Raw genomic sequence first — 87,134 nt, forward strand, 5'->3', positions numbered from 1 at the left:
CAGAGCCTGGCCAAGGAACTGGACGTGGACCGGTTCTTCTTCAACATCCGTCCGTACTTCAAGTCCTACCGGGTCAACGGCATCGACTACCGCGGCGCCAACGCCGGCGACTTCGCCGCGGTGAACGAGATCGACCTGCTGCTGGGCCTGTGCCGCCCCCAGGACCCGTTCTACCAGCACATCCTCAGCGAGAAGGCGCCGTACCTGCCGCCGGAGGACCAGCCGCTGCTACGCGCCGCGATGACCCAGCAGCCGCTGCTGACCGCCTTCCTCCGCGAGACCGCCGCACCGATGCCCGCCCAGCTGCGCGCCAACGCCGAGCTCTTCCTCGACGTCTGCCGGGCGCACGCGGCCGCCTACACCTATCACCACCACCAGCTGGTCAAACCGTTCCTGGAGGTCCCGGCCCGGCACGCCCCGCCCAGCCGCCAGGCCGACCTGACCGCCAGCGGCCCACCGCTCGCGGTGGTCATCGAGGGCCTGGCCCGGCTCGCGGACCTGCGCGCGGCCAGGGACCGCCCCGGCCTGACCACCGCCCGCGCCGACCTGGACCTGCTGCGCGAGCGCTGCGCCTAGCAGGCCTCGGCGGGCACCAGGTCGCGGAACCGGGCCGCGTTCACGTGCGCGCTGTCGCCGGAACAGTTGTTGAACACCGCGTACGTGGTCTCCGCCCGTGCCGCCAGGTCCCGCACCCGCTCGGCCCAGTCCGCCAGCTCGGTGTCGTCGTAGCGGTACCGGTACCGCGCCAGCTTGTCGCCCCACTCCCACTCGGGACTCCGGCCGTGCAACCGCAGCACCGCCTCCGGCGCGGTCACCGCCATGACCGGCGGCACCGAGCCGGGCAGACCCTGCGTCATGTCCACGCACACGTACGCGATCCCATGCCTGGCAAGGAAATCCAGCGTGCCGTCCCGCTCCTCCTCGCTCAGCCAGGCCGGATTCCGGAACTCGGCGCACATCCGCAGCGGCGCCACCCGCCGCGCGCACTCGGCCAGATACTCCCGCGCCCGCTCGCCCGGCCGGAAGTAGGGCGGGAACTGGAACAGCAGCAGGCCCAGCTTTCCCGCCGCCACCAACGGATCCAGCTCACCGAGGAACCGCTGCCACACCTGGTCGAACAGCTCCGGTTCCAGGTCGCCCGGCCGCACCTCGCGCGGACCGGCGGGCCGCAGCTCCGGCGGCAGCATGGCCACCGGCGTCCGGTGCCGGGTCAGCAGGCTGAAAGCCTTGACGTTGAAGACAAATCCATCCGGCGTGCGCTCCGCCCAGGCCTTGGTGACCGAGGCCCTCGGCAGTCCGTAGTAGGTCGAGTTGACCTCCACGAAGTCGAAACGCTCCGCGTAGCAACGCAACCGCTGCTCCGGCGTGTACACCCCCGGCGGGTACCAGCCCGTCGCGATCAGCGAGGAGTCGGACCAGCCCGCCGTACCAACCCGTATGGCTCCCACCCGCAACGGCTGCCCCGCCGCGCCGCGCCCGAAACGAGGCCAGATGGCGGCTCTACCTATTTAATTCCCCCGCTCTTGACCGTGCCGAGCGCCACCGGTCACGCTCCGTACCGTCTTGCTACTCGCAAGTAGGGAAGGTCTCCATGGCTCGGTTCCTGCTCGTGGCCGGTCTGGTCGCGACGATGGCACTGCCCGCCGCGTCGTCCCTCGCAACGGCCGCGCCGACCGCCGTCCAGCGCTACGTGGCGCTGGGCGACTCCTTCGCCTCCGTCGGCACCATCACCAACATCCACCTGGACCCCGTGGGCTGCGCGCGGTCCAAGGACAACTACCCGGCCCAGCTGGCCGCCCGGCTCAAGCCCAAGGCCTTCGTCGACCGCAGCTGCGGCGGCGCCAGAACCCCGGACATGACCGCGCCCCAGACCGTCCCCCTCGGCGTCAACCCGCCACAGCTGGACTCCCTCACCCCCGACACCGACCTGGTCACCCTGTCCATCGGCGGCAACGACATCGGCTTCGCCGAGATCGTGCTGACCTGCGCCACCCTGAGCGCCACCGACCCCGCGGGCGCGCCCTGCAAGAAGCACTTCACCAAGGACGGCGACGAGATCAACCGCCGCATCGCCGACCTGGGCCCCAAGGTCACCAAGGTGCTGGAGGGCATCAAGTCCAGGGCGCCCAAGGCCCGTATCGCGGTGGTCGGCTACCTGCGCATCCTGCCGCCCACCAAGGGCTGCTGGCCCCTCGTGCCCATCGCCGCGGGCGACGTGGCGTACTTCGAGCAGGTGCAGTCCCACCTGAACACCAGCATCGGCAGCTGGTCGGCCAAGGCAGGCGCCACCTTCGTCAACCCCGGTCTGGTGACCGGGCACGACGTGTGCCAGCTGCCGGGCGTGAAGTGGGTGGAGGGCCTGATCCCGACCTCGCTGTCGGTCCCGGTGCACCCCAACGCCAAGGGCCAGGAGTACGTGGCCGGCCTGACCGCCGCCGCCCTGCGCTGACCTCCGTCGCGGCTACTCGCCCCGCTCAGCCCGAGGCGAGCAGCCGCCGCACCCGCTCCGCTTCCTGCCCGCGCCGCTGCTTCTGGAACAACTCCAGCGCTTCCGCCCGCACCGCCCGCGCCTGCGCCGGATCCACCTCGGCCAGCGCGTCACCCAGGCGGTCGAGCACATCCGCCTCCGTGGCGGCATCCGTCCGCTGGCGGCACAGCTCCAGCGCTTCCCGGTAGAGCCGGACCGCCTCGTCCAGGTCGCCGCTGCGGTGCGCCAGGTAGCCAAGGCTGAGCAGGCAGCGGGGGATGCCGCGCAGGTTGTCGTCCCGCTGGCAGCGGGCCAGCGCGTCCAGGCAGTGCGCCCGCGCGGTGTCCAGCTCCCCGAGCTGCGCGGTGTACCAGCCGACCTCGTTGAGCGCGTGCGCGCCGCTGACTGCGTGGAGCTCCTCGTACAGCGCCAGCGCAGCCTGCGAATGCGCCAGCGCCTGCTGGTAGTCCTTCAGCTGCGCCCAGGCCGAGGCCACCGCGCGGTGTGTGTGCGCTTGCCCGAGCCGATCGTCGGCTGCCTGGGCTGCCTCCAGACCCAGCTGCAGCTGCCGCAACGCCTCATCGTGCTGCCCGAGCTGCGTGCAGGCCCGCCCCAGGTGCCGGTGCGCCTGGATGCGGCAGCGCCAGTCGCTCAGGTGCGCCGCCGCCGCGGTCCCGGCCTGCCACATGGTGAGGTTGTCGCGCAGGTAGCCCTGGCTCAGGTTGTACGAGGTCAGGGTCCAGGCCAGCTGCCAGACGGCCGCGTGCCAGCCCATTTCCACCGCCAGCTGCTGGGCCGCCATAAGGTTGGCGTGCTCGGCGGCGAACCACGTCTTGGCCTCAGCTGCGGTCTCCGGCAGCACGGGTGCGCAGCCCTCCAGGAGGGCTGGCAGCTCGATCGGCATGTGGTGCCGGTCGATCAGCACGTCCGCGCCGTGCGCCAGGTGGCAGTAGAAGTCGAGCAACCGCCGCGGGGCCAGCTCCCAGTCCTGCTCGGACAGGTGCTGCCGGGCAACGTCACCAGCGTACAGCCGGACCAGGTCGTGCATCCGGTACCGCTCGTGCTCGCACTGCACCAGCGACACGTCCACCAGCTCGTTGAGCAGCTGCTCGACCTCGGCCTCCGGCAACCCGGCAAGGCTCGCCGCGGCCGCGACGCTGATGTCCTGCCCCGGCGCCATTCCCAGCAGCGCGAACATCCTGGCCTCAGCGGTCGGCAACGCCTGGTAGGAGCAGGACAGCACGGTCTGCACCGAGTGCGACTTGCCACCATCCAGGGCGGCCAGCCGCCTGCTCTCTTCCTTCAGCTTCTTCGCCATCCGCGCCAGCGACACGCTGCTGTCCCGCTGCGCGGCCACAATGCTCAACGCCAGCGGCAGCCCGGCACACCACCGCAGCAGCTCAGCAGTCGCTTCCGGCTCAGCTGCCAGCTGCGCCTCACCCAGCCGCCGGGCCAGCAGCGCCCGCGCCGCCTCGTCATCAAGAACGGTGACTTCCAACGGGTGGAAAGGCGTGCTCACCTGCAAGCCAGCCAGCCGGTCCCGGCTAGTGATCAACACGGTGCAGGTCGGATTCCCTGGCAGCAGGTCAATGACCTGTTCCCCGTCCCTGGCGTTGTCCAGCACGACGAGCATGCGCCGCCCCTGCAGCTCACTCCGGTACAGCCCGATCAGGGCGTGCTCTTCCGCCGGAATCCGTTCCGGCGGAACGTTCAGGGCGTTCAGGAATCCGCGCACCGCCTCCTGCGGGGACATCGGCTCCTGCCTCGGATCGAAGCCCCGCAGGTCCACGAACAGCTGCCCGTCCGGAAACCGGTACGCGTTCTGGTGCGCCCAGTGCACCGCCAGCCAGGTCTTGCCCACGCCACCGGCGCCGTTCAACGCCGAGATTGCCACCGTGGCCCCTTCAGTTGCCGAGCCGGCAAGCGCGCCGTTCAGCGCAGCCAGCTCCGGCTCCCGGCCGGTGAACGTGCTGGGCGAGGGTGGCAGCTGCTGCGGCCGTGGCCACTCCCGCTCGGCCGCGAACCAGACCCCGCCGTGGATGACCCCGGCTTGCACCGACGGCCCGTGCACCGGCCCGTTGACGGTGTTGCGAACCTCGCGGGCGGCTGACATGGCGCACAGTTTGCCCGACTGGCAACCACTATCGGGGGAACTCCCCGCTACTTCGTGTACACCGCGTCGCTCCCATACAGCTCACGGGTGAAGCTGGAGATGTAGGAGGCCGAGTCAGCCGCGCCCAGGTTGTAGGTCAGGAACACGCCGTAGCCCTCGCTCACGGTGCGCCGGGCGAGGCTGGCCGCGGTGCCGGTGGCGGTGCGGCCGATCTCCACGGCCGCTGGCGAGAGGCGCTGCTTGGGCAGGGAGATGTTCGGCACGCCCCAGGAGCCGTAGTACGGGTTCCAGGCGTAGCTGAACTTCGGGCCGATGTTCACCCCGCCGTAGGAGAGCCGGGTGGCCGACGGGCCGATGTTGTACAGCGAGATGATCTTGTTGGGCAGGGTGTTCCGCAGCGCGGTGACCAGGTGCACGAACGAGCTGGCGTTGGGCTGGCCGGTGCCGTTCTCGCCGTACTTGGCGTACTCGTCGTCGAAGTCGATGCCATCGAGCCCGTACCTGGTGACCGCGTCGGAGAGCTGCTTGGCGAAGGCCTCGGCCGCCGCCTTGGACGGGAAGTTCGCGAAGCCAGCGCCCTGGTGGTTGCCGAGCACGGACAGCACCACCTTGATGCCCTTGGCCTGCAACGGGCGGATCTGGGTCGCCGCGTTGTCCAGCACCCGCCGCACGTTGTCGTTGAAGTGCAGGTACGCCGCCTTCTTCGCCGGGTCGTAGTTGATGTTGGCGGCGAAGATGATGCCGATGTCGAAGACGTTGCCGCCGCCCTTGGCCAGCGTGTACTTGCCGACGTTGAGCATGCTGTGGTTGTTGACCTCGACGTAGGCCACGGAGACCGGCCCGTTCTTGGCCCGTGGCACCGGGCTGCCCGCGGCGGGAGTGGTCACGCCGACCGCGAGGGTGGCCGCGGCCAGTGCTGCGAGCGCGGCCGACCGCGCGGTGATCCGACCGAACTTGACCATCGTTGATCAAACTCCCGTCGACTGAGCTGCTGGGATCGTGTGCTGGTCCAGACAACTATCAGCCGCAAGGGCGCACGGGTCCATCCGCCGAAGTGCGGGCGCCTGCCTAGACCGCGGCCAGGCGGCGGTGCTCCAGCACGGCCGCGACCAGGAAGCCGCCGGTGCCTGCGACGGCCAGCACCCAGAACAGGCCGGGCGCGCCGAGGAAGAGCGCGGCCGAGGAGATCAGGGTGAGGTAAGTGCCGAGCACGTAGTGCAGGACGTTGCGGCGCACCGCGCCCTCACCCAGGTACAGCAGGCCGACCACGAACCCGGCCCCCGCCGGCCACAGCATCGAGTGCACGTTCGGCATGCCCGGCAGCGCGTGCAGCCCGTTGATGGTCAGCGCCAGCCCGGCCATGCCGATCACCCAGGCCGCGCCGATCAGCTTGCCGGAGAACGCTTCCGGCCCGCTCAGGCCCTTCTGGGCGCGCAGCGCGGCGAGGGTGGCGAAGACCGTGCCCGCGGCGAGCCCGGCGATCAGCAGGACCATCGGCAACCAGCCGGGCAGGGTGATCGGCGGGTTGTCGCCCTTGCTGAGTGCGGAGGCGCCGTGCCCGAACAGGTAGGCGAAGGCGAAACCGAGGTAGGCGGCGCGGCTGTCGACCTCACCGGCGCGGGCGGTGAGGCGGGGGGCCATCGGGGCGGCGAAGGTTGCGGTGGTCATGGCTGGGGCCTTCCGTTCATGAGGTGGCACAAGGGGATGGTGATCCGCTGGTTGATGTCGGCAGGCCAGGGACACGGCGTGCACACGGCGCGCTGGTGGGCGAGCCCGTGCAGGCCGAGCCACAGCGCGATCGCGTCGGCCGCCGGTGCGGTGCTGTCGCCGTGGCCCTCGATGACGCAGTCGCGCAGGAGCCCGGCGATGAGCTCCAGCGACGCCGCGCCCAGGGTGGCCACCATGTCGGCGGTGAGCCCACCGCGGCCGAGCACGGGCTTCCACGCGCCGTCGAACATGAGGCGGTAGCGCTCCGGGTGGTCGCGGGCGAAGCCCAGGTAGGCCGCACAGACCGAGAGCAGCCGGCGGCGGGAGTCCGCACCGGCCTGTTCGGCGGCGCAGTGGAGGCGGTCGGCCAGCTCGGCGAAGGCCTGCCGCACCACGGCGAGCATCAGGGCCGGCTGGTCGGGGAAGTGCGGGTAGATCGACGGGGCGGCGATGCCGGTGCGGCGGGCCACCGCGCGCAGGGTCACCGCCCGCTCGTCACCGCCGTCGTCGATCAGTCCGGTGGCCGCGGCCAGGATCTCCGCGCGCAGCAGCGCGCCCTCGCCCCGGCGGTTCCTGGTGTGCGGGCGGATGGCGCTGGTCACGGGTGCGGCTGCGCGACGATGACCACCTTGCCCAGCACGGTCCGCGACTCCGCCAGCGCCAGCGCCGCCCCGGCCTCCGACAGCGGGAACCGCCCGGCGATCTGCGCGGTGAGCACGCCGTCGGCCAGCAAACGCAGCACCTGCGTGAGGTCCTCGGCCAGCCGGGCGCGGAAGTCGGCCAGGCGGCGCTTGCCCGCCCAGAAGTTGTAGAACGTCGCGCTCTTGCCGTTGGGCAGCAGGTTCCACAGCAGCAGCCGCCCGAACGACTTCAGCACCGGCAACCGCGAGTTACCGTCCTCGTTCTTGGTGGCCGCGGTGCCGTAGGAGACGAGGGTGCCGCCCCGGCGCAACAGCCGCCACGACTCCGCCAGCCCCGCCCCGCCGACGTGGTCGAACACCGCGTGCACGCCCTCCGGCGCGATCTCGCGGATCCGCTGGTACATGTCCGGATCGCGGTAGTTGACCGGAATCGCGCCTAGCTCCCGCACCGAGTCGTGGTGCTGAAGGGAGGCGGTGCCGATCACCCTGATCCCGGCATGCCGGGCCAGCTGCACCAGCGTGGACCCAACCCCGCCATTGGCGCCCAGCACCACAATCGTGCCGCCCCCGGGCACCTTCGCGGCGCGGTGCAGCATCTGCCAGGCCGTGATCCCGTTGACCACCACCGTTTCCGCGGCGGCGGAGTCCACCCCGTCCGGCACCGGCACCAGATCGGCGGCCTCCAGCACCAGCGAACTGGCCCACCCCCCGATCTTGGTCACCGCGGCGAACCGCCGCCCGGCCAACGCGCCGTCCACCCCCGGCCCGACCGCGGTCACGGTCCCGACCACGTCGTACCCCGGCACGAACGGAAACGGCGGCTGATCGTAGTACTTCCCCCGCCGCATCTGCTGCTCGGCGAACGAGACCCCAGTCGCGTCCATCCGCAACACAACCTGCCCCGCGCCCGGCGCGGACAGCTCCGAGGTACGCACCTGGAGCTCACTGGAGTCGACCTTGCCAGGCAGAACAACCTGGGTGACCTGGGTGGTGACAGTGCTACTGGTCATGGCGTGCTCTCCTCCGACGCTTGAACTTACGGCCGTAAGGCTACGCACGTTAGCTGACTCAGCGCAAGAGCTAACACCCGTAAGCCTTTCCTTGTAAGCTAACGCCCATGGAAGACGCCAAGGCCGCGCCCAAGCCCACCCGCGCCCGCAACCGCCGCGGCGAAGGCGCCCGCCTGCGCGAGGAGATCGTGACCGCCGCAGTCGCCCTGCTGGACGAAACCGGCGACGAAAGCGCCGTCACCCTGCGCGCGGTGGCCCGCCAGGCAGGCATCGCCGCCCCGTCGATCTACCGCCACTTCCCCGACCAGCCGAGCATCATGCTGGCCGTAGTCCAACAGGCCTTCGCCGAACTGGAAGCCCGCCTCCGCACCGCCAGAGACGCCGCCCCCCACCACCCCCGAGCCCGCCTGACCGCCGTCTGCACCGCCTACCTGGACTTCGCCCAACAACACCCCGGCCGCTACCGCACCATGTTCGGCGGCCTGTGGATGCCCGACCTGGCCAACAGCACCCTGACCGAATCCGACATGACCGAACTCGGCCAAGCGGCTATGCACCTACTCGCCGAGGTCCTGGCGGACTGCGTCACCGCGGGCCTGTCCACCAGCACCGACCCGTCCGCCGACGCGGTGGCCCTGTGGCTGGGACTGCATGGCCTCGCGCACCAGCGCGCGGTGACCGTGGTCTTCCCGGGGCCGGCGGACATCGCCGACCGCATGATCAACGCGCTCGCGCACCTGCGCGACTAGCCGGCGAACCGGACCGCTTGGTCAGGTTCCATCAGCCATGCTCGCAGGAAGGGGGGAAGGCTACGTAACCGGCGCAGTTGTCGAACTGTGGCAAATTGCCGTTGATTAATCTGTTGCTCTATTTTGCGTGCAATATTTCCGAAGTAGTTCGGTTCACGGGCGCACGGGTGGATAGTATATAATTTTCCAATGACCCTCGAAGCCGAGCTCAAGAAGTACCGTCGACGGATAGCAACGGATGCATATCCAATGTCTATTGGCGAACTTAGTAACCTCTATCGTGACGGTGAGCTCGACATCCATCCGGAATTCCAGAGAATTTTCCGGTGGACCCCCGAGCAGAAGACGCGATTGATTGAGAGTATTCTTCTTGGGATTCCGCTCCCCAGTGTGTTCGTTGCGCAAAATGCCAGTGGAATCTGGGATGTAGTCGATGGAGTGCAACGCATGTCGACGATATTCCAATTCATGAACATTCTAAAGGGCGAGAACGATGAGCCTATCGAGCCCTTCATCTGCATGGCGGCGCCGTTCCTTAAGAGCATCGAAGGCATGTCCTTTGAGCCAGTCGACGGCGCTACGAGCAATCTGAGTCCAGCGCAGCGCCTGGATTTCAAACGGGCACGTATCGATGTAAAAATTATCAAGCGTGAGAGTGACAAGCGCGCTAAGTATGACCTATTCCAGCGATTGAATTCTTACGGCTCCATGGCTACAGAACAGGAGCTTCGGAACTGCTTGCTTGTAAGTATGAGCAAGAAGCATTTCGAATGGCTCGAAAATATTGCAGAGGACGAGGCATTCAAGGAGGTTCTAGACCTTCCTCACCGTCTATTTGAAGAGCGATACCACATGGAACTTGCCCTTCGCTTTGTCATTTTTAGAAAGATTGAAGAGGGGCAGCTTAGGAAAATCGGAAATATCGGAGAGTATCTCACGGCGGCCCTTGTTGAGCTGACAGAGTACACTAGTGATGAGCTTGAACATGAAGCAAAAGTTCTTCATTCAACTTTCACCTTGCTAAAGGAGGCGGGCGGCTCTGCAATGCTTCGTCGCTATGACGCTCAGACCGGCCGAACGGCAGGAAGCTTTGCGTTGACAGCGTTTGAGATCATTGCGATGGGTATCGGATACTACGACGCACCGGAGCGTATCGATGTTGACGTCCTTAATCGTCGACGCGCGGAGCTTTGGCAGAAGGACGAATTCAAATCCCGATTCTCTTTTGGGCTAAGCGCCGATCAGCGCATGCGAAAAACTATTCCCGCCGGGCGGGCACTATTCTCTGAGTGATGGTGCCCTCAAGTGGATATTGAATCCCTCGCTGACTCTTTAGAGCGTGCTCTCGCGCACAGAAAGCGCGAACTCTCACATGTAAAAACGACCCTCCAGGAAGGCGTAGCCAATGAAGGTGAAGTTGGGTGGATAACTCGGACCGCCGTGGCGCTATCCTATGCGCATTGGGAAGGGTTTGTTAAAACATCTAGCATTAAATATATAAAGCTGATCAATTCCCAGTCTCTTCGTATTTATATGCTTAAGGAGCCTCTGCAGGCAGGTTGCCTCACAGGGCACTTCAGGCGGGCTTGGTCAAGCAGCAAGTCTTGCCATCTCGGTGCTGTGTTAACAGCGATAGACGCCCGCCGACGCGAGATTTTTAGCGTAAATCCCAATAAGTTCGTTGACACGGAAAGCAACCTTTCGTCGGTTGTATTCCGTGAGCTAATAATGGGAATAGGTCTCGACTATCTCGACGCCTATTCTATGCGCCATGCCTTCATTGACGAGCAGCTTGTTAGGGCTCGTAATCAAATCGTGCATGGCGAGCTAGTGGAATTCACTCCGGAGCAGGCGGTGGGTAGAATTGACGGAGTACTTTACATGCTTAAATTGTTCTTTGATCACTTGCTTGACAGTGCTCGGGATCGAGCCTACCTAATAGGGTGAAATCCAATGTATCCGGCCTGCCTCACTGAATCTCGTGGATTCGCGATTGTGACGAGTCTATGGCGAGCTTGCTACTGTTGTCCTGCTCGGGTATTCGGATTCATGAGCGAGACGTGTTCGCGCCAGGTTGTCTCTGTCATTCCAAATCCCGGTGATTTCTGCTTAGTCCGGGGAGATGATGCGGGGAAGAACGGCGAGATGTCGTCGGATCGCCGTCGGCTCTGCGCACGGCACAAGGCGATGGTCAGATGACTCAGCGGATCTTCGCTGATTACCTGAGCGGCCGGGGTGATCGGGCGATCACGAACGGGTTCGACCGGGGCAGCGTCCGTGCCCGTCGGAAGGAGTGCCCGGACCAGAACGGTCATCTGCCTGCGCACGGCTGATAGGGGCAGCGCGGTTCGGGCGATCCTGGAGAACTCTCGCTACATCGGTTATGCCTTCTTCGTCCGCTGGACGCGGTAGGAGACGACGCTCGACCCCGACCACATGGCGGCGAGCCATGGGGTTCTGTTCCGGCGGGCGAGACTAGTCAGATGGTGTCCTCCCGTCAGCCTGCGCACCCGGCCGTCGTGAGCGATCGCGAGCGGAACATAGGGAACAGGCCACGAGCGCACGGGATGTACTACTGCTATCCCGCCCGGACCCTCGCCCCGGGTTCACAGGCGTGCGCCGCGGGCGCGCCTGCCCACTGCGTAGCTTCGTGAGGAAGTGGTGCTGAGGGTCGTCAAACTGGCTCGGCGGGTTGTTCGCCGGAGAACGTCGGCCGGACCGTTGCCACGTTGGTGGACTTGCAGCCTGGCGCTTACGCGTCACCAGGCGGGTGGAGGCCGCGCAACAACGGCGATCAAATCCGAGGCCGGATTGAGTCGCTACCAGGAAACAATTCGGACGGGCATTTACCCACTTGCCTTGGTCGAAGTGATGGACGCGGCGCGCGGCGGCACAGGCAGAACTCGATGGGGATGCCGCCGATCAAGGTGCTCGGCTCGGCCGAGGTCTATGCGATGATCGATTCGCTGGGTGACGCGAGGCGGCGCTGAACGGCGCGAAGCCGGAGGGCCTGGCGGACCTGTACAGCGCGGTTGAACTGCAAGTTCACCATACGCAAACGGCCCACGTGGCTGATGCGTGCACCAAGTCTGGTAGGCCGTGTGAACAATGCTGGTGTCCGAGAGGCGACTTGCGCACTATCCACCCACCTTGCCCTGTGTAACGCCAGCTGAGCCACATGGCGGACAATGTTGATGTGTCGAACAGTATCGATGGCGATGCCGCCAACGTCGTACAAGCTGGCAACGTCCACGGCGATGTGATTTACCATGGCACGGGAAGATCGTTCATCGAGCTGTACCAGAAGGCACTCGATCATCTCGATTCTGGCCGCGCCCACACACGCATGGCCGGACTACGAACGCTGGGTGAACTGGGTCAAGATTATCCTGAGCGGCGACAGACAGTGGTGGATGTGATGTGCGGTTATCTTCGATCGACATCCGAAGAAGACGATCCCGCAGAACTCGAAGTTCGACGCACAGCTCAGGATCTACTTGCAGAGCATCTGCGTCCACTGCGAGACCAGGAAGGCAAGCCGCAAAACGTGGCTTTCTGGGAAGGCATGAAAGTAAATCTCTACGGCGCAACTCTGGGGGAGTTGCGATTCGATTATTGTGAGTTTTCTGAAGCTAATTTCGAAAAGGCGCATTTCATCGGCTCTACAGGGTTTCCTGGAGCGCGCTTCCTAGGGCAAGCCCGGTTTGTTGAAGCAGTTTTTGGTGGCTGGTGGGTCGACTTTGAGAGCGCGAGATTTGAAGGTACTACATGTTTCCGGTGGGCGAAATTTAAGGTAAACGCCCTATTTCAACGCTCCGTGTTCATGCAGAATGCGGAATTCTCACGGGCGGAGTTCTATCAAGATGCTGTTTTCTCTGATGTACATGTTGGCAACATGGGCTGGCTAACGCATATCAGGTTCCATAGGATGGCTCGATTTCATCGCGCCTACTTCGAATGGGCCAACTTCATTCACGTCGACTTCGAGGGACAAGCGGACTTTAGGGGAACTCGATTCAATCGCGGGACACCAGGTTGCGTCGACGTGCGCTACGAAAGTGATCTTGGCGCAAATATTGCACATCACTGGCCAGATGGATGGCAGGCTGACGACCTACGTGAATTGCCGCCGGCCAACGAGCGGGCCTTGCCAAATTGGTGGTAAATGCACAAAAATCGCCGTGTACAGCACCCTCTTCATGCGAGTTTCGGCTACCCGCAAGAATTGTATTACCCAATCTGCGGCAGGTTGCATTCTTTAGTATCTCCAAAATGAAGGTAGTCGCATTCGCATTGGGCGGGCCCAGTCCTTTCCGTTTTGAAAGTAGGCTGACTCAAGCGGTTCCAGGCGGCTGAATTCCTCGATGTGGAGTTGGCAACAGATGCACTGTTGCATTGCGCGAACAATCTGTTCTCAATTCGCTAACCGTACGCCTTGTCAAGTTAAAGGCCTTGTGGGAATCTTCAAAGAATGCCCACTCCCCACCTTCTGTTCAAGCTAGGCAAGTGCCTTAAGGAGCCGTCTTCCAATTGGCAAAACGTCGACCGCCATGCATAGATGGCCACCTCCGTTGAAGCGTATGAGTCCGAGACCGCGAAGCTTCTCGATGTCTCGATCATTGGCCGCATACACAATGGCGGCCAGAAGCGTGGTCTTCTTTCCATTGAGCGAGACGGTACTGAAGTAGCGTTGAAAGGAGTTGCCCTGTGCAAGGCAACTCAAATCACACTGTGGATGAACTACTCTTGCGCGCACGCCAAAAGTTGTCGCTGCTCAGCACGTCGAGTACCTTACGCGCTGGTGTCGTAGCTACGTAGGAGAGCAGTCGTCCCATCGTCGGGATGATGGGGTCGACAGCGGTCAGCTACGGTAGAGCGAAGTCTCGGACAGGACGGGTGAACAGGCTGATTGACCTGCTTCGATCATCGGTTTGGCGCCACAGGACGGGATTCCGTCAACCTGTCCTACCAAGCCAGTTAGGGACGCAGACGGCATCGGCGGGCTAACCGACATGGGACGGAACAGGGCGCTGAGCGGTGGCTGTGGTGGGAGGGCTGCCCTATCACGTGGTTGGGTGCTGGTGGTGCGGTCCATGAGCGCGATCAGATCGTCATTCGCTGCGTCGTTCCGGCGTCCGCGTTAGACATGAATAACGCGAACAGCGCCCGTGCGGCGCTTGCCTGGCTGTCGACCACGGGCTCGAAGCGCACGGCATATATTACCGGTGCCCCGGAGCGGACACTGGCCCAGGCTCGCCCGCTTTGACATCGCACCCGCCCTCGGTGTACCTGTGGGAGGGCATCGTTCAGGACGTGGTGAACAGGTTGGCTTGGGAGGCTGTTCGCTCCCGAGAACGTAGATCACACGATCGCCGCGCTCGTCGCTTCGCAACCCGGTGCGTGGACTGCGCCGAACGGAAGAGAAGCGGCACGGAAACGGCGAGCGAAGGCTGAGGCGGAGCTGACCCACTTCCACGACGCCATCAAAGCCGGTATCGATCCGATCGCACCGGTTGAAGCAGTCAACGACGCACAAGCCGCCCGCGCGGCGCCTCAGGCTGAGCTGAACACCGCGCCACCACCGAGCCCCCTGACCGACGCGGAGATCTACGCGATGATTGATTCGCTCGGTGATGTCGGAGCAGCGCTCACAGACGGGAAGACCAAGAGGATGGCGGAGCTGCACAGCTCGCTTGACCTGCAGGTTCGGTATACGCATACAGCCCACGAGGCTGATGTGATCATCAAACCCGTGGCCGTGTGAATAGTGCTGGTGTCCGAGGGGGGACTTGAACCCCCACCCCCTTTCGGGGACTAGCACCTCAAGCTAGCGCGTCTGCCATTCCGCCACCCGGACCGGTGGTGACCCCCTGACCTGCGTCAGCGGGCTCATCCTGCTCAGCGTAGCGCACACCGCCCGCCCCCTGGCCCACGGGTCGTTCAGACCGGCCGTGACGGGGTTGTCGGGGGTGGTGGTTACCCTCGCGGCCGTGCTGACCGTGTCGACCGTGAACGTCAACGGCCTGCGGGCCGCCGCCAAGAAGGGCTTTCTGCCCTGGCTCGCCGCCACCAAGGCCCAGGTTGTGTGTCTGCAGGAGGTGCGGGCTGAGCCGGGGCAGTTGAGCGATGAGGTGCGTGAGCCCGCGGGGTGGCATGTGGTGCACGCGCACAGTGAGCTCAAGGGCCGCGCTGGGGTGTCGCTGCTGACCAGGGAGCAGCCCAGTGCGGTGCGGATCGGGTTCGGGGTGGCTGAGTTCGATCGCAGTGGGCGGTATGCCGAGGTGGACCTGCCGGGGTTGACCGTGGCCAGTCTCTACCTGCCCAGTGGCGATGTGGGGACCGAGCGGCAGGACGAGAAGGAGCGGTTCATGGCCGCCTTCCTGCCCTACCTCATCGAGCGCCGGGAGAAGGCGGCGACTGAGGGGCGGGAGGTGCTGGTGTGCGGGGACTGGAACATCGCGCACCGGGAGATCGATCTCAAGAACTGGAAGAGCAACCAGAAGGAGTCCGGGTTCCTGCCTGAGGAGCGGGCGTGGCTGGGGCGGGTGCTGGACGAGGGGGGCTACGTCGACGTGCACCGCGGGCTGCAGCCGGAGGGGCCTGGGCCGTACACCTGGTGGTCCTACCGCGGTAAGGCCTATGACAACGACTCAGGCTGGCGGATCGACTACCACATGGCCACGCCCGGACTGGCCGAGCGGGCGCGGACCGCGGTGGTGGAGCGGGCCGCGACCTACGCCGAGCGCTGGTCCGACCACTCCCCGGTGACGGTGGAGTACGCCGTCTGATCCCGGGGCCGCTGGGTGTCTTATTCCCGAACTCTCGGTGATATTCGGTACGACCCGACCGGTCCGCGCGTCGTTCCCTCCGCTCACCGCGCATGCCTAGGCTGCGGGAGTGACCGCGGATGATCAGCGACCCAGTCCATCGGCGATCCGGCGTGCGCTTCGGCGGGCCCGGGACGGTGTCAGCCTGGACGCGGCGGAGGCGGCCGTGTTGCTGGCCGCGCGGGATGAGGAGTTCGAGCAGCTGCTGGCCGCGGCGGCGACCGTGCGGGACGCGCACCTGCGGGCCGAGGGCCGGGAGGGCCTGGTCACCTACAGCCGCAAGGTGTTCATCCCGCTGACCCGGTTGTGCCGGGACCGCTGCCACTACTGCACCTTCGTCACCGTGCCGCACCGGGTGCCCGGCGCCTACCTGGAACGCGACGAGGTGCTGGAGATCGCCCGCCAGGGCGCGGCCATGGGCTGCAAGGAAGCCCTTTTCACCCTCGGGGACCGGCCGGAGGAGCGCTGGCCGCAGGCCAAGGAGTGGCTGGACGAGCGGGGCTACTCCTCCACTGTGGACTACCTGCGGGCCTGTGCGATCGCGGTGCTGGAGGAGACCGGGCTGCTGCCGCACCTCAACCCCGGCGTGCTCAGCTGGGAGGAGCTGCAGCGGCTCAAGCCGGTGGCGCCGAGCATGGGCATGATGCTGGAGACCACCGCGACCCGGCTGTGGAGCGAGCCGGGCGGTCCGCACTACGGCTCGCCGGACAAGGAACCCGCGGTCCGGCTGCGCTCGATCACCGACGCCGGCCGGGTCGGCGTGCCGTTCACCACCGGCATCCTGATCGGCATCGGCGAGAACCTCACCGAGCGCGCCGAGTCGCTGCTCGCGATCCGCCAGATCGCCCGGCAGTACGGGCACATCCAGGAAGTCATCGTGCAGAACTTCCTGGCCAAGCCGGGCACCGCGATGATGCACGCGCCCGACGCCGACCTGCGTGAACTGGCCGCCACGGTCGCGGTCGCCCGGCTGCTGATGCCCTCGGGGGTGAGCGTGCAGGCGCCGCCGAACCTGGTCGGCAACGAGCACCTGCTGATGCTGCGCGCCGGTATCGACGACTGGGGCGGGGTGTCGCCGCTGACCGCCGACCACGTCAACCCGGAGAAGCCCTGGCCGCAGATCGACTCGCTCGCCGCGACCACCGCCGAAGCCGGGTTCACGCTGGTGGAGCGGCTGACCGCGTACCCGAAGTTCGTCCGCCAGGGCCAGCCCTGGTTCGACGTCCGGGTGCTGCCGCACCTGAGCGCGCTGGCCCAGCCGGACGGCCTGGCCGACATGGCCGCGCCCGTCGTCGGCCGGGAGTGGCAGGAGCCGGACGGCGGGCTGACCGGGACCGGCCGGGTCGACCTGCACACCAGCATCGACACCGAGGGCCGCACCGGGGACCGCCGCAGCGACTTCGACAGCGTCTACGGCGACTGGGACGAGCTGCGCGCCCAGGCCGGGGGAGCGGCCTCGCCGGAGCGGTTGGACGAGGACGTGCGGGCCGGGTTGCGGCTGGCCGAGTCCGACCCGGCCGCGCTGCTGGAGGAGCGCAACGCGGCCGCCGCGCTGGCCCTGTTCACCGCGGAGGGCCCCGCGCTGGAGGCGATGACCAGGCTGGCTGACCAGCTGCGCGCGGACGTGGTCGGCGCGGACGTCACCTACGTGGTCAACCGCAACATCAACTTCTCCAACGTCTGCTACGTCGGCTGCCGGTTCTGCGCCTTCGCCCAGCGGGAGCGGGACGCCGACGCCTACCGGCTGTCCCCGGAACAGGTCGCCGACCGGGCCGAGGAGGCCTGGAACGAGGGCGCCACCGAGGTCTGCATGCAGGGCGGCATCGACCCGGAGATCCCGGTCACCGGCTACGCCGACCTGGTGCGGGCGATCAAGGCGCGGGTGCCGGGCATGCACGTGCACGCGTTCAGCCCGATGGAGATCGTCAGCGGCGCGACCAAGGCCGGGGTCAGCGTCACCGAGTGGCTGACCGAGCTGCGCGACGCCGGGCTGGACACCATTCCCGGCACCGCGGCGGAGATCCTGGACGACGAGGTCCGCTGGGTGCTGACCAAGGGCAAGCTGCCCACCGCCACCTGGCTGGACGTGGTCGGCACCGCGCACAAGCTGGGCATCCGGTCCAGCTCCACGATGATGTACGGCCACGTCGACCACCCCGGTCATTGGCTCGGCCACCTGCGCACGCTGGCCAGGCTGCAGGACGAGACCGGCGGCTTCACCGAGTTCGTGCCGCTGCCCTTCGTGCACCGCAACGCGCCGATCTACCTGGCCGGGGTGGCCCGTCCTGGCCCGACCCGGCGGGACAACCGGGCGGTGCACGCGATGGCGCGGCTGGCTCTGCACGGCCGGATCCCCAACATCCAGTGCTCCTGGGTCAAGCTCGGCGACGAGGGCACCGCGGACGTGCTCACCGGTGGCGCGAACGACCTCGGCGGCACGCTGATGGAGGAGACGATCAGCCGTATGGCCGGGTCAGAGCACGGTTCGGCCCGCACTGTGCAGCAGCTTCACTCGATCGCGGCGGCGGTGCACCGGCCCGCGCGGCAGCGCACTACCACGTATGCCTAGGAGTTGATCAAGTAGCCGGGTGAAAGCGCGTTGTTACCGGCCCGCTACTCTCCCTCACGTACGAAGGTGCAACCGGCGGCAAATATGGGCGGGTTGACACGTTCGGTAGCTTTTCCCCGCAGAACCACAGGTACCCTCACTCGAACGGGTTAAACCGTGCATTGGGAGGAACGCTCGTGAGCAGCCGCACCGCTCGTGCCGGTCAGCGCGTGGTCACCACGCTCGTGGCCGTCCCGGCAACCGGTCTTCTCGCCTCCGGAGTCGCCAGCGCAGGCGAGACCGCCCAGGCGGCCGTCGCCACCGTCGGCACCACCGGCCTGGTGCCGATCGTCGCGGTGGCCCTCGGCGTCGGCGGCATGGTCGCGGGCGTGGTGCGCGGCCTGCGCGGGCAGACCAAGGTCGACCCGGCGAACGAGCGAATCAACCCGTAGCGCGAACGCCGGTCGCGGCACCTGAGAGAATCCAGGCGTGCCAACCGACGCGTCCACCCCCGTGACCGAGCCCCGTCCCAGGGTGCTCTCCGGAATCCAGCCCACCGCCGACTCCTTCCACCTCGGCAACTACCTCGGTGCGCTGCGGCAGTGGGTGGCCCTGCAGGACGACCACGACGCCTTCTACTGCGTCGTCGACCTGCACGCGATCACGGTTGAGCAGAACCCGGCCCAGCTGCGCCAGCGCACCCGCGTCTCGGTGGCCCAGCTGCTCGCCCTCGGCATCGACCCGGAGCGCGCCACCCTGTTCGTGCAGAGCCACGTGCCCGAGCACGCCCAGCTCGGCTGGGTGATGCAGTGCCTGACCGGCTTCGGCGAGGCCGGGCGGATGACCCAGTTCAAGGACAAGTCCGCGCGCCAGGCCGCCGAGCACGTCAGCGTCGGGCTGTTCACCTACCCGATCCTGCAGGCCGCGGACATCCTGCTCTACCAGGCCAACCGGGTCCCGGTGGGCGAGGACCAGCGCCAGCACCTGGAGCTGACCCGCGACCTGGCCAACCGGTTCAACTCCCGGTACAGCCCCACCTTCACCGTGCCGGAAGCGCACATCGTCAAGGGCACCGCCAAGATCTACGACCTGCAGGACCCGACGGCCAAGATGAGCAAGTCGGTCCCGGCTGGCGTGATCGAGCTGCTGGCCGACCCGAAGGCCTCGGCGAAGAAGATCCGCTCCGCGGTCACCGACACCGAGCGGGAGATCCGCTTCGACACCGAGCACAAGGCGGGCATCTCCAACCTGCTCACCATCTACTCCTCGCTCACCGGCAAGCCGGTCGCCGAGCTGGAGGCGGAGTACGCGGGCAAGGGCTACGGGGACTTCAAGTCCGACCTCGGCGAGGTCGTGGTGGACTGGGTGACCCCGATCCAGAGCAAGGTCAAGGCCTACCTGGACGACAAGGCCGAGCTGGACAAGATCATGCAGCGCGGCGCGGAGCGGGCCAGGCACGTGGCGAGCCGGACGCTGGCCAAGGTGTACAAGAAGGTCGGCTTCCTCCCTCTCGGTGGCTGACTCCGCCGCCCGGGTGACTTGATCAAGCAACGACGGCTTGCCCCGGTTAGCGTTCCGGGGTGAGCACCACCGAGCAGCCGTCCTGGTTCGCCAGGCAGCGCGAGCGCTTCCCGTGGCTGGACCACCTCGTCCGGGCCGGCGGGCGCTACCAGGACAGCTACGGCGACCACTACGCGGCCGCGATCACCTACTTCAGCGTGCTCTCGCTGGTGCCGGTGCTGATGGTCGCCTTCGCGGCGGCCGGCCTGGTGCTCTCCGGCAACACCGAGCTGCTCGACCAGGCCAAGGCGGAGATCGCCGCGGCGGTGCCGGACCCCGCGCTGGGCAAGACCCTGAGTCAGGCGGTCGAGCAGGCCATCTCGCAGCGCTACGCGGTCGGCATCACCGGCCTGGCGATCGCGCTGTACTCCGGCATCGGCTGGATGACCAACCTGCGGGACTCGATCACCGCGCAGTGGGGGCAGGCCCGCGAGGAGCTGCCGCTGGTGCGCACCTACGTGGTCGACTTCCTGTCCCTGATCGGCCTCGGCCTGGCCCTGATGCTCAGCTTCGGCCTGACCACGCTGGTGCAGGCCTTCGCCGAGGACCTGCTGGAGCTGGTTGGCCTGCACAACCAGGGCCTGCCCAAGGTGCTGTTCATCGGCCTCGCCCTGCTGCTGTCCGTGGCGGCCAACTGGGGCGTGTTCCTGTGGGTGCTGGCCTGGCTGCCGCGCAAGCGGGTCACCGCGCGCAGCGCGATCAAGGGCGCGCTGGCCGCGGCCATCGGCTTCGAGCTGCTCAAGCAGGTCGGCGGCATCTACCTGCGCAGCATCAGCGCCTCACCGGCGGGCGCGGCCTTCGGCTCGCTGCTGGGCCTGCTGGTGTTCATCTACCTGGTCTCGCGCTTCCTGCTCTTCGTCACCGCCTGGACCGCCACCGCGCGGGAGAACCGGCAGCCCGAGCCGGTCCAGCCGCCCCCGCCCGCGGTGATCCGGCCGGTGGTGGAGGTCCGCAGCGGGCCGGCGCCCCGGCAGACCGCCACCCTGCTGGGCATCGGCGCGGCCGCCGGACTGCTGCTGCGCGCCCTGTTCCGCTCCCGGCGGGACTGAGGCGGAGAGCCCCAAAAAGCACTGTGCCGCCCTCCCGGCCAGGGGAGGGCGGCACAGTCAGCTCAACGCGGTAGCGGGCCGCTCAGACCGCCGCGGCGGCGGCTCTGGCCTTGGCCGCGGCCTTCGCGCGCTTCTTCCGCACGTACAGGAAGCCGAAGATGATCACGAACACGCCCGCCGCGATGGTCAGCGGCAGGCCGACCGTGCCAAACGGGGTGATCGGCGCGGCCGAGGGGTTCTCCGGCACGTTGATGCCGTTGTTGCCGTCCTGCTTGGCCTGGGCCGCGCCGCCGTCGCCGCTGGGCGCGGTCTCCGCGGGCGCCCGCTCCACCAGCTGGCCGATCGGCTCGGTCGAGGACTTCAGGCTGAAGCCGTACTCCAGCAGCTTGGCCGCCTGCTGGTAGGGCGCCATGTTCGGCGCCTTCTCCGCCCTGATCAGCACCGCGACCAGGCGGCGCCCGCTCTTCTCCGCGGCGCCGATGAAGGTGTGCCTGGCGTCGTCGGTGAAGCCGGTCTTGCCGCCGATCGCGCCGGCGTAGGCGGTCAGCAGCTGGTTGTCATTGTTGACCCGGAACGCCGGCTTGCCCGCGTAGCCGGGGAAGTTCATCGACTTGGTGGCGACCGCCTTGGCGAACTCGGGGTTCTTCAGCGCGGCCTTGAAGATGACCGCCTGGTCGTAGGCAGAGGTGGACATGCCGGGGCCGTCCAGGCCGGACGGGGTGGCCGCGCGGGTGTCCAGCGCGCCCAGCTGGCGGGCCAGCTGGTTCATCTTGCGCACCGTCTCCTCAACGCCGCCGAGCTTGCGGGAGAGCGCGTGCGCGGCGTCGTTGCCGGAGTCCAGCATCATGCCGGTGATCAGGTCCTTGACGGTGTACTTGCCGCCGATCCCGATCCCGACCTTGCTGCCCTCCTGCTCGGTGTCGGACTTCTCGCCGGTGACCACCGTCGAGGGGTCCAGCTCCTTCAGGGCGACCAGCGCGGTCAGCACCTTGATGATGGAGGCCGGACGGTGCCGGGCGTGCGGGTCCTTGGCCGCGATGACCGCGCCGGAGTTCAGGTCGGCGAGCAGCCAGGACTGGGCGTTGACGACGTTCAGCCCTGGCGGGGCGGCCACGCCGTTCGGCGGGATCACGCCGCACTCGTACAGGCGGGGGCCGCCGACCGGCTTGGCGGGCACCGGCAGCGGGCCGGGCGCGGTCTTGCCGGGTTTGGGCTGCTCGGACATGTCCACCGCGGGCGGCGGGACACTGCGGTCCTGGCAGGAGGCAGCCTGGCTGGACGAGGTCGGCGGCGTGTTGCCCGTGGTCTTCGACGGCTGGGCCAGCACGACCGGAGCGCTCAGCACCGCGGCAGCCAGCAGCGCGCAGACAGAGGCGACCAGCGCCGTTGCGGGGCGGTGGGCGGTAGAAGGCACAAGGGCAGGCTAGCCACCCCAGCCCGGGAACGGTATTCGGCCCACCGGATACTGCGGTGGTGACGCTGTCCCGCCGTGCCTCGTTGTTCCTGTTGGCCTTCGCCGTCTGGACCTGGTGGATCTGGCCGACGTTCCTGGTGAACATCTCCCGGGACGCCCGTTCCTGGGCGCAGGACGGCTCACCGACCGGCTTCTTCACCGTGCACCTGGTGCTGGTCGTCACGTCCCTGGTGCTCGGAACTGTGATCGGTGTCATGGGCTGGCGCGGGTTCCGTGCCATACGTAGGCAGACTACGGCATCCTGATCTGAAGAACTGCTGAATTCTTCCCACCACGAAGGAGACCGCCGTGGAGTTCGTGCGGCTTGCCCTGGTTTTCCTGCACCTGCTCGGCATGGCCATGCTGGTCGGGATGATCCTGCTCCAGCTCAAGACCGCCAAGGACGGCCCGCTGAACAAGGGCTGGCTGCACGGCGTGCTGCTGCAGCTGGTCACCGGCGTCGCCCTGGTCGGCATCCAGTACCCGCTCGGCCGGGACGTGGACAACATCAAGATCGGCGTGAAGCTGCTGGTGCTGATCGTCATCGGCGCGCTGGTCGCGGCGAACCTGAGCAAGCAGAAGATCGCCAGCTGGATGGTGCCGACGCTGGCGGCCCTGACGGTGCTGAACGTGGGTGTCGCGGTCTTCTGGCGGTGACATTGGCGCGCTCCGCGCGCGGGATTTTTCGCTCTTGAGTCGCCTCGTCGTGCATCCGCCGCACGCGAAGCAAGCTTCGGATGCGTCGGACGCACGACAAGGCGACGCGAAAAATCAACCCCACCGCCAGTGAAGAGCCCGCCGTGTCGCTGGCGCGCCACGCCTCTTTCGCAACAGGTCAGCGACCGGTTCGGCCAACACACCGTACGAGAACGGCCAACACTCGCGAGGATTTCAAGCTTCCCGGAGTGTTGGCCGAAGTCGTACGCCGTGTTGGCCGTTGTTGTACCTGGTGTTGGCCGTTGGTCAGCGGCGGAAGAGCAGCGCTCGCTTCACTTCCTGGATCGCCTTGGTGACCTGGATGCCGCGGGGGCAGGCGTCGGTGCAGTTGAACGTGGTGCGGCAGCGCCAGACGCCGTCGACGTCGTTGAGGATGTCCAGGCGCTCCTCGGCGGCCTCGTCCCGGCTGTCGAAGATGAAGCGGTGCGCGTTCACGATCGCGGCCGGGCCGAAGTAGGAGCCCTCCACCCAGTACACCGGGCAGCTGGTGGTGCAGCAGGCGCACAGGATGCACTTGGTGGTGTCGTCGAAGCGCTCGCGGTCGGCCGCGGACTGGATGCGCTCCTTGGTCGGGTCCTGGCCGTAGTTGATCAGGTATGGCTTGACCGCGCGGAAGGCCTCGAAGAAGGGCTCCATGTCCACCAGGAGGTCCTTGTGGACGGGCAGGCCCTTGATCGGCTCCAGGGTGATCGTGGTCGGCTTGCCCTTCTTCGCCATCAGGTCCTTGACCAGGACCTTGCAGGCCAGCCGGTTCACGCCGTTGATCCGCATCGCGTCCGAGCCGCACACGCCGTGCGCGCAGGAGCGGCGGAAGGTCAGCGACCCGTCGACGTACCACTTGATGTAGTGCATCAGGTTGAGCACTCGATCGGTGGGCAGCGCGGGCACCGAGAAGGACTCCCAGCGCGGCTCCGCGTCGGTCTCCGGGGTGAACCGGCGGATCCGGACGGTGACGAGCGTGGACCCCTCGGGGGCGGGGGGAAGGGCGCCGCGGGAACCAGCCGCGGGGGCCTCAGCAGTCGCGGTCATCAGTACTTGCGCTCCATCGGCTGGTAACGGGTGATGGTGACGGGCTTGTAGTCCAGGCGGATGTCCGCGGTCAGGCCGTCACCGTGCTTGTAGGCCATGGTGTGCCGCAGGAAGTTCACGTCGTCCCGCTGCTGGTAGTCCTCGCGGGCGTGCCCGCCCCTGGACTCCTTGCGGTTGAGCGCGCCCTGCACCAGCACCTCGGCCAGCTCCAGCAGGAAGCCCAGCTCGACCGCTTCCAGCAGGTCGGTGTTGAACCGCTTGCCCTTGTCCTGGATCGCCACGCCCGCGTACCGCTCCTTGAGCGCCTGCACGTCGTGCAGGGCCTGCTTGAGCGTCTCCTCGGTGCGGTAGACCGAGGCGTTGAGGTCCATCGTGGTCTGCAGCTCGCCGCGGATGTCGGCCACCCGCTCGCCGCCGGTGGACTCCAGCATGGTCGAGACCATGCTCTCCACCAGCGTGGCCGGGTTGGCGGGCAGCTCGGTGTGCTCGACCGTCTTGGCGTACTCCGCGGCGGCGATGCCCGCGCGGCGGCCGAAGACGTTGATGTCCAGCAGCGAGTTGGTGCCCAGCCGGTTCGCGCCGTGCACGGACACACAGGCGCACTCACCGGCGGCGTAGAGGCCGGGGACCACGTTGTCGTTGTCCCGCAGCACCTCGCCGGTGATCTTGGTCGGGATGCCGCCCATCGCGTAGTGCGCGGTCGGGTACACCGGCACCTGCTCGGTCACCGGGTCGATGCCGAGGTAGGTGCGGGAGAACTCGGTGATGTCCGGCAGCTTCGCGTCCAGCACCTCGGCGCCCAGGTGGGTCAGGTCGAGGTAGACGTAGTCCTTGTGCGGGCCGGCGCCGCGGCCCTCGCGCACCTCGGTGGCCATCGCGCGGGCGACCATGTCCCGCGGCGCGAGGTCCTTGATGGTGGGCGCGTAACGCTCCATGAACCGCTCGCCGGAGGCGTTGCGCAGGATGCCGCCCTCGCCGCGGGCGCCCTCGGTGAGCAGGATGCCCAGGCCGGCCAGGCCGGTCGGGTGGAACTGGTAGAACTCCATGTCCTCCAGCGGCAGGCCCTTGCGGAAGACGATGCCCATGCCGTCGCCGGTGAGGGTGTGCGCGTTGGAGGTGGTCTTGAAGACCTTGCCGAACCCGCCGGAGGCGAAGACCACCGACTTGGCCTGGAAGACGTGGATCTCGCCGGTGGCCAGCTCCAGTGCCACCGCGCCGGAGCAGACCGGGCCGTTCTCGGTCTCGGTCAGGCAGATGTCGAGCACGTAGAACTCGTTGAAGAACTCGATCCCGTGCTTCACGCAGTTCTGGTACAGCGTCTGCAGGATCATGTGGCCGGTGCGGTCCGCGGCGTAGCAGGCCCTGCGCACCGCGGCCTCGCCGTGGTTGCGGGTGTGCCCGCCGAAGCGGCGCTGGTCGATCTTGCCCTCGGGCGTGCGGTTGAACGGCAGGCCCATCTTCTCCAGGTCGAGCACCGCGTCGATGGCCTCCTTGGCCATGATCTCCGCGGCGTCCTGGTCAACCAGGTAGTCGCCACCCTTGACCGTGTCGAAGGTGTGCCACTCCCAGTTGTCCTCCTCGACGTTGGCCAGCGCGGCGCACATGCCGCCCTGGGCCGCGCCGGTGTGCGACCGGGTCGGGTAGAGCTTGGTCAGCACCGCGGTGCGGGCCCGCTGGCCGGACTCGATCGCGGCCCGCATCCCGGCGCCACCAGCGCCGACGATGACGACGTCGTACTTGTGGAACTGCATGGTGGGAGCCTCGCTCAGCCGAAGTTCGGGGTGAAGGTGAAGATCACGAACGTGCCGAGCGCGACTGTCAGGATCACGGACACGTACAGCAGCATGGTCAGCCAGAAGCGGGTGCTGTCCTTGCGCGAGTAGTCGTTGATGATCGTGCGCATGCCGTTGCCGCCGTGCAGCATGGCCAGCCACAGCATGGACAGGTCCCAGAACTGCCAGAACGGCGAGGCCCAGCGGCCGGCCACGAAGGCGAAGTTGACCTTGTGCACGCCGCCGTCCAGGAACAGCATGATCAGCAGGTGGCCGAGCACCAGGAACACCAGCACCAGGCCGGACAGGCGCATGAACAGCCAGCTGGCCAGCTCGAAGTTGCTCCGGCGGGCCTGCTTGCGGCGCGGGTGCCGCGGCGGGGCCAGGTCAGGGGTGGACAGGCTCACGTCAGCGCTCATCTCACATCCCGCCCATCAGCATGCTGTAGGCCTTGGCCAGCAGGTGGTAGGAGCCGGGGATCATCAGCGCGGCCCAGATGACCAGCACGGTCCACATCATCGGGCGCTGGTAGCGCGGGCCCTTGCCCCAGAAGTCCACCAGCATGACCCGGATGCCGTTGAGCGCGTGGAAGAGCACCGCGGCGACCAGGCCCAGCTCGAACAGGACGAAGAACGGTTCCTTGTAGGTCGCGATGACCTTGTCGTACGCCTCCGGCGACACCCGCACCAGCGCGGTGTCCAGGACGTGCACGAACAGGAAGAAGAACGTGAGCACCCCGGTGATCCGGTGGGCGACCCACGACCACATCCCCAGGTCTCCCCGGTACAGCTTCCCACCGCCGCGGGAACCCCGCTGCTGGGTTGCCGCGGCCTCAGTGCTGGCCATGGTGGACGGCCTCCAACGTCATTGCTGGATCTCTGGCTACCGGTGTTCGGGTACCGGGGGCCTTGACCCACGGGATGCTAGCCGTGTAGGCGCTGCGCGACCCACTTGGCGTAGCCCGCTGTGATCGACGAGACAGCTCCGAGGGGGACTCCCGCGCACGTCGCAACGCGCGCGTAACTCGCGCGCGCGAACTCTCAGTGCGAACGGGGGTGGCCTGTGGATGGAGCGCCCAACAATTCGGTCACGTCGGGCAGACTGCCTGCGGAGGACGTCGTACCGGCGGGTACGGTTCGGCGTTTGTAGAAGCCCCCGTCGATGGAGCCGGGGGTCGTGTCGGGCAGTCGCGAGGCGGCTCGGCGAGGCCATGTGAAGGAGACGAGAGCCGTGCGTCGGATGCGAAACGCCGCGGTGGCCGCGGTCGCGATCACCAGCGTCCTGTCGCTGGTCGCGTGCGCGAAGGACAGCGGACCGGGCGGCGCCCCTGGGGGCAACGCCACGGGCAACGGGTGCGAGAAGGCGGCACCGCCCGCTGCCCCGGCCGGGTCCACCAGCAGCAGCACGACCGGGACCAAGCCCGACGCCAAGGCGCTCAAGGTCGGCCTGACCTTCGACATCGGCGGCCGGGGTGACGCGTCGTTCAACGACGCCGCCGCCGCGGGTGTCGACCGCGCGATCGCCGAGCTGGGCCTGCAGAAGAGCAACGTCAAGGAGGCCTCGGCCGCCGCCGGCGACACCGAGGACGTCAAGTCCAGCCGCCTGCGCCAGCTGGCCAGCGAGGGCTACAACCCGGTCATCGCGATCGGCTTCGCCTACGCCGACGCGCTCAAGGTGGTCGCCGCGCAGTTCCCGAACACCCGCTTCGCCATCGTGGACGCGGGTGTGGAGGGCGCGAAGAACGTCACCCCGCTGCTCTTCGCCGAGGAGCAGGGCTCCTTCCTGGCCGGCGTGATCGCCGCCTACAAGAGCAAGAAGTGCTCGGTCGGCTTCGTCGGCGGCGTGAACGTGCCGCTGATCCAGAAGTTCGAGGCAGGCTTCTACCAGGGCGCCAAGGCCGCCGCGCCGAACATCAAGATCGAGAAGAAGTACCTCACCCCGGCGGGTGACCTCTCCGGCTTCAACGACCCGAACAAGGGCAAGGTCGCCTCGGACGGTCTGATCGACGGCGGCGCGGACGTGCTCTACCAGGCCGCGGGCGGCTCCGGCAAGGGCGTGTTCAGCGCGGCCAAGTCCCGGGGCGCGCTGGCCATCGGGGTGGACTCCGACCAGTACAAGCAGACCACCGTCGCGGACTCCAAGGACATCATCATCTCCTCGGTGCTCAAGCGGGTCGACGTGGCCGTCTACGACTACATCGCCGCCTCCGCCAAGAACGACCTGACCACCCTGCCGAAGATCTTCGACCTGAGCGTGGACGGTGTCGGCTACTCCATCAGCGGCGGCAAGATCGACGACATCAAGGGCACGCTGGACGCCTACAAGGCCGCGATCGTGGCCGGTCAGATCAAGGTCTCGGACAAGCCGAGCAGCTGAGCAAGCAACAACACGCGATGGGCCTGGGCCAAGCTCCAGGCCCATCGCGCGTTAGCCGCCACCACTGGGAGACCTCGAAGATGAGCAGTTCCCCGGATGCCGCCCAGCACTCGCCGACCGCGGTCCGGCTTGCCGGCATCACCAAACGCTTCCCCGGCGTGATCGCCAACTCCGACGTGCACCTGAGCGTGGCGCGGGGCGAGGTGCACGCGCTGTGCGGGGAGAACGGCGCGGGCAAGTCCACGCTGATGAAGATCCTCTACGGCATGCAGCAGCCGGACGAGGGCACGATCGAGGTCAACGGCGAGCAGGTGCACTTCCGCTCGCCGGCGGATGCGATCAAGGCCGGCATCGGCATGGTGCACCAGCACTTCATGCTCGCCGACAACCTCACCGTGCTGGAGAACGTGGTGCTGGGCGCCGAGGCGCTGCACGGCATCGGCGCCAAGGCGCGCAAGCGGATCGCCGAGCTGGCCGGACAGACCGGGCTGCACGTCAGCCCGGACGTGCCGGTGGAGTACCTCGGCGTGGCCGACCGGCAACGGGTGGAGATCCTCAAGGTCCTCTACCGCGGCGCGAAGATCGTCATCCTGGACGAGCCCACCGCGGTGCTGGTGCCGCAGGAGGTCGACGAGCTGTTCGTCACCCTGCGCGGCATGCGCGAGCAGGGCTACACGTTCCTGTTCATCTCGCACAAGCTGGACGAGGTCAGGGCCATCGCGGACAGCCTCACCGTGATCCGCCGGGGCAGCACGGTCGGCACCGCCGACCCCAAGACCGTCACCTCCCGCCAGCTCGGCGAGCTGATGGTCGGCAGCGAGCTGCCCAGCCCGGAGACCCGCGAGTCCACCGTCACCGACCGCCCGGTGCTCACCCTCACCGAGGTGCGGCTGTGCGCCGACGGCGGGGTGCGGCCGGTCCTGGACCACATCACCCTGACCGTGCACGCCGGCGAGGTGCTGGGCATCGCGGGCGTGGAGGGCAACGGCCAGACCGAGCTGGTCGAGGCCGTGATGGGCATTCGCAAGATCGACAGTGGCTCGGTCTCTCTCGGCGGCGCGGACATCACCAAGGAGTCCACGCTGGCCAGGCGAGAGGCCGGGATCGGATACGTGCCGGAGGACCGGCACCGGCAGGGCCTGCTGCTCACCCAGACCCTGTGGGCCAACCGCATCCTCGGCTACCAGACCCGCCGCCCGGTGGTCCGCGGCCGCTGGCTGGACCTGGAGGGCGCGCGGGAGGACACCCGGCGGATCGTCGAGCAGTTCGACGTGCGCACCCCGGGCATCGAGGTGCCCGCGGCCGCGCTCTCCGGCGGCAACCAGCAGAAGCTCGTGGTCGGCCGCGAGCTCTCCGGGGACCCGGTGCTGCTCATCGCCTCGCACCCGACCAGGGGCGTGGACGTGGGCGCGCAGGCGGTGATCTGGGAGCAGATCCGCACCGCGCGGGCCAACGGCCTGGCCGTGCTGCTGATCTCGGCGGACCTGGACGAGCTGATCGGGCTCTCCGACTCGATCAAGGTCATGTCGCGCGGACGCCTGGTGGCCGACGCCGACCCGAACGTGGTGACGCCCGAGGACCTCGGTGCGGCCATGACCGGCGGCGAGGCGGCCGCCGGCGCACCGGAAGGGGACGAGCGGTGAAGCTGAACGCCCGCGCTGTCCTGCTGCCCCCGCTGCTGGCGATCGCCGCGGCCCTGCTGCTGTGCTCGATCGCGCTGATGATCTCCGGCGGCAACCCGCTGGAAGCCTTCGCCGCGATGATCGCCCAGGTCGGCCGGGGCACCACCGCGGTGGACATCGTCAACACCGGCAGCACCTACTACCTGGCCGCGCTCGCGGTGGCCATCGGCTTCCAGATGAAGCTGTTCAACATCGGCGTCGAGGGCCAGTACAAGATCGCCGCGATCATCGCGATGGTCGCCGGTGGCTCGGTCGTGCTGCCGCCGGTGCTGCACACGCTGTTCGTCCTGGTGGTGGCCGTGCTGGTGGGCGCGCTGTGGGCGGCCATCCCGGCCATCCTCAAGATCACCCGCGGGGTGAACGAGGTCATTTCCACGATCATGCTCAACGCGGTGGCCACCGGCATCGCCGCGTACCTGATCCAGGACTCGGTCTTCGGCGAGCTGCGCGGCAACAACCTGGGCACGCCGCTGGTGGCCGAGTCCGGCCGGGTGCCCGGCCTGTCCCTCGGCGAGGCGGGCACGGTCTTCGGCCTGGTCGTGCTCGCGGTGCTGGCCGGGGTCGGCTACTGGGTGCTGATGAACCGCACCCGGTTCGGCTTCGAGCTGCGCGCCTCCGGCGAGTCGGCCACCGCGGCCACCGCGGGCGGGGTCAACGCGAAGAAGATGATCCTGGTCGCGATGCTGCTCTCCGGCGGTATCGCCGGCCTGGTCGCCATGCCGGAGCTGCTCGGCCGCGACTACACCTACACGCTGAACTTCCCGGCCGCCTACGGCTTCACCGGTATCGCGGTGGCGCTGCTGGGCCGCAACCACCCGGTCGGCATCGCCTTCGGCGCGCTGCTGTGGGCCTTCCTGGACAAGTCCTCGGTCGCGCTGGAGAACGTGGGCGTGCCCAAGGAGATCGTGACCATCATGCAGGGCTCGATCGTGCTGTCGGTGGTGGTGGCCTACGAGGTGGTCCGGCGGATCACCCTGGCGGCCGAACAACGCAAGGTCGGGCAGCAGCTCGGCACGACGGACGAGGTGGCCGCATGAGCGCCGTAGTCGACACCCCGCAGCACCCAGGGAGCTCGGCCTTCCTGTCCGGGCCGCAGCAGCGCAAGCTGCCCAGCTGGGGCACCGGCCTGTTGCTGGTGGCCGCGGCGATCGTCGCGCTGTCCACCGCCTCCTACCTGACCGGTGTGCCGCAGCTGACCTCCTCCGGCACCTTCCAGACCGCGGTGCTGCTGGCCATGCCGATCCTGCTGGCCGGGCTCGGCGGGCTCTGGTCCGAGCGCGCCGGCGTGGTCAACATCGGCCTCGAGGGCATGATGATCCTCGGCACCTGGGGCGGCGCCTGGGCCGGTTACCAGTGGGGTCCGTGGGCCGGCCTGGTCTCGGCCGCGGTCTTCGGCGCGCTGGGCGGCCTGCTGCACGCCATCGCCACGGTGACCTTCGGCGTCAACCACATCGTCTCCGGTGTGGCGATCAACCTGCTGGGCGCCGGCGTGACCAAGTACCTGTCCACGCTGCTGTTCCTGCCGGTGTCGAACAACCCGCGCGAGTCGCCGCCGGTGCCCAAGTTCGACACCTTCTCGCTGCAGCCGATCGGCGACTGGCTGGCCGCGCTGGAGAACGAGCAGCGGGTCGGCATCTCCGACGTGGCGGGCATCCTGCGCGGCCTGGTCACGCACGTGTCCCCGCTGACCATGCTGGCCCTCGTGCTGGTGCCGGTCACCTACCTGGTGCTCTGGCGCAGCCGGTTCGGCCTGCGGCTGCGCTCCTGCGGGGAGAACCCGGTGGCCGCCGAGTCGCTGGGCGTCAACGTCTACCTGCACAAGTACGCCGCGGTGATCATCTCCGGCGCGCTGGCCGGGCTGGGCGGGGCGGCGCTGCTGCTCAACCCCGGCCAGGCCGGTTACCTGGAGAACCAGACGAACGGCCGGGGCTACATCGGCCTGGCCGCGCTGATCTTCGGCAACTGGCGGCCCACCGGCCTGCTCGGCGGCGCCGCGCTGTTCGGCTACGCGGACGGGTTGCAGCTGCGCAGCGGCGGCGGCGCGGTGCTCGCGCTGCTGTACGCGGCGGTGCTGGCGCTGGGCGTGGTGGTCGTGGTGCAGCTGTGGCGGCGGCGCTGGGTGGCCACCGCGGTGACCGTCTCCGGCGCGCTGATCCTGTACTGGGTGTACTGGTCCTTCGACGAGCTGCCCAGCCAGCTGACCACCTACCTGCCGCACCTGGTGACGCTGGTGGTGCTCGCGGTGTCCGCGCAACGACTGCGGCCACCGGCGGCGAACGGCGTCGAGTACCGGCGCGGCTGACAATGTCCACTGTGGACTGGGAACTGCTGCGCGAGACCGCGGTCAAGGCCGCCGGGCACGCCTACTGCCCCTACTCGGGGTTGCAGGTGGGCTCGGCGGCCGTCTGCGACGACGGCCGGATCGTCACCGGCTGCAACGTGGAGAACGCCTCCTACGGCCTTGGCCTGTGCGCCGAGTGCACGATGGCCGGACAGCTCCGCCTGACCGGCGGCGGCCGCTTCGTCGCGGTGACCTGCCGCTCGGGCACCGGCGAGCTGCTGATGCCCTGCGGCCGCTGCCGCCAGGTGCTCTACGAGCTGGGCGGCCCGGACTGCCTGCTCGACACCCCGCGCGGGATCCTGCCGATGAGCGAGGTCCTGCCGGATGCCTTCGGACCCGACCAGCTGCCGGAGCCGCCAGCATGACTCACAACGCCATTGACGTGATCCGCGCCAAGCGGGACGGAAATCGATTGACCGACGCCCAGATCGACTGGGTGATCGACGCCTACACCCGGGGCGCGGTGGCCGATGAGCAGATGTCCGCCCTGGCCATGGCGATCTTCCTGAACGGCATGACCGCCGAGGAGACCGCCCGCTGGACCGCCGCCATGGTGGCCTCTGGCGAGCACCTCGACCTGTCCGCGGTCACCAGGCCCACGGTGGACAAGCACTCCACCGGCGGCGTCGGCGACAAGATCACCCTCCCGCTGGCCCCGCTGGTCGCGGCCTGCGGCGCGGCCGTGCCACAGCTCTCCGGCCGGGGCCTCGGCCACACCGGCGGCACCCTGGACAAGCTGGAGTCCATCCCCGGCTGGCGGGCGAACCTGTCCACCGCGGAGATCACCGCCCAGCTGAACTCGGTCGGCGCGGTGGTCTGCGCGGCCACCGAGGGCCTGGCCCCGGCCGACCGCAAGCTGTACGCGCTGCGCGATGTGACCGGCACGGTCGAGGCCATCCCGCTGATCGCCAGCTCGATCATGAGCAAGAAGATCGCCGAGGGCGCCCAGTCCCTGGTGCTCGACGTCAAGTCCGGCACCGGCGCGTTCATGAAGACCGAGGCCGACGCCCGCCGCCTGGCCGAGGCCCTGGTCGCTATCGGCAAGGCCAACGGCCTCAACATCAGCGCCCTGCTCACCGACATGTCCGTCCCGCTGGGCCGCGCGGTCGGCAACGCGGTGGAGGTGGCCGAGTCCGTCGAGGTGCTCAAGGGCAACGGCCCGGCCGACGTCACCGAGCTGACCATCGCCCTGGCCCGCGAGATGCTCGCACTCGCCGGCATCGACACCGACCCGGCCCCGGTCCTCGCCTCCGGCCAGGCCTACGAGACCTGGTCCCGCATGATCAGCGCCCAGGGCGGCGACCCCGAGGCGCCCCTGCCTGCCCCCGCGCACGTGCACCTGGTCGAGGCCCAGGAAGACGGCGTGCTCGCCGAACTGGACGCCTACGCCGTCGGCGTCGCCGCCTGGCGCCTGGGCGCGGGCCGGGCCCGCAAGGAAGACCCGGTCCAGCACGCCGCCGGCATCCTCTGCCACGCCAAACCCGGCGACCGGGTCACCAAGGGCCAGCCCCTGCTGGAACTGCACACCAACACCGAGGACGCCATCCCCGCCGCACTGGCCGCCCTGGACGGCGGCTACCGGATCGCCGAATCGGCCCCGGAGACCAAGGCCCTGCTCTTGGACACCCTGCGCGGCTAAACTACCGAGACCGCGGCTGGCGGGAACCGGACTCCCCGGACGAATTGCGCAACCGGTCCGAGCGGCATACGTCTATCGGATCATGCGCATTGCCCTCGGCATTCTCCCGCCCTCGCGGTCGCGGCGACATCTGCCTGCACCGCCACGCCGCCCCCGAGTTCGCAGACCCAGCCCACCACCAGCGCGAGCAGCCCGCCGCCCACTTCAGCTGAGCAGCGAAAACCATTCCAAACCGGCAAGCACTTCGAGCAGATCGAGAAGGCTGCCAAACATCCGCCCAGCAAAGAAGGAACACCTCGGCGAAAGCTTCGAAACGATCTCCCGGGCGGCCCCTATTCCGAGCTTCCGCTGGCCGGAATTCCCAGATCGTGAGGGCCAAGGGCAAGGCGAGCACAGAGCGGACATTCCTCGCCGACCTCACACGAATCCCGCCCAAACATCGCGACGAGGGCTTCGACGTCACCGTCGACGAACAGGGCACGATCACCCAGGTGGACTGGCTGTACGTCCCGTCCTGGTAACCCCTGCGGAGGTGGGGCGCAGGGCAGCCCCGGCCAGGCCGATCGCCCGCGCCCCGAGCCGCCCGGCCCGTCGGCCCGGTGCCCGTCGACCCGGTGCCCGTCGACCCGGTGCCCGACGACCCGATGCCCGGCTGCCCAGCGGTCCGTGCCTGGTGGCCTGGTGGCCCGGTGCCTGGTGGCCCGGCGGTCCGGTGCTTGGTGGCCCGGCGGTCCGGTTGCTCGGCAGTCCGGCGGTGGGTTGTGGCCCGGCGGGTGGGGCGCAGTGTCGTGTCTTGGTGCGCGGTGCGCGGTGCGCGGTGTCTTGTCGCCGGTGCCGGTGCCGGTGCCGGTGCCGGTGCCGGTGCCGGTGGCGGTGCGGGTGCCGGTGGCGGGTGCGGGTGCGGGTGCGGGTGCCCGGTGGCTCGCGGCTCGGTGGGCCGGTGCTCGGCAGTCGCGGTCCGGCGCTGCCGCAGCCCTCTCCCCGTCCCCAACCCCCGCTTTGCTCCCCGGCCCGGGGCGATCCGGCGGCCCAGCCGCCCCGCGCTGGGTCCTTGCCGTCGCTCGACAGCACAGCGCCCCGGGGGCCTGGGCTCCCGGGGCGCTGTGGGCGGTGCTGGGTCAGCTGTCGATGTCGACGTCTACGCCGTCCGGGTCGACGGACTTTTCCGCGTCGCGGGACTTGCCGGAGCTCTTGGCGCGGCTGCGGCGCTGCTGCCGCGGCATCACCGCGGGCGGCGGGGGCGGGGTGGGCGCGCCGCCGCCGAGGATCAGCTCGGCGAAGGTGGCCATGGCCTCGTCCAGCTGGCCGGCGTGGCGCTGGTCGGACTCCTGGTTCGCCTGGCGGACCAGGCCGAGCAGGGCGTCGGTGTCCGGGCGCTCGGTGACCGCGCCGGTGACCCGGTTCAAGCCCTGCTTGACGTTGCCGTCCAGGTCGCCCAGGCGGCCGGAGACGTTGTCCTCGACCTCGTCGATGCGGCCGCCGACCTGCTCGAGGCGGGCGTTGAGGGCTTCCAGGCGCTCGGCCAGGCTCTGCAGGCGCTCGGTCGGGTCGACCGCGGGCCGGGAGAGCAGGTCGTCCAGCTTCTCGTTCTGCTCGTCGCGGGCCGAGGACAGCGCGTTGTGCAGGCTGTTGTTGCCGTCGTTGATGCTGTTGCGCAGGCCGGTGTTGCCCTCGGTGATGCTGGTCCGCAGGGTGTTGGTGCCCTCGCTGATCGCGCCGTGCAGCGAGCTGTTGCCGTCAGCGATCGCGCCGCGCAGCGAGTTGTTGCCGTCGTTGATCGAGCTGCGCAGGGTGTCGGTGCCCTCGGAGATCAGGCCGCGCAGGTTGTCGGTGCTCTCGGTCAGCGAGCGCTGCAGCGCCTCGCGGGTGCCGTCGAGGTGCTCGTGCACGCCCTCGTCCACCTCGTCGATCCGGCCGCGCAACACGGTCTCCAGCGCCTCGACGCGCTCGCGCACCGGGTTGGTGATCGCGGCGGGCAGCGACTCCAGGCGGGCGTCCTGCTTGTCCAGGTGCCGCTCGACGTTGCCGCCGAGGTCGTCAAGTCGCTTGTGGATGTTGGACAGCTTGTCCTCGAGGCCGTCCATCTTGCCCTGGACACCCTCGAAGCGGCCGGCCACGCCGTCCAGGCGGCCATCCAGCTGGGCGAAGGGCTTGGCCAGCTTGTCGACCAGGCTCTCCACCGCGCGGCCGAGACCGGCGATGGCGCCGTCCTGGGCCTCCAGCCGGGCGAGGGTCTCGTCCAGCCGCTCGGCCAGCACGCTGACCTCGGTGCGATCGGGCAGCTCGGAGAGGCGCTTGCGCACCGAGCCGAGCGACTCCAGCGGCGAGAGTCGAGCGTGGATCTCGTCCAGCGCGTCGAAGATCTGCTGCTGTTCGCTCTCACGGATCTCGGCTGCGCGAATCAGCGTGTTGCGCATCCGATCGAAAGACATTGTGGAGTGGTTGTTCTCGCTCACGGCAGGGACCTTCGTCGAAGGGAGGGGACCGACGGACGCGACTCTAGCCAGTCGCCCGAGTTGTTGTTCACCGCCCCCCGGCCGAACTTCGGCGGAAGTTGGCCAGGAGTACGCCATTCGGGTGACTGGCTGCAGGAAACGCCAGTGGTTTGATCTTCAGTGGTTGCTCAGCGCAGAACCGCGTTCCCCATTCGAGCTACATGCATCCCCGACCATGATCGACGTTGCGTGGCAATGCAGCCACAACGACGCCTCAGAACCATCCGACAGAGTGGACTTGCCACTAGCCGCACAAGTCAGATGATCATAGCGCTCGCTCTCCGGAACGGCCCGGCAACACGCCGATCTGGTTACCATCGAGGAGGTGCTTGATCATTCGATTTACGGTGCCGACGCCGACGTCTACGCCGCCTTCAGCGAGCACAGTGCTCCCAACACCCAGTACGACCGCCCGGCCGTGCTGCGCCTGGCCGGTGATCTGACCGGCAAGCGCGTCCTCGAACTCGGCTGCGCCGCGGGCGGGCTGACCGAGCAGCTGGCCGATCGCGGCGCCGACGTGCTCGCCCTGGACCGAGAACCCAGGTTGGTCGAGCTCACCCGCGCCCGGCTGGGCGAGCGGGCCCGGGTGGAGCGCGCCGACCTGGAGAAACCCCTGGACCTGGTGCCCACCGGCAGCGTCGACCTGGTGGTGGCCTCGCTGGTGCTGCACTACGTCGAGGACTGGGCCCCGCTGCTGGCCGAACTGCGCCGCTGCCTGGTGCCCGGCGGCGCGCTGGTCTTCTCCCTGCACCACCCGATCACCGGCTGGCTGCTCTGCGACCAGACCGACTACCACCGGACCGAGCTGGTCCGCGAGACCTGGGACTGGGACGGCCAGCAGGTCACCGCCGAGCTTTACCGCCGCCCGCTGTCGGAGATCTTCCGCCAGCTCCGACAGGCCGGGTTCCTCATCGACGTGGTCGAGGAACCCCTGCCGGAGCCGGGCCCGGACGCCGAGCCGTGGCTGTTCGAGGTGCTCAACACCAAGCCGGTGTTCCTGTTCGTCAGGGCGTGTGCGGGTACCGTGTCGCCATGTCAACCCCGGTGACTCTGGAAACCATCCGCACCGCACCCAAGGTGCTTCTGCACGACCACCTCGATGGCGGCTTGCGACCGCAGACCGTCATCGACCTGGCCGACGCCGGCGGCTACGCCAACCTGCCCACCACGGACGCCGCCGAGCTCGGCGACTGGTTCGCCGAGGCCGCCGACTCCGGCTCCCTGGTCCGCTACCTCGAGACCTTCGCGCACACCGTCGGCGTCATGCAGAACACCGACGCGATCGTCCGGGTGGCCGCCGAGGCCGCCGAGGACCTCGCCGACGACGGTGTGGTCTACGCCGAGGTCCGCTACGCCCCCGAGCTGTTCACCGAGGGCGGCCTGGCCCTCGAGCAGATCGTCGAGGCGGTCCAGGAGGGCTTCCGGCAAGGCGAGGCCACCGCCGCCGCCCGCGGCAAGAAGGTCCGGATCGGCACCCTGCTGTGCGCGATGCGGCAGAACGCCCGTTCGCTGGAGATCGCCGAGCTGGCCGTCCGGTACCGCGACGCCGGTGTGGTCGGCTTCGACATCGCCGGGCCCGAGGCCGGCTTCCCGCCCACCCGCAACCTGGACGCCTTCGAGTACCTGCGCCAGCAGAACGCGCACTTCACCATCCACGCCGGTGAGGCCTTCGGCCTGCCGTCGATCTGGGAGGCCCTCCAGCACTGCGGCGCCGAGCGGCTCGGTCACGGCGTGCGGATCGTGGACGACATCAAGGTGGAGGAGGACGGCACCGTGCACCTCGGCCGTCTCGCCGCCTACGTCCGCGACCGGCGCATCCCGCTGGAGATGTGCCCCAGCTCCAACCTGCAGACCGGCGCCGCGGCCTCCATCGCCGAGCACCCGATCGGCCTGCTGCACCGGCTGCGCTTCCGGGTCACGGTCAACACCGACAACCGGCTGATGAGCCACTGCTCGATGTCGAGCGAGATGGCCGCGCTGGTGGATGCCTTCGGCTACAGCTGGGCGGACCTGCAGTGGTTCACCGTCAACGCGATGAAGTCCGCCTTCATCGGCTTCGACGAGCGCCTGGCGATCATCAACGACGTGATCAAGCCGGGCTACGCCGCGCTCCAGGCCTGAGCCGGAACGACAGCGGGGCCGCACCAGCGATCCGGTGCGGCCCCGCTGTGCAGAAGGGGTTCAGTGCGTGCGCAGGCGTTCCTCGAAGCCCGCGACCAGCTTCTCCCAGGACTCCACCTCGGCGGTGAACGGGGCGCTCGGCGCCAGCCGGTTCGGGTCCGGCCGGACCACGAAGGAGACCAGCCAGCCCAGGCTCTCCGACTTGGCCAGCGCCTTCTCCGCCGAGTCGTCGCCTGCCCACTGCGCCGCGTCGGTGATCAGCTCGACGGCCAGCTCCAGCTGGTACGGGTCGACCTGCTCGACCCCGCCCGCCAGGTCCTCCGGCAGGCCGGTCAGCACGTAGGTGTTGTCCTGCTCGACCTCGATCTCCAGGTCGCCGTTGGTGGCCGCGGCCACCACGTCCTCCCAGGTGACCACGGCGGCCAGGTCGTTGTCGTGGTCCTCGGCCGAGTCGCCCTCGCCGGTGGCCAGGAAGCGGGCCAGCGCGCGCGGCGAGCCGAAGACGTCGATCCGGCCCTCAGAACCGAGGAACACCGGCTTGTCGTCGAGGTAGCAGCGCAGCGTGTAGTGCTCGCCGACGGAGGTGATGATCTTGATCGGGTCGATGCCGACCTCGGCCCAGAAGCCGGTCGGCTCCTCCTCGACCTCGGTCTCCTCGCCCTCGGAGGCGTCCTCTTCCTCGGTCTCCAGCTCGTCCAGCTCGGCCTGGGCCACGGTCAGCGCGGCCTCGTCCACCTCGGGCTGGGTGACCACGGCGTCGATCGCGTCCAGGACCTTGTCCCACTCGTCGATGACAACCCTGGCCAGGTCGTTCCAGCGGGCCTCGCCGTCGCGGCCCTGGAACGGGTAGGTGCCCTGGTTGAGCAGCGCGAACCCGTCCGCGGAGTCCAGCACCTCGTGCACGGCCTCCAGCTCGCACACCTCGGCCAGCGAGCGCACGATGGCCACCGTCTCGGCCAGCTCGCCGATGGTCCAGGTGTCCGGCTCCTCGGCGACCAGCTCGGGCACGCCGACCAGGTCGTAGCGGCGCTCGTCGTCCGGGATCAGCTCACCGGCGTGCAGGCCGGGCACCTGCGCCCAGGCCGGGTGGTCGGTGAGGTCGTGCTCGGTGGCCTTGCGCAGGTAGGCGGCCAGGTGCGCGGCGTCGGCGAAGCCGTAGAGGTCCTCCCCGTGGCCGAGGAAGGCCTCCCACTCCTCGCCGTCCTCACGCCATTTCGGCGCCCACAGTGTGACCAGGTCACCCTGCGGAAGACCAAGCTCGATGGGGACGATGTCCTGAGCCATTCCCTGCCTCCGGGTCGCCGACGGATTCGGCCGCAGCCTACGGGTTCACCACGGGTGCTGGATCACCGGTCCGAGCGAAGGCTCGACAGGTCGAAGGAGAACACGTCCTCGTCCTCCTCCGGCGCCGCCGCCTGCCTGCCGGAGGTGGCCGCCGGAGCGGTCACCTCGGCGCTGTCCCAGCCAGCCGCGCGGGCCGGCACGGTGCCGCCGACGGCCTCCACCACCGCGGTGAACTCATCGCCCAGCGCACGGGCGAGCACGTTGTAGGAGCGCTGCACGGCGAACTCGGCGGCCTGCCGCGCGGTCTCGGTGATCGCCTGGCCGAGCCGGTCCGCGCCCAGGTTCACCGCGGCCGCGTCCAGCCACAGCTGCACCAGTTCGCCGCTGGCGTTCACCGTGGCCGCGACCAGGCCGTCCTGGCTGCGCGCCTGGCCGACCACCCTGGCCATGTCCGCCGCCAGCCGTTGACTGGCCTCAAGCCGGTCCTCGGCCTCGCGGGTCTCATCGGGCTGGTACGGCTCGCTCATCGCGTCCTCCGCAGGAAAGACCCGCCGTCCTCGTCATCATCGTCGGCCACCGGCTGCGGCGCCATGCCCAGCGCGCTCAGCCCGTCGGCGGCGCGGGCGTCCAGCACCCCGTGCAGGGACCGGTGCAGCCGCCCGGCCGCGTCCCTGGTGGCCCGCTGGGCCTGCTTGAGCACCTCGGCGGCCAGCTGGGCGGAGCCCATCTGCAGTGCCCTCGGGTCGATCCGGACCTGCTGGACCTCCCCGCCGGGCGCCACGGTCACGCTGACCGCGCCGTCGCCGGAGGAGGACTTGCCCAGCACCGGCCCGGTGCGCGCCAGCCGCTCCACCACCCGCTGCTCGGTCTCGGCGATCTTCGCCGCCGCCCGCGCGTTGTCCGCCTCGACGTAGTCCTCGTGCATCGACCTACCCCCGCTCAGCCGGTCGGCCGGAAGAAGCCCATGAACGGCATGCCGCTGTTGGTGGTGCGCAGCTTGCCGATCTGCACCGGGTCACCGGCCTCGATGATCTGCCCGTCGCCGATGAACATCGCCACGTGACCTTTCCACACCACCAGGTCGCCGGGCAGCAGCTCGCCGGGCGGCACCTGCGCGCCCATGGCCTGGGCCGCGGAGTGCCGGGGCAGCTCGAACCCGGCGGCCGCGTAGGACCACTTGGTCAGGCCGGAGCAGTCGGTGCCCTGCGGCGGGTTGGAGGCCGCCCAGACGTAGGGCGTGCCCAGCGCGGTGAGCGCCTTGCGCACCGCGGCCGCGGCGATCTCGTTGGGCGCCTGCACGGTCTTGCCGCCGGGCAGGTTCACGTCCACGCCGGAGCCGGGCTGCGGCGGGATGGCCACCGGCAGGTTCGACGCGGGCGCGCCACCCCCGCCGCCGCCGCCGCCTCCACCGCCACCGGAGCCGGAACCAGAGCCGGAACCAGAACCCGAGCCGCTGCCGTGGCTGCCGGAACCGTTGCGGCCGTTGGATCCCGCGGTGTTCGTGCCGTCCACGCCACCGCCGAGCGCGCCGCCCATGCCGCCGAGGGAGCCCACGTCCACCCCGGGGATGCCGCGCAGCTTGCCCGCGGCCTCGCCGAGGGCCTGCTTGGCTTTGGTGATCTCCTGGTTGCCCTTGAGGTGGTAGTTGGCCGCGGTGCACCAGCACTGCTGGATGGCCTGCGGCACGCTGGCCTTGTTGCCGCCGTGCTTGCCCGCCAGTGCGGCCTCGACCTGCGGGGTGACCGTGCCGCGCAGCTCGTTGACCAGCTTCTCGATGTTGCCCTTGGCCGTGGTGACCGCGTTGTGCGCGCTGTTGACCGCGTCCTGGGCGGTCTTGCAGTTGGCGGCCAGCTTGTCCAGCGAGCCCTCCAGGGTGGCGACCCGGCCCTGGAAGACGTTCGCGCGGTCGCCGTACCAGCCGTTCATCGCGCCCTTGAACGCGCCGTTGTGCTTGCCCTTGAGGTCGGCCAGCGCGGTGTTGGCCTGGCCGAAGGCGGTGGCCGCGCGCTGGGCCGCGCCGTGGTCGCCCTCCAGGTCCTTGAGGTTGTTGCGCAGTGGCTCGGTCAGCCCGTTGAGCACGGCTTCGACGTCGGACATGGCGTGGATCCCCCTGTGCTCAGCGCTGCGCGGAGCGCTTGACGTTGGCCGCGTGCTCGGCGTCCTGCTGGTGGTAGTCGGTCACCGTGCCGCTGACCGCCGCGCCCAGTTCGCCGAGGGCCTTGGCCGCGGCGGCGATGCCGTCCAGGATGCCCTGCGCCGCTGGTGTCAGCGCGCCGGAGACCTCCGCGCCGATCTTGCCGAAGGCGTTGCCCGGCACCGAGTTGGCCCCGGCGAGCGTGCCGGTGCCGACCTTGCCCAGGTCGCCGGACATGCCCTTGGCCGCGTTGGCGTAGCTCGTCAACGCGGCCGGGTCGACCTTGAAACCCTTCTCGGCCATCGCTCCCCGTCTGCCTCTCCCCATGAGTCCCTGTGGCCGGTTCGACGCGGATAACAGAGTCGTGGTTCCGGCCTGTGTCGATTGTCGACCCTGGCAAGCAGGTCTCCGGCGCTCCAGCTTGCCGCACGTCAGCCCGCCTGTGGGCGCGGATGGCCGGATTCACGCGACCGACTAGGTTGCACAGCCAGCTAGATGGCGATACCTTCTAGTCGTGAGTCCGGTCGAGGTGCGGCAGGCGCAGTGGCTGCGCGGCGTGCTCGACCTGGCCGTGCTCGCCCTGCTCGCCGAGCACGGGGAGAGCTACGGCTACCTGATCTCCCAGCAGCTGGCCGAGTCCGGCCTCGGCGAGGTCAAGGGCGGCACGCTCTACCCGCTGCTCAACCGGCTGGAAGAGGGCGGGCTGCTCAACAGCTCCTGGCGGGCCGGCGACGGCGGGCCGGGGCGCAAGTTCTACGAGATCAGCCGGAGCGGCAGGCGGTTGCTGGCCGAGCACGCTCCACAGTGGACGGCCTTCGCGGGCGCGGCGACCACGGTCGTGCAGCGCGGTATGCGCGAGGCGGCGCTGAGTCCCGGCTGACTCGGGGAGAGTTCGGCGGGGCCGGCGTCGGGGGCCGGCTCCGCCGAGTTCGTTAGGGCACTTGCTCCGGTCGGACCAACGATGATCACGGGTTGGCGGCACCAAAAAGGCCCGTGAGCTGCGATCATGGCTTCATGGACGTTGCCGAGGGCTGGGGCCGGCTGTGGACCTGGCTGGCCGCGAGCGCGCCCACCACACATGAACTGCTCCGGCCGGGCGCGGCGCCCGCCGAGGTCGAGGAGCTGGAGCGCCGCCTGGGACTGAGCTTCCCGGCTGAGCTGCGCCGGTGGTGGACGCTGTGCGACGGCACCGTGCGCACCGACTTCGCGGAGATCTTCCCGCCCTTCTACACCCCGCACAGCACCCGCAGCGCCTTCGACGCCAGGGAGTGGCGCAGGCTGCGCTGGCGCGCCCAGTGGGCCGAGCCGGACGCCGAACCCGAGGCAGGCACCGCCGCTCGCAGCTTCCACCCGGCCTGGGTGCCGATCGCCTTCGACGGCTGCGGCGACGCGCTGGTGGTCGACCTGCGTCCCGGCCCGCTGCACGGCTGCGTGCTGGAGTGGGACCAGGATCGCTCCGAGGTGCACAAGCCGGAGTGGACCAGCCTGGGGGAGATGGTCTTCGAGGTGGCCGAGGCCCTGGAGACCGGCACGCCGGTCGGGCACAGCCACCCCACGGTGACGCCGGACGGCAGACTGGACTGGCGGATTCGCTGACGGGTTCGATGTTCACATCAGGGGAGTGCTGGGGGGCAGATGTACAACGTTGAAGACGAGCCTGGGTTCCTGGTCTGGCAGGTGCTGGGCGTGGTGGTCGCCGTGCTGTTGCTCGGCGCGGCGATGGAGGGCTTCTCGCACCTGGAGCAGGGACGGGTAGTGCTGACCAGCGGCGAGCTGGTCAGCGCGACCGGCAGCATGATCGCCACGCTGGCCGGGCCGCTGGCGCTCGTGCTCACGGAGATCCTGTCGGTACGGCGCACCGGGAAGATCGGTGCCCGCCTGCGGCCAGGGAGGGCGCTGGCGGTGCTGGCGGGGGCCTCATTAGGCGCGTCCGCCATCACCGCCACCGCGGAGACGTTCGTGTGGTGGCGGATGGGCGAGGAGCTGCGCCGGACCGTGCTGGTGGATGCCTCGCCCGCCGTGCCGGTGCTGGTGCTGGTCGCAGCTCTGCTGATGTTCGGGGCGTTGGCCTGGTCCGGCGTGTGGATGCACCGACGGCTGGCGGCCCGGCGGGCGGCGAACACGGCCGTGGACCAGCGCTGGCTCATCCTGCCGCGCTGAGTGGTGGGGGCGGCCGGAGTCGCCCCCACCACTGGCTCAGACGCCCGTCGGGTGCCAGACCGTCTTGTGCTCCAGGAATGCGCGCAGCCTGCTGATGTCCGGCTCGGCGGTCCAGTCCGGCTCCTTGGCCGGGGCGCGCAGCACCCGCTTGACCGTGCCCGCGGCGGCGCGCTCCAGCTCGGTGCGCGCCTCCAGCGGCACGCCGGTGGGGTCGATCGCGTTCACGTCGGCGTGCGCGGCCAGCCACGGGGAGAGCTCCGCGGTGCCGCCGGTGAGCAGGTTGACCACGCCGCCCGGCAGGTCGGAGGTGGCCAGCACCTCGGACAGGGTGATCGCGGGCAGCGGGCGCTGCTCGCTGGTGACCACCACGCAGGTGTTGCCCGCGGCGATCACCGGGGCGACCACGCTGACCAGGCCCAGCAGCGAGGAGGACTGCGGGGCGAACACCGCGACCACGCCGGTGGGCTCAGGGGTGGTGAAGGAGAAGTACGGGCCCGCCACCGGGTTGGCCGCGCCGAAGACGGTGGCCAGCTTGTCCGTCCAGCCCGCGTACCAGACCCAGCGGTCCACCGCGGCGTCCACCAGGGTCTCCGCCTTCTTGGCCGCGATCCCCTCGGCGGCGGCCACCTCGGCGGTGAACTGCTCCCGGCGGCCCTCCAGCATCTCGGCCACCCGGTAGAGCACCTGGCCGCGGTTGTAGGCGGTGGCGCCGGACCACTTGGCGAAGGCCGACCTGGCCGCGCCCACGGCGTCCCGCGCGTCCTTGCGCGAGGCCAGGGACGCGTTGGCGAGGAACTTCCCGCGTGCGTCGTTCACCGGGTACACCCGTCCGGACTCGGAGCGGGGGAACTTCCCGCCCACGTACAGCTTGTAGGTCTTGGCCACGCTGATCCGCTCAGACATCGAGGTACGCCTCCAGACCCGCCCGGCCGCCCTCGCGGCCGAAGCCCGACTCGCCGAACCCGCCGAAGGGCGCGGTCGGGTCGAACCGGTTGAACGTGTTGGCCCACACCACACCGGCCCGCAGCTGCTGCGCCATCCACAGGATGCGCGAGCCCTTCTCGGTCCAGATGCCCGCGGAGAGCCCGTACGGGGTGTTGTTGGCCTTGGCCACCGCCTCGGCCGGGGTGCGGAAGGTGAGCACCGAAAGCACCGGGCCGAAGATCTCCTCGCGGGCGATCCGCATGGCCTGCTGCACACCGGAGAACACCGTGGGCGCGAAGTAGAAACCCTTGTCCGGCACCGGACACGGGCTGGTCCAGCGCTCCGCGCCGTCCGCGTCGCCAGAGGCCACCAGCTCGCGGATCCGCTCCAGCTGCGGCTTGGAGTTGATCGCGCCGATGTCGGTGTTCTTGTCCATCGGGTCGCCAAGGCGCAGCGTGGACACCCTGGCCCGCAGCTTGGCCATCAGCTCCTCGGCGATGGACTCCTGCACCAGCAGCCGGGAACCCGCGCAGCACACGTGGCCCTGGTTGAAGAAGATGCCGTTGACGATGCCCTCGACCGCCTGGTCCAGCGGCGCGTCGTCGAAGACCACGTTGGCGGCCTTGCCACCGAGCTCCAGGGTGAGCTTGCGCCCGGTGCCCGCCAGCGACTTCTGGATCAGCTTGCCGACGTCGGTGGACCCGGTGAAGGCCACCTTGTCGATGCCGCCGTGGTTGACCAGCTCGCTGCCCACGTCACCGGCGCCGGGCAGGATGTTGACCACCCCGGCGGGCAGTCCGGCCTGCTGGCAGATCTCGCCGAAGACCAGCGCGGTCAGCGGGGTGGTCTCGGCTGGCTTGAGCACCACGGTGTTGCCGCAGGCCAGCGCGGGAGCGATCTTCCAGGCCAGCATCAGCAGCGGGAAGTTCCACGGGATGACCTGACCGGCCACGCCCAGCGGCCTGGGGTCCGGTCCGTAGCCCGCGTAGCCGAGCTTGTCCGCCCAGCCCGCGTGGTGGAAGAAGTGCGCGGCCGCGGTCGGCACGTCGACGTCCCGCGACTCCTTGATCGGCTTGCCGTTGTCCAGGGTCTCCAGCACGGCCAGCTCGCGGCCGCGCTCCTGCATGATCCGCGCGATCCGGAACAGGTACTTGGCCCGCTCGGCGCCGGGCATCCGGCCCCACACCTTGTCGTAGGCGCGCCTGGCCGCCTTGACCGCGGTGTCCACATCGGACGGCGCGGCGGTGCTCACCTCGGCGAGCACCTCCTCGGTGGCCGGGTTCACCGTCTTCAGCGGCTCGCCCGCACCGTCGACGAACTTGCCGTCGACGAACATCTGGTAGTTCGCCTTGAGGTTGGCGATCGCCCTGGACTCCGGGGCCGGGGCGTACTCCCACACGGGATTGCTCATCTCAGTCCACCGTCACGTAGTCGGGGCCGCTGTAGTGGCCCTCAAGCTGGGTCCGCCGCTGCATCAGCAGGTCGTTGAGCAGGCTGGAGGCGCCGAACCGGAACAGCGTGTTGGTCAGCCACTCCGGGCCCGCCACCTCGTGCACCGCGACCAGGTACCGGACCGCGTCCTTGGTGGTGCGGATGCCGCCGGCCGGCTTGACCCCGCGCAGCTCGCCGGTCTGGTCCCGCCAGTCCCGCACCGCCTGCAGCATCAGGTGCGTGGTGGGCAGGGTGGCGGCGGGGGAGACCTTGCCGGTGGAGGTCTTGATGAAGTCGCCACCGGCCAGCAGCGCCAGCCAGGAGGCCCGGCGGATGTTGTCGTAGGTGGCCAGTTCGCCGGTCTCCAGGATGACCTTGAGGTGTGCCTCGCCGCAGACTGCCTTGACCGCCTTGATCTCCTCGAAGACCTGGCCGTAGCGCCCGGACAGGAACGCGCCCCGGTCGATCACCATGTCGATCTCGGTCGCGCCCGCCTCCACCGCCATTTGCGTGTCGGCCAGCTTCACCGTGCGGTTGGACCGCCCGGAGGGGAACGCGGTGGCCACACTGGCGATGCCGACCCCGCTGCCGGCCAGCGCCTCGACCGCGGTGGCCACCAGGTCGGGGTACACGCAGACCGCGCCGACCCTGGGCACCTCCGGGTAGTCCGGATCGGGCCTGCGCGCCTTCGCGCACAGCGTGCGCACCTTGCCCTGGGTGTCGGCGCCCTCCAGCGTGGTCAGGTCGACCATGCTGATGGCGGTGTCGATGGCCCAGAGCTTGGATGCCTTCTTGATGCTCCGGGTGGCCAGGGTGGCGGCGCGCTGCTCGAGCCCGACCGCGTCCACGCCGGGCAGGCCGTGCAGGAACCGGCGCAGCGCGGTGTCGTCCCTGGTCGCGTCGGCCAGTTCAGGGGGGAGCGCCGGTCCACCGGAGGGGGCGGGTACGCCCGGTCCGGCAGCCGTCGCCGATGACGGTGCAGCCATGGACCTGAGTCTAGGGTCGTGACGGCCCTCACCTTGTCAACCATCCACAACCGGCAGTTCAAGACCCAAATGGACCATCGCGCTACCGTCTTCGGTCATGGACGTTCTCGTCGTCGACCACCCGCTGACCCGCGCCCGGCTCACCACCATGCGCGACGCGAGGACCGACAGCGCCGCGTTCCGCGCCGCGCTCCAGGAACTCACCCAGATGCTGATCTACGAGGCCATGCGGGACGCGCCGGAGGCGGTGGAGCGCATCCACACGCCGGTGGCCCGCACCGACGGTTTCCGGCTGGCCAACCCGCCGCTGCTGGTGCCGGTGCTGCGGGCCGGGCTGGGCATGGCCGACCAGGCGCACGACCTGATCCCGGACGCGCAGATGGGCTTCGTCGGCCTGGCCCGCGACGAGGAGACCCTGCAGCCGACCCCGTACCTGGAGTCGCTGCCGGTGAGCCTGGCCGGGCGCCCGGTGCTGGTGCTGGACCCGATGCTGGCCACCGGCGGCTCGATGATCTACACCATCCGGCTGCTGGTGGACCGGGGCGCCACCGACATCACCGCGGTGTGCGTGCTGGCCGCGCCCGAAGGGGTGGAGAAGCTGGCCTCCTCTGGCCTTCCGGTGCGCGTGGTCACCGCCAGCGTGGACGAACGGCTCAATGACTCCGGGTTCATCGTGCCCGGCCTCGGCGATGCCGGGGACCGCCTCTACGGGGCGGTGTAACCGCAGCTCGGCACCGGTCGACCCGCCGAAGGGCCTGCCCACGACTGTCGTGGGCAGGCCCTTCGGCTTGGTCCGATCGTGGGTCCATTTGGACCAGTGAACACCTGGCCGCTTAGCCCAATCGCTTGTGGCGGAACGACATTCACGTTTCGCTAGGCCGAACGAGTGACTGATTGGTCTAGACCTTGACGTTCTGTGGTCTGAACCACATGGTGTTTGCAAGCGCGCTGACACCGTGCCCGCACCACCTGAGTTCCGCCGCCGCCGCCTCGCACGCGCTCCACCCACGCCATGGGTCCGCCAACCCTGGGAGCCCTGAAGAGATGAGGTCGCGATGGCTGCCGCAGATCGCCATACCCGCGTCATGACTCCCTGTCCGCGGCGGATCGAGGTGACCGGCTTCCGGCCGGGGCCTGGGTGCCACTGACCCCAGCCCGGCCGGTTTCACCCACCTCCACGCTCCACCCCCCTGCTGCGCCTTTCGCTCCTGACGCGAGGAGAGACATGCCCATCCGCCGATGGCGTGCCACCGCGATGCTGACCACCCTGCTGCTCGCCCTGTCCGGCCTCGCCGCCCTGCCGGCGAACGCGGCCACCGGGGTGACCGCGAAGTTCACCAAGACCTCCGGCTGGGACACCGGCTACGAGGGCAAGTACACGATCACCAATAACGGACCGGCGGCGATCGCCAGCTGGACGGTGGAGTTCGACCTGCCTGCCGGGCACCGGCTGGGCTCGCTGTGGGAGGCCACGCACACCGTCAGCGGCCAGCGGGTGACCGCGAAGAGCCAGTCCTGGAACGGATCCCTGACCGCGGGCCAGTCCGCCAGCTTCGGCTTCGGCGTGCAGTTCACCGGCGCCTACCGCGACCCGGGCGGCTGCAAGGTCAACGGCGCCTCCTGTGACGGCGGCAGCGGCGAACCGGACACCCAGGCGCCCAGCGCGCCCGGCCAGCCCTCGGTCACGAGTGTCAGCAGCTCCAGCCTCTCGCTGAGCTGGTCTGCCAGCACCGACAACGTCGGCGTCACCGGCTACGAGATCGTCGGCGACGGCGTGGTGGTGGCCACCGCGACCAGTACTTCGGCCACCGTGACCGGACTGGCCGCGGACACCTCCTACACCTTCACCGTGCGCGCCAAGGACGCCGCCGGGAACACCTCGGCGGCCAGCCCCTCGGTCACCGGCAAGACCGGCAAGGGCGGCGATCCCGGCCCCTCGGGCAACCGCAAGGTCGGCTACTTCACCCAGTGGAGCGTCTACGACCGCGCCTACCACGTGAAGAACCTGGACACCTCCGGCACCGCGGCCCGGCTGACCCACCTGAACTACGCCTTCGGCAACGTCAACGCCGAGGGCAAGTGCTTCCAGGTCAACCAGGCAGGCCAGGGCGACTCCTGGGCCGACTACCAGCGCCGCCTGCCCGCCGAGCAGGCCGTGGACGGGGTCGCCGACGTCTACAACCAGCCGCTGGCCGGCAACCTCAACCAGCTCAAGAAGCTCAAGGCCAAGTACCCGAACCTGCGGGTGCTGATCAGCCTCGGCGGCTGGACCTGGTCGAAGTACTTCTCCAACGCCGCGCTCACCGACGCCTCGCGCAAGGCGCACGTCAGCTCCTGCATCGACATGTGGATCAAGGGCAACCTGCCGGTCATCGGCGGCGACCCGCAGGGCGGACCCGGCTCCGGCGCGGGCATCTTCGACGGCGTGGACCTGGACTGGGAGTGGCCCGGTTCCGAGGGCAACACCGGCAACATCGTCCGGCCCGAGGACAAGCGCAACTTCAGCCTGCTGGCCGCGGAGTACCGCGCCCAGCTGAATGCCCTCGGCGCGACCACCGGCAAGAAGTACGACCTGACCGCGTTCCTGCCCGCCGACCCGCGCAAGGTGGACGCCGGGTTCGAGGTCGGCGAGGTGGTCAAGAACCTGACCTTCGGCAACGTGCAGGGCTACGACTTCCACGGCGGCTGGGAGAAGGTGGCCAACCAGCAGTCCTCGGTCAAGCACCCCGCCGGCGACCCGAGCCCGTTCGCCTACTCCGACGAGATCGCGGTGGACGCCTGGACCAGCCGGGGCGCGCCCGCCAACTGGGTCGTGCTCGGCGTGCCCTTCTACAGCAGGGGCTGGACCGGCGTGACCAACGCCAACAACGGCCTCTTCCAGGCCGCCACCGGTCCCGCGCCCGGCACCTACGAGGCCGGGATCGAGGACTACAAGAAGATCAAGAACCTGGTGGGCAGCGGCTACACCGTGCACCGGGACGCCGTGGCCGGGCACGCCTGGCTGTTCAACGGCAGCACCTTCTGGACCTTCGACGATCCCACCGAGATCACCAGGAAGGTCAACTGGGCCAAGAGCAAGGGCCTGGGCGGCGCGATGATCTGGTCCCTCGACGGCGACACCGCCGACGGTGAGCTGATCAAGGCACTGGCCACCGCGCTCGGTTAGGAACCACGGTCGCGGCCCGGGACTCCCTGCCCCCGGGCCGCGACCACCCCACTCCGAACCAAGGAGAAGTGCTCGCAGATGAGGACCACTCAGCGCCGCGGCCGGATCGCCGCGGTCGTTGTCACCACCTTGGCCGGTCTCCTGGCGTCACTGGGACCGGCAGCCGTGGCGGATGAGGCCGCGGCCGAGCACTGGGGACAGTCCCAGCGCAGGGTCGGCTACTACACCCAGTGGAGCGCGAACCAGTTCGGCTACACGGTGAACAAGCTCGTCAGCTCCGGCACCGCGGGCAAGCTCACCCACCTCAACTACGCCTTCGGCAACGTCAGCGAGGAGGGCAGGTGCTTCGCCAGCAGCACCACCGGCCTTGGTGACGCCAAGGCCGACTACCAGCGGCTGCACACCGCGGCCGAGTCGGTGGACGGGGTGGCGGACCAGCCGGAGCAGGCGCTGGCCGGCAACTTCAACCAGCTGCGCAAGCTGAAGAAGAAGTACCCGCACCTCAAGGTCAACATCAGCCTCGGCGGCTGGACCTGGTCGAAGTACTTCTCTAACGCGGTGCTCACCGACGCCTCCCGCAAGGCCTTCGTCAAGAGCTGCGTGGACCTCTACCTCAAGGGCAACCTGCCCAAGCTGGACGGCCTGGCCCAGGGCGGCGACGGCGCGGCCGCCGGGCTGTTCGACGGCATCGACCTGGACTGGGAGTGGCCCGGCGCGCAGGGTGCGCCCGGCAACATCGTGCGGCCGGAGGACAAGCAGAACTTCACCCTCGCGCTGGCGGAGTTCCGGCGGCAGTTCGCCGAGCTGTCCTGGCGCACCGGCAAGCGTTACGAGCTGACCGCCTTCCTGCCGGCCGGCGCGGCCACCGTGGACGCGGGCATCGAGGTGCCGAAGGTGTTCCGGCTGCTGGACTTCGCCACCATCCAGGGCTACGACATCCACGGCGCCTGGGACTCGGTGACCAACCACCAGTCCGCCATCCACGCCCCTGACAACGACCCCACGCCGGGCAAGCTGGACCTGGACCAGGTGATCAAGGACTACCTGGACCGCGGCGCGCCCCGGCGTTCGCTGGTGCTCGGCGTGCCGTTCTACGGCCGCGGCTGGACCGGGGTCACCGGAGGCGGCAACGGCCTGTTCCAGCCCGCCACCGGCTGCGCGCCCAGCAGCCACGAGTGCGGCTACCTGAACTACAACAAGATCAAGGAACTGCCCGGGTTCACGCAGTACCGGGACCCGAAGGCGGCCACCGGCTGGCTGTTCGACGGGAACACGTTCTGGAACTTCGAGGACCCGGTCTCCATCCGGGAGAAGACGCGCTACATCCGGCAGCAGCGGCTGGGTGGCGCCATGGTCTGGTCGCTCGACGGTGACACCGGCAACGGTGAGCTGTTCGCGGCGATCCACAGAGGGCTGTCCTAAACGGACAGTTCAGCGAGGCCCGGGGAACCGTTGGCGGCGGGGTGTCCCGGGCCTCGCGCCCTCTGTCATCAGGACAGGGGCGCGCGCCAGCCCCGCGTGTGCGCGTCGAGCGCGCGAAGGTAGTTCCGCGCCGGATCCGGTCCCGGCAGCAGCCGCCCGCCCAGCTCCAGGCTGACCAGGCCGTGCGCCAGGCTCCACACCGAGTTGGCCAGCCCCTCGGCCGTATCCGCCGCGAACACGCCCTGCTCGACGCCCCGGCGCGCCGCCGCCAGCAGCGGAGCCAGTGCGGCGGTCGCTGCCTCTGCGGTCTGCTCGTCCGGCTCCGGCGCGCCGAACAGTGCCGGGTACAGGTGCGGATCGGCCAGCGCGGCCGCCCGGTAGGCCAGGCCCAGCTGGAGCAGGTCCTGCGCGGGATCCTCGGTCACCGGCACCTCGGCCAGTCGCGCGCCGAAGCGCCGGAACGCGTCCAGGAACAGCTCCCGGAGCAGCCCTGGCTTGCCGCCGAAGAGCGCGTAGACCGCGGTGGTGGAGGTGCCCACGTCCTGGGCCAGTCCGCGCAGCCCGAGTGCGCTGGGGCCGCCGGAGGCGAGCAGCCGGGCCGCCCGGTCGAGCAGCTTCTCCCGGAGCGTTTCGTCGTGCGTCTTCGGCCGAGGCACCGCGCAATCGTACCGGAACACTGTTATGTAACCTGAATGGACGTATCTGACCTCTGGTTATGGTGATACCAGATCGGTACCATCCCCCGCATGGCCATGACGCTGAGGCTGACCGAAGAGGAGAATCGGCAACTCGACGAGCTAGCCACCGTCGAGGGCCGCTCCAAACAGGAAATCGTGCGACTCGCGCTGGCCGACCGGTGGTCGCGGTTGCACAAGGAACAACAGCTCTCCGACGCCCTGGAACGTGTTCTTCCCCGCTATCGGGGATTGCTGGAACGGCTCGGCTCGACCTGATTTTCTGGTATCTCCTGGCTAGTGATCACTTATCTGGATGCCAGCGACCTGCTCGTGCTGGCCACCGCGGTCACTGGCGGTGACCTCGTGGTGCGCGATGTCGGGCTGCTGGACTCCGCCGCGCACCGACCCCGCGCCGCGGTGCTCGGCGTCGAGGCGTACGCGACGCTCTGGTTGAAGGCCGCCGCCCTGCTGGACTCCATTGTTCGGACCCGCCCGCTGCTGGAGGGGAACTGGCGCCTGGGCTGGGTCGCCGCGGTGACTCTGTGTGACATCAACGGCTGGTGGATCGACGCCGACGAGGACGAGGCGCTGGACATCGTCCGCGATCTGGGCCGTGGCCTGATCGAGGTTTCTGAAGTGGCCGACCGGCTTGAGGAGTGGGCCACACCCAAGGACGAGGACTGATTCGGACCCGTTTGGGCTTTCGGGTTGACCTGGAGTGCACTCCAGCTCCTACGGTCGAAGACGTGAGCTACTCCATCGCCCAGGCGGCCGAGCGCAGCGGACTCTCGGTCGACACCCTGCGGTACTACGAGCGCATCGGCCTGCTCGACCCGCCCGCCCGGGACTCCGGCGGGCGACGGTCCTACTCCGAGGACGACCTGGGCTGGCTGGGGTTCCTCACCAAGCTCAGGCTGACCGGCATGCCCATCCGGATGATGCGGGAATATGCCCAGCTCCGGCACCGCGGCGCGGCCAGCTACGGCAGGCGCAAGGCGATCCTGCTGGAGCAGCGCACCTCGGTCCGCGAGCGCATCGCCGAGCTGCAGGCCTGCCTGGACGTCCTGGACTACAAGATCGAGCACTACGACCAGATCGAGCGGCAGATGACCGCCGCCGAGCTGATCCACGAGGAGGCGACCGCATGACCACCCTGCCCACCCGCAAGATCGGCGCCCTGGAAGTCGGGGCCCAGGGCCTGGGCTGCATGGGGATGAGCGAGTTCTACGGCGAGACTGACGACGCCGCCTCGATCGAGGTCATCCACCGCGCGCTCGACCTCGGTGTCACGCTGCTGGACACCGCCGACATCTACGGACCGCACCGCAACGAGGAGCTCCTCGGCCGGGCCATCAAGGACCGCCGCGACCGGGTCGTGCTGGCCACCAAGTTCGGCATCGTGCGCACCGCCGACCCGCACGAGCGCGGGGTGCGCGGCGACGCGGCCTACGTGCGCCAGGCGGTGGAGGACTCGCTGCGCAGGCTCGGCGTGGACCACATCGACCTGTACTACCAGCACCGGGTCGACCCGGACACGCCGATCGAGGAGACCGTCGGCGCGATGGCCGAGCTGGTCGCCCAGGGCAAGGTCCGCTACCTCGGCCTGTCCGAGGCCAGCGCGGCCACTCTGCGCCGGGCGCACGCCGTGCACCCGATCACCGCGCTGCAGACCGAGTGGTCGCTGTGGACCCGGGACCTGGAGGCGGAGATCCTGCCGACGGCCCGTGAGCTGGGCGTCGGGCTGGTGCCCTACTCCCCGCTCGGCCGCGGCTTCCTGACCGGCCGCTTCGCCAGCACCAAGGACTTCGACAGCAACGACTTCCGGGTGGCCGGTCAGCCGCGGTTCAGCGAGGAGAACCTGGCCCGCAACCTCGGCATGGTCCGCGCCCTGGAGGCGATCGCGGCGGAGCGCGGCATCACCACCGGCCAGCTCGCCTTGGCCTGGGTGCACTCCCGCGGCGAGGACGTGGTGCCGATCCCCGGCACCAAGCGCCTGAAGTACCTCACCGAGAACGTCGCCGCCGCCACGATCACCCTCACTCCGGAGGAGATCGCCGCGGTCGAGGCCGCCGTCCCGGCCGACCAGGTCGCCGGCAACCGCTACGGCGACCAGATGATGCCCCTGCTCAACGGCTGACCCACACCCGCCGGGGCTCGCCCGAGCCCCGGCGGGACGTGGTCTACGCCGCGGTCAGCAGGGCGGTGATGGCCTCGCGGAGCTTGGCCAGGCGGGCCTTGCCCTCGGTGCGGGCCTGGGGCAGCGCGGCGTGGTCGGCGACCGGCGTGACCACCTCCAGGTAGGCCTTCACCTTGGGCTCGGTGCCGGAGGGGCGGATGAGCACCCGCACGCCCTCGGCGCGCAGCACCAGCACGTCCGCCTTGGGCAGCAGGTCGGTCTGGGTGACCGGTGTGCCGCCCAGCTCGGTGATCGGCGTGTCCCGGAAGCGGCGCATGGTGGCGCCGATCAGGGCCAGGTCGGCCACCCGCAGCGAGACCTGGTCGGTCAGGTGCAGGCCGTGCGCGACCGCCAGGTCGTCCAGCCCGTCCAGCAGGCCGCGGCCGGCCGCCTTGAGCGTGGCGGCCAGGTCGCAGGCGAGCACCGCGGCGCTGATGCCGTCCTTGTCCCGCACGTAGTCCGGGTCCACGCAGTGGCCCAGCGCCTCCTCGTAGGCGTAGACCAGACCGGTGCCGTGGCCGTCGCCCGCGCGCACCAGCCACTTGAAGCCGGTGAGCGTCTCGTCGTAGCGCGCGCCGTGCGTCTTGGCCACCGAGCGCAGCAGCTCCGAGGACACGATCGTGGTCGCCACCAACGGATCCGGATGCGCCTCTTTGTCCAATGTGGACAGAACGTGCGCGCCGAGCAGCACGCCGGTCTCGTCCCCGCGCAGCATCCGCCAGCCGTCGGGGCCGCGCACGCCCAGCGCGCAGCGGTCCGCGTCCGGGTCCAGCGCGACCGCCAGGTCAGCGTCCACAGTGGACGCCAGTGCGAGCAGCTCGTCGGTGGCGCCGGGCTCCTCCGGGTTGGGGAAGGTGACCGTCGGGAAGTCCGGGTCCGGGCTGGCCTGCGACTCGACCAGGTGCAGATCGGTGAAACCGGCCCGCCGCAACACTTCCAGCAGCGTCTCCGAGCCGACCCCGTGCAGCGCGGTGACCGCCACCCGCAGCTCCCGCGCCTTGCCCTTGGGCAGACTGGCCGCGCGGTCGGCGTAGGTCTCGATCAGGTCCTCGCCCACCGGCTGCCAGGCCGCGACCCTGGGCACCGAGACCGCGGCGGGCACCTTGGTGATGGCGGCCTCGATCTCCCGGTCGGCGGGCGGCACGATCTGCGTGCCCGAGTCCAGGTAGACCTTGTAGCCGTTGTCGGCCGACGGGTTGTGCGAGGCGGTCACCTGCACCCCGGCCACCGCGCCGATCGCGCGCACCGCGAAGGCCAGCACCGGTGTGGGCAGCGGCCTCGGCAGCACCCGCACGTCGAACCCGGCGCCGGTGAGCACCTCGGCCACGTCGGCGCAGAAGTTCTCCGAGCCGTGCCGCGCGTCCCGCCCGACCACCACCAGCCCGCCGGAGCGGCCCTGCGCGCGCAGGTACTCGGCCAGGCCCGCGGTGGTGCGCACCACCACCGAGCGGTTCATCCCGTTCGGACCGGCGCGCAGCGGACCGCGCAGGCCGGCGGTGCCGAACTGCAGCGGCCCGGCCATCCGGTCGGCCAGCTCGGCCACCGCGGCCTCGTCCCCGGCCAGCGCCGAGGCGAGCACCTTCTGCAGCTCCAGCCGGGCATCGGGGTCGACGTCGTCGGCGATCCAGCGGAACGCGGCGTCCCGCAGCTCCGTGCCCAGCTTGGTCATGCGCGCTCCACCAGCTTCCGCAGCAGCTCGCCCATCGAGGTCGCGGCGGCCTTGCCCGCCTCCAGGACCTCCTCGTGGTTGAGCGGCTCGCCGGTGATGCCCGCGGCCAGGTTGGTCACCAGGGACAGCCCGAACACCTCGGCGCCCGCGGCCCGCGCCGCGATGGCCTCCAGCACGGTGGACATGCCGACCAGGTCCGCGCCCATGGTGCGCAGCATCCGGATCTCGGCCGGGGTCTCGAAGTGCGGGCCCGGCAGCCCGGCGTAGACGCCCTCCTCCAGCGAGGGGTCGATCTCCTTGGCCAGCCCGCGCAGCCGTGGCGAGTACAGGTCGGTCAGGTCAACGAACCTGGCGCCCACCAGCGGCGAGGCCGCGGTCAGGTTCAGGTGGTCGCTGATCAGCACCGGCTGCCCCACCCGCATGCCCTGGCGCAGGCCGCCGGCGGCGTTGGTCAGCACCACCGTGGTGCACCCGGCCGCGGTGGCCACCCGCACGCCGTGCACGGTCTGCGGGATGCCCTTGCCCTCGTAGTAGTGGGTGCGGCCGAGCAGCACCAGCACGTTCTTCCCGCCCACCCGGACCGAGCGCGCGGTGCCGCCGTGGCCGACCACGTTGGGTGCCACGAAGCCGGGCAGCTCGCCGATCGGCACCTCGGCGACCAGCTCGCCGAGCACGTCGGCGGCGGGCCGCCAGCCGGAGCCCAGCACCAGGGCGAGGTCGTGCGTGGCCACCCCGGTACGGGCGGCGAGCTCCGCGGCGGCGGCCGCGGCAGCGGCGTCGGGATCCACCGACGGGCTGACGTTGAGTGAAGTGCTTGTCTCGGTCACACCCAGGACCCTAGCCAGCGGGCACGAAGCTGGCAGCCATCGGCCCGAACAGCTCCTTCTGCCCGGTGTCCTCGGACTCCGTCGGCACTGTGACCTGCACCACCCACAGGTCCCGGTCCTTGGTCGGCAGCAGCAGCACGTAGCTGGAGCGGCGGACCAGGTCGGCCTCGGCGCCGGCGCCCGGCTTCGGCGTGGTGACGAACGGGCCGGGGTCGGCCACCCGGTAGAGCAGCTCGCGGGAGGCCTCCGGCGCGCCCTCACTCTTCGCGCCGACCTGGTCGCGCTTGGTCTCGAAGGTGCCCTGCGAGCTGACCGCGCTGGTGCGCAGGTTGTTGAGGTAGTTCTCCAGCCGGGACTGCGGGTAGTAGTTCGGGAACCGCTCGACCACCAGCTCCTGGCGGCCGTCGGCGGAGACGAAGTGCACCGCCATGGAGTCGGGTGAGCTGGCCCGGAACTCCTTGAACGTGGTCCAGTCCTGCGGCACGTTCACGGTGAACCCGCCGTCGGTGCCGTTGACCGCCAGGCTGGCCCGCTCGGTCCTCGGCTGCAGCTCGCGCACCGGGGAGAGCAGCTGCAGCCGCGTTCCGGTGGTGGGCTCCGCGGTCGGCACCACCGGCTGGCCGCCGACCACCCTGGCCAGCGCGAACCCGCCGCCGGTCGCCGCGATGAACAGCACCAGGGCCAGCGCGGACAGCAGCACCCGCGCCACCGGGCCCCGGCGCTTGGGCTCCGGCGTCGCGGTCAGGAACGGCAGCGGGCCGGGGTCGCTGGCCAGCAGCGCGGGCAGCACCCCGGAGGCCGGATTCGGGGTGCGCGGCTGCTCCAGCAGCTCCCCGGACTCCGGCGTGATCTCCTTGGGCCGCACGTCGAAGAGCCGCTCGCCCGGCTCGGGCAGCAGCGGGTGCAGCAGCCTGCGCACCTCGGCCAGCGACATCCGGGAGCCGGGTTCCTTGGTCATCAGTCCGGCGATCACCGGGTGCAGCGGGTGCTCGGCGTCGACCTGTGGGACCTCGCCGTGCACCACCTCGGTGACCGTGTCCAGCGGGTCGCCGTCGGCGTCGTAGGGCGGGCGCGCCTCCAGCCCGGCGAACAGCGTCGCGCCCAGCCCCCACAGGTCAGCCGACGGGGTGGCCGGGTCGCCGGAGGCCACCTCCGGCGAGATGAACGCCGGGGTGCCGAGCATGATCCCGGTGCTGGTCAGCGTGTGGTCGCTGACGCTGCGCGCGATGCCGAAGTCGGTGAGCTTGATCTGCCCGTCCACGCCGACCAGCACGTTGCCCGGCTTGACGTCCCGGTGCGTCACCCCGGCCCGGTGCGCGGCCTCCAGCGCGGCGGCCACCGCGTCGCCGATGGCCGCGGCCTGCGCGGTGGACAGCGGGCCCTGGTCGCGGACCAGCTCGGCCAGGCTGAGCGAGGACAGCAGCTCCATCACCACGAACGGCTCGCCGTCCTGGCGGACCACGTCGTAGAGGGTGATCACGTTGGGGTGGGAGAGCACCGCGATGGCCCGCGCCTCGCGCAGGGTGCGCTCGCGCAGCGCGTCCGCCTCGGCCACCGGGATGCCCGGCGGCAGCCGGACCTCCTTCACCGCCACCCGGCGGCCCAGCATCTCGTCGTAGGCCGACCACACCGTGCCCATCGCACCCCGGCCGAGTAGTCCGTCCAGCCGGTAGCGCTCGGCGATCCGGCGGGCGGCGGGCTGTTCGTCCGCGACCGGGTCCGCGCTCGGCCCGGGCTGGTCGGAGGGGGTGTCAGCGGGTGGCACGAGGTCCATTCTGCACATCCGGCCGCACGGTTGGACGCTGGCGCGCGCTCCGGCGGCAGCGCATGATCCCGCGCTATGGCATTCACTGTCGGCATCGACTCCTCGACCCAGTCCACCAAGGCCCTTGTCGTCGAGGCGGAAACCGGCCGCGTGGTCGCGGAAGGCCGGGCCGCGCACCCGGACGCCACCGAGGTGGACCCCGCGGTGTGGCTGGCCGCCTGCCGGGACGCGCTGGCCGAGGCCACCGCCGGGCTGCCGGGGCCGGTCACCGCGCTGTCGGTCGGCGGCCAGCAGCACGGCATGGTCACCGTGGACACCGAGGGCGCCCCGGTGCGGCCCGCGCTGCTGTGGAACGACCTGCGCTCGGCCGGCGAGGCCGCCGAGCTGGTCCGCGAGCTGGGCGGGCCCGGGGAGTGGGCCCGCCGGACCGGCTCGGTGCCCGGCGCCAGCTTCACCGTGACCAAGCTGGCCTGGCTGGCCAGGCACGAACCGGCCAACGCCGACCGGGTGGCCGGGGTGCTGCTGCCGCACGACTGGCTCACCCACCAGCTGGCCGAACCCGGTCACGCGCCCGCGACCGACCGCGGCGACGCCTCCGGCACCGGCTACTTCGACCCGGCCACCGGCGACTGGCTGCCCGACCTGCTCACCGCCGCCTTCGGCCGGGTCCCCGAGCTGCCCGCGGTGCTCGGTCCGGCTGAGTCCGCGGGTCGGACGCCGGAGGGGTGGCTGCTCGGGGCGGGCACCGGGGACAACATGGCGGCCGCGCTCGGCCTCGGCGCCGGGCCGGGCGACGTGATCGTCTCGCTGGGCACCTCGGGCACCGTGTTCGCCGTCGCCGAGCACCCGACCGCCGACCCGGCCGGCGCGGTGGCCGGCTTCTGCGACGCCACCGGGCGCTACCTGCCGCTGGTCTGCACGCTCAACGCGGCCAGGGTGCTCACCGCCACCGCCCAGCTGCTCGGCGTTGAGCTGGCCGAGCTGGACCGGCTCGCGCTGGCCGCCGCGCCCGGCGCGGGCGGGCTGGTGCTGCTGCCCTACCTGGACGGCGAGCGCACGCCCGACCTGCCCGGGGCCAGCGGCACGCTCACCGGGATGCGCCGGGCCAACATGACCCCGGAGAACCTGGCCAGGGCCGCCGTCGAGGGCATGCTGTGCGGCCTGGCCGATGGGTTGTCCGCGCTGCGGGCGCAGGGGGTCGAGGTGCGCAGGGTGCTGCTGGTCGGCGGCGCGGCCCGCTCGGCCGCGGTGCGCGCGGTCGCGCCCGGCCTGTTCGCCGCGCCGGTGGAGGCGCCGGAGCCGGCCGAGTACGTGGCGCTGGGCGCGGCCCGGCAGGCCGCCTGGGCGGTGAGCGGGTCGGCGGAGCCACCGTCCTGGACGGTGCGCGCGGAGCCTTGTCCGTCAGCGAACCTTGACGCGTATGCCGAGGTCCGAGCCGCTTACTCAGCCGCTCGAGGTCAGGTACACGATTACTGATGCGCTGAACGGGTGATCCACTCTTCGGTGGGGTGACGTGCGGCCGTTCAGCCGATAGGCACTCAAGGCGGGGTCAGGTTGACCCGAAGCCGTCGAGGTCTTAGTTTGGCTGAGCAACAAACGAATCGAGGTACAGGGTGCAGGGTCCGGACCGTCCCGCTGACCATGCCGGGTTGCGCAAGGCGAACCTGGCCCTGGTGCTCCGGGCGCTGCGTGCGGACGGGCCGCAGTCCCGCGCCCGCCTGGCCCGGATGACCGGCCTCAACAAGGCGACCATGTCCAGCCTGGTGGCCGAGCTGGAGCAGCGCAGGCTGGTCCGGCTCGGCGCGGTGGTCGGCGGCGCGATCGGGCGGCCCGGTCAGCTGGTCGAGCTGCGCCCGCGCACCGTGTGCGGCATCGGCCTGGAAGCCAACGTGGACTACGCCGCGGTCGCCGTGCTCGACCTCGCAGGCGAACTGGTGCTGCACCGCAGGCTGCCTGCTGACGTCACCGCGCTCGGCGCCGAGGAGGCGGTCGACCTGCTCGCCGGGCTGGCCGCCGAGGCCCGCCGCACCGTGGAGGCCATGGGCGGCTGGGTCGCCGGGGTCACCGCCGCGGTGCCCGGCCTGGTCGACGTGGACAGCGGCGTGGTTCGGCTGGCGCCCAACCTGCGCTGGCGGGACGCGGCCGTGGTGGACCAGCTCAGCGCCCGGCTGGACCTGCCGGCCGGCCGGATCGCGGTGGACAACGACGCCAACCTCTCCGCGGTCGCCGAGCACGTCGCCGGGGTGGCCGCGGGCGCGACCGACCTGCTCTACCTGACCGGTGAGGTCGGCGTCGGCGGCGGCGTGATCGCCGACGGGCGGCTGCTGCGCGGCGCCACCGGGTTCACCGGCGAGGTCGGCCACATGCCGATGGACCCCGGCGGCGCGGCCTGCGGCTGCGGGCGCAACGGTTGCTGGGAGACCCAGGTCGGGCTGGCCGCGCTGCTGCGCTCAGTGGCCGAGGAGGGCGACCCGGTCCGCGATCCCTCGCTGGACCTGGAGAAGCGGCTGGCCACCATCGCCGGCAGGGCCAGGGACGGCGAGGCGCGCACGCTGGCCGCGCTGGAGCGCATCGGCGCCGCGCTCGGCGTCGGTGCGTCCATCCTGGTCAACATCCTCAACCCGGCCGCGGTGGTGCTCGGCGGTTACTTCGCGGTGCTCGCCGACTGGCTCATCGCCCCTGCTGAGCGGGAGCTGGCGGGCCGGGTGGTCGCCCTCGGCGCGGAGCAGTCCGTCTGCTCCCTGCTGCCCTCGGACCTCGGCTTCACCGCGGCCGTGCGCGGCGGCGCGTACGCGGCCATGGAGCACGTGCTGACCGACCCGACGCTGGCCCCAGTGCCCGCGCCGGGCAACCGTTGGGAACTCGTCCCTGCACAGTCCACTGTGGACAGCCGGAGGTAGTCGTGAGTCTTGACCCTTACCAGCCGCGGCCGGAACACCGCTTCAGCTTCGGGCTGTGGACGGTGGGCTGGCGGGGCAACGACCCCTTCGGTGAGCCCACCCGGCCCGCGCTGGAGCCGGAGCACGCGCTGGGCAAGCTGGCCGAGCTGGGCGCCTGGGGCGTGACCCTGCACGACGACGACCTGATCCCCTTCGGCGCCGACGACACCAGCAGGGGCCTGCTGCTGGACCGCTTCCGCAAGGCGCTGGCCGACACCGGCCTCACCGTGCCGATGCTGACCACCAACCTGTTCACCCACCCGGTGTTCAAGGACGGCGCGTTCACCGCCAACGACCGCGACGTGCGCCGGTTCGCGCTGCGCAAGACCCTGCGCAACATCGACCTGGCCGCCGAGCTGGGCGCGGGCGTGTACGTGCTGTGGGGCGGCCGCGAGGGCGCGGAGACCCCGGTGGCCAAGGACGCCAGGGTCGCGCTGGACCGCTACGCCGAGGCGATCGACCTGCTCTGCGCCTACGTCCGCGAGCAGGGCTACAACATCCGCTTCGCGCTGGAGCCCAAGCCCAACGAGCCGCGCGGGGACATCCTGCTGCCCACCATCGGGCACGCGCTGGCCTTCATCGAGCGGCTGGCCCATCCCGAGATGGTCGGGGTGAACCCGGAGGTCGGGCACGAGCAGATGGCCGGGCTGTCCGTGCCGCACGGGGTGGCCCAGGCGCTGTGGGCGGACAAGCTGTTCCACATCGACCTCAACGGGCAGACCGGGCCGCGCTACGACCAGGACCTGCGCTTCGGCAACGGCGACGTCAAGGCCGCCTTCCACCTGGTCGACCTGCTGGAGCGGGCCGGGTACGACGGTCCCCGGCACTTCGACTTCAAGCCAGCCCGCACCGAGGACGAGGACGGTGTGTGGGCGGCAGCGGCCGCCTGCATGCGCAACTACCTGATCTTCGCCGAGCGGGCCAAGGCCTTCCACGCCGATCCCGAGGTGGTCGCGGCCAAGGAGGCCTCCAGGGTGGCCGCGCTGGCCGTGCCGACCCTGCTGCCGGGGGAGAGCCTGGCCGACCTGCGCGAGGAGTCCTTCGACCCGGAGGCCGCCGCGACCAGGGGGATGGGCTACGAGCGACTCGATCAGTTGGGCCTTGATCACCTGTTCGGCGTGCGCTGATCTCACGATGCGCCACCGAGCCCCCCGGGCGGGGTGACCTTCCGGGGGGCGACAGGGCATGCTCTGTCTCGACGATGCACAGAGGGTGCACGCTCGAGGAGGAGGCGATGATGCGAGGTCGGGCCAACGCGGTGGTAGCTGCCCTGCTGGGTGGGCTCACCCTGCTGGCCACGCCGACCGCGGCCGCGGCGATCGAGCCCACCGCCGTGGTCCGGGTGCTCGCCGAGCAGACCAGCACGCGCAAGCCGACTCCGGCCCCGACGCAGACCACCGCCCCCGCCCCGGTCACCCCGGAGCAGAAGGCGGACAACGAGCGCAGGGTGACCATCGCGATCATCGCGGTGCTGCTGCTGGCGATCGTCTTCTTCGGGCGGAAATACCGCAAGAAGTGGGGTAAGAGCGCGAAGTGAACCCGCGCTGACCTGCTATTTTGGGCTGGCCGGAAGAAATGCCGCCCGGATAGAAACCCCTTCGCCCACATTGACGTGCGCAGGTGTGCACGTTCCGATGGACGCGTTGGGGGTACAGCCAGACCGAAGGGCACGACTCCGCTCGGCGCAGCGAACCAACCGTCAAGCGGTTCGCAGACGATCTTTGGATCTTGGCCGGAACGGGTAGTGCAGGATTGGATGCAAATGAGTACCGACACCAAAGTGCAGTGCCGCTCCACGGTCGAGCGGTACTCGGACGCGCTGGTCGGGCTCTCCCGGAGCATCCACGCCGAACCCGAGCTGGCCTTCGCCGAGCACCGTAGCGCCGAGAAGGTCGCCACCCTGCTGGCCGCGGAGGGTTTCGCGGTCGAACGGGGCACCTCGGGCCTGGACACCGCGCTCACCGCGACCTACGGCTCCGGTGACCTGGTGGTCGGGCTGTGCGCGGAGTACGACGCGCTGCCCGAGGTCGGGCATGCCTGCGGGCACAACGTGATCGCCGCCTCCTCGGTCGGCGCCGCGCTCGCCCTGCGCGAGGTCGCCGACCGGCTCGGCATCACGGTCAAGCTGTTCGGCACTCCCGCCGAGGAGGCCGGTGGCGGCAAGGTGCTGATGCTGGAGCGCGGCGCCTTCGACGGTGTCTCGATGGCGATGATGGTGCACCCGGCCCCGCACGAGACCTGCGCCTGCTCCTCGCTGGCCATCACCGACCTGGAAGTGGCCTACACCGGCCGCGCCTCGCACGCCGCGGCCGCGCCGCACCTCGGGGTGAACGCCGCGGACGCGCTGACCGTGGCCCAGGTCTCCATCGGCCTGCTGCGCCAGCACCTGGAACACGGGCAGATGGTGCACGGCATCGTCACCCACGGCGGCGCCGCGCCCAACATCGTGCCCGCGCGCACCGCCGGGCTGTTCTACCTGCGAGCCGAGAACCTCGACTCGCTGACCCACCTGGACGAGCGGATCCGCCGCTGCTTCGAGGCAGGCGCCGTGGCCACCGGCTGCGAGTACGAGATCACCCAGGTGTCCCCGAACTACGCCGAGCTGGCCCCAGACCCGTGGCTGGCCATGGCGTACCGCGCTGCCGTGACGGAGCTCGGCCGGGAGCCGCTGAGCCCGGCCGACGAGGCGAACCGCCAGACCGGCAGCACTGACATGGGCAACATCACCCACGCGTTGCCCGCCATCCACCCCACGATCGCCATTGACTGTGGCAACTCGGTGAACCACCAACCGGAGTTCGCGGCCGCCTGCGCCTCGCCCTCCGCGGACAGGGCGGTGCTGGACGGCGCGGTCGCGCTGGCCTGGACCGCGGTGGTCGCCGCCTCGGATGATGCCCAGCGAGCCCGGCTGCTCGCGGACACCGCTGATCGTGTGAACAGCCGCGTTGCCGTGCCAGCCACGGCAGGAGGTTTTGAGGCGTGACTGTCCTGGATTCCCGACCCGGCCCGCCGTTCGGACCGGAGTCCCGCGGACCCATCGACGTGCTGAGCCCCGGCTCCGGCCGCACCATGTCCACTGTGGCTGATCTTGGTGCCGGGCGGGGACCGTCCTGGCTGGACAAGTGGCTCGGCGAGAACCTCAGCCGGGTGGTGGCCTGGCGCCGGCACATCCACGCCAACCCCGAGCTGTCCCGCAACGAGCACAACACCACCAAGTTCCTCTTCCGCGAGCTGGCGGGCGCCGGCCTGCGGCCCAGGGTGCTGCCCGGCGGCACCGGCCTGATCTGCGAGGTGGGCAGCGGGTCCCGCTGCGTCGCGCTGCGCGCCGACATCGACGCGCTGCCGCTGACCGAGGACACCGGCCTGCCCTTCGCCTCCACCGTGGACGGCGTCTCGCACGCCTGCGGGCACGACGCGCACACCACCGTGCTGCTCGGCACCGCACTGGCCCTGGCCTCGGCGGACTCGCTGCCCGGCCGGGTCCGGCTGATCTTCCAGCCGGCCGAGGAGGTCATGCCGGGCGGCGCGCTGGACGTGCTGGCCGCCGGTGGCCTCGACGGCGTGGAGCGGATCTTCGGCCTGCACTGCGCGCCCCGGCTCCAGGTGGGCAAGCTGGGCACCCGGATCGGCGCGATCACCTCCGCCAGCGACCTGCTGGAGGTCCGGCTGACCTCGCCCGGCGGCCACACCTCCCGCCCGCACCTGACCGCCGACCTGGTGCACGGCCTCGGCACGCTGATCACCCGCCTGCCTGAGCTGCTCACCCGCCGGGTCGACCCGCGCTCGGGCACCGTGCTGGTCTGGGGCGCCGTGCACGCGGGCGACGCCGCCAACGCCATCCCGCAGGACGGCCTGCTCCGCGGCACCCTGCGCACCGGCGACCGGGACACCTGGGCCGAGCTGGAACCGGTGGTCCGCGAGCTGATCGGCGCCCTGCTGGTGCCGCTGGGCATCGGCTTCGACCTGCTGCACCGCCGCGGCGTCCCGCCGGTGGTCAACGACCGGGAGAGCACCCGCCTGCTGCGCGCCGCCACCCAGACCGCGCTGGGCGAGGACGCCATCACCGGCACCGAGCAGTCCTCCGGCGGCGAGGACTTCGCCTGGTACCTGGAACACGTCCCCGGCTCCTTCGCCCGCCTGGGCGTCTGGTCCGGCCAGGGACCGCAGAAGGACCTGCACCAACCCACCTTCGATCTGGACGAGCGCGCGCTGCCGGTCGGCATCCGCATCATGACCCAGGCTGCCATCGACGCCCTCCAGGCCTGACTCGGTTATCCACAGCCCCCGAGTTATCCACAGCCCGCCCGATCGGCGTTTGCCCCCACCCCGGCAAACGCCGATCGTGGACCCATGCCCGCTCTCCCTCTCCCCGTCCCCTGCACCCGAGCCCAGGCCGTAGCGGCCCTCGGCGAACCCGGCCTCGGCGCCGCCCTGCGCGCGGGCAGGCTCCGCCGGATCTGGCACGACCTGTTCGTCCCAGCCGACCGCGCCCGCGACCGCCGCACCCGAGCCAGGGCCGCCCTGCTGCTGGCAGGCACACCCGCCGCGCTGACCGGCCCCACCGCCGCCGAGATCTTCGGCTGGCTGCCACCCCAGACCCTGAGCGTGCACGTCGCCGTGCCACCCCGGCACCGCGCCAGAGGCCGCCCCGGCCTGATCCTGCACCCGGCTGAGTTCACCGAGGAAGACATCCTCCTCCTCGACGGCCTCCCCGTGCTGACCCCCGCCCACGTCCTGACCACCTTGCTGACCACCCACCACCCCAGCGCCCTGCCCTGCGTGCGAACCGCACTGCGCGCCCTGCCCCCCGACCTGCGCCGAACCCTGGTCCGCGAGATCAGATCCGTCCTGCGCCGGTCATCCGCGTCACCTCCCGCCACGGGGATACCGGCCCAACGCGACGGAACCGGCGCTCCGGTCCCGTCGCGGCCCGAGGACGCATCCGACGGCCGGGGTCTGCCGATGTCCGGGGAAAGGGCCGGGCCGGGGCGCACGCGAGTGGGGGACCAGTCCGGTGTCCGCCGGATCGAGGTCGTCGAACCGCGTTACGCGGTGCGGCGTCGGCGAACCAGAGCCGGGTGACCGCCCGCTGATCCCGCGGGCGCGGGCGAGCAGGACGGTGCCGGAGACAGGGCCGGGTGGTGGAGCGGGTTCGGCGCGGAGGCCGCCGTAGGCCGGGCTCAGGCGATGGGTCCGGCGTGCAGGCCCCCAGTCCGGGTCCGATCGGGCCGGGCCACTGTTGGAGCATCGGGCAGGACCGGTGCCCAGCCAGCGCGGATCCGGTGCTGAGCTGCGGGCGTGGGACGGTGTGCCCGCTCGCGCGGTTGGTCCCGGCCGGGAGTGGCAGGCGCGTTCGCGCTGAGCGGTTCAGTCGCGGATCGCCCGACGCCCCGCGACGGGGAGTCCGTCGTGACGTGACGGGTAGGCCGTCGTGTCCGAGGCCGTTGCCGTGGCGGCGGTTGCTGGCTGCGGCGGGTTCGAGGCGCACAAGAACCGGGCAGCCCTCAGCAGTAGCCGGCTCGCCGTACGAGACCGGCCAGCACCCGGGGTGGATCAGGCGTTGGGCCCTATGCCGTTGCAGGGGCGGGTGCGGAGGTCGTTGACGTAGTCGGCTGGAGCGCCCGCGGCTTCGGCGGCGTCGGCGACCACGCCTACGTAGCGGGCCGATGGAAGGCCGCCCTCGTAGGCGTCCAGGACGTAGAGCCAGGCCAGGACCGAGCCCTCCAGAGTCTGCACGCGGAGGCGGATCTTCTTGTAGAGGCCCAGTTCGGCGCCTTCCCAGCGGTCGAGGCGGTCCTCGTCCAGGGAGTTGACGTCGTAGAGGACCACGAAGACCTGGCTGCCGGGGTCCTCGACGATGGTGGAGAGCGCGCCCTCCCAGCCGAGGTCCTCGCCTCCGAAGGTCATTCGCCAGCCGACGAGCCACCCCGTACCGGCCATCGGCGAGTGCGGAGCACGCTCCGTCATCTGGTCCGGATCCATGTTGGACCCGTAAGCGGCATAGAGCGGCACGGCCCTAGCCTAGCGACCCGTTCGCGGCATCGGGACGCGCCGTGCGCACAGCCTCCGAACTGACCCCGGACGGGTAGCGCGTACGGTTGGACCCGCCGACAAACCTGACCGCACCACCCACCACAGGAGGACCCCGTGACCCGCATCGTGATCATGGGAGGCGGGCCGGCCGGATACGAAGCCGCGCTGGTCGGCGCCCAGCACGGAGCCGATGTCACCCTGGTGGAGAGCGACGGCCTCGGCGGCGCCTGCGTGCTGTACGACTGCGTGCCCTCCAAGACCTTCATCGCCTCCGCCGGCGCCCGCTCCGCCTTCCGCAACGGACCCGAGCTGGGCATCAGCACCGGGGACGGGCCGATCGGCGTCGAGCTGCCGGTGGTGCACGGGCGGGTCAAGGGGCTCGCGCTGGCGCAGTCGGCGGACATCAGGGCGCGGGTGCAGCGCGAGGGTGTGCGGATCATGAACGGGCACGCCAGGCTGTGCGACGACGCGCCGGGCCTTGCCCAGCACCGGGTGGCCGTGCGCGGCGCGGACGGCTCGGTGGAGAAGCTGCCAGCCGACGTGGTGCTGATCGCCACCGGCGCGAACCCGCGCATCCTGCCCGGCGCGCAGCCCGACGGCGAGCGCATCCTGACCTGGCGGCAGATCTACGACCTGCCCGAGCTGCCCGAGCACCTGGTGGTGATCGGCTCCGGCGTCACCGGGGCCGAGTTCGCCTCCGCCTACACCGAGATGGGCGTCAAGGTCACCGTGGTCTCCAGCCGGGACCGCATCCTGCCGCACGAGGACGCCGACGCGGCCGCGGTGCTGGAGGACGTGTTCACCGAGCGGGGCACCGCGCTGTTCAAGCACGCGCGGGCGGACAAGGTCGAGCGGACCAGCGGCGGGGTCAAGGTCTTCCTGGCCGACGGGCGGACCGTGGAGGCCAGCCACGCGCTGATGACGGTCGGGTCCATCCCGAACACCGCGGACATCGGCCTGGACAAGGTCGGCATCGAGCCGGGGCCGGGCGGATTCGTGCCGGTCGACCGGGTCTCCCGGACCACCGTGCCGGGCATCTACGCCGCGGGCGACTGCACCGGACTGCTGATGCTCGCCTCGGTCGCGGCCATGCAGGGCCGGATCGCGATGTGGCATGCACTCGGCCAGGGCGTGCAGCCGATCAAGCTCAAGACGGTGGCCGCCAACGTCTTCACCCACCCGGAGATCGCCACCGTCGGCATCAGCCAGCAGGCCATCGACTCCGGCGAGGTGCCCGCGCGCACGATCATGCTGCCGCTGGCCACCAACGCGCGGGCCAAGATGGAGGGGCTGCGCCGCGGTTTCGTGAAGCTGTTCTGCCGCCCTGCCACCGGCGTGGTGATCGGCGGCGTGGTGGTCGCCCCGGTGGCCAGCGAGCTGATCACGCCGATCGCGCTGGCCGTGCAGAACCAGCTGACCGTGGAACACCTGGCCTACACCTTCTCCGTCTACCCCTCGCTGTCCGGTTCGATCACCGAGGCCGGGCGCAAGCTGATGCGCCACGACGACCTCGACTAGAGAACCGCTCGAGCTCAGGTCTCGACCTGGTCACCGCGGACAACGAAGCCGGGCGCCCGCGCGTGTCCCCTACATCACTCGCTGATGAGGGAGGCACAGCATGCGCTATGCGCGAGTGTTAGGGCTCATCACATCAACAGTGGCGCTGACGGCGGGGGTTGCCGTCACGCCGGTCGCGGCCGCGGCGGAGAACAGCATCACCGTCACCAACCGGCCGATGCCGGGGACGGAGGCACACCTGCGTGGGTGGTGCGCGGACACCAAGTCGGGGGTCACGGTCAGCTCGCCGGCGTTCGTCGCGCCCGTGCCGATGAACCTGGGACGGCCGCGCGGCGTGGTGTCCGGCCAGGGGCAGGTGAAGGCGGAGACCGCGCCGGGGTCTTACGAGCTGGTCATGGCCTGCGGTGCGCGCCAGGTCCGGGGGAAGATCACCGTGTGGGGGCACACCGTCGGGCGACCGGCGCTGGTGCTCACCCCGGGTAGCGGGAAACCGGGGGACAAGATCAAGGTGCTGGGCGTGTGCGACCCGGGGAACGGCCCGATCGGCCGGTTGGACACGGTCGCGCTGGCCGGGAAGCTCACCTGGAAGCGGACCGGGTCCTCGACCTACGAGATCACCGCCCCGGTGGCGCGGGTGAAGCCGGAGGGGCACCCGGTCCAGTTCTACTGCGGCTCGTCCTTGGTCTTCCGCAGGCTGATCGTGCTGGACCCGGACAAGCCGGCGCCGCCGCCAGGCCCCGGCCCGGTGGTCAAGCCCAAGGGCGGCGTGGAGACCGGTGGAGGGATGTCATGAGGGCGCGAACGCTGGGGGTGCTCGCGGCCGCCGCGGTGCTCACCGGGCTGACCGTGAGCCCGGCCGGGGCCACCACCGAGCCGGTGCTGCACATGCCGGCGACGATCCACCTCGGCATGGAGCGCGTCTCGATAAGCCTGGTGTGCCAGGGGCGGGACTTCCAGCCGGTGCGGTCGTCGGTGTTCACCGAGACGGTCCCAGTGCAGCCCAGCCCGTACACCCCGACCTGGGCCTACGGCACCGGTCACCTGGCGAAGAACCTGAAGGTCGGGTCCAAGCACACCGTCAGCTACGGCTGTGGCTCGGTCACCCGTACCACCCAGGTGACCGTGCTGCCGTGGGAGACCGTTGGCGAGGTGGGGCTGACGCTGACCCCCAGTTCGGGCAAGCCGGGGGACGCGGTGAAGCTGGTGCGGCGCTGCGACAAGCGGAACAAGCCGAACACCGAGCCGGCCTCCGCCGCGCTGGAGTCGGTCTGGTACCAGGGTGGCAACCCGCAGGACTCGAACTTCTCGGCCAAGGTCAAGGCGGGTGTGAAGCCCGGCCGCTACCCGGTGACGATCACGTGTGGCGGGACGACCCGGAGCGTGTTCTTCACCGTCCTGGGCTCGCCGGGCCACCAGCCGCCACCGCCGCCACCGGCCACCGGCGGCGGGCAGGTCAAGGTGAAGCCGGTCGGCGGCGTGGAGACCGGCGGGGGTGACCTGGGGTGAGCAGGGTCGGTGTGGCCGGTCTGCTGCTGGCCGCGGTGTTCGCGCTGACCGGTTGTGGCGCCGCGCCACCGGCCGCACCGGCCAGCAGCAGTGCGGAGACCACGTCCGCCGCACCGGCTGAGGTGGCCGCGCTGGGCAGGTCCACGCCCACCAAGGTGCGGGTGCCCAAGATCGGCGCGGAGTCCAGCCTGGTGCCACTGGGCCTGAACAAGGACCAGACGATCCAGGTGCCGCCGGTCAACCAGCCGATGCAGGCCGGGTGGTACGACGGGGCGCCGACGCCAGGGGAGAAGGGGCCCGCGATCGTGCTGGGGCATGTGGACGGGGCAGGGAAACCGGGCATCTTCTACAAGCTGCGCGAGGTCGCGGTGGGGGATGAGATCCAGGTGGACCGGGCCGACGGGAAAACCGTCCGGTTCGTGGTGCACGAGACCGAGCAGGTCGCGAAGAAGGATTTCCCGACTGAACGCGTATACGGCGACACGGAACGTCCGGAACTGCGCCTGATCACCTGTGGCGGCATTTTTGACAAGGGCGCGCGCAGTTATCAGGACAACATCATCGTGTATGCAACCATGGTCGAGTAGTCCGCGTAGGACGTTCGATCAACGCCGGGGTTGCCTGGCCTCGCGAAGTATGGCCGTCTGGCCAAAGGTCTCTGACCAGCGATGATCCAGGCAACCCAATGGCGGCCCTGGCGTCTTTAGGTGTGCAGGCGGGTACCGAGCCCGCACTGAAGATGTCGGGGAATGAGGTAGGAAACAATGGGTATCGGTCGCATTCTCGCCGCTGGGTCCGCACTGGGTGCGACCGGCGTGCTCATCGCCGCGCCGATCGCGCTGGCGGCGGCTCCCAGCATTACCGTGGCCAAGTCGGAGAGCGTCCCGGGCAGCCGGGTGGAGATCACCACCGAATGCGCGGTCGACTCCGGATTCCGCGAGCCGGGCTCCTCGGCGCTCGACGGCGTGAAGCGGGTCAGCTACGACGAGAAGACCCAGACCGCCAAGTGGGCGGCCGTGGTGAAGAAGGACGCCAAGCCCGGCGCCTACGAGATCACCTTCACCTGCCAGGACAAGCCGCAGACCGCCAGGTTCGCGGTCGCGGCCGGCGCGGGGGAGACCACCAAGCCGAGCCCGACCCAGTCCCGGCCGACCGAGTCCACCCGGCCCAAGCCCAGCGCCACCAAGCCCAGCGAGGCCAAGCCGAGCGCCACCACCTCCACCTCGGCCAAGACGCCCAAGGGCGCACCGGAGACCGGTGGCGGCGGCACCTCCGACGACGGCAACGGCCTGGCGCTGGCCGGTGGCGCGGCCGCGCTGGCCGCCGGTGCGGGCTTCGGCGTGTGGGCGCTGCGGCGGCGTCGTGCCTCCGCGCAGGGCTGACCGGAGGGGCGGCCGTGTCCTCGCCGGGATGCTGTCCGTACTGCTGCTCGCCGCTGGGGCGGTGCTCCTCAGCGGCGGCGCACGGGACCTGTGGGGCCAGGTGTTCGCCGAGGCAGCCCACGACCAGGGCGGGACACCGATCGCCGGTGCGCAGGGCAAGCCCATGCGCAAGTCCGACCCGGTCTCGGTGGAGATCCCCAAGATCGGGGCCAGGTCCACGCTGACCAAGCTCGGGCTCAACAAGGACGGCACCGTGCAGGTGCCGCCGGTGAGCCAGCCGATGCAGGCCGGGTGGTACGCCAAGGGCCCGACGCCGGGCGAGAAGGGCCCCGCGGTGATCCTCGGGCACATCGACGGGGCGAAGAAGCCGGGCATCTTCTACCAGCTGCGCGAGCTCAAGCCCGGCGACGAGATCCTGGTCAAGCGGGCCGACGGCAGCACCGCGAAGTTCGTGGTGCAGCGCTCGGCGCAGGTGCCCAAGACCGACTTCCCCACCGAGGAGGTCTACGGCAACACCGACAAGCCGGAGCTGCGGCTGATCACCTGCGGCGGCAGCTTCGACCGGGCCGCGGGCAGCTACCGCGACAACACCATCGTCTACGCCACACTCGTGGCCTGAACAGCGAAAACGGGGCGTGCCGCGCGGGCACGCCCCGTTTCGACGTCCAGCTGGTCAGTCGGCCTCGACCCAGTCGAAGGTCTTGGTGACCGCCTTCTTCCAGTTGCGGTACTGCTTGTCCCGGTGGGTCTCGTCCATCGCCGGGTCCCACTGCTTGTCCTGCGCCCAGTTGGCCCTGATGTCGTCCTCGCCGGCCCAGAAGCCGACCGCGAGACCGGCCGCGTAGGCCGCGCCCAGCGCGGTGGTCTCGTTGACCACCGGCCGGATCACCGGCACGCCCAGGATGTCCGCCTGGAACTGCATGAGCAGCTCGTTGACCACCATGCCGCCGTCGACCTTCAGCGAGGTCAGCGGCACCCCGGAGTCGGCGTTCATGGCGTCGATGACCTCGCGGGTCTGGAAGGCGGTGGCCTCCAGCGCGGCGCGGGCCAGGTGACCCTTGTTCACGAACCTGGTCAGGCCGACGATCGCGCCGCGCGCGTCGCCCCGCCAGTACGGCGCGAACAGGCCGGAGAAGGCGGGCACGAAGTACGCGCCGCCGTTGTCCTGCACGCCCTTGGCCAGGGGCTCGATGTCCGCAGCGGAGCGGATCAGGCCCAGGTTGTCCCGCAGCCACTGCACCAGCGAGCCGGTGACCGCGATCGAGCCCTCCAGGGCGTAGACCGGGGCGTTCTCGCCGATCTTGTAGCAGACCGTGGTGAGCAGCCCGTTCTCGCTCATCACCTTCTCGTTGCCGGTGTTGAGCAGCACGAAGTTGCCGGTGCCGTAGGTGTTCTTGGCCTCGCCGGGGGACAGGCAGGCCTGACCGAAGGTGGCCGCCTGCTGGTCGCCGAGGATGCCCGCGATCGGCACCCCGGCCAGCACGCCGCGCTCGCGGACCTTGCCGTACTCCTCGGAGGAGGAACGGATCTCCGGCAGCATGGACAGCGGGATCTGCATCTCCGCGCAGATCTCTTCATCCCAGTCCAGGGTGTCGAGGTCCATCAGCAGGGTGCGGGAGGCGTTGGTCGGGTCGGTGTAGTGCAGACCGCCGTCCGGGCCGCCGGTCATGTTCCACAGCACCCAGGTGTCCATGTTGCCGAAGAGCAGGTCCCCTGCCTCGGCCTTCTCCCGCGCGCCCTCGACGTTGTCCAGGATCCAGCGGACCTTGGGGCCGGAGAAGTAGGTGGCCAGCGGCAGCCCGGTGCGGGAGCGGTAGCGCTCCTGGCCGCCGCCCAGCGCGGCCAGCGAGTCGCAGATCGCGTCGGTGCGGGTGTCCTGCCAGACGATCGCGTTGTAGACCGGCTTGCCGGTGTTCTTGTCCCAGACCACCGCGGTCTCGCGCTGGTTGGTGATGCCGACCGCGGCGAGGTCGGAGTTCTGGATGTCGGCCTTGGCCAGTGCCCCGCCGCACACCTTGCGGGTGTTCCGCCAGATCTCCTCGGCGTTGTGCTCGACCCAGCCCGCCTTGGGGAAGATCTGCTCGTGCTCGGTCTGGTCGACCGAGACCACCCGGCCGGAGTGGTCGAAGACCATGCACCGGGTGGAGGTCGTGCCCTGGTCGATGGCGGCCACGTAACGCGCTTCAGCGGACATGTTGCTGCCTCTTTGCCTTTCGGGTCAGCGGGATCAGGCCAGTGCGAGGGAGAGCAGGCCGGCGAGTGCGCCGCCGATCAGCGGGCCGACCACGGGCACCCAGGAGTAACCCCAGTTCGCGCCGCCCTTGCCCTTGATCGGCAGCAGCGCGTAGGCGATGCGCGGGCCGAGGTCGCGGGCCGGGTTGATCGCGTAGCCGGTCGGGCCACCCAGGGAGGCGCCGATGCCGACCACCACGAACATCACCGCGGCGTAGCCCAGCGCGGCGTTGCCGAACTGCGGCAGGCCGTCGGTGGCGGTCTTCGCGCCTGGGCTGAGCAGGATCCACAGCACCAGCACGAAGGTGCCGATCACCTCGGTGACGGTGTTCCAGACCTTGTGGTCCACGGTGGGGCCGGTGGAGAAGATGCCCAGCGTGCCGCCGGGGTCGTCGTGGGTGTCGAACTGGAGCTTGTAGGCCAGCCAGCAGAGCACCGCGCCGAGGAAGGCGCCGAGCAGCTGGGCGATGAAGTAGATCGGCACCAGCGCCCAGTCCAGCTTGCCCGCGGTGGCCAGGCCGAGGGTGACCGCCGGGTTGAGGTGCGCGCCGCTGGGAGCGGCGATGCTGGCGCCCGCGAAGACCGCGAAACCCCAGCCGAAGGTGATCAGCAGCCAGCCACCGTTGTTCCCCAGTGAGTTCTTCAGCACGGTGTTGGCCACCACGCCTGCGCCCAGCAGAATCAGCACCGCGGTGCCGATCAGCTCCCAGACGAAGATTGCTCCGCCGGACATGCGCGTCCTCCCTCAGTCCGCTCCATTGCGTCTGAGCTGGGGAACGTAGTCCCGGGCCGATCAACTGTCTACGGTAGAATTCGAAACGGGACAGTTTCGTTATTACTGTCAGTGCACGTGGACACGTGTGGAGCGGTAGCGTAGGCCCCGCGTCCAAGCCGAGCAGGGAGGCGACGTTCAGTGGCCAAGGCCAAGGAGAGCAGCGCGGAGATCGTGCAGGGTCGTTTGGGACCGGCTGAGCGGCAGGAAGCTTGGCGCAGACTGGGATCCGAGCACTTCGACGTGGTGATCATCGGTGGCGGCGTGACCGGCGCGGGCGCGGCTCTGGACGCCGCTACGCGTGGTCTGCGGGTGGCCCTGGTCGAGGCGCGCGACCTGGCCTCCGGCACCTCCAGCCGCTCCAGCAAGCTCTTCCACGGCGGCCTGCGTTACCTCGAACAGCTGGAGTTCGGTCTGGTCAGGGAAGCCCTGCGGGAGCGGGAGCTGATGATCACCCGGATCGCGCCGCACCTGGTGAAGCCGGTGAGCTTCCTCTACCCGCTGACCAAGCGGATCTGGGAGCGCCCCTACACCGCGGCCGGCCTGTTCCTCTACGACACCATGGGCGGCGCCAAGTCCGTTCCCGGGCAGAAGCACCTGACCAGGGCGGGCGCGCTGCGGATGGTGCCTGCGCTCAAGCGCAGCGCGCTGATCGGCGGCATCCGCTACTACGACGCCCAGGCCGACGACGCCAGGCACACCATGACCGTGGCCCGCACCGCGGCCCACTACGGCGCGGTGGTGCGCACCTCCACCCAGGTCACCGGCATGGTCCGGGAGGCAGACCGGGTGGCGGGCGTGCACGTGCGCGATGTGGAGACCGGCGAGGAGATCGAGGTCAAGGCGCACGCGGTGATCAACTGCACCGGCGTGTGGACCGACGAGATCCAGCGGCTGGCCGGTACCCGAGGGCGGTTCCGGGTGCGCGCCAGCAAGGGTGTGCACATCGTGGTGCCAAGGGACCGGATCGTGTCCGAGAGCGGGATGATCCTGCGCACCGAGAAGTCCGTGCTGTTCGTCATCCCGTGGCGCAACCACTGGATCGTGGGCACCACCGACACGGACTGGAACCTCGACCTGGCGCACCCCGCGGCCACCAAGAAGGACATCGACTACATCCTCACCCACGTCAACAAGGTGCTGGCCACGCCGCTGACCAACGAGGACATCGAGGGCGTGTACGCGGGCCTGCGGCCGCTGCTCTCCGGCGAGAGCGAGGACACCTCGAAGCTCTCCAGGGAGCACGCGGTGGCGCGGGTCGCGCCGGGCCTGGTGGCCATCGCGGGCGGCAAGTACACCACCTACCGGGTGATGGCGGCGGACGCGATCGACGCGGCCAGCCCCGACCTGCCCGGCCGGATCATGTCCTCGATCACCGACAAGGTGCCGCTGCTGGGCGCGGACGGCTACCACGCGCTGGTCAACCAGGCCGACCAGCTGGGCGCCAAGCACGGCCTGCACCCCTACCGGGTGCGGCACCTGCTGGACCGCTACGGCTCGCTGGTGCACCAGGTGCTGGCCACCGCCGAGGGCAACCCCGAGCTGCTCCGCCCGCTGGCAGGCGCGCCGGACTACCTGCAGGTCGAGATCGTCTACGCGGCGGCGGCCGAGGGCGCGCTGCACCTGGAGGACGCGCTCACCCGGCGCACCCGGATCTCCATCGAGTACCCGCACCGCGGCGTGGAGAGCGCGGAGGCGGCGGCCAGGCTGATGGCCGGGGTGCACGGCTGGGACGACCAGCGGGTCGCGCACGAGGTCGAGGTCTACACCGCGCGGGTCGAGGCCGAACGGGACTCGCAGACCCAGCCGGACGACCAGGCCGCCGACGCCCGGCGCTCGGCCGCGCCGGAGGCCAGGCCAGAGGTCATCGAACCGGTCAGCTGAGGTTTCAGCCAGCGAGGAGGTCCGCGAGGACCTCCTCCAGGTGCTGGGTGAGGCGGCGGTTGTCCACCGGCGCGATGGTGCTCCAGGCCGCGCCGCCGTCCACGCCGCGGCGGGTCTGCAGGTAGCGACCCGCCGGGGTGTCGAAGAAGCCGATCACGCGGTCGGCCCTGCGGCGGCGTTCCCACTGCTCCTTGGCGGCCACGCCGAACTGGCCGAGGTCGCCCGCGTCCTTGATCATCTCGGTGATGACCGTGGCGTCCTCCTGCCGGATGCCGCGCTCGACCAGCTCGGGGCCGAGGCGGTCCGCGGAGTTGCCCGCGGCGGCCGCGGCGGCGTCCAGCTCGGCGCTGGGCAGGGTGACCGAGCGGCCGGGACCGGCGGGCAGCGGGCGCAGCACGCCCACGGCCTCGCGCGGCAGGCTCAGCCCGGAGATGGCCTTGACGGTGAGCTGGCCGGAGTCGAGCACGGCGAGCGCGCCCTCCTCCTCGCGGGCGGCGGCCAGCACCCGCACGCTGCGGCCCAGCCACAGCCTGCCGTCCACCTCGCGGGCCGGGTCGGCGAGCAGGCGCAGCAGCGCGGCCAGCTCCTCGTCCACCGCGACCGGGCGGCCCAGCCCGCGCGCCTCCAGCGCGTCCCAGGCCTGGCGTTCCAGCCCGGCGCGCTCGGTGTGCGTGCGGCCGGGCGAGGGCACCTTGATCACCAGGGGCGGCTGGCCGAGGCCGAGGTGCTGCCAGAGCACGTCGAACTCCAGCGCGGTCAGCGCGATCGGCTCGCGCAGCCCCTGCTCGAACAGGGTCACTCGCCGATCACCGGTGGCGCGTACTGGCGGGCGTCGCCGAAGACGTCCTCGTCCTCGACCAGGAAGCTCTGGTGCTCGCCGTCGTCCTCACGCCTGGCCCGGCCCATCGGCGCGGCCGCGGCGGGCGCGACCGGCGCGGGAGTCGGGTCCAGGCCGAGGACGCCCTGCGGCGCGTTGCCGCGGCGGGCCTCAGCGAGGTGGGTGGCCTCGGCGGCATCCCAGTTCGGGCGGTGCTGCGGGCCGGGGCGGGTGCTCGCGGCGGAGGTGCCGGTGCCCTCGGTGCGGGGCTGCGGCAGCTCGCGGGCGGAGCCGGGAGCGGGCGCGCCGCCGGGGCGGGCCGCGGACGGTGCGGTCGTGCTGGACGGCGAGGTGCCGCTGGTGGCCGGGACGCCCGAGGCGGTCGCCGGGGAGCCGGTCGCGGCCGGTGGCGCCGCGCCGCTGAGGCGGGTACCGGGGGCGGGAGCGCCGGAAGGTGCCGGAGCGCCCGAGCGGGGTGGGGCCGGCACGGGCGCGGAACCGGTGCGGCCGCCGGTGGCGGCAGGCGCGCTGCGGGCCGGGGGGATCCGGCTCGGGCGGACGGGCGGCGGTGCGGCAGTGCCGATCGGGCCGCTGCTCTGGTGCGCGCCGTGGCCGGTGTCCAGGTGCAGCTCCGGCGGCTTGGTGAACTGGCCCAGCGTGGCCACGTTGGCCGCGGTGCTGGTCTGGTAGGTCTCCATGACCTCGAAGGCCCGCTGCTCGGCCGCGCTCTGCGCCGCCTCCTGCAGCTCGTAGTCGGTCTGCCCGCCGAAGAGGTGCACCACGCCGGTGACCAGCATGTTCGGCTTCTCGGCCGTGACCTCCATGGGAGCGGGCATGTCCGCGCGGGCCTTGCCCACGTACTCGGCCTGGAGCTCGGCGGACAGCCGCATCAGTTCGGCCCCGGCCTGCGCGTCCCGTGCCCACTGGGCCAGCGGGTGCAGGGCGGCGTCCGCGGCGTCGGCGGCCTTGCCGGTCCAGTCCGCGCGGGAGTTGCCGATGGCCTGCTTGATCTCGGCGTCGATGTCGGCCAGCGCGGCGGACATGTCCGACCACCGGCCGATCGAGGTGGCCGAGGCCGCCGGTCCGGGACCGGCGTGCAGCTGCCCGTACAGCTCCTGGTGCGAATAGCCCTGCCAGCGATGGTCAGCCATGGTCGCGTCCCCTCTCAGCAGCCGCTGACCCGCACCGAGTCGGCATTCCCGCGTTCGGCGCCGCGGTACTCGTACTCGACCTCCTGCAACGCCCTGACCGCGGTCTGCAGCTGCTGCTGGTAGCCCTCCAGGGCGCTCAGCGCGGCCTCCCCGCCGTCCATCGAGCGCTCGTTGAACTTCTCCGCGGCCTCGTCGCTGACCGGGTCACCGGCCCACGGCCGCATCCGAAGATCCGTGCGGGCGTGCCCGATCTGCGGCGTCAGCTTGTCCAGCGCCCGCTGGAAGGCCTTGCGCATGGTCGGGATCGCGGCCTGCTCGACCCGGACCTTGGCGCCACCGCCGCTGACGGAGTCGAGCCCGGACTGCACAGCGTCGCCACTGGCGGAGTTGGTGCGCGGCACGGCGTCTCCCCGAACTGGACAATCCTTGCGCGGTCACTGTAGCGACCGACAGTGATCACTTGGTGCGGTCTCCGTAACGATCCCACCTACTGGTGAACTGTCAACGGGCCATCCAGGTGGTGCTGGATGGGTGCTTCGTCTCAGCGGGCGGCGAGCGTGCTCATCGCGGCGTTGGCGACCTCCTGGGCGGAGGCGCACAGCGAGTCCAGGCTGGGCGGGTGGGCGTTGCCCGCGTCGCCGAACTGGATGTCCAGGAACTGGCCCTCGGCCACGTCGACCTCGACGTTGCAGAACTTGGTCTGCTCGGCGGTGCGCACCACCACCGCGGGGAAACCGGCCACCGTGGCGGCCTTGGCGTCGGCCTGGGCGGTCTCCTCCAGCCACACGCCGACGCCCTGGACCAGCACCAGGCCGATGCGCACGGTGAGCGCCCTGGTGGAGTCGCGGAAGTCGCAGACCTTGGCGTTGCCCATGGTGGGGTACCTGGTGGGCAGCGGCGGGCGGTCCATGCCGAGGGTCTTGCGCTGGCGGGTGGTCAGCAGGGTGCACGGGTCCACCCGGTCGAGCTTGATCTCCTTGGGCCGGGGCGGCAGGGAGACCTTGGGGTTGGTGACCGGGACCGGCGGCGGGTTCGGCGTGGTGGGCTGGGGCGGCGGCGGGGTGCAGGCGGCCAGCAGCAGGCAGCCGAGCAACAGCGCGAGGGTCCGGAGCGGTCTGGACACGCTGGGCACGCTAGCTCACCTCAGACGATCAGGGTCCAGGCGAGCACGTCGTGCAGGTCACCGTCGACCGTGGTGGCCTGGTGCAGGGTGGCCTCCAGGGTGAAGCCGCACTTCTCCGCGACCCGGCGGGAGGACTCGTTGCCCGCCGCGTGCCGGTAGCCGATCCGGCGCAGCCCCAGCGCCTCGATGCCGAAGCGGAGCGCGGTCTGCAGGGCCTGGGTCATCACGCCCCGGCCGCGGTGCGCGGGGTGGGTCCAGCAGGCCGCGGAACCGATGCCGCGCACCAGGTCCAGGTCCTTGAGGCCGACCTCGGCGAGCATCTCGCCGGTGGTCGGCTCGGCCACCGCCCACGAGCAGCGCAGGTCCTCCTGCCACTCGTGCGCGCGCAGCGTGATGTAGCGGCCGGCCGCCTCCAGGTCCTCGACCTGGTAGCCGGTGACCCAGCGCCGCAGCTCCGGGTCGGTGAACGCGGCCAGCACGGCGGGCCGGTCGTCCATCAGGTTGTCCGCCCGCAGTTGCCGCAGGTAGTACGCACCCGCGTTGATCTCCACCGGCTCCATGAAAGGAAACCTACTTGCGCTTCTTCTTGCCCTTCTTGCGGCCCTGGTCCCTGCTGTTCCAGTCCTCGCCCCACAGCGAGCCGTAGACCGCGCCGAAGCCCAGCGGGATGAAGAAGAACCACCACCAGCCGAGGAAGATCATCAGCGGGATCCAGGCCACGCCGAGCACGACCAGGCTCACCGCGGCGGCCCGCTGGACCGGGGTGCGCGGGTCGGGCACGGCGACCGCGCCGCTGGTCGCCTTGACCACGGCGGGCAGGTGGTCGAAGCGCGGGTGCGGTTCGGGCAGGTCGGCGAACAGCGCGTGCAGCTCGCCCCTGGTCAGCGCGGCGGCCACCTGGGCAGCTCGCTGGTCGTACTCGGTCAGTTGCAGCCTGCCGATGGCGAAGTGCTCGCCGAGCGCGGTCAGCGCCTCGGACCGCTCGTGATCGCTGATCCGCAGCTCAGGCTCGTTGGGCACATTCCGATGCTACTTCGGCTTGAACCGCTGTACGGCCACCACGACCCCGGCCAGCACCAGCACGCCGATGCAGGCCGCGGTCAGCATGGCCAGCGTGGCGGGCAGCCGGTCGACCAGGGCCAGCGTGAAGCCGCCACCGGCCAGCAGGGTCAGCCCGGCCACCGGCACGCCGATCAGCACCGCCATCACCTTGACCACGGTGTGCGCGGCGTACTCGGACTGCCGCGACGGCGGCGCGGCCAGCGGCATCGGCGTGACCTGCGGCTGGTACTGCAGCGGCGCGGGCAGCTCGAAGGTCGGGTGCGGCGCGGGCAGGTCCTCGAAGAGCATGGACAGCTCCCGGCGGGTGCGCGCGGAGGCGGCCACGTTGGCCCGCTCCCCGAACTCCTCCGCGGTCAGCCGTCCGACCCGGAGGTGCTCACCGAGCAACCGCTCGGCCTCGGTCCGCTCGGTGTCCCCGATCCGCAGCTCGACGTGATCCCCATATGTGCTCACAACGTCAAAGTTAGGGATCCGACCGGCCCGTGCCCTCGGCCTTTTGGCCAGCCGTGGTCGACTTTTGGCTAGGGCTGGCTGACGAAGCCGTCGTGCGCCTCGGCGATGTCCTCGAGCTGGTCCTGCCAGCAGGACGCGGGGAGGCCGTCGGGGGCGGTTTCCAGCACCACCACCCAGTCCACGTCCTCCGCGTCGTCCTCGCCGGCCAGCATCTCGCGGTGCACGCCGCCGACCACCCAGCCGTCGGCGCGCAGCTCCTCCGCGAGGTCCTCCGCCTCCTGGCGGTCGTGCAGGACCAGCAACAGGCTTTGCTCAGTCGTGATTGGACTGTCCACTCTGGTCAGTCTTTCAGCTCGCAGAGCACCGAGCCCTGGGTCACCGTCTCTCCCGGCTTGGCGGACAGGCCGGTGACGACGCCGTCCTTGTGCGCGGTGACCGGGTTCTCCATCTTCATCGCCTCCAGCACCACGAGCAGCTCGCCCGCGCTGACCTGCTGGCCCTCCGCCACCGCGACCTTGACGATGGTGCCCTGCATGGGCGCGGCCACCGCGTCACCGGAGACCGCGGCCCCGGCCTTGCCCGCGGAACGCTTGCTGGGCTTGGCCTTCGCCGCGGGCGCGCCGCCGCCGACGGCCAGGTCGCCGGGCAGCGAGACCTCCAGCCTGCGGCCGCCGACCTCGACCACCACGGTCTGCCGGGGGGTGTCCTCCGCCTCGGCCTCCGCGCCGCCGGTGAAGGGCGGGATGGTGTTGTCGAACTCGGTCTCGATCCACCTGGTGTGCACGGTGAAGCCGTCCTGCGCGGTGAACGCCGGATCGCGCACCACGGCCTGGTGGAACGGGACCACGGTGGCCATGCCCTCGACCACCAGCTCGTCCAGCGCCCGCCGGGACCGCTCGAGGGCCTGCTCGCGGGTCTCGCCGGTGACGATCAGCTTGGCCAGCAGCGAGTCGAACTGGCCGCCGATCACGCTGCCGCTCTCCACCCCGGCGTCCACCCGCACGCCGGGGCCGGAGGGCGGGACGAACCGGGTGACCGTGCCGGGGGCGGGCAGGAAGTTGCGGCCGGCGTCCTCGCCGTTGATGCGGAACTCGATGGAGTGACCGCGCGGCTCGGGGTCGGTGTCGAAGCGCAGCCGCTCGCCCGCGGCGATGCGGAACTGCTCGCGCACCAGGTCGATCCCGGCGGTCTCCTCGCTGACCGGGTGCTCGACCTGGAGCCGGGTGTTGACCTCCAGGAAGGAGATGGTGCCGTCCTGGCCGACCAGGAACTCCACCGTGCCCGCGCCGTGGTAGCCGGCCTCGGCGCAGATCGCGCGGGCCGCGGTGTGGATGGTGGCGCGCTGCTCGGCGGAGAGGAACGGCGCGGGGGCCTCCTCCACCAGCTTCTGGTGGCGGCGCTGCAGCGAGCAGTCGCGGGTGCCGACCACGATCACGTTGCCGTGCGTGTCCGCCAGCACCTGGGCCTCGACGTGCCTCGGCTTGTCCAGGTAACGCTCCACGAAGCACTCGCCGCGGCCGAAGGCGGTGACCGCCTCGCGCACCGCGCTGTCGAACAGCTCCGGGATCTCCTCCAGCGTGCGGGCCACCTTCAGTCCGCGCCCGCCGCCGCCGAACGCGGCCTTGATCGCCACCGGCAGGCCGTGCTCCTGCGCGAAGGCGACGACCTCCGCCGGCCCGTTGACCGGGTCCTTGGTGCCGGGCACCAGCGGGGCGCCCGCGCGCAGCGCGATGTGCCGGGCGGTCACCTTGTCGCCCAGGTCGCGGATGGCCTGCGGGGTCGGGCCGATCCAGGTCAGGCCCGCGTCCAGCACCGACTGGGCGAAGTCGGCGTTCTCGGAGAGGAAGCCGTAGCCGGGGTGCACCGCGTCCGCGCCCGCGCGCTTGGCCGCCTCGAGGAGCTTGTCCACGACCAGGTAGGACTCGGCGGCCGTGGTGCCACCCAGGGCGAAGGCCTCGTCGGCCAGGCGCACGAACGGCGCGTCCCTCTCCGGGTCGGCGTAGACCGCGACGCTGGTCAGCCCGGCATCCCGGCAGGCCCTGATGACTCGGACGGCGATCTCACCGCGGTTGGCGATGAGCACCTTGCGCAGTGCCACGGCACCTCCATGTGCTGACGACCCCGGGACGACACGTTCTTACGAGACGACACGTCATCGAAAAGGGTGGTGTTCGGCGAGTCTAGGGTCCAGTGGTGATGCACTGAGCGAGAGCAACCTCACGTGGTGTGTCCGCGTTGATGGTATGGAGCCCGGTGGGCGAGAGGTGGAGGTGGCGGCGGTGGCCGAGCAGACGGCCAGGGTGCCGAGGCTGGTGAAGGTCGCGATGGTGGCTTCGGCGGTGGCCACGGTGGCCGCGCTGCTGGGGGCCGCCCTGCTCCGGGAGGGACCGGCCGCCTCGGGCGGGGTCCCCGGCGCCGGCCTGCCCTCCGCCGGCGAGCGCCCGCCTGCCAGCTCCCCCTCGGCCGCGCCCGCGCTGCGCTGCGGGTCCGGGCCGTGCGTCGGCGTGGAGGCCACCACGGTCGGCAACACCAAGGTGGAGCTGCTCGCCGACGCCTCCGGCGGCTTCAGCCGGGTGCGCTTCGACGAGGGCGGCGACTCCGGGCTCAACGTGCACGAGACGCTGGCCATCTCCGTCGGCGGCAAGGTGCAGAAGGGCTCGCTGAGCTGCCAGGCCGCCAGCCGGTACCAGGCCTGCCTGGTCACCTTCAACCAGTCCGACGACGGCACCAAGGTGGGCACGCTGTACCTGAAGCCGCCGTCCCGGCCGTGGGTGCGGGTGGAGGCCAACTACCCCTCCGACCAGGGCGTGCTCCAGCTGCGGGACGTCAACGACGACGGCATCCCCGAGGTGCTCTCGGTGGCCAGCGCCTGCGACGGCAACGGCAACTTCCAGGGCTGCAAGCGGTTCGTGCTGCAGGCGATCAACCACGAGGGCAGCTACATCGGCTGCACCGCGGTGGTGACCAAGAAGGAGCTGCTGCCCGGCTGGCCGAACAACCTGTCGCCAACCAGGCAGCAGCTCAAGGTCTGCCAGTGACGGTGCTCAGACCGTCGCGGGCACCTTCTCCTCGGTCCTGACCTCGTCCTCCGCGCGCTCGGCCAGCGGGTCGCCGCCGCCGGGCGCGTTGAAGACCTCGTCGTCCAAGGTGCCCTCGCTGCGCGCGACCAGCACCGGGACCACCATCTGACCGGCCACGTTGGTGGCGGTGCGGATCATGTCCAGGATCGCGTCGATGGCGATGATCAGGCCGACCCCGGCCAGCGGCAGGCCGACCGTGGACAGGGTGAGGGTGAGCATCACGATCGCGCCGGTGAGCCCGGCGGTGGCGGCCGAGCCGAAGACCGACACCGCGGCGATCAGGATGTAGTCGGTGAAGGACAGCGGCACGTTGAACACCTGGGCCACGAAGATCGCGGCGATGGCCGGGTAGACCGCGGCGCAGCCGTCCATCTTGGTGGTCGCGCCGAAGGGCACCGCGAAGCTGGCGTACTGCTCCGGCACGCCGAGGCGGCGGATGGTGGTCTGCTGGGTCAGCGGCAGGGTGCCGATGGAGGAGCGGGAGACGAAGGCCAGCTGGATCGGCGCCCAGGCCTTGGCGTAGAAGCGCAGCGGGTTGACCTTGCCGACCAGCGCCAGCAGCAGCGGGTAGACCACGAACAGCACGATCGCGCAGCCCAGGTAGACCGCGAAGGCGAAGGTGGCCAGCGGGCGGAGCAGGTCGAAGCCGTACTGCGCGGTGGCCCGGCCGATCAGGCCCAGCGTGCCTAGCGGAGCGAGCCGGATGACCCACCACAGCGCCTTCTGGGTGATCTCCAGCAGGGACCGGCTGAAGTTCACGAACGGCTCGGCCTTGCCGCCGATCTTGTACGCGGCGATGCCGATCACCACGGCCAGGAACACGATCTGCAGCACCCGGCCCTCGGTGAAGGCCAGCACCGGGTTGGTCGGCAGCAGGCCCTTGAGGAAGTCCAGCCAGCCGCCCTGGCTCTTCGGCTTGTACGACTGGTCCACCGGCAGGGTGACACCCTGTCCGGGGTTGGTGATCAGGCCGACCGCGATGCCGACCAGCACCGCGATCAGCGAGGTGATGCCGAACCAGAGCAGCGTCTTGCCGGCCAGCCTGGCCACCGTGCCGGGTCCGCCGTTGACGTTGCGCAGGTTGGCGATGCTGACCACGATCGCGGTGAACACCAGCGGCACCACGGCCAGCGTGAGCAGTTGCACGAAGGTGGAGCCGATGGTGGCCAGCGTGGTGGACAGCCAGGTCAGGCCGTTGGCTCTGGCGAGCACGCCGAGCAGGACGCCGAGCACGAGACCGGCGACGGTCTGCGCCCAGAACGGGAACTTCTTGAGTGCGGACAGCACGGATTCCCCCAGGGGATCATGGGTTGGCGATGGGCCGGGACTGAGCGGGGGTGCGGCTCAGGCCGGACAGAGCGAACTCGCCAGCCGACCAAGGTCGACGTGGCGGCGCTCGGTGAAGAACCATCGGATGCCCATGACGATGGGTAGAACTCTAAAACTCCCTCACGTCTTCCTTGTCCTTCGAACGGGTGAGGACAGTCACGTTGAGCAGGCTATTTGGCCCAGAGATCAACGACCGAGACGCCGACCGCGGCCAGCAGCCTGCGGGTCAGCGGCAGGCTGATCCCGATCACGCTGCCGTGGTCGCCGTCGATGCCCTCGACGAACCAGCCGCCCAGCCCGTCCAGGGTGAACCCACCGGCCACGTGCAGCGGCTCGCCGCTGGCCAGGTACGCCGCCAGCTCGGCCTCGCTCGGCGCGGACCAGCGGACCGTGGTGGTCATGGTCTCCTGCGCGCGGGCCACCGCCTGGCCGCCGCTGAGCCGGACGACCGCGTGCCCGGTGAGCAGCTCGCCGCTGCGCCCGGCCATCAGCCGCCAGCGCTGCCGGGCGATCTCGGTGCTCGCGGGCTTGCCGACGATCTGCGGCCCGTCCGGGGTGTCCATCAGCAGCATCGAGTCGCAGCCGACGACCACGGCCTCGTCGAGCTCGGCGGCCACCGTGGGCAGCACCGCCTCGGCCTTGGCCGCGGCCAGCGCGAGGACCACCTCGGCGGGCTTGGGGTCGGGCAGGGCGGCGGCCACCGCGTCCTCGTCGACGCCGGAGACGTGCACGACGGGTTCGATGCCCGCCGCGCGCAGGACACCAAGCCGGGCAGGGGACTGGGAAGCCAATACAAAGCGCACGGCCGGGCAGTGTAGTTTGGCGCGCTCCGCGCGCGGGCGTTCGCGCTCTTGTAGTCGTGTGTTCGTGCCCTCGACACACGCGAAGCAAAAATACGTGGTGGGGGGGGCCGCAAAAAAAACACCCCAACCCCAC

Annotated in this window: 86 protein-coding genes and 1 tRNA gene (1 of these 87 running past the window's edge); 47 read left to right on the plus strand and 40 right to left on the minus strand. The window is 70.2% G+C overall.

Features of this window, described 5'->3' with window-relative positions; all coding sequences use genetic code 11:
* Positions 1-576: the 3' portion of a monodechloroaminopyrrolnitrin synthase PrnB family protein gene (locus ACWDY5_RS16220; protein ID WP_449722998.1), read on the plus strand. Its footprint begins 558 nt before the window's first position; the window shows 576 of its 1,134 coding nt (coding positions 559-1,134); the start codon falls outside the window, past its left edge; its stop codon occupies positions 574-576.
* On the opposite strand, the gene ACWDY5_RS16225 is transcribed toward ACWDY5_RS16220, so the two are convergent.
* Positions 573-1,373, minus strand: a complete 801-nt coding sequence (locus ACWDY5_RS16225; RefSeq protein WP_449722999.1) for a DUF72 domain-containing protein — start codon at positions 1,371-1,373, stop codon at positions 573-575. The two genes, ACWDY5_RS16220 and ACWDY5_RS16225, sit on opposite strands and share 4 nt — an antisense overlap.
* 218 nt (positions 1,374-1,591) lie before the next feature.
* Here ACWDY5_RS16225 and ACWDY5_RS16230 point away from each other — a divergent pair, with 218 nt between their 5' ends.
* Positions 1,592-2,449 carry an SGNH/GDSL hydrolase family protein gene (locus ACWDY5_RS16230; RefSeq protein ID WP_449723000.1) on the plus strand — a complete coding sequence of 286 codons (858 nt, stop codon included), beginning with the start codon at positions 1,592-1,594 and terminating at the stop codon, positions 2,447-2,449.
* A gap of 25 nt (positions 2,450-2,474) precedes the next feature.
* On the opposite strand, the gene ACWDY5_RS16235 is transcribed toward ACWDY5_RS16230, so the two are convergent.
* The 5 genes from ACWDY5_RS16235 to ACWDY5_RS16255 form a co-directional block, all read right to left on the minus strand.
* Entirely contained in the window at positions 2,475-4,580 is a 2,106-nt protein-coding gene (locus tag ACWDY5_RS16235) for an ATP-binding protein (RefSeq protein WP_449723001.1), read from the minus strand.
* Positions 4,581-4,627: 47 nt separating this feature from the next.
* A complete protein-coding gene (locus ACWDY5_RS16240) occupies positions 4,628-5,542 on the minus strand; it encodes an endo-beta-N-acetylglucosaminidase H (RefSeq protein ID WP_449723002.1) in 915 nt (304 codons plus the stop codon).
* Positions 5,543-5,648: 106 nt separating this feature from the next.
* On the minus strand, positions 5,649-6,248 hold the full coding sequence (locus ACWDY5_RS16245; RefSeq protein WP_449723003.1) for an ABC transporter permease: 600 nt from the start codon (positions 6,246-6,248) through the stop codon (positions 5,649-5,651).
* The gene (locus tag ACWDY5_RS16250) at positions 6,245-6,889 is read right to left on the minus strand and encodes a TetR/AcrR family transcriptional regulator (RefSeq protein WP_449723004.1); all 645 of its coding nucleotides are present in this window, start codon (positions 6,887-6,889) and stop codon (positions 6,245-6,247) included. The genes ACWDY5_RS16245 and ACWDY5_RS16250 overlap by 4 nt, the downstream gene beginning before the upstream one ends.
* Positions 6,886-7,938 (minus strand): medium chain dehydrogenase/reductase family protein, encoded by a 1,053-nt coding sequence (locus tag ACWDY5_RS16255; RefSeq protein WP_449723005.1) that lies wholly within the window; start codon positions 7,936-7,938, stop codon positions 6,886-6,888. The genes ACWDY5_RS16250 and ACWDY5_RS16255 overlap by 4 nt, the downstream gene beginning before the upstream one ends.
* Before the next feature lie 107 nt (positions 7,939-8,045).
* Here ACWDY5_RS16255 and ACWDY5_RS16260 point away from each other — a divergent pair, with 107 nt between their 5' ends.
* The 4 genes from ACWDY5_RS16260 to ACWDY5_RS16275 all read left to right on the plus strand — a co-directional run bounded on the left by ACWDY5_RS16260 (position 8,046) and on the right by ACWDY5_RS16275 (position 12,852).
* Positions 8,046-8,687: a TetR/AcrR family transcriptional regulator gene (locus ACWDY5_RS16260; protein ID WP_449723006.1), complete on the plus strand. Its 642-nt coding sequence runs from the start codon at positions 8,046-8,048 to the stop codon at positions 8,685-8,687.
* A gap of 189 nt (positions 8,688-8,876) precedes the next feature.
* A complete protein-coding gene (locus ACWDY5_RS16265) occupies positions 8,877-9,980 on the plus strand; it encodes a DUF262 domain-containing protein (protein WP_449723007.1) in 1,104 nt (367 codons plus the stop codon).
* A 12-nt stretch (positions 9,981-9,992) separates the two neighbouring features.
* Complete coding sequence (locus ACWDY5_RS16270) at positions 9,993-10,634, plus strand: MAE_28990/MAE_18760 family HEPN-like nuclease (RefSeq protein ID WP_449723008.1); 642 nt, start codon at positions 9,993-9,995, stop codon at positions 10,632-10,634.
* A gap of 1,231 nt (positions 10,635-11,865) precedes the next feature.
* The gene (locus tag ACWDY5_RS16275; protein ID WP_449723009.1) at positions 11,866-12,852 is read left to right on the plus strand and encodes a pentapeptide repeat-containing protein; all 987 of its coding nucleotides are present in this window, start codon (positions 11,866-11,868) and stop codon (positions 12,850-12,852) included.
* Positions 12,853-14,458: 1,606 nt separating this feature from the next.
* Here ACWDY5_RS16275 and ACWDY5_RS16280 read toward each other — a convergent pair.
* Positions 14,459-14,544, minus strand: a tRNA-Leu gene (locus ACWDY5_RS16280).
* A gap of 133 nt (positions 14,545-14,677) precedes the next feature.
* On the opposite strand from ACWDY5_RS16280, the gene ACWDY5_RS16285 reads away from it, so the two are divergent.
* The 5 genes from ACWDY5_RS16285 (at position 14,678) to yhjD (ending at position 20,671) form a co-directional block, all read left to right on the plus strand.
* Positions 14,678-15,475, plus strand: a complete 798-nt coding sequence (locus ACWDY5_RS16285; RefSeq protein ID WP_449723010.1) for an exodeoxyribonuclease III — start codon at positions 14,678-14,680, stop codon at positions 15,473-15,475.
* Between the two features lie 109 nt (positions 15,476-15,584).
* The gene (locus ACWDY5_RS16290; RefSeq protein WP_449723011.1) at positions 15,585-18,083 is read left to right on the plus strand and encodes a bifunctional FO biosynthesis protein CofGH; all 2,499 of its coding nucleotides are present in this window, start codon (positions 15,585-15,587) and stop codon (positions 18,081-18,083) included.
* A 176-nt stretch (positions 18,084-18,259) separates the two neighbouring features.
* A complete protein-coding gene (locus ACWDY5_RS16295) occupies positions 18,260-18,514 on the plus strand; it encodes a hypothetical protein (protein ID WP_252486227.1) in 255 nt (84 codons plus the stop codon).
* Between the two features lie 37 nt (positions 18,515-18,551).
* Positions 18,552-19,583 carry a tryptophan--tRNA ligase gene (trpS, locus tag ACWDY5_RS16300; RefSeq protein ID WP_449723012.1) on the plus strand — a complete coding sequence of 344 codons (1,032 nt, stop codon included), beginning with the start codon at positions 18,552-18,554 and terminating at the stop codon, positions 19,581-19,583.
* Between the two features lie 59 nt (positions 19,584-19,642).
* Complete coding sequence (gene yhjD / locus ACWDY5_RS16305) at positions 19,643-20,671, plus strand: inner membrane protein YhjD (protein ID WP_449723013.1); 1,029 nt, start codon at positions 19,643-19,645, stop codon at positions 20,669-20,671.
* 82 nt (positions 20,672-20,753) lie between these two features.
* On the opposite strand, the gene ACWDY5_RS16310 is transcribed toward yhjD, so the two are convergent.
* Positions 20,754-22,085: a D-alanyl-D-alanine carboxypeptidase family protein gene (locus tag ACWDY5_RS16310; protein WP_449723014.1), complete on the minus strand. Its 1,332-nt coding sequence runs from the start codon at positions 22,083-22,085 to the stop codon at positions 20,754-20,756.
* Between the two features lie 59 nt (positions 22,086-22,144).
* On the opposite strand from ACWDY5_RS16310, the gene ACWDY5_RS16315 reads away from it, so the two are divergent.
* Both ACWDY5_RS16315 and ACWDY5_RS16320 read left to right on the plus strand, forming a co-directional pair.
* Complete coding sequence (locus tag ACWDY5_RS16315; protein ID WP_283663022.1) at positions 22,145-22,390, plus strand: SCO4848 family membrane protein; 246 nt, start codon at positions 22,145-22,147, stop codon at positions 22,388-22,390.
* Positions 22,391-22,433: 43 nt separating this feature from the next.
* A complete protein-coding gene (locus ACWDY5_RS16320; RefSeq protein WP_449723015.1) occupies positions 22,434-22,781 on the plus strand; it encodes a hypothetical protein in 348 nt (115 codons plus the stop codon).
* A gap of 306 nt (positions 22,782-23,087) precedes the next feature.
* On the opposite strand, the gene ACWDY5_RS16325 is transcribed toward ACWDY5_RS16320, so the two are convergent.
* Genes ACWDY5_RS16325 through sdhC form a run of 4 tightly spaced genes read right to left on the minus strand, consistent with a single transcriptional unit; the run spans position 23,088 to position 26,488 of the window.
* Positions 23,088-23,870 carry a succinate dehydrogenase iron-sulfur subunit gene (locus ACWDY5_RS16325; RefSeq protein ID WP_252486233.1) on the minus strand — a complete coding sequence of 261 codons (783 nt, stop codon included), beginning with the start codon at positions 23,868-23,870 and terminating at the stop codon, positions 23,088-23,090.
* Positions 23,870-25,621: a succinate dehydrogenase flavoprotein subunit gene (gene sdhA / locus ACWDY5_RS16330; protein WP_449723016.1), complete on the minus strand. Its 1,752-nt coding sequence runs from the start codon at positions 25,619-25,621 to the stop codon at positions 23,870-23,872. Before sdhA ends, ACWDY5_RS16325 begins: the two co-directional genes overlap by 1 nt.
* A gap of 14 nt (positions 25,622-25,635) precedes the next feature.
* Positions 25,636-26,061 carry a succinate dehydrogenase hydrophobic membrane anchor subunit gene (locus tag ACWDY5_RS16335; protein WP_449723017.1) on the minus strand — a complete coding sequence of 142 codons (426 nt, stop codon included), beginning with the start codon at positions 26,059-26,061 and terminating at the stop codon, positions 25,636-25,638.
* A gap of 1 nt (position 26,062) precedes the next feature.
* Positions 26,063-26,488, minus strand: a complete 426-nt coding sequence (gene sdhC, locus ACWDY5_RS16340; protein WP_252486235.1) for a succinate dehydrogenase, cytochrome b556 subunit — start codon at positions 26,486-26,488, stop codon at positions 26,063-26,065.
* Between the two features lie 393 nt (positions 26,489-26,881).
* Between sdhC and ACWDY5_RS16345 the strand changes: the two genes are divergently transcribed.
* From ACWDY5_RS16345 to ACWDY5_RS16375, 7 genes are all read left to right on the plus strand, one after another.
* On the plus strand, positions 26,882-28,018 hold the full coding sequence (locus ACWDY5_RS16345; RefSeq protein WP_449723086.1) for a BMP family lipoprotein: 1,137 nt from the start codon (positions 26,882-26,884) through the stop codon (positions 28,016-28,018).
* Between the two features lie 80 nt (positions 28,019-28,098).
* The gene (locus tag ACWDY5_RS16350) at positions 28,099-29,661 is read left to right on the plus strand and encodes an ABC transporter ATP-binding protein (protein WP_449723018.1); all 1,563 of its coding nucleotides are present in this window, start codon (positions 28,099-28,101) and stop codon (positions 29,659-29,661) included.
* Positions 29,662-29,663: 2 nt separating this feature from the next.
* Positions 29,664-30,737 carry an ABC transporter permease gene (locus ACWDY5_RS16355; protein WP_283666092.1) on the plus strand — a complete coding sequence of 358 codons (1,074 nt, stop codon included), beginning with the start codon at positions 29,664-29,666 and terminating at the stop codon, positions 30,735-30,737.
* Positions 30,734-32,002: an ABC transporter permease gene (locus tag ACWDY5_RS16360; RefSeq protein ID WP_449723019.1), complete on the plus strand. Its 1,269-nt coding sequence runs from the start codon at positions 30,734-30,736 to the stop codon at positions 32,000-32,002. Before ACWDY5_RS16355 ends, ACWDY5_RS16360 begins: the two co-directional genes overlap by 4 nt.
* A 2-nt stretch (positions 32,003-32,004) precedes the next feature.
* Positions 32,005-32,406: a cytidine deaminase gene (locus ACWDY5_RS16365; protein WP_449723020.1), complete on the plus strand. Its 402-nt coding sequence runs from the start codon at positions 32,005-32,007 to the stop codon at positions 32,404-32,406.
* Positions 32,403-33,680, plus strand: coding sequence for a thymidine phosphorylase (locus ACWDY5_RS16370; RefSeq protein WP_449723021.1), 1,278 nt, complete (start codon positions 32,403-32,405; stop codon positions 33,678-33,680). Before ACWDY5_RS16365 ends, ACWDY5_RS16370 begins: the two co-directional genes overlap by 4 nt.
* Positions 33,681-34,048: 368 nt before the next feature.
* Entirely contained in the window at positions 34,049-34,201 is a 153-nt protein-coding gene (locus ACWDY5_RS16375) for a hypothetical protein (protein WP_449723022.1), read from the plus strand.
* Between the two features lie 597 nt (positions 34,202-34,798).
* On the opposite strand, the gene ACWDY5_RS16380 is transcribed toward ACWDY5_RS16375, so the two are convergent.
* Positions 34,799-36,097: a hypothetical protein gene (locus tag ACWDY5_RS16380; protein ID WP_449723087.1), complete on the minus strand. Its 1,299-nt coding sequence runs from the start codon at positions 36,095-36,097 to the stop codon at positions 34,799-34,801.
* Between the two features lie 403 nt (positions 36,098-36,500).
* On the opposite strand from ACWDY5_RS16380, the gene ACWDY5_RS16385 reads away from it, so the two are divergent.
* Both ACWDY5_RS16385 and ACWDY5_RS16390 read left to right on the plus strand, forming a co-directional pair.
* The gene (locus ACWDY5_RS16385) at positions 36,501-37,223 is read left to right on the plus strand and encodes a class I SAM-dependent methyltransferase (protein WP_449723023.1); all 723 of its coding nucleotides are present in this window, start codon (positions 36,501-36,503) and stop codon (positions 37,221-37,223) included.
* Complete coding sequence (locus ACWDY5_RS16390) at positions 37,208-38,296, plus strand: adenosine deaminase (protein WP_449723024.1); 1,089 nt, start codon at positions 37,208-37,210, stop codon at positions 38,294-38,296. Before ACWDY5_RS16385 ends, ACWDY5_RS16390 begins: the two co-directional genes overlap by 16 nt.
* A gap of 60 nt (positions 38,297-38,356) precedes the next feature.
* Here ACWDY5_RS16390 and ACWDY5_RS16395 read toward each other — a convergent pair whose 3' ends face one another.
* From ACWDY5_RS16395 to ACWDY5_RS16415, 5 genes are all read right to left on the minus strand, one after another.
* A complete protein-coding gene (locus ACWDY5_RS16395; RefSeq protein ID WP_449723025.1) occupies positions 38,357-39,580 on the minus strand; it encodes a primosomal protein in 1,224 nt (407 codons plus the stop codon).
* 62 nt (positions 39,581-39,642) lie between these two features.
* On the minus strand, positions 39,643-40,107 hold the full coding sequence (locus ACWDY5_RS16400) for a YbaB/EbfC family nucleoid-associated protein (protein ID WP_449723026.1): 465 nt from the start codon (positions 40,105-40,107) through the stop codon (positions 39,643-39,645).
* On the minus strand, positions 40,104-40,505 hold the full coding sequence (locus tag ACWDY5_RS16405; protein ID WP_449723027.1) for a YbaB/EbfC family nucleoid-associated protein: 402 nt from the start codon (positions 40,503-40,505) through the stop codon (positions 40,104-40,106). Before ACWDY5_RS16405 ends, ACWDY5_RS16400 begins: the two co-directional genes overlap by 4 nt.
* A gap of 14 nt (positions 40,506-40,519) precedes the next feature.
* Positions 40,520-41,677, minus strand: a complete 1,158-nt coding sequence (locus ACWDY5_RS16410; RefSeq protein ID WP_449723028.1) for a C40 family peptidase — start codon at positions 41,675-41,677, stop codon at positions 40,520-40,522.
* Between the two features lie 19 nt (positions 41,678-41,696).
* Complete coding sequence (locus tag ACWDY5_RS16415; RefSeq protein ID WP_449723029.1) at positions 41,697-42,017, minus strand: hypothetical protein; 321 nt, start codon at positions 42,015-42,017, stop codon at positions 41,697-41,699.
* A gap of 211 nt (positions 42,018-42,228) precedes the next feature.
* Here ACWDY5_RS16415 and ACWDY5_RS16420 point away from each other — a divergent pair, with 211 nt between their 5' ends.
* The 3 genes from ACWDY5_RS16420 to ACWDY5_RS16430 all read left to right on the plus strand — a co-directional run bounded on the left by ACWDY5_RS16420 (position 42,229) and on the right by ACWDY5_RS16430 (position 43,874).
* Positions 42,229-42,594: a PadR family transcriptional regulator gene (locus ACWDY5_RS16420; protein ID WP_283663036.1), complete on the plus strand. Its 366-nt coding sequence runs from the start codon at positions 42,229-42,231 to the stop codon at positions 42,592-42,594.
* A gap of 134 nt (positions 42,595-42,728) precedes the next feature.
* The gene (locus ACWDY5_RS16425; protein ID WP_283663037.1) at positions 42,729-43,310 is read left to right on the plus strand and encodes an SMI1/KNR4 family protein; all 582 of its coding nucleotides are present in this window, start codon (positions 42,729-42,731) and stop codon (positions 43,308-43,310) included.
* 39 nt (positions 43,311-43,349) lie between these two features.
* Positions 43,350-43,874 (plus strand): hypothetical protein, encoded by a 525-nt coding sequence (locus tag ACWDY5_RS16430; RefSeq protein ID WP_449723030.1) that lies wholly within the window; start codon positions 43,350-43,352, stop codon positions 43,872-43,874.
* 36 nt (positions 43,875-43,910) lie between these two features.
* Here the strand turns inward: ACWDY5_RS16430 and ACWDY5_RS16435 are convergent, their stop codons facing one another.
* From ACWDY5_RS16435 to deoC, 3 genes are read right to left on the minus strand one after another with little or no spacing between them, the layout of a single operon-like run.
* Positions 43,911-44,777 (minus strand): aldehyde dehydrogenase family protein, encoded by an 867-nt coding sequence (locus ACWDY5_RS16435; RefSeq protein WP_283663038.1) that lies wholly within the window; start codon positions 44,775-44,777, stop codon positions 43,911-43,913.
* Positions 44,770-46,209 (minus strand): aldehyde dehydrogenase family protein, encoded by a 1,440-nt coding sequence (locus tag ACWDY5_RS16440; RefSeq protein ID WP_252486252.1) that lies wholly within the window; start codon positions 46,207-46,209, stop codon positions 44,770-44,772. The genes ACWDY5_RS16435 and ACWDY5_RS16440 overlap by 8 nt, the downstream gene beginning before the upstream one ends.
* A 1-nt stretch (position 46,210) precedes the next feature.
* Positions 46,211-47,215, minus strand: a complete 1,005-nt coding sequence (gene deoC, locus ACWDY5_RS16445) for a deoxyribose-phosphate aldolase (protein ID WP_449723031.1) — start codon at positions 47,213-47,215, stop codon at positions 46,211-46,213.
* Positions 47,216-47,312: 97 nt separating this feature from the next.
* On the opposite strand from deoC, the gene upp reads away from it, so the two are divergent.
* The 3 genes from upp to ACWDY5_RS16460 all read left to right on the plus strand — a co-directional run bounded on the left by upp (position 47,313) and on the right by ACWDY5_RS16460 (position 51,803).
* Positions 47,313-47,936, plus strand: a complete 624-nt coding sequence (upp, locus tag ACWDY5_RS16450) for a uracil phosphoribosyltransferase (protein WP_449723032.1) — start codon at positions 47,313-47,315, stop codon at positions 47,934-47,936.
* Positions 47,937-48,440: 504 nt separating this feature from the next.
* Positions 48,441-50,381: a glycosyl hydrolase family 18 protein gene (locus ACWDY5_RS16455; protein ID WP_449723033.1), complete on the plus strand. Its 1,941-nt coding sequence runs from the start codon at positions 48,441-48,443 to the stop codon at positions 50,379-50,381.
* A 78-nt stretch (positions 50,382-50,459) separates the two neighbouring features.
* On the plus strand, positions 50,460-51,803 hold the full coding sequence (locus ACWDY5_RS16460; protein WP_449723034.1) for a glycoside hydrolase family 18 protein: 1,344 nt from the start codon (positions 50,460-50,462) through the stop codon (positions 51,801-51,803).
* 68 nt (positions 51,804-51,871) lie between these two features.
* Here the strand turns inward: ACWDY5_RS16460 and ACWDY5_RS16465 are convergent, their stop codons facing one another.
* Positions 51,872-52,459, minus strand: a complete 588-nt coding sequence (locus ACWDY5_RS16465; protein ID WP_449723035.1) for a TetR/AcrR family transcriptional regulator — start codon at positions 52,457-52,459, stop codon at positions 51,872-51,874.
* Between the two features lie 90 nt (positions 52,460-52,549).
* On the opposite strand from ACWDY5_RS16465, the gene ACWDY5_RS16470 reads away from it, so the two are divergent.
* The 4 genes from ACWDY5_RS16470 to ACWDY5_RS16485 all read left to right on the plus strand — a co-directional run bounded on the left by ACWDY5_RS16470 (position 52,550) and on the right by ACWDY5_RS16485 (position 54,617).
* The gene (locus tag ACWDY5_RS16470) at positions 52,550-52,756 is read left to right on the plus strand and encodes a ribbon-helix-helix protein, CopG family (protein WP_185001644.1); all 207 of its coding nucleotides are present in this window, start codon (positions 52,550-52,552) and stop codon (positions 52,754-52,756) included.
* Positions 52,757-52,777: 21 nt separating this feature from the next.
* Positions 52,778-53,164, plus strand: coding sequence for a type II toxin-antitoxin system death-on-curing family toxin (locus ACWDY5_RS16475; protein WP_449723036.1), 387 nt, complete (start codon positions 52,778-52,780; stop codon positions 53,162-53,164).
* 62 nt (positions 53,165-53,226) lie between these two features.
* Positions 53,227-53,628, plus strand: a complete 402-nt coding sequence (locus ACWDY5_RS16480) for a MerR family transcriptional regulator (RefSeq protein ID WP_283663047.1) — start codon at positions 53,227-53,229, stop codon at positions 53,626-53,628.
* Positions 53,625-54,617 (plus strand): aldo/keto reductase, encoded by a 993-nt coding sequence (locus tag ACWDY5_RS16485; RefSeq protein WP_449723037.1) that lies wholly within the window; start codon positions 53,625-53,627, stop codon positions 54,615-54,617. The genes ACWDY5_RS16480 and ACWDY5_RS16485 overlap by 4 nt, the downstream gene beginning before the upstream one ends.
* 43 nt (positions 54,618-54,660) lie before the next feature.
* Here ACWDY5_RS16485 and ACWDY5_RS16490 read toward each other — a convergent pair whose 3' ends face one another.
* Genes ACWDY5_RS16490 through ACWDY5_RS16500 form a run of 3 tightly spaced genes read right to left on the minus strand, consistent with a single transcriptional unit; the run spans position 54,661 to position 58,791 of the window.
* Positions 54,661-56,325, minus strand: coding sequence for a phospho-sugar mutase (locus tag ACWDY5_RS16490; protein ID WP_449723038.1), 1,665 nt, complete (start codon positions 56,323-56,325; stop codon positions 54,661-54,663).
* On the minus strand, positions 56,322-57,113 hold the full coding sequence (locus tag ACWDY5_RS16495; protein ID WP_252485236.1) for a purine-nucleoside phosphorylase: 792 nt from the start codon (positions 57,111-57,113) through the stop codon (positions 56,322-56,324). Before ACWDY5_RS16495 ends, ACWDY5_RS16490 begins: the two co-directional genes overlap by 4 nt.
* Before the next feature lie 49 nt (positions 57,114-57,162).
* Entirely contained in the window at positions 57,163-58,791 is a 1,629-nt protein-coding gene (locus ACWDY5_RS16500; protein WP_449723088.1) for a serine/threonine-protein kinase, read from the minus strand.
* Positions 58,792-58,992: 201 nt separating this feature from the next.
* Between ACWDY5_RS16500 and xylB the strand changes: the two genes are divergently transcribed.
* From xylB to ACWDY5_RS16535, 7 genes are all read left to right on the plus strand, one after another.
* On the plus strand, positions 58,993-60,393 hold the full coding sequence (gene xylB, locus ACWDY5_RS16505; protein ID WP_449723039.1) for a xylulokinase: 1,401 nt from the start codon (positions 58,993-58,995) through the stop codon (positions 60,391-60,393).
* Between the two features lie 173 nt (positions 60,394-60,566).
* Positions 60,567-61,817, plus strand: a complete 1,251-nt coding sequence (locus ACWDY5_RS16510) for an ROK family protein (protein ID WP_449723040.1) — start codon at positions 60,567-60,569, stop codon at positions 61,815-61,817.
* A gap of 2 nt (positions 61,818-61,819) precedes the next feature.
* Positions 61,820-62,983 carry a xylose isomerase gene (gene xylA / locus ACWDY5_RS16515; RefSeq protein ID WP_449723041.1) on the plus strand — a complete coding sequence of 388 codons (1,164 nt, stop codon included), beginning with the start codon at positions 61,820-61,822 and terminating at the stop codon, positions 62,981-62,983.
* Positions 62,984-63,090: 107 nt separating this feature from the next.
* Positions 63,091-63,393: a hypothetical protein gene (locus tag ACWDY5_RS16520; protein WP_449723042.1), complete on the plus strand. Its 303-nt coding sequence runs from the start codon at positions 63,091-63,093 to the stop codon at positions 63,391-63,393.
* Positions 63,394-63,618: 225 nt separating this feature from the next.
* The gene (locus ACWDY5_RS16525; RefSeq protein WP_449723043.1) at positions 63,619-64,839 is read left to right on the plus strand and encodes a M20 family metallopeptidase; all 1,221 of its coding nucleotides are present in this window, start codon (positions 63,619-63,621) and stop codon (positions 64,837-64,839) included.
* The gene (locus ACWDY5_RS16530) at positions 64,836-66,122 is read left to right on the plus strand and encodes a M20 family metallopeptidase (protein ID WP_374213261.1); all 1,287 of its coding nucleotides are present in this window, start codon (positions 64,836-64,838) and stop codon (positions 66,120-66,122) included. The genes ACWDY5_RS16525 and ACWDY5_RS16530 overlap by 4 nt, the downstream gene beginning before the upstream one ends.
* An 84-nt stretch (positions 66,123-66,206) precedes the next feature.
* On the plus strand, positions 66,207-66,938 hold the full coding sequence (locus tag ACWDY5_RS16535; protein ID WP_449723044.1) for a hypothetical protein: 732 nt from the start codon (positions 66,207-66,209) through the stop codon (positions 66,936-66,938).
* A 471-nt stretch (positions 66,939-67,409) separates the two neighbouring features.
* Here ACWDY5_RS16535 and ACWDY5_RS16540 read toward each other — a convergent pair whose 3' ends face one another.
* Entirely contained in the window at positions 67,410-67,868 is a 459-nt protein-coding gene (locus ACWDY5_RS16540) for a gamma-glutamylcyclotransferase family protein (protein ID WP_283663057.1), read from the minus strand.
* Positions 67,869-68,003: 135 nt separating this feature from the next.
* Here ACWDY5_RS16540 and ACWDY5_RS16545 point away from each other — a divergent pair, with 135 nt between their 5' ends.
* From ACWDY5_RS16545 to ACWDY5_RS16570, 6 genes are all read left to right on the plus strand, one after another.
* Complete coding sequence (locus ACWDY5_RS16545; RefSeq protein WP_449723045.1) at positions 68,004-69,407, plus strand: NAD(P)H-quinone dehydrogenase; 1,404 nt, start codon at positions 68,004-68,006, stop codon at positions 69,405-69,407.
* Positions 69,408-69,546: 139 nt separating this feature from the next.
* Complete coding sequence (locus tag ACWDY5_RS16550; protein ID WP_449723046.1) at positions 69,547-70,200, plus strand: hypothetical protein; 654 nt, start codon at positions 69,547-69,549, stop codon at positions 70,198-70,200.
* Positions 70,197-70,913: a hypothetical protein gene (locus ACWDY5_RS16555; protein ID WP_449723047.1), complete on the plus strand. Its 717-nt coding sequence runs from the start codon at positions 70,197-70,199 to the stop codon at positions 70,911-70,913. Before ACWDY5_RS16550 ends, ACWDY5_RS16555 begins: the two co-directional genes overlap by 4 nt.
* Positions 70,910-71,500: a class F sortase gene (locus ACWDY5_RS16560; protein ID WP_449723048.1), complete on the plus strand. Its 591-nt coding sequence runs from the start codon at positions 70,910-70,912 to the stop codon at positions 71,498-71,500. Before ACWDY5_RS16555 ends, ACWDY5_RS16560 begins: the two co-directional genes overlap by 4 nt.
* Before the next feature lie 177 nt (positions 71,501-71,677).
* Entirely contained in the window at positions 71,678-72,295 is a 618-nt protein-coding gene (locus ACWDY5_RS16565) for a hypothetical protein (protein ID WP_449723049.1), read from the plus strand.
* A 28-nt stretch (positions 72,296-72,323) separates the two neighbouring features.
* Positions 72,324-72,914 carry a class F sortase gene (locus ACWDY5_RS16570; protein WP_449723050.1) on the plus strand — a complete coding sequence of 197 codons (591 nt, stop codon included), beginning with the start codon at positions 72,324-72,326 and terminating at the stop codon, positions 72,912-72,914.
* Positions 72,915-72,968: 54 nt separating this feature from the next.
* Here the strand turns inward: ACWDY5_RS16570 and glpK are convergent, their stop codons facing one another.
* The gene (gene glpK / locus ACWDY5_RS16575; RefSeq protein WP_449723051.1) at positions 72,969-74,489 is read right to left on the minus strand and encodes a glycerol kinase GlpK; all 1,521 of its coding nucleotides are present in this window, start codon (positions 74,487-74,489) and stop codon (positions 72,969-72,971) included.
* 33 nt (positions 74,490-74,522) lie between these two features.
* Positions 74,523-75,260, minus strand: coding sequence for an MIP/aquaporin family protein (locus tag ACWDY5_RS16580; RefSeq protein ID WP_449723052.1), 738 nt, complete (start codon positions 75,258-75,260; stop codon positions 74,523-74,525).
* Positions 75,261-75,440: 180 nt separating this feature from the next.
* Here ACWDY5_RS16580 and glpD point away from each other — a divergent pair, with 180 nt between their 5' ends.
* The gene (glpD, locus tag ACWDY5_RS16585) at positions 75,441-77,183 is read left to right on the plus strand and encodes a glycerol-3-phosphate dehydrogenase (RefSeq protein ID WP_449723053.1); all 1,743 of its coding nucleotides are present in this window, start codon (positions 75,441-75,443) and stop codon (positions 77,181-77,183) included.
* A 4-nt stretch (positions 77,184-77,187) separates the two neighbouring features.
* On the opposite strand, the gene ACWDY5_RS16590 is transcribed toward glpD, so the two are convergent.
* From ACWDY5_RS16590 to ACWDY5_RS16630, 9 genes are all read right to left on the minus strand, one after another.
* A complete protein-coding gene (locus ACWDY5_RS16590; RefSeq protein WP_449723054.1) occupies positions 77,188-77,982 on the minus strand; it encodes an ESX secretion-associated protein EspG in 795 nt (264 codons plus the stop codon).
* Positions 77,979-79,151 (minus strand): PPE domain-containing protein, encoded by a 1,173-nt coding sequence (locus ACWDY5_RS16595; protein ID WP_449723055.1) that lies wholly within the window; start codon positions 79,149-79,151, stop codon positions 77,979-77,981. The genes ACWDY5_RS16590 and ACWDY5_RS16595 overlap by 4 nt, the downstream gene beginning before the upstream one ends.
* A 14-nt stretch (positions 79,152-79,165) precedes the next feature.
* Positions 79,166-79,552 carry a transcriptional regulator gene (locus ACWDY5_RS16600; RefSeq protein WP_252485169.1) on the minus strand — a complete coding sequence of 129 codons (387 nt, stop codon included), beginning with the start codon at positions 79,550-79,552 and terminating at the stop codon, positions 79,166-79,168.
* 140 nt (positions 79,553-79,692) lie between these two features.
* Positions 79,693-80,274 (minus strand): DUF3558 domain-containing protein, encoded by a 582-nt coding sequence (locus tag ACWDY5_RS16605; RefSeq protein WP_449723056.1) that lies wholly within the window; start codon positions 80,272-80,274, stop codon positions 79,693-79,695.
* A gap of 20 nt (positions 80,275-80,294) precedes the next feature.
* The gene (locus tag ACWDY5_RS16610) at positions 80,295-80,834 is read right to left on the minus strand and encodes a GNAT family N-acetyltransferase (RefSeq protein WP_449723057.1); all 540 of its coding nucleotides are present in this window, start codon (positions 80,832-80,834) and stop codon (positions 80,295-80,297) included.
* A gap of 10 nt (positions 80,835-80,844) precedes the next feature.
* Positions 80,845-81,294 carry a DUF1707 SHOCT-like domain-containing protein gene (locus tag ACWDY5_RS16615; protein WP_449723058.1) on the minus strand — a complete coding sequence of 150 codons (450 nt, stop codon included), beginning with the start codon at positions 81,292-81,294 and terminating at the stop codon, positions 80,845-80,847.
* Between the two features lie 9 nt (positions 81,295-81,303).
* Positions 81,304-81,789, minus strand: a complete 486-nt coding sequence (locus ACWDY5_RS16620; RefSeq protein ID WP_449723059.1) for a DUF1707 SHOCT-like domain-containing protein — start codon at positions 81,787-81,789, stop codon at positions 81,304-81,306.
* Positions 81,790-81,857: 68 nt separating this feature from the next.
* Entirely contained in the window at positions 81,858-82,124 is a 267-nt protein-coding gene (locus tag ACWDY5_RS16625) for a hypothetical protein (RefSeq protein ID WP_449723060.1), read from the minus strand.
* Between the two features lie 5 nt (positions 82,125-82,129).
* Positions 82,130-83,887, minus strand: a complete 1,758-nt coding sequence (locus ACWDY5_RS16630; protein WP_449723061.1) for an acetyl/propionyl/methylcrotonyl-CoA carboxylase subunit alpha — start codon at positions 83,885-83,887, stop codon at positions 82,130-82,132.
* A gap of 181 nt (positions 83,888-84,068) precedes the next feature.
* On the opposite strand from ACWDY5_RS16630, the gene ACWDY5_RS16635 reads away from it, so the two are divergent.
* The gene (locus ACWDY5_RS16635; RefSeq protein ID WP_449723062.1) at positions 84,069-84,827 is read left to right on the plus strand and encodes a hypothetical protein; all 759 of its coding nucleotides are present in this window, start codon (positions 84,069-84,071) and stop codon (positions 84,825-84,827) included.
* Positions 84,828-84,833: 6 nt separating this feature from the next.
* Here ACWDY5_RS16635 and ACWDY5_RS16640 read toward each other — a convergent pair whose 3' ends face one another.
* The 3 genes from ACWDY5_RS16640 to ACWDY5_RS16650 form a co-directional block, all read right to left on the minus strand.
* Positions 84,834-86,156, minus strand: coding sequence for a dicarboxylate/amino acid:cation symporter (locus ACWDY5_RS16640; protein ID WP_449723063.1), 1,323 nt, complete (start codon positions 86,154-86,156; stop codon positions 84,834-84,836).
* Positions 86,157-86,213: 57 nt separating this feature from the next.
* Positions 86,214-86,291, minus strand: a complete 78-nt coding sequence (locus tag ACWDY5_RS16645; protein ID WP_374205690.1) for a putative leader peptide — start codon at positions 86,289-86,291, stop codon at positions 86,214-86,216.
* Positions 86,292-86,368: 77 nt separating this feature from the next.
* Entirely contained in the window at positions 86,369-87,001 is a 633-nt protein-coding gene (locus ACWDY5_RS16650; protein ID WP_449723064.1) for a Maf family protein, read from the minus strand.
* Positions 87,002-87,134: the final 133 nt, after the last annotated feature.

The organism is Crossiella sp. NPDC003009, assembly GCF_053591555.1.

Coding starts and splice junctions, on each gene's coding strand:
- ACWDY5_RS16230 (WP_449723000.1), top strand. CDS start 1,592: ATGGCTCGGTTCCTGCTCGTGGCCGGTCTGGTCGCGACGATGGCACTG.
- ACWDY5_RS16435 (WP_283663038.1), bottom strand. CDS start 44,777: ATGTCTGAGCGGATCAGCGTGGCCAAGACCTACAAGCTGTACGTGGGC.
- ACWDY5_RS16245 (WP_449723003.1), bottom strand. CDS start 6,248: ATGACCACCGCAACCTTCGCCGCCCCGATGGCCCCCCGCCTCACCGCC.
- ACWDY5_RS16265 (WP_449723007.1), top strand. CDS start 8,877: ATGACCCTCGAAGCCGAGCTCAAGAAGTACCGTCGACGGATAGCAACG.
- ACWDY5_RS16410 (WP_449723028.1), bottom strand. CDS start 41,677: ATGTCCGACGTCGAAGCCGTGCTCAACGGGCTGACCGAGCCACTGCGC.
- ACWDY5_RS16580 (WP_449723052.1), bottom strand. CDS start 75,260: ATGTCCGGCGGAGCAATCTTCGTCTGGGAGCTGATCGGCACCGCGGTG.
- ACWDY5_RS16610 (WP_449723057.1), bottom strand. CDS start 80,834: ATGGAGCCGGTGGAGATCAACGCGGGTGCGTACTACCTGCGGCAACTG.
- ACWDY5_RS16430 (WP_449723030.1), top strand. CDS start 43,350: ATGTACAACGTTGAAGACGAGCCTGGGTTCCTGGTCTGGCAGGTGCTG.
- ACWDY5_RS16470 (WP_185001644.1), top strand. CDS start 52,550: ATGGCCATGACGCTGAGGCTGACCGAAGAGGAGAATCGGCAACTCGAC.
- ACWDY5_RS16360 (WP_449723019.1), top strand. CDS start 30,734: ATGAGCGCCGTAGTCGACACCCCGCAGCACCCAGGGAGCTCGGCCTTC.
- sdhA (WP_449723016.1), bottom strand. CDS start 25,621: ATGCAGTTCCACAAGTACGACGTCGTCATCGTCGGCGCTGGTGGCGCC.
- ACWDY5_RS16520 (WP_449723042.1), top strand. CDS start 63,091: ATGATGCGAGGTCGGGCCAACGCGGTGGTAGCTGCCCTGCTGGGTGGG.
- ACWDY5_RS16500 (WP_449723088.1), bottom strand. CDS start 58,791: ATGGGCACGGTGTGGTCGGCCTACGACGAGATGCTGGGCCGCCGGGTG.
- ACWDY5_RS16335 (WP_449723017.1), bottom strand. CDS start 26,061: ATGAGCGCTGACGTGAGCCTGTCCACCCCTGACCTGGCCCCGCCGCGG.
- ACWDY5_RS16370 (WP_449723021.1), top strand. CDS start 32,403: ATGACTCACAACGCCATTGACGTGATCCGCGCCAAGCGGGACGGAAAT.
- ACWDY5_RS16455 (WP_449723033.1), top strand. CDS start 48,441: ATGCCCATCCGCCGATGGCGTGCCACCGCGATGCTGACCACCCTGCTG.
- ACWDY5_RS16485 (WP_449723037.1), top strand. CDS start 53,625: ATGACCACCCTGCCCACCCGCAAGATCGGCGCCCTGGAAGTCGGGGCC.
- ACWDY5_RS16645 (WP_374205690.1), bottom strand. CDS start 86,291: ATGGGCATCCGATGGTTCTTCACCGAGCGCCGCCACGTCGACCTTGGT.
- ACWDY5_RS16260 (WP_449723006.1), top strand. CDS start 8,046: ATGGAAGACGCCAAGGCCGCGCCCAAGCCCACCCGCGCCCGCAACCGC.
- ACWDY5_RS16405 (WP_449723027.1), bottom strand. CDS start 40,505: ATGCACGAGGACTACGTCGAGGCGGACAACGCGCGGGCGGCGGCGAAG.
- ACWDY5_RS16570 (WP_449723050.1), top strand. CDS start 72,324: ATGCTGTCCGTACTGCTGCTCGCCGCTGGGGCGGTGCTCCTCAGCGGC.
- ACWDY5_RS16235 (WP_449723001.1), bottom strand. CDS start 4,580: ATGTCAGCCGCCCGCGAGGTTCGCAACACCGTCAACGGGCCGGTGCAC.
- ACWDY5_RS16415 (WP_449723029.1), bottom strand. CDS start 42,017: ATGGCCGAGAAGGGTTTCAAGGTCGACCCGGCCGCGTTGACGAGCTAC.
- ACWDY5_RS16425 (WP_283663037.1), top strand. CDS start 42,729: ATGGACGTTGCCGAGGGCTGGGGCCGGCTGTGGACCTGGCTGGCCGCG.
- ACWDY5_RS16390 (WP_449723024.1), top strand. CDS start 37,208: ATGTCAACCCCGGTGACTCTGGAAACCATCCGCACCGCACCCAAGGTG.
- deoC (WP_449723031.1), bottom strand. CDS start 47,215: ATGGCTGCACCGTCATCGGCGACGGCTGCCGGACCGGGCGTACCCGCC.
- ACWDY5_RS16275 (WP_449723009.1), top strand. CDS start 11,866: ATGGCGGACAATGTTGATGTGTCGAACAGTATCGATGGCGATGCCGCC.
- ACWDY5_RS16460 (WP_449723034.1), top strand. CDS start 50,460: ATGAGGACCACTCAGCGCCGCGGCCGGATCGCCGCGGTCGTTGTCACC.
- ACWDY5_RS16350 (WP_449723018.1), top strand. CDS start 28,099: ATGAGCAGTTCCCCGGATGCCGCCCAGCACTCGCCGACCGCGGTCCGG.
- ACWDY5_RS16395 (WP_449723025.1), bottom strand. CDS start 39,580: ATGGCTCAGGACATCGTCCCCATCGAGCTTGGTCTTCCGCAGGGTGAC.
- ACWDY5_RS16440 (WP_252486252.1), bottom strand. CDS start 46,209: ATGAGCAATCCCGTGTGGGAGTACGCCCCGGCCCCGGAGTCCAGGGCG.
- ACWDY5_RS16490 (WP_449723038.1), bottom strand. CDS start 56,325: ATGACCAAGCTGGGCACGGAGCTGCGGGACGCCGCGTTCCGCTGGATC.
- ACWDY5_RS16555 (WP_449723047.1), top strand. CDS start 70,197: ATGAGGGCGCGAACGCTGGGGGTGCTCGCGGCCGCCGCGGTGCTCACC.
- ACWDY5_RS16240 (WP_449723002.1), bottom strand. CDS start 5,542: ATGGTCAAGTTCGGTCGGATCACCGCGCGGTCGGCCGCGCTCGCAGCA.
- ACWDY5_RS16255 (WP_449723005.1), bottom strand. CDS start 7,938: ATGACCAGTAGCACTGTCACCACCCAGGTCACCCAGGTTGTTCTGCCT.
- ACWDY5_RS16595 (WP_449723055.1), bottom strand. CDS start 79,151: ATGGCTGACCATCGCTGGCAGGGCTATTCGCACCAGGAGCTGTACGGG.
- ACWDY5_RS16565 (WP_449723049.1), top strand. CDS start 71,678: ATGGGTATCGGTCGCATTCTCGCCGCTGGGTCCGCACTGGGTGCGACC.
- ACWDY5_RS16380 (WP_449723087.1), bottom strand. CDS start 36,097: ATGCGCAACACGCTGATTCGCGCAGCCGAGATCCGTGAGAGCGAACAG.
- ACWDY5_RS16400 (WP_449723026.1), bottom strand. CDS start 40,107: ATGAGCGAGCCGTACCAGCCCGATGAGACCCGCGAGGCCGAGGACCGG.
- ACWDY5_RS16365 (WP_449723020.1), top strand. CDS start 32,005: ATGTCCACTGTGGACTGGGAACTGCTGCGCGAGACCGCGGTCAAGGCC.
- upp (WP_449723032.1), top strand. CDS start 47,313: ATGGACGTTCTCGTCGTCGACCACCCGCTGACCCGCGCCCGGCTCACC.
- xylB (WP_449723039.1), top strand. CDS start 58,993: ATGGCATTCACTGTCGGCATCGACTCCTCGACCCAGTCCACCAAGGCC.
- ACWDY5_RS16535 (WP_449723044.1), top strand. CDS start 66,207: ATGCCCGCTCTCCCTCTCCCCGTCCCCTGCACCCGAGCCCAGGCCGTA.
- ACWDY5_RS16525 (WP_449723043.1), top strand. CDS start 63,619: ATGAGTACCGACACCAAAGTGCAGTGCCGCTCCACGGTCGAGCGGTAC.
- glpK (WP_449723051.1), bottom strand. CDS start 74,489: ATGTCCGCTGAAGCGCGTTACGTGGCCGCCATCGACCAGGGCACGACC.
- ACWDY5_RS16325 (WP_252486233.1), bottom strand. CDS start 23,870: ATGACCGCGACTGCTGAGGCCCCCGCGGCTGGTTCCCGCGGCGCCCTT.
- sdhC (WP_252486235.1), bottom strand. CDS start 26,488: ATGGCCAGCACTGAGGCCGCGGCAACCCAGCAGCGGGGTTCCCGCGGC.
- ACWDY5_RS16345 (WP_449723086.1), top strand. CDS start 26,882: ATGCGAAACGCCGCGGTGGCCGCGGTCGCGATCACCAGCGTCCTGTCG.